This is a genomic window from Microbacterium sp. EF45047, from assembly GCF_028472845.1.
GTDB lineage: Bacteria > Actinomycetota > Actinomycetes > Actinomycetales > Microbacteriaceae > Microbacterium > Microbacterium neungamense.
Genome location: NZ_CP069429.1, coordinates 1303684 through 1417927 on the forward strand (window position 1 = coordinate 1303684; position 114244 = coordinate 1417927).

Below are 114244 nucleotides of genomic sequence, written 5' to 3' on the forward strand. Positions count from 1 at the left end.
CGTCAACGACGGCCAGCAGATCGAGGGCGGGTACACCCGCGACTTCACCCGGCCCGGCGGTCCGCAGTCGTACATCTACGACGCGGCGATGAACTACCAGGCACAGGGCACCCCGCTGGTGATCTTCGGCGGCAAGGAGTACGGCTCCGGCTCGTCGCGCGACTGGGCGGCCAAGGGCACGAACCTGCTCGGCGTGAAGGCCGTCATCACGGAGAGCTTCGAGCGCATCCACCGGTCGAACCTCATCGGCATGGGCGTGGTGCCGCTGCAGTTCCCCGCCGGCGAGTCGTGGGAGTCGCTGGGCCTGGACGGCACCGAGATCGTCTCGATCGAGGGCCTCGAGCAGCTCAACGAGGGCGTCACCCCGAAGACCGTGAAGGTCACCGCCGAGCCGAGCGAGTTCTCGCCCGAGGGCAAGCAGACGATCACCTTCGACGCGGTCGTCCGCATCGACACCCCCGGTGAGGCGGACTACTACCGCAACGGCGGCATCCTGCAGTACGTGCTGCGTTCGCTGGTCTGACCCGATAGGCCAGGGGCCCGGACGCCGCGCGGCGTCCGGGCCCCTGTCGCTGTCGTCACACCGGATTCCCACCGACCCGCAGATAGACTTGGGGGGTCTTGCACGGCCTCGGCCGCGCGCCCGTCGAGTCGAGGAGGAGCTTCGATGCCGATCCTGCCGAGCATCACCGGACCCCGCGATCTCGACCGGCTCTCCGCCGCCGAGCTGACCGCGCTGGCGGCCGAGATCCGCACCTTCCTGGTGGAGAACGTCGCCAAGACCGGCGGCCACCTCGGTCCGAACCTCGGTGTGGTCGAACTGACGATCGCGCTGCACCGGGTGTTCTCCTCCCCGGACGACCCGATCATCTTCGACACCGGTCACCAGTCGTACGTGCACAAGCTGCTCACCGGGCGGCAGGACTTCTCCGCTCTGCGCTCGCGCGGCGGCCTCGCCGGCTACCCGCAGCGCAGCGAGAGCCCGCACGACGTCGTGGAGTCGTCGCACGCCTCGAGCTCGCTGAGCTGGGCCGACGGGGTGTCCCGCGCCCTGACTGCGACCGGACGCGCCGACCGGCACGTCGTGGCCGTGGTCGGCGACGGCGCTCTCACCGGCGGCATGACCTGGGAGGCGCTGAACAACATCACCGACGACAACGACCGCAACCTGGTGATCGTCGTCAACGACAACGGCCGCTCCTACGCGCCGACCATCGGCGGCATGTCGCGGTACCTGAACCGGGTGCGCACCGCCGGCGCGTACCGAGAGATGCACCGGAAGTCCGACCGGCTGTTCCGCGCCCTCGGACCGTTCGGCCGGGCCCTGTTCCGCGGCGTCCGCGGGGGCACCCACGGCTTCCTGTCCCGGTTCACGAACAACGCCGCGCTGTATTCCAACCTCGACATCAAGTACCTCGGCCCCGTGGACGGGCACGACATCCCGGCGCTCATCGAGACGCTGCAGCTCGCCAAGGACTACGGCGCCCCGGTGATCGTGCACGCGATCACGGAGAAGGGCCGCGGCTACCAGCCCGCGCTCGACGACGAGGCCGACCAGTTCCATGCCGTCGGACGCATCGACCCGAAGACCGGCGGCCCGCTCACGGCGTCCTCCGGTCGCGCCTGGACCGACGCCTTCGCGGAGGCCCTGGTCGAGATCGGCGCCCGCGATCCGAAGGTGATCGCGATGACCGCGGCGATGCTGCGCCCCACCGGTCTGGCGCCGTTCGCCGAGCGCTTCCCCGACCGGGTCTACGACGTCGGCATCGCCGAGCAGCACGCCGTCGCCTCGGCAGCGGGTCTCGCCTTCGGCGGCCTGCATCCCGTCGTCGCGATCTACGCCACCTTCATGAACCGCGCCTTCGACCAGGTGCTGATGGACGTCGCCCTGCACCGCGCCGGCGTGACCTTCGTGCTCGACCGGGCCGGTGTGACCGGGCCAGACGGGCCGAGCCACCACGGCGTGTGGGACCTGGCGATGCTGCAGCTCGTGCCGGGCATCCGCATCGCCGCCCCGCGCGACGCCGAGCGGCTGCGGGAGACGCTGGACGAGGCCGTGGCGGTCGACGACGCGCCCACGGTGATCCGCTACCCGAAGGCCTCGGTGGGCCCCGAGATCCCGGCGGTGGAGCGTCTCGAGGACGGTGTCGACGTGCTCGCCCGGGGGGAGGGCGAGGACGTGCTGCTCGTCGGCATCGGCCCGTTCGCCGCGCTCGCCCTGGATGTCGCCGCCCGGCTGCGCGCCCAGGGGATCGGTGCGACGGTGGTCGACCCGCGCTGGGTGATCCCGGTGCAGCCGTCGATCGTCGAGCTCGCCGCGCGCCATCGTCTCGTGATCACCCTCGAGGACGGCATCCGCGTCGGCGGCATCGGCACGCGCGTGCGCCAGGTGCTGCGCGAGGCCGGGATCGACACCGCCGTGGACGAGCTCGGTCTGCCCGACGAGTTCATCGACCACGCCAGCCGCGAGGAGATCCTCGCGGACGCCGGGCTGACCGCCGCGAAGATCGCCCACGACGTCGTCGCGCAGGTCCTCGGCCGGCGCGTCCCGGTCGCCCGTCAGGCCGGCGAGACCGGCGCGATCGAGCTGCCCCTGCACGAGCGCGGCTGACGAACTCCCGGTCAGTTCAGGGCGTGCAGCGCCCCGACCACGGGGTGCGGATGCTCCGCGTCGCGGAGCGCGCGAGCCAGCAGGTAGCCGTCGGTGAGCGCGTCGCCGGTGATCATCACCCGCAACAGCTCCACGCCGCAGGTCTCCCGCACCTGGGCCGCGCACGCGGCGAGCACGCGGGTGCTGATCTCGTCGTTGTGCGGCAGCTCCGTGCCGTCCAGCATCCGGATCGCGTCCCGCAGCGCTGCGCCGACGATGTTCGAGGCGCGCTCCTTGACATTCACCACGTCGAGTTCGAACACCCGCAGATCGCGTCCGGTGGCGATCGGACGCCACTCGAACGAGGCGTGCACGCGGTGCTGATGACCGCCGGCCCCGGTCATCTCCCTGGCCGGCAGGTCGGTGGCGCGGCACCGCACGTCGACGAGGCGGTACCAGTAGAACAGCGGGAAGGCGCCGTGCGAGCCCGGCTGCAGCACGACCACCTCGCCGACGGCGCCCCCGGCGGACTTCCGGCGGGCCGGCCGGTTGCGGATGATCGGCTTCCCGTTCCGCGTGCGGATGGCCGCCCAGCCCTCGTCCACGGTGACGACGAACAGCTTCAGCAGCGCAGGCACCACGAGCAGGATGGTGAGGATCGCCGTCCCCGTCCGCAGCAGCCCCGACATCCCCTTGCCGCTCATCATGGTCACGAGCATGTCCATGTCACCACTGTGCCGCCTCGCGCCGGCGCCGGAGCACGGATCCGGCCCCGGCGCGGATGTGTTCACACGCTGTTCCCCGTGCGTTCGGCGACGGGTCGGGGCACGGAAACGGATGCTCCTGGGGCACGTCGCGTCCGGGACGCGCAGACGGGCGGGAGGAACGCGCCTCCCGCCCGTCGTGGGCCCTGCTCAAGCCTGCGCGATGCCGCGGATCGGCGGGTGGTGGAAGGTGTCGCCGAACACCCGCTGCGAGGCGCCCTCACGGTCCAGGTAAGGGGAGGCGCCGCCGTCGATGAACGGCCAGCCCGCGCCCAGGATCAGGCACAGGTCGATGTCCTCGACCTCCGGCACCACGCCCTCGTCGAGCATGATCCGGATCTCCTGCGCGAGTCCGTCCTGCACGCGGCGAAGGATCGTGTCCGCGGATGCCGGGGTCGAGCCGACCGCGCCCTTGAGCGTCTTCTCCGCCGCCTTCGTCCATCCGGTGACCCGGCCGCCCTTGTCCTTCTCGACGACCTGGTCGAGCTCGGCCAGCGCGTGGAAGTTGTCGTTCGCGTAGAACCGGTCCGGGAAGGCGCGCACCATGGTGTCCTGCACGTGCGCGGCCACCTTCCAGCCGACCAGGTCGATGAGCTGGAACGGCCCCATGGGAAGCCCGAGCGGCGCGAACGCCTTCTCGACATCCGCCACCGGGGTGCCCTCGTACACGGCGCGCGCCGCCTCGCCCATCACCTTGGCCAGCAGACGGTTCACCACGAAGCCGGGGGCGTCCGCGGTGAGCACGGCGTTCTTGCCGAGGTTCTTCGCGACCACGAACGCCGTCGACAGCGCGGCATCCGAGGTCTGCGGCGTCTTCACGATCTCGATCAGCGGCATCACCGCCACCGGGTTGAAGAAGTGGAACCCGACGAGACGCTCCGGGTGGGCGAGCTTCGCGCCGATCTCCTCGACCGACAGCGACGAGGTGTTGGTGGCGAGGACGGCGTCCTCGGCCACGATCTTCTCGATCTCGCCGAACACCTGCTGCTTGACGCCGACCTCCTCGAACACCGCCTCGATCACGAAGTCGCAGTCCGCGTAGAGGCTCTTGTCGGTGGTGCCGGTGATCAGGGCGCGGAGCCGGGCGGCGGTGTCGCCGTCCAGACGGCCCTTCGCCTCCAGCTTGCCGATCTCCTCGTGGATCGAGGCGACGCCCTTGTCCACGCGCGCCTGGTCGATGTCGGTGATCAGCACCGGCACCTGCAGCCTGCGCACGAACAGCAGCGCGAACTGGGTGGCCATGAGCCCCGCGCCGATGATGCCCACCTTGGTCACCTTCTTCGCCAGTTCCTTCTCCGGCGCGCCCACCGGCCGCTTGGCGCGCTTCTGCACGAGGTCGAAGGCGTACATGGATGCCGCGAACTGGTCGCCCGTGACGAGCTCCGCCAGCGCCTCGTCCTCGCGGGCGAAGCCCTCGGCGCGATCCTTCGGCGAGGTGCCGCTGCTGGCCTTGTCGAGCAGGTCGAGCGCGACGTAGGGGGAGCGGGGCACGGTGCCGATCTTCGACTCCAGCATCCCGCGGGCCATCTTGATCGCGATCGGCCATTTGGTGAGCCGCTCGATCCTCCCGGGCTGGTTCTTCCGCTCGACCTTCTTCCCGCCGAGGACCTCGTCCGCCCAGCGAAGCGAGTCCTCGAGGAAGTTCGCGGCGGGGAAGATCGCGTCCATGATGCCCAGCTCGAACGCCTGCTGCGGCTTCAGCATCCGGTTCTGCTTGAGCGGGTTCGAGATGACGACCTCGAGGGCGTTCTCGATGCCGATCAGGTTCGGCAGCAGGTACGCGCCGCCCCACCCGGGGATGATGCCGAGGAACACCTCGGGCAGGGCGATCGCGGCGGCCGAGGCGTCGACGGTGCGGTAGCTCGAGTTCAGCGCGATCTCCAGGCCGCCGCCGAGGGCCAGGCCGTTCACGAACGCGAACGACGGCACCCCGAGCTCCGACAGAGAGCCGAGGACCTTGTGCCCGAGCTGGGCGATCCGTCGCGCGTTCTCCTTCGAGCCGACCTTGCTGATGTCGGACAGATCGGCGCCCGCGGCGAGGATGTACTGCTTGCCGGTGATGCCGACGGCCTGGATCTCCCCGGATGCCGCCCGCGCCTTGAGGCCCTCCAGCGTCTCGCCGAGTTCGAACAGGGTCGCCGGCCCCAGCGTGTTCGGTCGGGTGTGGTCGCGCCCGTTGTCGAGCGTGATCAGCGCCAGCGTCCGGCCCGAGGGAAGGCGGATGTCGCGCACCCGCGAGTGGGTGATCACCTCGCCCTCGGCGAGGGCCGACAGCTGCGAGAAGTCGATGTCGTCGTAGCTCACTTCTTCTTCTTTCCGTCGTAGAACGGGTTCTCCCAGATGACCGAGCCGCCCTGGCCGAGGCCCACGCACATGGCGGTGAGGCCGTAGCGGACGTCGGGGCGCTCGGCGAACTGCGCGGCCAGCTGGATCATCAGGCGCACGCCGGAGGCGGCGAGCGGATGCCCGAGGGCGATCGCGCCGCCCCACGGGTTGACCCGCGGGTCGTCGTCGGCGATGCCGAAGTGGTCGAGCAGGGACAGCACCTGGATCGCGAACGCCTCGTTCAGCTCGAACAGCCCGATGTCGGAGATGTCCAGCCCGGCCTTCTTCAGCGCCTTCTCGGTGGATGGGATCGGCCCGATGCCCATGATCTCCGGCTGCACGCCGGCGTACGCGAAGGACACCATCCGCATCTTCGGCTGCAGGCCGAGCTCCTTCACGGCCTGCCGCCCGGCGAGCAGCGACATCGTGGCGCCGTCGGTGAGCGGCGAGGAGGTGCCGGCGGTGACGCGCCCGTGCGGGCGGAACGGCGTCTTCAGCCCGGCCAGGTCCTCCATGGTGGTCTGCGGACGGCGGCCCTCGTCCTCGCTGGCCAGGCCCCAGGCGCCCTCGGCGTCCTTGATCGCGACCGGGACCAGGTCGGGCTGGATCTTGCCGGCCTCGTACGCGGCCTGCACCTTGTGCTGGCTGAGCATGCCGAACCGGTCGGCGCGCTCCTTGGTCAGGTGCGGGAACCGGTCGTGGATGCGCTCGGCGGTCACGCCCATGTTCAGCGCGCCGGGATCGACCATCTTCTCGGCCACGAAGCGCGGGTTCGGGTCGGCGTTCGTGCCGATCGGGTGGCGCCCCATGTGCTCCACGCCCCCGGCGAGGGCGAGGTCGTACATGCCCACGCCGATCGAGGCGCCCATGGTCGTCACCGCGGTCATCGCGCCCGCGCACATCCGGTCGATCGCCAGACCGGGCACGGTCTGCGGCAGCCCGGCGAGGATCGCCACCGAGCGGCCGAGCGTGAGCCCCTGGTCGCCGGTCTGGCTGGTCGCGGCGATCGCCACGTCGTCGACGCGATCGCGGGGGACGCCGGGATTGCGCTCCATCAGGCCGATGGTCGCCTTGACGGCGAGGTCATCCGCGCGGGTGTTCCAGTACATGCCCTTCTCGCCGGCGCGCCCGAAAGGCGTGCGCACTCCGTCGACGAAGAAGACGTCCGAGATCTCGGCCACTCTGCCTCCATAGGTTGGGATACCGCCAGCCTAGGAGGGCGAAAATCGGCGCCGGAATCGGTTGGGTCGAACCTACGAACCGTCCTCGGCGGGCTCCTCGAACGATTGCGCAGCCTCTACAAAGGCATCCGAGATCTTCTGTGCGGTGTGCGCAATCTGCCAGGGGCGCGCCCCGAGCTCTTCGAGCGCCTTCCCGATGGCATCCGGAGTGGGCGCCGGCGGCTCCCAGGCGATCCGGCGCAGGTGCTCGGGCGTGAGCAGGTTCTCCGTGGGCATGTTCAGCTCCTGGGCGAGCTGCTCCACGACCGGGCGGGCGGCCTTCAGTCGGGCATCCGCCTCGGGATTGCGGTCGGCCCATGCGCGCGGCGGCGGCAGCGTGTCGCTGGGCACGCGCTCGCGCGGGAGTTCGGTGCTCTCGCGGCCCCGCACGATCGCCTGCCACCAGCGGTCCAGCTGGCTCCGGCTGGCGCGGCCGGTGAAGTCGGGGACGGATGCCAGGGCCTGCTTGCTCGCCGGAGCGGCGAGCACGGCCGCCACCAGCGAGCGGTCGGGGACGAGCCGCCCGGGGGAGACGTCCTGCTGCTGCGCGTACTCCTCCCGCGCCAGCCACAGCTCCCGCGCCACCGCCAGGTTCCGGGCGCCGCGGACCCGGTGCAGGCCGCTGAGCCGGCGCCATGGGTCCTCCCGGGGCGCCTTGGGGGCGCGGGCGAGGGTGGCTGCGAACTCCTGCGCGGCGATCTCGGTCTTCCCGGTCTCTGCCAGCTCGGCGGCGAGCACGTCGCGGACGTCGACCAGGTGCTCCACATCGAGGGCGGCATACTCCAGCCAGGCGGCCGGCAGCGGGCGCGTCGACCAGTCGGCGGCGGAGTGCTCCTTCGCCAGCGCGATCCCCAGCGTGCGCTCCACCACCGCCGCAAGGCCCACGCGTTCGTGACCGAGCAGCCGGGCGGCGAGCTCGGTGTCGAAGATCGACGGCGGCTCCAAGCCGAGCTCGCGCAACGACGGCAGATCCTGGCTCGCGGCGTGCAGCACCCATTCCGCGTCGCCGATCGCGTCCTGCAGCGGTGCGAAGTCGCCGAGCGCGGGGGGATCGAACAGCCGCACGCCGCCCGCCCCGCGGCGGAACACCTGCACCAGGTAGGCGCGCTGCGAGTACCGGAACCCGGAGGCCCGCTCCACGTCGACCGCGACCGGGCCGGTGCCCGCGGCGAGGGCGCGGCAGGCGGCCTCGAACTCCGCGCGGTCGTCGATCACGGAGTAGTCAGCCACGTCCGCCCTTCCTCGCGCCGAACACGGCGACGTTCTCGGAGCCCGGCGGCAGTCCCGCGAGCATCCCCACCAGCTCCGCCCATGCTTCCACATGCGGCCGGATCGGCCCCTCCGGCGTCCACGACGCGCGCAGCTCGATCTGCGCGCCGTCGCCCTCGCCGGCGAGCCCGCCGAAGCCCTTCGAGAGCATCTTCGTCGAGGTGCCGGATGCCGAGTGATACACCGCGTTCCGGGACTCCAGCGCGTCCACAAGCCACGACCAGGCGACGTCAGCCAGGAGCGGATCGGTGCCGATCTCCGGCTCCAACGGCGCCTGAGCGAAGGCGACGACGCGCCAGGCGCCGTCCCAGGCGCCCGGCTCGTCCGGGTCGTGCAGCAGCACGAAGCGCCCGGTGCCGTACACCGAGTCGCCGTGGTCGTCCGGGCGGACATCGGCGGCCAGGGCGAGCGCGAAGGGCGCCAGGCCGGAGGGGGAGGGGATCTCGCGGACGACGATGTCCGTGCGGAACGGCGTCGCGCGCAGCTCGGCGGCGGCCTCCTCGAAGGCGGCGGCGGCATCCGGGTGGGCGGTCACGGTGACAGGCTAGAGTCAGGAGGCGATGAAGAGTCTCAGGCACGCCGTAGCGCTGGCCGCACCCGCCCTCGTCGCCGCCGGCCTCGCGGGTGCCGCAGCCGTGTTCGCGACCGCCCGACGGGTGGTCACGCCCGCCATCCGCCGCAACGACACCGTCATCCTCGCGGTCGACACCGGCGCGCAGACGATCGAGCTCGGCCGCACACCCGACACCGAGCTGCCGGGGCGCTACGGGCTGTTCACCACCGGCACCCACGGCTACGTGAAGCTGGGCGCGGTGCTCAGCGCCGACGCCGGCCGGGTGCGTCGCAAGCTGCTCACCCAGATCGAGCCCGGGGCGCGCGTGGATCGGGACGCGGCCTTCAGCGGCTGGTACTACACCGCGCCGAGCGAACTGCACCTGCCGTGGGAGGCCGTCCTCATCGGCAGCCCGGCGGGGCCGTGCCCGGCGTGGCTCTTCCCGGGGGAGGACTGGTCCACCTGGGTGATCCAGGTGCACGGGCGCGGCACCACGCGCTCGGAGTGTCTGCGCGCGGTGCCGGTGTTCCACGCGCTCGGGCATCCGACCCTCGTCGTCTCCTACCGCAACGACGGGGAGGCGCCGCGCAGCCGCGGCGGCAGCTACGCCCTGGGCGCCTCCGAGTGGCGGGACGTGGACGCCGCGATCGCCTACGCCCTGCGGCGCGGGGCGCAGCGGGTCGTGCTGATGGGCTGGTCGATGGGCGGGGCCATCGCGCTGCAGGCGGCGGTGTCGTCGGGGCGGCGCGGCGCGATCGCCGGCGTGGTGCTGGAGTCCCCGGTCGTGGACTGGCGCACCGTGCTGCGCTTCCAGGCCCGGGAGTCCGGCCTGCGCGAGCCGCTGCCGCAGCTGGCGATGAGCGTGCTGTCCTCCGCGGTGACCGCGCGGCTCAGCGGCGCCGAGGAGGCGATCCCGTTCGACCGGCTGGACATGGTCGCGCGGGCGTCCGAGCTGGAGGCGCCCATCCTCATCCTGCACAGCGAGGACGACGGCTTCGTGCCCGCGGACGCGTCGCACGCCCTGGCCGCGGCCCGGCCGGACATCGTCACGATGCCGCGGTTCTCGGGGGCCCGGCACACCAAGCTGTGGAACTACGACCAGACGGCGTGGACCGACGCGATCACCGCGTGGATGCGGGATCAGGGTCTGAGCGTCCCGCTCTCCGGTCGCTGAGCGCCCTCAGCGCTTCTGCGCGACCTGCCGCTTCGCGCGGATCAGCATCCCGGTCATCCCTGCGATCCGCAGCGGCGACACCGCGCGGGTGAGCCCGATGCTCTGCGGGAAGTCGTCCGGGATCGCGAGCACCTCGTCAGCGGTGAGCCCGGTGATCCCCTGCACGAGGATGCTGGCGAAGCCGCGGGTGGTGGGCGCCTCCGGCGGTGCCGTGGCGTGCATGGTCACCACGCCGTCGTCGACCTCGACGTAGATGTACACCGGCGACTGGCATTCCGCGACGCGTTCGCACATCTCCGGATGCTGCGCGATCGCGTCCGGGACCGCGGGGAGCTCCTGCGAGAACTCGAGCAGCAGCTGCAGGCGCTCGTTCTCGGGCAGTTCGAGGAAGTCGTCGCGGATCTGCGCGAGGGTGTCGGGGGTGGCGGTCATCACCGCCATTTTCCCACGGTCAGAGCGAGCCGGGCTCGGTGCCGGTCACGATCGGCACGCGCACGGCGCTGCCCCACTCGGTCCAGGAGCCGTCGTAGTTGCGCACATCCGGGAAGCCGAGCAGGTGCTTGAGCACGAACCAGGTGTGGCTGGAGCGCTCACCGATGCGGCAGTAGGCGATCACCGCGTCGCCGTCCTTGAGCCCGGCGCCGTCGCGGTAGATCTCCTCCAGCTCCGCGCGCGTCTTGAACCCGCCGTCCTCGGCGACCGCCTTCCCCCACGGAACGCTCTGCGCGGTCGGGATGTGCCCTGCCCGCAGCGCGCCCTCCTCCGGGTAGGCGGGGGCGGAGGTGCGCTCCCCGCTGTACTCCTCAGGGGAGCGGACGTCGATCAGCGGCCCGCGGCCGAGGAAGGCCAGCACGTCGTCCTTGTATGCCCGCAGCACCGAGTCGTCGCGCTCCACGACGGGGTAATCGGTGCGCTCCCGCTGCGGCACCTCGGTGGTGAGCTCGCGACCCTCGGCGATCCAGCGGTCGCGGCCGCCGTCGAGCAGGCGGACGTCCTCGTGTCCGAACAGCGAGAACACCCACAGGGCGTACGCCGCCCACCAGTTGTTCTTGTCCCCGTAGATCACGACCGTGTCGTCGCGGGAGATGCCCTTGCGGCTGAGCAGCTCGGCGAACCCCTCGCCGTCGACGTAGTCGCGCACGACCGGGTCGTTGAGCTCGGTGTGCCAGTCGACCTTCACGGCGCCGGGGATGTGCCCGGTGTCGTAGAGGAGCACGTCCTCGTCGGATTCGACGACGACCAGGCCGGGGCGACCGAGGTTCGCAGCGAGCCATTCGGTGCTCACCAGGCGACCCGGCTCCGCGTACTCGGCGAACTTGGGGGACGAGGTGTCGAATTCGACGGTCACGGAGGCTCCTCAGGGTGATCGGGCGCAGGGGAGACGGCGTAGTGTGGAGCCGTCCCCTCCGACGATAGATCCCCTCCGGACCCCTCGCACGCGGATCGTAAGACTTCGACACAGGATGCCCATGACCCCGACGACCAGCACCGGCATCGTCCACCTCACCGAGCGCACGCCGACCGTGACGGGTCCCGAGATGCTGGCGAGCCTGGTCCCGCCGCCGCAGTTCGACGACGCGACCTTCGAGAGCTACCGCGCCGATCCGGCCTACCCGTCGCAGGACGAGGCGAAGCAGAAGCTGCAGCGTTTCTCGGGGCGGAGCGAGCCGGTCAAGCGGGGCGGATTCTTCCGGCGCGCCCCGAAGGAGACCCCGGTGAAGCCGGGCGTGTACCTGGACGGCGGGTTCGGGGTGGGCAAGACCCACCTGCTGGCGTCCGTCTACCACGCCCTCCCCGCCCGCCGGAAGTACTTCGGCTCGTTCATCGAGTACACCGCACTGGTCGGCGCCATCGGCTACAAGAACACCGTGGATCTGCTCCGCGGTGCCGACCTGCTGTGCATCGACGAGTTCGAGCTCGACGACCCGGGCGACACCATGGTGATGACCCGGCTTCTGGGCGAGCTGGTCACCTCCGGCACCAAGCTCGCCGCCACCTCGAACACCCCGCCGAACGCCCTCGGCGAGGGGCGTTTCGCCGCCCAGGACTTCCTGCGCGAGATCCACCAGATGGCGGACAGCTTCGAGACACTGCGCATCGACGGCGTCGACTACCGCCAGCGCGCGATCGACGGTCACGCCGTCGTGCTGGAGCAGACCGCCTTCGACCACGCGGTCGCGAACGGCGCCGCCGACGGGACGACGTCCGACGACGACTTCACCGCCGTGATCCGGCACCTGGCGCAGGTGCATCCGTCGCGCTACATCCGTCTCATCGACGGGGTCGACCTGATCGCCTTGCGCGACGTGCACGTGCTCACCGACCAGTCCGAGGCGCTGCGGTTCGTCGCGTTCGTGGACCGCGTGTACGACGCGCAGATCCCGATCGTGGCCACCGGCACGCCGCTGGACGAGGTGTTCGGCGCGGAGATGCTCGGCGGCGGCTACCGCAAGAAGTACCTGCGCGCGATCTCCCGGCTGAACGCGCTCACGCACGCCGCCGCCGGGTAACACGATCGTCACATCCGCGGGCGCGCCGTAACGTGCGCGCAACACATCCCGCCATCCGCGGAAACGTCGCAGGCACACACTGAAGCTCACTTCTTCCCGAAAGTGAGGTTCGACATGGATGCACCGGGCAACATCTCCTGGGCCGTGACCGCGACGGCGCTCGTGCTGCTGATGACGCCGGGCGTGGCGTTCTTCTACGGAGGCTTGGTCAAGGCCAAGAGCGTGATCAGCATGATGATGATGAGCTTCGGCTCGATCGGCCTGATCGCGGTCCTCTGGATCCTCTACGGCTTCTCGATGAGCGCCGTGGACGACCCCGGCCAGTTCGCCGGGAACCCGTTCGCCGACTTCGGCCTGGTGTCCGCGGCGAGCGGAGCGGGCGCCAACGTCGCCCTGCTCGGCATCGCCTACGGCGCGACGTTCGCGATCATCACCGTGGCCCTGATCTCCGGCGCGATCGCCGACCGGGCGCGGTTCGGCCCGTGGCTGATCTACGTCGGCCTGTTCGGCACGCTCGGCTACTTCCCGATCGCGGCCTGGGTGTGGGGCGGCGGCTGGATCATGAACCTGGGCGCCATGCTCTTCGGCGAGGAGAGCGGCCTGGCCGTCATCGACTACGCCGGGGGCCTGGCCGTGCACACCACCGCGGGCGCCGCGGCGCTCGCCCTGGCGATCGTGCTGGGCAAGCGGATCGGCTTCCAGAAGGGCATCCAGAAGCCGCACAACGTGCCGCTCACCCTGCTGGGCGCCTCCCTGCTGTGGTTCGGCTGGTTCGGCTTCAACGCCGGCGCCGAGTGGCTGTCCGAGGACATGGGCAAGGTCGGCCTGATCGCGATCAACACCCTCGGCGCGACCGCCGCCGCCATCCTCGGCTGGATCCTGGTGGAGAAGCTCAAGGAGGGCAAGGCGACTTCGATCGGCGCCGCGTCCGGGGCCGTGGCCGGGCTTGTGGCGATCACCCCGGCGTGCGCGAACCTGACCCCCGGCTGGGCCCTGCTGCTGGGCGCGCTGTCCGGCGTCGCCTGCGCCCTCGCCGTCGAGCTGAAGTTCCGCCTCGGCTTCGACGACTCCCTCGACGTCGTCGGCATCCACCTCGTCGGCGGTCTGCTCGGCACGCTGTACCTCGGCTTCTTCGCCACCGGCCAGGGCTTCTTCACCGGCGGCGACCTGCGCCTGCTGGCCCTGCAGGCGATCGCGGGCGTGGGAGTGCTGCTGTACGCCTTCGTCACCTCGCTCGTGATCGGCCTCGCCATCGAGAAGACGATCGGCTTCCGCGTCACCAGCGAGGACGAGATCGCCGGCGTCGACTTCGTCGTCCACGGCGAGGAGGGATACGTCCTCACCGAGTCCTGACCGCCCGGCTAGGGTGGCGGGGTGACGTCCTCCAAGAGCATCCTGTCCACCCTGGCCGGCATCCTCCTCAAGGCCCTGTCCCGCGAATCCAGAGCCACCCCCGTCGAGCCGCGCCGTCCGAACGCCACCCTGCGTCCGGACGGCGTCGGCGCGCGTGAGGGACGACGCGGCGGGGAGGCGGATGCCGGGCGGATGCCGGGATCGGAGACGATCCGCGTCGAGCCCGAGCGGGTGGACGATGTCTCCGTGGGGTACTCGCCGACGCGGAACAGCCTGCCTGACTCGGGCGAGGTGATCTGGACCTGGGTGCCCTACGAGGAGGGCGACGGCCGCGGCAAGGACCGGCCGGTGCTCGTGATCGGCCGGCAGTCGGACGACCGGGTGTACGCGGTGCGGATGACGAGCCGGCCGCACGACGGCGACCGGGACTACATCGGGATCGGGTCGGGGGAGTGGGACAGCCGGGGCCGGGAGTCCTGGGTGGACATCGAGCAGCTGTACAGCGTGCACCGCGACGGGATGCGCCGGGAGGCGGCGGTGCTCGACGAGGCGCGCTACGGACGCGTCGCGGAGGCGCTCATCCGCCGGTACGGCTGGGCGCGGGCGTAGCCGCCGGATCCCGTGCGACAGCGGCGGCCGCCCCGGAACCGTTAGCACCCGGCACAGGCGCGCACAACCCTCCTGCGCGCGGGGACGAGCGCGATCATCCTTGCTGACGTGGGCAGGATGTCGGCCGGATGGTACGAGGTCGCGCCGGGAGTGCACCGGCTCGGCCTCGCCGAGGTGAACTGCTACCTGGTGGTCACCCCCGACGGCATGACGCTCGTCGACGCCGGCCTGCCACGGACGGGGCGTGTGCTGGACGTCGTACTGGATCACCTCGGGGCGCGGCGCAGCGACATCGACGCGGTGCTGTTCACGCACGGCCATTTCGACCACGTCGGCATGGCGCGGCGGCTCGTGGACGAGTCCGGCACGCCGCTGCTGGTGCATCCGCGGGACGCCGAGATGCTCCGGCATCCGTACCGCTACGGGCACGAGCGGCCGCGGAGCGCGTACCCGATCCGGTACCCGCGCGCGGTCCCCGTGCTCGCCGCGATGGCGGCCGCCGGCGCCCTGATGGTGCGGGGCGTGGAGGCGGCGCCGCGCGGCTGGTCGCGCGCGCGGCCACCGCCGACAGCGCGCAGGCACTGGACGCCCTCGACGTGTTCCGGGAGGCGGATGCCGCGGTGCTGCTACCCGGCCACGGGGTGCCCTGGCGCGACGGCGTGGCGTCAGCGATCACGGCGGCGCGCCGCGCGGGCATCCGCTGAGCGAGCCGGAGACGAGGAAACCCCGGGAGATCCCGGGGTTCCGATGCGGTGGGCGATACCAGACTCGAACTGATGACCTCTTCCGTGTGAAGGAAGCGCGCTACCAACTGCGCCAATCGCCCGTGTGGAGTTGTCGCGTGCCGCGGGGGCACAGGTAAAGAGCATACCCGATCGGCGGCCCGTGCATGACACGGGCCGCCGTCCCGGGCGTGGCGGGGAGGCGCGACGCAGACACGCCCGAGGGCCGGTCACGGTTTGGCGATGCGCGGATCCTCGGCTAATGTATTGGAAGTGCCCGGGACACCGGGAACGAAATGCGGATGTAGCGCAGTTGGTAGCGCATCACCTTGCCAAGGTGAGGGTCGCGAGTTCGAGTCTCGTCATCCGCTCGAGTGCAGGAGCCCCCTTCGGGGGGTTTCGGCATGTGGGTTCGAATCCACCTCGCGGTGGCGTGGCCGAGAGGCTAGGCACCGGCCTGCAAAGCCGTTTACACGGGTTCGAATCCCGTCGCCACCTCGGCACAACTGAATAGCCCACGGGCGCGATTGGCGCAGCGGTAGCGCGCTTCCCTGACACGGAAGAGGTCACTGGTTCGATCCCAGTATCGCGCACCACCGGAAACCCCCGGTTCGCCGGGGGTTTCGTCGTCTCCGGGGCCCTCAGCGGATGTCGATGAGCATGCCGTCCTGCGGCTGTGCCGGGATGCGGCGCAGGCTGATCCGCAGATCCTGGTCGGGAACGGTGTACCAGCCGCGATCCGACAGCTCCTCCAGCGCCGCGGCGACGAGGTCGGTCGTCGCCCGCTCGCCGGGGCAGTGGTGCGAGGTCAGCATGTCGCCGACGCCCTGCGCGACCACGGCGTGGTCCGGCGCCTTCTCGAAACGCGCCGGGTCGAACCGCTCCGGCTCGCCCCAGATGCGCGGGTCGTGATCCGTGCCGTACAGATCGAGCAGCATCCACCGGCCGGCCGGGAAGCGCTCGCCGCAGAGGTGGAACGGCCGGGTCGAGACACCGCCGATCATCGGGAAGAACGGGTAGAAGCGGCGGATCTCCTCGGCCATCCAGCCGGTGAGGATCTCGTCGTTGCGGATGCGGCGCGCCCATTCCGGCCGGCGCTGCAGCGCGTGACCGGCGAAGGCGATGAACCGGGCCACCGCGACCACCGGGCGGACCAGGTTCAGCAGCTCGACCGCGGCGATCGGCGCCGGCAGCATCCGCCCGTCCTCTCGGAAGTGCGACACGCGCCCCACCGCGGTCTCCTCGTCGCCCCAGGCCCGCGCATCCTCCACCATCCGCCGCGCCCACGCCTCGGCCCGGCGGCGCCGCACGCGGGCGGCCCAGTTCACCGGACCCACGCTCGCGGCCCGGTCCACCATCACCCGCAGGTCGCCGGCGAGGGTCGCGTCGCCCGCCGCCGACGGCAGGCCGACCCAGCGCAGCGCGGCCCGGGCCAGGGCATCCGTGCCGAGGTCGAGCAGCGACACCCGTGAGCCGCGCCGGCGCTCTGCCGCGGCCTCCCACTCCTCGTGGAACAGGTCCACCAGCGGCGCCCGCCCGTGCAGGGCGATCTCGACCATCAGCTCCTTGCGCGCGTCGTGCCGAGGGCCCTCCAGCGACTGCACGCTGCCTTCGTCCTGCAGCAGATGCGAGGCCGAGCGCGGGACGGCGCCGGTGCGCTGGAAGCCGCTGCCGAACACGTGCACGGCCTCGGCGCCGCGGGCGACGACGACGTTGCGCCCGAGCAGGCGCGTGCGGAACGCGTCGGCCCCGGCATCCCGATAGCCGCGGATGCCGAACAGATAGCCGTCGCGGACGAAGCGGAGGGCCGCCTCGCGCACGAGCGGCGGCACTCCCGTCGGGGTCTCAGCCATGATCCTGTCGCTCTCTCGGATGGCGTCCCGGCCCAGGACGGACAGTTCGTCCCAGAAGTGGGCGATGGTGCGCGCGCCGGCCAGCAGCGTGTCGATGTCGACGCTTTCGTCGGCGCCGTGCCAGCCGCCCTCGGGCGGTCCTGTGCCGAGGAAGTACACCGGCACGTGCAGACGCGTGGACAGCAGCTCGGCCGGTCCGCCGCCGGCATTGCCCATCCGCCCCCGCGGTGCCGTGCCGAAGCCGGCGGCGAGAGCGCGCTCGAGGGCGTCCAGGACCGGCCCTGAGGGAGAGACGAGCGGCTCCTGCGCGATCGCCTCGTCGACGCTCAGCTCGTAAGCCGCGTCGTCCGGCACGGCGTCGGCGACGAACCTGCGCAGCTGGTCGGCCACCCGCTGGATCCGCTGCCGGGGAACGGTGCGGATGCTGAGGGTCGCCCGCGCCGGGATCACCGAGCGATCGAAGTCGCCAGGGTCTCCCGACAGCAGGGACAGCACCTCGACGGTGAGTCGCGCCCAGAGCCGCTCCAACGGCGTGAAGCCGCGCTCCCCAGTGATCTGCCGGGTGCCGGTGCGCTCCGTCCAGGCATCCGCGTCGTACGGGAGTGCCGCGAGTTCGCGCCGGCGCTCCGCGCTGAGCGGCTCGACGTCGTCGTAGAACCCGGGAAGGGCGATGCGTCCTTCATCGTCGTGGATCCGGCTGAGCAGGCGCGCGAGTGCGAACGCGGGGTTGAGGGTGACGCCGGAGGCCACCCTGCTGTGGACGTCGCGCTCCGGCCCGACGACCGTCACGGTGGCGGTCAGGATGCCGCGGATGGACGTCACCGGCGCGGGGGCGTCGTCGCGCCATTGCAACGTGTCGGAGAACACGACGAGGTCGCAGGCGAGATCATCGGCGTGCTCCGCGATGAGCTGGGCCAGGTGAGGCGAGCCCATCTCCTCCTCGCCTTCGACGAGGAACACGACGTTGACGGGGTGCGGGGATGCGGCGCGGTGCGCACGCAGCGCCCAGAGGTGGGCGAGCACCTGCCCCTTGGCGTCGGAGGCGCCGCGCCCGTAGAGCCGCCCGTCCCGTCGCGCGGCCGTGAATGGATCGGTCTGGTGCCACTGCTCGGGCTTGGCGTGACGCACATCGTGATGGCTGTAGACGAGCACGGTGGGCGCCGCCGGATCGCGGGCGCCCTCGCCGAGGACGGCCCACGCGTCCCCGGTCGGCAGGATCCGCGCCTCCAGGCCCGCGGCGCGCATCGCAGAGGCCAGCCAGTGCGCGGATCGCGCCATGTCGGCCCGGCGTGCGGGATCCGCCGCCACCGACGGGATGCGCACCCATCATCCTGGCCATCACCGGCGGTCTCGTGCAGTCCCTGCAGTTCCTGCTCTGGGTCGGGCTCGTCCTCCTGGCCATCGCGGTGATCGCCTGGCTGATCCGCGCGATCTCGGGACGCAACACGAGCGTATGACCTCGGACCCGGCATCCCGGGCCGAGGGGATGCCGCTGGTGCGAGACCTCGATGATCTCGAAAGCCTTGTGCGAGCTCATCGGGGTCTCGCCGTCCGTTATTCGAAGGGGTGGGGCGACGACCGCATCGCGTGGGTGCTCACCGGGCGGATCGTGGGCCGGGGCCCCGACTGCGAGCCGCTGCTCGACGACGTGCGGCCGGTCGCCCAGCTCGCGCCGGAAACTGCTGGAGGAGGCGGAGCGCGTCTACCACGAGCGGTTCCACGTGGGGCGGGACTCCACCGGCTGAGCAGGCCCTCCGGCCGCTCATCCGGGTCGCGGCGTGGCGGTAGCCTAGAAGCGACCTGGATGGAGACCTTCTGTGCCTGAGAACGCCCAGCCGACCGCCGAGAAGCGCGACGGCTTCGCCCTGTTCCCCGATCGCTCGGTCGTCGCGATGCGCGTCGGCGGCGTCCTGAAGGACTTGGCGGCCACGGTGACCGAGACGGACGACGTCGAACCGGTCACCATCGACAGCGAGGAGGGGCTGAGCATCCTCCGCCACTCCACGGCGCACGTGCTCGCGCAGGCCGTGCAGCGCATCAAGCCCCAGGCGAATCTGGGCATCGGCCCGCCCATCACCGACGGCTTCTACTACGACTTCGGCGTGGACACCCCGTTCACCCCGGAGGATCTGAAGGCCATCTCGAAGGAGATGCAGCGCATCATCCGCGAGGGTCAGCGCTTCGTGCGCCGCGTCGTCACCGACGAAGAGGCGCGCGCCGAGCTCGCCGACGAGCCGTTCAAGCTCGAGCTGATCGGCCTGAAGGGCCCGGGCGCGGGGAACGCCGCCGACGGGGCATCCGTGGAGGTCGGCGAGGGCGAGCTGACGATCTACGACAACGTCACCCGCGACGGCGAGGTGGTCTGGAAGGACCTCTGCCGCGGCCCGCACCTGCCGAACACGCGCATGATCGGCAACGGCTGGGACCTCACCCGCGTCGCGGCCGCGTACTGGCGCGGCAGCGAGAAGAATCCGCAGCTGCAGCGCATCTACGGCACCGCGTGGCCGAGCAAGGACGAGCTGCGGGCCCACCAGCAGCGGCTCGAGGAGGCCGCCAAGCGCGACCACCGGCGCCTGGGCGCCGAGATGGACCTGTTCTCCTTCCCGGACGAGGTCGGCCCGGGGCTGGCCGTCTTCCACCCCCGCGGCGGGATCGTCCGGTACGAGATCGAGCGGTACATGCGCGAGCAGCTGCTCGCCCACGGCTACGAGATGGTGAACAGCCCGCACATCACCAAGGGCGACCTGTTCGTCACCAGCGGGCACATGCAAACCTATGCGGACGGCATGTACCCGCCCATGCACCTCGACGCGATCGTCGACGAGGAGGGCAACGTCACCCGGCAGGGCCAGGACTATTACCTGAAGCCGATGAACTGCCCGTTCCACAACCTCATCTACCGCTCGCGCGGCCGCAGCTACCGCGAACTGCCGCTGCGGCTGGCGGAGTTCGGCACGGTGTACCGCTACGAGAAGAGCGGCACCCTGTCCGGGCTGACGCGCGTGCGCGGCCTCACCCAGGACGACGCGCACATCTACGTCGCCCAGGACCAGGTGGAGGCCGAGCTCACCCGCAACCTCGAGTTCGTGCTGAAGGTGCTCCGCGACTACGGCCTGGACGACTTCTACCTCGAGCTGTCCACGAAGGACGACAGCAAGGACAAGTTCCTCGGCTCCGACGAGCAGTGGGAGGTCGCCACCGAGACGCTGCGGCGGGTGGCCCTGGCATCCGGGCTCGAGCTCGTGCCGGATCCGGGCGGGGCGGCGTTCTACGGGCCGAAGATCTCGGTGCAGGCGCGCGACGCGATCGGCCGCACCTGGCAGATGTCCACGATCCAGCTGGACTTCAACCAGCCGGAGCGCTTCGAGCTCGAGTACACCGGCCCGGACGGGCTGAACCACCGGCCGGTGATGATCCACCGTGCGCTGTTCGGCTCGATCGAGCGGTTCTTCGCGATCCTGCTCGAGCACTACGCCGGCGACTTCCCGCTCTGGCTGGCGCCCGCCCAGGTGGTCGGCGTGCCGGTGGCTGAGGAGTACGCGCCGTACCTGGACGACGTCGTGGGGCGGCTGCGCGCCGCCGGCATCCGCGCCGAGGTGGACCATTCCGACGACCGGATGCAGAAGAAGATCCGCAACCACACCACCGCGAAGGTGCCGCTGATCCTCATCGCGGGGGAGCAGGACCGTGCCGCGGGCACGGTGTCGTTCCGGTTCCGCGACGGCTCTCAGGAGAACGGCGTGCCGCTGGACGAGGCGATCGCGCGCATCCGCCGGGCGGTGGAGAGCCACACGCTCGTGCGCACAGCGGAGGATCTGGCGTGACGGAGGACGGCGCGCAACTCGCCGGCGTGCCGGACGAGTTCCAGCGGCTGTGGACCCCGCACCGGATGGCGTACATCCAGGCGGGGCGGGAGCCGCTGCGTGAGGAGTGCCCGTTCTGCGAGGCGCCGAAGCATCCGGACCCCGAGCGGCTCATCGTCGCGCGCGGCGAGACCGCGTTCGTGCTGCTGAACCTGTTCCCGTACAACTCCGGTCATCTGCTGGTGTGCCCGTACCGGCACATCGCCACGTACGACCAGGCCAGCCCGGAGGAGGTCGCCGAGATCGGCGCGCTCACCCAGACCGGGATGCGGGTGCTGCGGGAGGTGTCGCGCTGCGACGGCTTCAACCTGGGCATGAACCAGGGCGCCGTGGCCGGTGCCGGCGTGGACGCGCACCTGCACCAGCACATCGTGCCGCGGTGGTCGTCGGATGCGAACTTCTTCCCGATCATCGCCAAGACGAAGGCGCTGCCGCAGCTGCTCGGCGAGGTCCGTGAGGCCGTCGCCCACGCCTGGCCCCGCTGAACGCCTCGCCGCCTGGCTCTGTTTGTGCCGTTCTGCGGACCGCGGGGTCAGCGGACCCGGCGGGCGGTGAACTGGAGGCGCGGGTTCGCGTAGAACTCCTGCGACTCGATCAGCTGCAGCTCGCGCTCACCGGAGTCCAGCGTCGTCTGCAGCAGGTCGAACACGCTCGACACGGTGCGCTCGAGCGCCGTCCTGGCATCGCCCGTGCCGACGTAGTGCGCGGTGAACAGCGCCGCGGTGACATCGCCGGAGCCGTTCGCCTTCATCGGCAGGTGCGGCGTGGACACCAGCCACGCGCCCTTGTCGTCCACGGCGAGCATCTCGATGGTGCCCTCCTCGCGATCCGGGCGCTCCACGCTGGTCACCAGCACGGTCGAGGGCCCCATCGCCCGCGCGGCGTCCACCGAGGCGAGCGTCGATTCCAGATCGGCGGGCTCGGTGCCGGTGAGGTAGCCGAGCTCGAACTGGTTCGGCGTGATGATGTCGGCCACCGGCACCACGCGGTCGCGCAGCAGGTCGGGGATCGCCGGGGGCGACGAAGCATCCGGACTTGGCGTTGCCCATCACCGGGTCGCACGCGTACACGGCATCCGGGTTCGCGGCCTTCACCCGCGACACGGCGTCGATGATCACATCCGCGATGCCCTCGCCGCCCTGATAGCCGCTGAGCACGGCGTCGATCTGCGGCAGGACCCCGCGCTCCTCGACGCCGGTGATGACCTCGCGCACATCCGCCGGGTCGATCAGCGGACCGCGCCACGCGCCGTACCCGGTGTGGTTGGAGAAGTTGACCGTGTAGACCGGCAGCACCTCCACGCCGATGCGCTGCAGCGGGAACACGGCCGCGGAGTTGCCCACATGGCCGTAGGCGACGGCGGACTGGATCGAGAGGATCTTCATCCCGCCATCCTCTCATTCCGCCCGGCGCACCCCCGGCAGCCGACCCGGGCGATGTGCCCGGCGGCGCATCCGTCAGCGCGCCGCGCTCATCGGGCTGCGGCGGCGAGGTCGTCGAGCAGCCGCTCGGCCGCCTCGTCGTCGAGATCGTGCACGGTCAGCCGCAGGTGGCGGGATGCCGGCCCGGCGTCGTCCAGCCGGAACTCGTCGCCGGTGCGCGCGAGCCAGCCGCGCCGCATCAGCGCCTCCGCGGCCCGGCGGGCCGGCACATCGAGCTCGACCCACAGGCTGAGGCCGTCGGCGGAGGAGGTGCGGATGCCGCGCGCTGCCAGTCCCGCCGCGAACGCGGCGTTGCGGTCGGCGTAGTGCCGGCCGGCGGCGTCGATCCGCTGCCGCACCTGCGGGTCGGTGAGCTGCGCGTGCGCGAGCCGCTGCAGCAGATGGCTGACCCACGTCGTTCCGGGGCTGAGCCGCATCGCCAGCCGCTCGGCGGTGGTCGGATCGGTGGCCGCGATGGCCAGGCACATGTCCGGCCCGAGGAACTTCGACACCGAGCGCACCAGCGCGTAGCGCCGGTGCCCGGGCCCGATCAGCGTCGCGTAGGGATGCTGCGACAGCAGCGAGAAGTGGTCGTCCTCGATCACCAGCACGTACGGATGCGCGGCGAGCACTTCCCGCAGCGCCGCCGCGCGGGCGGGGGAGAGGCTGACGCCGGTCGGGTTCTGCGCCCGGGGCGTGCAGATCACGGCCCGCACGCCGGCGTCGAGAGCGGCGCGCAGCCCGTCCACGGTCATGCCCTCGTCGTCCACGGGCACCGGGACGGCGCGATAGCCGCCGAGGCGCACGGTGTGGATGCTGGCGAGGAAGCAGGGGTCCTCCAGGGCGACGGCGTCGTCGCGCAGAAGCGCCTGCGCGAGCAGCCGCTCCACGGCGTCCACGGCGCCGCTGGTGACGCTGATCCGCAGATCGTCGCGGCCGAGGTCGGCGCGCGCCCACTCCTCGGCCCAGGCCTCGAGACCGGCGTCGATCACCGGCTCGCCGTAGAGCACGGGCCGCCCCACGATGCGGCCGAGCGCCGGTGTCGGGTCCGGGATGAGCCGGGGGTCGGGGTTGCCGGAGCCGACGTCCTGCAGCACGGTGTCGTGCGCGACGCCCTCCTGGGCGAACGTCTCGGCGCCGGCGACCACGGTGCCGGCGCGGCCGCGGGAGACGACGAGACCGGCCTGAGCCAGCTGCCGGTAGGCGGAGACCGCCGTGTTCCGGTTCACGCCCAGCCGCGCCGCCAGCTCGCGCACGGGCGGCAGGGCGTCGCCAGGGCGCAGCATCCCGCGTTCCCGCAGCGACCGCACGCTGTCGGCGATCTCGGCGGCGGTCGTCCCGGTGATCACGTCGTCCATCGTCACGAGTCTACGGGGCATCCGGGCCGGTGCTATGGTTTGACATAGGCCAAACCCGACTTTGTCACAAGGAGTGACCATGACCACCCTGGAAGAGCTCAGCACCCCGACCACCGGCTCGCAGCGCGTCAAGCGCGGCCTGGCCGAGATGCTCAAGGGCGGCGTCATCATGGACGTCGTCACCCCCGATCAGGCGAAGATCGCCGAGGATGCCGGCGCCGTCGCCGTCATGGCGCTCGAGCGGGTCCCCGCGGACATCCGCGCACAGGGCGGCGTCTCGCGGATGAGCGACCCGGACATGATCGACGGCATCATCGACGCCGTCTCGATCCCGGTGATGGCGAAGGCGCGCATCGGGCACTTCGTCGAGGCGCAGGTGCTGCAGGAGCTGCGCGTGGACTACATCGACGAGTCCGAGGTGCTCTCCCCGGCGGACTACGTCAACCACATCGACAAGTGGCAGTTCACCGTCCCCTTCGTGTGCGGGGCGACCAACCTCGGCGAGGCCCTGCGCCGCATCACCGAGGGTGCGGCGATGATCCGCTCCAAGGGCGAGGCCGGCACCGGCGACGTCTCGGAGGCGATGAAGCACATCCGCAAGATCCGCGGTGAGATCGCCGCCCTGCAGTCGCTGGCCAAGGATGAGCTGTACGTCGCCGCCAAGGAGCTGCAGGCGCCGTACGACCTGGTCGCCGAGGTCGCCGAGACCGGCAAGCTGCCCGTCGTGCTGTTCGTCGCCGGCGGCGTGGCTACGCCCGCGGATGCCGCGATGATGATGCAGCTGGGCGCGGACGGCGTGTTCGTGGGCTCGGGCATCTTCAAGTCCGGCGACCCCGTCGCGCGGGCCGCCGCCATCGTGAAGGCGACCACGTTCTACGACGACCCGAAGGTGATCGCCGACGTGTCGCGAGGGCTGGGCGAGGCGATGGTCGGCATCAACGTCTCCGACCTGCCGGCGCCGCACCGGCTCGCCGAGCGTGGCTGGTAACCCCCGGGTCGGCGTCCTCGCGCTGCAGGGCGACGTGCGCGAGCACGCCGCCCTGCTCGCCGGGCTCGGCGCCGACGTCGTGGCGGTGCGCCGGCCGCAGGAGCTCGCCGGCGTGTCCGGGCTGGTCATCCCCGGCGGCGAGTCGACCGTGATCGACAAGCTCTCCCGCATCTTCGGCCTGCAGCAGCCCATCCGCGACGCGATCCGCGACGGGATGCCGGTGCTCGGCACGTGCGCGGGCTTGATCATGCTCGCCGACACGGTGCGGGACGCCATCGAGGGGCAGCAGACCTTCGGCGGGCTCGACGTCGTCGTGCGCCGCAACGCCTTCGGACGGCAGACCGAATCGTTCGAGGCCGAGCTGGACGTGCCGGCGCTCGGCCCGGCGCCGGTGCACGCGGCGTTCATCCGCGGCCCGGTCGTGGAATCCGTCGGACCCGCCGCCACCCCGCTCGGCGCGCTCGAGGACGGGCGGGTCGTCGCGGTCGAGCAGGGCGGCCTGATCGGGCTGAGCTTCCATCCGGAGATCTCCGGGGAGACCCGGTTCCACCGCCGCTTCCTGGATCACGTCCACGCGCGCCGGACCGGCCCCGTCCCCGCGGCGCTCACGCGCGCAGGGCGCTGAGCTCCGCGGTCGCCGGCGGCGTCGACCGCCCGAGCGGGCCCCGCGGCCGCCGGACGAGGCGCCGTCGCGGACGCATAGAATGGACGACGCCCTCTTTCCGAACGGGGGCGGAACACACGAGCGGAGAGATATGTCCGGGCACTCCAAGTGGGCGACGACCAAGCACAAGAAGGCCGTCATCGACGCGCGCCGCGCGAAGTCGTTCGCCACGCTCATCAAGAACATCGAGGTCGCCGCGAAGCTCGGCGGGCCCGACCTGGCCGGCAACCCGACGCTCTACGACGCCGTCCAGAAGGCGAAGAAGACCTCGGTCCCCAACGACAACATCGACCGCGCGATCAAGCGCGGCGCCGGCATCGGCGGCGAGGCCGTCGAGTACCAGAACATCACGTACGAGGGGTACGGCCCCTCCGGCGTCGCCCTGATGATCGAGGTGCTCACCGACAACAAGAACCGCGCCGCCGCCGAGGTGCGCACCGCGCTCAGCCGCAACGGCGGCACGCTCGCCGACCCGGGCTCGGTGGCCTACAACTTCAGCCGCAAGGGCGTCATCGTCGTCTCCGGCGAGGGCACCACCGAGGACGACGTGATGATGGCCGCGCTCGAGGCGGGCGCGGAGGAGATCGAGCCGCACGCCCAGGGGTTCGAGGTCATCACCGACCCGTCGAACATGGTCGAGGTGCGCAAGGCGCTGCAGGAGGCGGGCCTCGACTACGAGTCCGCCGACGTCGAGTTCGTGCCGAACCTGAAGGTGGAGATCGACGCCGACACCGCCCGCAAGGTGTTCCGGCTCATCGACGCCCTCGAGGACAGCGACGACGTGCAGAACGTCTACAGCAACTTCGACTTGTCTCCCGAGGTGCAGGCGGAACTCGAGACCGACGACGAGTGACGCGTCTGGTCGCTTCGATCGCTCGCTCGACGACCGGTGGCATCGCGAATCGCGCGCTGCTGTGACGCTGCCCGCGCGTCCTCGACGTGACGCCGGCGGGCGCGCATAGCCTGGGGGAGTGACCTCCCTGCGCGTTCTCGGCATCGACCCGGGCCTCACCCGCTGCGGCGTCGGCATCGTCGACGTCGACCGGTCGCGCCGCGTGACGCTGGTGCACGTCGGGGTGGTGCGCACGCCGGCGGATGCCGACATCTCGGTGCGTCTGGCCCGCGTCGCGGCCGGCATCCGAGCCGTGATCGAGGAGCACCGCCCGCAGGCCGTCGCAGTCGAGCGGGTGTTCGCCCAGCACAACGTGCAGACCGTGATGGGCACCGCCCAGGCATCCGGCGTCGCCCTGCTCGTCGCCGCCGAGGCCGGGCTGCCCGCGCAGACCCACACCCCGAGCGAGGTGAAGGCCGCCGTCACCGGCTACGGCTCGGCCGACAAGCGCCAGGTGCAGTCGATGATCGCGCGGATCCTGCGCCTGGACGCCGCGCCGCAGCCCGCGGACGCCGCCGACGCCCTCGCGATCGCGCTGTGCCACGCGTGGCGGCAGGGCTCCGCGTCCGCTCCCGGCTCCGGCGCGCTCACCCCCGCGCAGCGGGCCTGGGCCGAAGCGGAGCGTGTCGCTCGAACGTATGTACGACCTGCTCGTTAGGCTATACCCATGATCTCCTCCCTGCGCGGCACGGTGCTGCACACCGCCTCCGACCACGTCATCGTCGAGACCGGCGGTGTCGGGTTCGCCGTGTTCGTCCCCGGCGACGTCGCACACACCGCGATCGTGGGGGAGCAGCTGCAGCTGCACACCAGCCTGATCGTGCGCGAGGACGCCCTGACGCTGTACGGGTTCGCCGACCGCGACGAGCTGGAGATCTTCGGGCAGCTGCTCAGCGTCACCGGCGTCGGCCCCAAGTCGGCGCTGGGGGTGCTCTCGCACCTCACCGTCGACCAGATCGCCGAGGCGGTGGGCGGCGAGGACGACGCGCCGTTCCGGCGGGTCTCCGGCATCGGCCCGAAGACCGCCAAGCTGATCGTCGTCCAGCTCGCGGGCAAGGTGCGGCCCCGCGTCGCCTCCGCTCCGGCACCGGCCGCCGTCTCCTCGGTCACCGAGCAGGTCGCCGCCGCCCTCGTCGGGCTGGGCTGGTCGGAGAAGGTCGCCGCCGAGGCCGCCGCGCAGACCGCGCAGGACGCGACGGATGCCGAACGCGAGTCCGTGTCCGCACTGCTGCGCCGCACCCTGGCGGCGCTGGGGCCGGGGGCGCAGCGTGTCTGAGGCGCGCGACGCGGCCGAGCCGCTGGACGAGACCGAGCTGGCGATCGAGGGCGCGCTGCGGCCCTCGAGCCTGGGCGAGTTCGTCGGGCAGCCGAAGGTGCGCGGCCAGCTGCAGCTGCTGCTCGAGGCCGCCCGCATCCAGGAGCGCCCGGCCGACCACATTTTGCTCGCCGGCCCTCCGGGCCTGGGCAAGACCACGCTGGCGATGATCGTCGCGCACGAGAGCCGGCGCCCGCTGCGCCTGTCCAGCGGTCCGGCCATCCAGCACGCCGGCGACCTGGCGGCCCTGCTGTCCAGCCTCACCCCCGGCGAGGTGCTGTTCATCGACGAGATCCACCGCATGGCCCGCTCCGCGGAGGAGATGCTGTACCTGGCGATGGAGGACTTCCGCATCGACATCATGGTCGGGAAGGGCGCCGGCGCCACCAGCATCCCGCTCGACCTCGCACCGTTCACGCTCGTCGGCGCCACCACGCGCTCGGGCCTGCTGCCCAATCCGCTGCGCGACCGTTTCGGCTTCACCGGTCATCTGGAGTACTACGGCGAGGACGAGCTGGAGCGCGTGATCGCCCGCTCCGCCACCGTGCTGGGCGTGTCGCTGCCCACCGACGCCCTCGCCGAGATCGCGCGGCGCTCCCGCGGCACTCCGCGCATCGCCAACCGGCTGCTGCGGCGGGTGCGCGACTACGCGCTCGTGCACGGTCAGGGCGCCTCGGCGACCCTCGCCGACGTCCGCGCGGCCCTCGAGCTCTATGACGTCGACGCGATCGGCCTCGACCGCCTCGACCGCGCCGTGCTCGACGCCCTGGTCCACCGCTTCCGCGGCGGGCCGGTCGGGCTGAGCACCCTGGCGGTCGCCGTGGGCGAGGAGGCCGAGACGGTGGAGAGCGTCGTGGAGCCGTACCTGGTGCGGATCGGATTCCTCGGTCGCACCCCCCGCGGACGCATCGCCATGCCCGAGGCGTACGCGCATCTCGGCGTGCCACGCGCCGAGGGGGCGGCATTGTTCGATGACCTATAATCGCTGAAGGCTTCCCGCCCCCTCCGCACCGCCGCGCACGGCGGTCGCCCTTCGAAAGGCTCCATCCTCATGGAAATCATCCTCTTCGGCCTGCTCGCCGTGATGCTCGTGTTCATGTTCGTCAACACCCGCAAGCGGCAGAAGCAGATGAAGGCCGAGCAGGAGGAGAAGGCGGCCAAGTCCGTCCCCGGCGCGCGCGTCCTCCTGCAGGGCGGCCTGTACGGCACCATCGTCGAGTACGACGCGGTCGACCTGGACAAGCCGGCCCGCATCGAGATCGCCCCCGGCGTCGTGATCGACGTGCACAGCCAGGCGATCCTGCGCATCGTCGAGCCGACGGATGCCGTCGCGGGCACGACCGCCGCGGACGCGACCCTCGCGGACGACGCGGACGCGACTGTCACCGCCGAGGCCGGTGCCGCCGCCCCGGTGATCGAGGACGAGGCGCGACCGGCCGACGCCGCGCCGTCGCGACCGGAGACGCCGGAGGAGACCCGCGCCCGGCTGGAGCGCGACGGCGACATCTGACGCGGATCTGATCCTCGGAAAGCGGGACTTCGTGGCAACATCCTCTCCGGTCCGCCATGCCTGGCGGGTCCTCCTCGGCCTGCTCCTGGTCACAGCGGCGCTGTTCGGCGTGAACGCGCTGGGCGTGCACGTGTTCGGCAAGAGCTCGTGGACGCCCGAGCTGGCCCTCGACCTGCAGGGCGGCACCCAGATCATCCTGGGCGCCCAGACCGAGGACGGGGCCGACCCCAGCCAGGAGCAGCTGGACCAGGCCGCCGCGATCATCCGCCAGCGCGTCGACGCCTCCGGCGTCGGCGAGTCCGACATCACCACCGAGGGCGGACGCAACATCGTCGTCCAGGTGCCCGGCGCGGTGGACGACGAGACCCGGGCGCGGATCCAGGCATCCGCGCAGCTGGAGTTCCGCGCCGTGCTCGCGGCCACCGACGCCGCCACCGAGTTCGTCGGCGAGGACGGCAACGCCACGCCGTACCCCACGCCGGCCGACACCATGAACGCGGTCCCCACGCCCGAGCCCACCGACGCCAGCGACCCGGCGTGGGCGACCGAGCGCGTGCAGGCCGAGTTCCTCTCCCACGACTGCTCCGCCGAGCGCGACCCCGCCGAGGCCCCGAAGGACCAGCCGCTGGTGGCCTGCGACCCCACCGGCCAGGTCAAGTACCTCCTCGGCCCGGCCGAGCTGGACGGCTCCGTCATCGACGACGCCGTCGCCGGCCGCGACCCCACCTCGGGCGCGTGGACCGTGCAGCTCACGCTCGACGAGAAGGGCACCGAGGTCTTCGGCGACATCAGCGTCCGCCTGAACCAGAACCGGATCGCCGGCCTCACCCCGCGCGACCAGTTCGCCTTCGTGCTGGACGGCACCGTCATCTCCGCCCCGCGCATGGAGGCGGCGATCATGAACGGCCGCCCGAGCATCTCCGGGTCGTTCACCCAGGAGTCGGCCACGGTCCTCGCCGACCAGCTGCGCTACGGCGCACTGCCGCTGAGCTTCACCGTGGAGAGCTCCGACACCATCTCGGCGACGCTCGGGTCGCAGCAGCTGCAGATCGGCCTGATCGCCGGCCTCATCGGCCTCGCCCTCGTCGCCGTCTACTCGCTGCTCAGCTACCGCGCCCTCGGCTGGGTGATCATCGCGTCCATCGCGGTGATGGGGGTGCTGACCTACATCATCGTCTGCATCCTCGCCTGGCGGATGGGCTTCCGCTTGTCGCTCGCCGGCGTCGCGGGTCTGATCGTGTCGATCGGCTTCACCGCCGACTCGTTCATCGTCTACTTCGAGCGCATCCGCGACGAGCTGCGCGACGGCAAGTCGGTCACCGCCGCCGTCGAGGACGGCTGGGGGCGCGCGAAGCGCACCATCTACATCTCGAAGTCGATCAACGTGCTGGCCGCGGTCGTGCTGTACATCCTCGCCGACGCCACCGTGAAGGGCTTCGCGTTCACGCTGGGCCTGACCACGCTCATCGACGTGTTCATCTTCGTGATCTTCACGCATCCGGTGATGCAGCTGCTGGTGCGCACCCGTTTCTTCGGCGGCGGGCACCGCCTCTCCGGTCTCGACCCGGAGTCGCTCGGCGCCGTGTACCGGGGCCGCTCGCAGTACCGCGCCGTCGCCACCGGCCCGGCCGGGCGCGCGGCCCGCAACAAGGCCTCCCGCGCGGAGGCCGACCGGCGCCAGACCATCGCCGAGCGCAAGCGCGCCGAGGCTCTCGCCGCACAGGGCGCGGATGCCGGAAAGGACCGGGACGCCTGATGTTCTCCATGAACGAGTTCGGCAACAAGCTCTACTCCGGGAAGGTGTCCTTCCCGTTCGTCGCGAAGCGGCGGCTGTGGTTCCTCATCGCGATCCTGCTCGTGGTCGGCTCCGCCCTGGTGCCGCTGATCCGCCCCATCCAGTTCTCGATCGAGTTCACCGGCGGCTCGCAGTTCACCGTGCAGGCGCCGGAGAGCACGGACCAGGGCCGCGCGACGGATGCCGTGCGCTCGATCGTCCCCGAGGCGACCACCAAGGTGGTCATCGTCGGCGGCCGCGACGTGCGGGTGCAGACCGATCAGATGAGCCCGGAGGAGACGCAGCAGGTCGCCGCGGCCCTCGCCGAGGCGTACGACGTCCCCGCCGACGAGGTGGCGAACTCGTTCATCGGCCCGGCGTGGGGTGAGAACGTCACGCGCCAGTCGCTGTGGGGCCTGGCGATCTTCCTCGCCCTCACCTTCCTGATCCTGGCGATCTACTTCCGCACCTGGAAGATGTCGGCGGCAGCCATCATCGGCCTGCTGGACGTGCTCGTGATCACGATCGGCGTCTACGCGCTGGCCGGCTTCGAGATCTCGCCCGCCGCGGTGATCGGCTTCCTGACGATCCTCGCCTATTCGCTGTACGACACCACCGTCGTGTTCGACAAGATCCGCGAGAACACCACCGAGGACGGCGAGCAGAGCAGCCGCACCTTCGGCGAGTCGGTGAACCTCGCGGTGAACCAGACCCTGATCCGCTCGATCAACACCTCGGTCGTGGCCGCGCTGCCGGTCGGCGCGATCCTGTTCATCGGCGCGTTCTGGCTGGGCGCGGAGACGCTCACCGACATCTCGCTGTCGATCTTCGTCGGCATCATCGTGGCCACCTACTCCACGCTGTTCGTCGCTGCGCCGCTGTACTCGCTGCTGCGGGAGAGGGAGCCCGCCATCGCGGAGCGGGACGCGAAGGTCCTCGAGGCGCGGCGTCCGGCCGCCCGCGTCTGATGGGAGCGGGGATCCGCGCCCGGGCCCCGCGTAGGATGTTCTGATCCGGGGAGGTGAACGGCATGGCGGATTCGCAGACGACGTCGCAGGGTTCGAGCCTGCGCCGGCTGGTGCCGCGCATCTTCTCGCGCGCCCCGCGCGTCAACGACCTCGACAACCTGATCCGCACCGTCCGGGCCAACCACCCCCGCGGCGACCTGCCGATCATCGAGCGCGCCTACGCGGTGGCGAAGGAGAAGCACTCCGGCCAGTTCCGCCAGAGCGGTGAGCCGTACATCACGCATCCGCTCGCCGTGGCGCAGATCCTCGCCGAGCTCGGGCTGGGGCCGCGCGCGATCGCCGCGGCCCTGCTGCACGACACCGTGGAGGACACCGGCTACGCCCTCGCCGAGCTGACCGCCGAGTTCGGCGACGAGGTGGCGATGCTGGTCGACGGCGTCACCAAGCTCGACAAGGTGAAGTACGGCGAGAGCGCCCAGGCCGAGACGGTCCGCAAGATGATCGTGGCGATGTCGAAGGACATCCGCGTGCTCCTGATCAAGCTCGCCGACCGGCTGCACAACGCCCGCACCTGGGGCTTCGTGCCGCCGGAGAAGGCGGCGAAGAAGGCCAAGGAGACGCTGGAGATCTACGCCCCGCTGGCGCATCGCCTCGGCATCCAGACGATCAAGTCGGAGCTGGAGGACCTGTCCTTCGCGGTGCTGCATCCGAAGATCTACGCCGAGATCAACAGCCTCATCGCGCAGCGCACCCCGCAGCGCGAGAAGTACCTGCAGCAGGTGATCGAGGCGATCGACGACGACCTGCGTGAGCTCCGCATCCGCGGCAAGGTGGTCGGCCGCCCCAAACAGCTGTACTCGGTGTACCAGAAGATGGTCGTCCGCGGCCGCGAGTTCGACGACATCTACGACCTCATCGGCATCCGCGTGCTGGTGAACTCCGTGCGCGACTGCTACGCCGTGCTGGGGGCGATCCACGCGCGGTGGACGCCGCTGCCGGGCCGGTTCAAGGATTACATCGCCACCCCGAAGTTCAACCTGTACCAGTCGCTGCACACCACGGTGATCGGCCCCGGCGGTCGCACCGTGGAGATCCAAATCCGCACGCACGAGATGCACCAGCAGGCGGAGTTCGGCGTCGCCGCGCACTGGATGTACAAGGAGCGGGTGAACGGCGGCAAGGTGGAGGCGCGGGCCACCGACACGGACATGGCCTGGCTGGCGCACATCTCGGACTGGCAGGCGGAGACCGCCGACCCGAGCGAGTTCCTGGACTCGCTACGCTTCGAGATCGGCGCCAAGGAGGTCTACGTCTTCACGCCGAAGGGCCGGGTGATCGGGCTGCCCGCCGGCGCCACACCGGTGGACTTCGCGTACGCGGTGCACACCGAGATCGGCCACCGCACCATGGGGGCCAAGGTCAACGGCCGTCTGGTGCCGTTGGAGTCGGAGCTGCGCAGCGGCGACGTCGTGGAGGTGTTCACCTCCAAGAACCCGGATGCCGGACCCAGCCAGGACTGGCTGAGCTTCGTGAAGAGCACCAGGGCGCGGAACAAGATCCGCGGCTGGTTCACGAAGGAGCGGCGCGAAGAGGCCATCGAACAGGGCAAGGAGGCCATCGCCCGGGCGATGCGCCGGCAGAACCTGCCTCTGCAGCGCCTGATGAGCCAGGAGTCCTTCGCCGAGGTCGCGCATCAGCTGAAGTACGAGGACGTCTCCGCGCTGTACGCCGCGGTCGGCGAGGGGCACGTGTCGACGCAGTCCGTGCTCGAGAAGGTGACCGCCCTCGTCTCCGCGTCGGAGGACACCAGCACCGGCGCCATCCAGCTGCCAGGGCGGATGCCCGCGCGCGAGCCGCGCGGCGGCGACTCCGGGGTGCTCGTGCGCGGCGCCTCGGACATCCTCGTCAAGCTCGCCCGCTGCTGCACCCCGGTGCCCGGCGATCCCATCGTCGGCTTCGTCACCCGCGGCAGCGGCGTGTCCGTGCACCGCGCGGACTGCGTGAACGTGAAGGCCCTCGGCGAGCAGACCGACCGCTTCGTCGAGGTGGAGTGGGCGCCGACCACGAAGAGCGTGTTCCGGGTTCAGATCCAGGTGGAGGCACTCGACCGCGCCGGCCTGCTCTCCGATGTGACGCGCGTGCTCAGCGAGCACCACGTGAACATCCTCTCGGCCACCGTCTCGACCACCGAGGAGCGCCTCGCCCTCAGCCGATTCGTGTTCGAGATGGGCGACGCGGTGCACCTGGACCGGGTGCTGAACGCGGTGCGGCGCATCGACGCCGTATACGACGTCTACCGGGTCACCACGTCCTGATCCCGGCGCCGGCGGTGACCTCGTCCAGCAGGGTCAGGGCGGCGCGGCGGCCCGGATGCTTGCGGTGCGCCGCGATGCGGGCGCGCACCGTCTCCGCGACGCCGGGGGAGAGGGCGAGCACGGCGCGCAGCCACGGCACGTGCTCCGGATGCCGCGGCGCGGCCAGGGCGAGTTCCAGAGCGCAGGCGTCGAGGGTGGCGACGGCGATGCCGCCGATCGTCGTGACGTCCTCCGGCGGCAGCAGCACGTCGTGGTGCACGACGCGCCCCGACGGCGGCGTGCGCAGCCGCACGGCGCTGGTGCGGCGCACGTGGTGCACGGCCGGCGGCCGGTCGCCGGCGCCGTGCACCCACGCGGCGCTGGGCCCGCAGGCCGCGGTCCGCGGCGGCACCAGCTCCGCGATGCCGGTGGCTCGGGCATCCGGCCCCTCCACGGTGTCGGCCGGCATGTAGCCCTCGCCGACCTCGACCACGTGCCCGTCCAGCCGGGCTGCGGTGAGCTCGGGCAGGGTCAGCCGGATGCCGGGGCGGTAGAACAGCGCAGGGTGCATGCACACAGTGTGGGCCGTGCGCTCCCGCCAGGGGAGGGCACGGCCCACACTGTGGATAACGCCGGCCGGCACGGCGCTCAGCCGCCGAGGGCGCTGAGCCAGGCGCGACGGGCGGCCAGCGCCTCGGTCGCCTCCTTGATCGCCTTGGCGTCGCCGGCCTTCTCGGCCGCGGCGAGCTCCGCCTCGAGCTTCTCGATGGCCTCGATCAGCTGGGCGCTCATGTCGTTCGCGCGCGCCTTGGTCTCGGGGTTGTTGCGCTTCCAGTCGACGTCCTCACGCGCTTTCAGCTCCTGCTCGATGACGCGGAGGCGGTCGTCGAGGGCGCGCTCCTTCTCGCGCGGGAAGATCCGCCCGACCTCGTCCCACTGGCGCTGGATGCGGGTGAGCAGCGCGCGGGCGCGCTTCAGGTTCTTCTCCTCGCCGACGGCCTTGGCCTCCTCGAGCAGCGCCTCGCGGGCCGCGATCTTCGGGGCGGAGTCCGCCTCCTCGGCGGCGGCCTGCTCGGCGCGCGCGGCGTAGAGGGCGTCGCCGGCGGCCTTGAACCGGGCCCACAGCGCGTCGTCGACCTTGCGCCCCGCGCGACCGGCGGCCTTCCACTCGTCCAGGAGCGCACGGTAGGCCGGGATGGCGTCCACACCGCGCGGCGCCAGGGCCTCGGCCTTCTCGACGAGCCGGGTCTTCGCGTCGCGGGCGGCCTTGTGCGTCTCGTCCAGCTCGGAGAAGAACGCACGCCGCGCCTTGTCGACGGTGGCGCGCGCGTCGCGGAAGCGCTTCCACAGCTGCTGCGCGACGCCCTTGGGCAGCCGCGGACCGTTCTGCTGGTGGGCCTGCCACTGCTCGAACAGCGCCGCCATCTCGGCGGTGACCTGCTTCCACTGCACCTTGGCCAGATCGCGGGCGGCGATCTCCTCCGCCTTCTCGGCGATCGCGGTCCGCTCGGCGATCGCGGCGTCGAGCGCCTCCTTCGCAGCCTGGGCCTCCTGTGCGGTGGCCTCGGCCAGCGAGGAGATCAGCGCCTCGGTGCGGGTGCGCAACCCGGCCAGGTCGCCCACGGCGGCTGCGCCGTTGATCTCGCCGAGCAGGTGGGTGGCTTGCTTGGACAGGTCGGATGCCGAGGCGCCGCCGCCCTGCGCGCGGGTCTCAAGGGTGCCGAGCTTGAGCGCGAGGTCGTCGTACTTGCGCCCGAAGTAGGCGAGCGCCTCCTCGGGGGTGCCGTCCGGGTACTGGCCGACCGGCCGCCAGTCGTCGCCGTCGCGCACCTCGACCGTGCCGTCCTCGGCGACGCGGCCCCACTTCTCGACGTCGGCGTTCGTCGGGGCGACCGCGGCCGCGGGAGGGACGACCGGGGCTGCCGCCTTGCGCGGCATCGGGACGCGGGGAGGAGCGGGAACACGCGGAGGAGCGGGCACCGGCGGTCCCGGAACCGGAGGCGCCGGCTTCGCCTTCGCGTCGTCCGCGTCGTCCTTCGCCGGGTCCGCGTCGTCCTTCGCCGGGTCCGCGTCGTCCTTCGCCGGGTCGGCGAGCGCCGGCTCCGACGATGCGGCGTCGGCGCTCGGCTCCTGAGCGGCGGCAGCGTCGGTGCTCGGAGCGTCGGTGCTCGGGACCTCGGTGCTCGGAACCTCGGCGTTCGTCGGCGCGGGGGTGGCGGACTCGGGGGTGGCGGACTCGGGGGTGGACGGCTCAGTGGCAGACACGGTGTGCTCCTTGCGCGGGGATGCCGCGGAGGGGGTAAGGACGGAGTTCAGCCTAGTACGACGCATCCGCGCCGGTCGCGTGTCCGGAGGGCGCACGCTCACACCGTCGTTATCGGTTTGCGAGGAGAACGTTCGCTCGGCGTAACGCGACGCGGCCGGTTCGGGACACATCGCGCTCCTACCGTCGGGAGCAGTCGCATCCCCGACGTGAGGAGCCGCAGTGACCGTGCAACAGCCTGCCGAGATCGTCGTCGCCGGAGCCGGGATGGTCGCCCACCGGTTCGTGGAGAGCCTGCTCAGCCGCGACGCCGCCGTCCGCGTCACGGTGGTCGGCGAAGAGCCCCTGGGCCCGTACGACCGGGTCGGTCTGACCGGGTTCCTCGACGGCGCCACCGTCGACGACCTGGCCCTCGACCCGGCGGTGTTCGACGACGACCGGGTGACGCTGCTCACCGGGGAGCGCGTGCAGCGCATCGACCGCCGCGATGCGCACGCCGTGACGCGCTCCGGCCGCCGCCTCCGCTACGACACCCTGGTGCTCGCCACCGGCTCGTCCGCCGCGCGCGTCGCCGTTGATGGCGCCGACCTGCCGGGCTGCTTCGTCTACCGCACCCTGGACGACGTCCGCGGCCTGCGGGACTTCGTGCGCCGCCGCGGCGCCGAGCTCGGCCGGCCGCTGCGCGGCGCCGAGATCGGCGGCGGCCTGCTCGGACTGGAGGCGGCGGGCGCGCTGCAGGGCCTCGGCGTCGACTGCACCGTCGTGCAGTACTCGGACCGGCTGATGTCGGCGCAGCTCGACCCCGCCGCCGGGCGGATGCTGCGCCGGCTGATCGAGGCGCGCGGCATCGCCGTGCGGACGGAGGCGCGCACCACCCGGCTCGACCCGGACGCCTCCGGCCAGGTCACCGGGCTCGAGTTCCAGGACGGCAGCCTGCACGAGGCCGACGTCGTCGTCTTCACCGTCGGTGTGCGGCCCCGCGATGAGCTCGCCCGGGAGGCCGGACTCGCCGTGCACCCGCGCGGCGGCGTCCTCATCGACGAACACTGCACCACCAGCGACCGGCGCATCCTCGCCATCGGCGAAGTGGCCTGCTTCGAGGGCAGGACGGTCGGGCTGGTCGCGCCCGGGTACGCGATGGCGGAGGTCGCCGCGAGCCGGCTTCTCGGCGGCGACGCCCGGTGTTCGTCGACACGGTGACCGCGAAGGCGGCGGCGATGGTGAGCAGCGCCGCGCCCATGAACGAGCGGATCAGCGTGTCGCGGGCGGACATCTGGATCTTGTAGGCGCCGGCGTCGACCATGCGGGTGACGAGATCGGCGGGCTTGACGTAGGACACGGAACCTCCACGGGTCGGGTGGACTGGCGTGAGTCCAGCGTCGCCCGGCCGCGTTTCGGGAAAGCGCCGCCGGCGTTACGCCCGTGAAGCGATCCGCTCACATCCGCCGCGGTGCGGTGTGAGGGGAAGGGGCCCGTCGTCCGGTGTCAGTCGTCCAGCGTCTGCGTCGGCAGCGGCGTCGGCCCGTCGCTGGGCGCGTTCGGCAGGGTCGGCACCGTCGTGGGCTCCGTCGTCGGCGCGACGCTCGGCGCGGGCGTGCCGCTCGGCGACGGGTCCGGCGCGGGGGCGGTGACCTGCGCGTGGATCACCTGGCTGACCAGGGCGCCGATCACGATCGCGCCCCCGGCGGCGACGGCGATCACGGTGTCGCGGTGGCGACGGCGCAGTCGGCTGTCGTGCCAGTCCTTGCGTGCCGCGTACAGCCGGGCGCGCTCGGCCTCTTCCCGTGCCCGCTGCGCACTCCGGGAACCGCGTACCGCCATCGTCGACCCTCCTGCATCCGGTGCATCCGACGTCTGCGAGCCTACCGCCGCCTCCGCGCGGATCCCGTGTCCGCGGCCCGCACTAGCCTGGGATGCATGTCCTCCGCGCCCCTGATGTCCGGTCAGACGCCGCTGGCCGTGCGGATGCGGCCGGTCTCCCTGGACGAGGTCGCCGGCCAGCGCCACCTGCTCCGCTCGGGCTCGCCGATCGTCGCCCTCGCCGACCCGGCCGCCACGGCTCCCGGCGCGGTCTCGATCATCCTGTGGGGCCCGCCGGGCACCGGCAAGACGACGCTCGCCCAGGCGATCGCGCGCTCCTCGGGGCGCCGGTTCGTCGAGCTCTCCGCCATCACCGCCAGCGTCAAGGACGTGCGCGAGGTGATGCAGGAGGCGATCACCCAGCGCGATCTGTACGGCCAGTCCACCATCCTCTTCCTGGACGAGATCCACCGGTTCACCAAGGCTCAGCAGGATGCGCTGCTGCCCGGCGTGGAGAACGGCTGGGTCATCCTCATCGCGGCCACCACGGAGAACCCGTCGTTCTCGGTGATCTCGCCGCTGCTGTCCCGGTCGCTGCTGCTGACCCTGCAGCCGCTCACGGACGACGACATCGGCGTGCTCATCGATCGCGCGGTCACCGACCCGCGCGGGCTCGGCGGAGCCGTGACGGTGTCCGCCGAGGCGCGCGCGGCGCTCATCCGGCTCGCCTCCGGCGACGCCCGCCGTGCCCTCACCGGGCTGGAGGCGGCGGCAGCGGTCGCGCAGTCCGCCGAGGGGCACGACGGCGGCGCGCAGGAGACCGACGAGGACGATGAGGACGATGAGGACGACGGCGTCCCCGTGGTCACCGCCGACCACGTCGCGCAGGCGGTCGACCGGGCGCTGCTGCGGTACGACCGGCAGGGCGACGAGCACTACGACGTGATCAGCGCGTTCATCAAGTCGATCCGCGGCTCGGACCCGGATGCCGCCCTGCACTACCTGGCCCGCATGGTCGAGGCGGGGGAGGACCCGCGGTTCATCGCGCGCCGCCTGGTGATCTCCGCCGCCGAGGACATCGGTCTGGCCGATCCGCACGCGCTCGTGATCGCGAACGCCGCGGCCGACGCCGTCGCGTTCATCGGGATGCCCGAGGGCCGCATCCCGCTGGCGGAGGCGACGGTCTACCTCGCCACCACGGCGAAGTCGAACGCGGCGTATCTGGGCATCGACGCGGCGATCGCCGACGTCCGGGCGGGCGGGTTCGGCCGGGTCCCTGTGCACCTTCGGGACGCGCACTATCCCGGGGCGAAGCGCCTCGGGCACGGCCGCGGCTACCGCTACCCGCACGACAGCGATGTGGGCGTGCTGCCGCAGCAGTACCTCCCCGACGAACTGGACGGCCGGCGCTACTACAACCCGAAGCCGCTGGGCGCCGAGCGCGACGTCGCCGCCCGGCTGGAGCGCATCCGCCGCATCCTCGGCGATCGCTGAGATCCGGTCTGTTAGACTTGATCGGCTCGAAACCGTGTTTTCGGGCATCCCCTCGCTCACCCCACACCGTTCCGGCGCCCCGGCGTGCGCCGGAAGGCAGAGCGGGGGAGATACGCCCGTGAGACGCGAGAGACGCGTCCACGTCATGGAAGGAATGCTTCGTGGTCACGAAGTCCCAGGACCGCCGCAAGGTCCGTCTTAGCCGCGCCCTCGGCGTGGCCCTCACCCCGAAGGCCGCCCGCTACCTGGAGAAGCGTCCCTACGCTCCGGGCGAGCACGGCCGCACCAAGCGCAAGGCCGACAGCGACTACGCCGTCCGTCTGCGTGAGAAGCAGCGTCTGCGTGAGCAGTACGGCATCCGCGAGAAGCAGCTGCGCATCGCGTTCAACGAGGCCCGCCGCAAGGACGGCCTGACCGGTGAGAACCTGGTCGAGCTGCTCGAGATGCGTCTGGACGCCCTCGTGCTCCGTGCCGGCTTCGCCCGCACCACCGCGCAGGCCCGTCAGCTGGTCGTGCACCGTCACATCCTCGTCGACGGCCAGATCGTGGACCGCCCCTCGTTCCGCGTGAAGCCGGGTCAGCTGATCCACGTCAAGGCCAAGAGCGAGAGCCTCGAGCCGTTCCAGGTCGCCGCCGCCGGCGGTCACGCCGAGGTGCTGCCGCCGGTCCCGGGCTACCTCGAGGTCGAGCTGGACAAGCTGCAGGCCCGCCTGGTCCGCCGCCCGAAGCGCGTCGAGGTCCCCGTGGTCTGCGACGTGCAGCTGGTCGTCGAGTACTACGCGGCTCGCTGACGCGTCGAGCTTCCAACGCTCAGGAGAGGCGCCGGTACCCCCGGCGCCTCTCTCCGTTTCCGCATACGATGGAGGAACCGCGCCATCGCGCGGAGACGAGGATGACGACATGAAGAACGTGCTGTGGTTCCTGATCGGCGTGATCGGCGGCTTCGTCGCCGCCCACTTCATGAACAAGGACCCCCGCGGCCAGGAGCTCTTCGCCGAGATCGACGCGCGCATCGCGGAGTTCACCGGCATCCTCGGCGAGGCGTACCGCGCGCAGGAGGCCCGCCTCACCGATGCGCCGGCCCCGGCATCCGCACCCGCCGTGACGCCCGCGGCGACGGCATCCGACGACTGATCACCCCGAGACACCCCGCGTCCGTGCCCGCGGACGCGACTTCACCACGCAAGGACACCCACGAGCCCCATGAGAACCGCGGAGATCGCGCAGCGCTACCTCGCCTACTTCGAGAAGAACGACCACGTCATCGTGCCTTCCGCCTCCCTGGTGAGCGATGACCCGTCGCTGCTGTTCACGGTCGCAGGCATGGTGCCCTTCATCCCGTACCTCACCGGCGTCGTCCCCGCCCCGCACCCGCGGATCGCGGACCTGCAGAAGTGCATCCGCACGAACGACATCGAAGAGGTCGGCAAGACCGCCCGGCACGGCACCTTCTTCCAGATGCTGGGCAACTGGTCCTTCGGCGACTACTTCAAAGAGGGTGCGATCCGCTACGCCTGGGAGCTGCTGACCACCTCCGAGACGGACGGCGGGCTCGGCTTCGACGAGAAGGACCTCTGGGTCACCGTGTACGAGACCGACGACGAGGCGGAGGCCATCTGGCGCGACGTCATCGGCGTGCGTCCGGACCGCATCCAGCGGCTGGGTCGCGCCGACAACTACTGGAACACCGGTCAGCCCGGTCCCGGCGGCCCCGACTCCGAGATCTTCTTCGACCGCGGCCCCGCGTACGGCCGCGACGGCGGCCCGGCGGTGGACGACTCCCGGTTCCTGGAGATCTGGAACCTCGTGTTCATGCAGGACTTCATCGAGAACGTCCGCGGCAAGACCGAGTTCGACATCGTGGGGGAGCTGCCCCAGAAGAACATCGACACGGGCATGGGCCTGGAGCGCGTCGCGTTCCTGAAGCAGGGCGTCGAGAACATGTACGAGACCGACCAGGTCCGCCCCGTGCTCGACCGGGCCGTGGAGCTGTCCGGCCGTCGCTACGGCGCCGTGCACGAGGACGACGTCCGCTTCCGCGTGATCGCCGACCACGTCCGCTCCTCGCTGATGCTGCTCTCCGACGGCGTGCGTCCGTCGAACGAGGGCCGCGGCTACATCCTGCGCCGCCTGATGCGCCGCACCGTGCGCGCCATGCGCCTGCTCGGCGTGGACGAGCCGACCTTCCCCGAGCTGTTCGCGGCGTCGAAGGACGCCATGAAGTCCGCCTACCCGGTGCTGGAGAAGGACTGGTCCACGCTCTCCGCCGCCGCGTTCGCCGAGGAGGAGACGTTCCGGCGCACGCTGGCGCAGGGCTCGACCATCCTCGACCTCGCCCTGGACGAGACGAAGAAGAGCGGGGCGAAGACCCTCAGCGGCTCCGAGGCGTTCCTGCTGCACGACACCTACGGCTTCCCGATCGATCTCACCCTGGAGGTCGCCGAGGAGGCCGGTCTGAGCGTCGACCGCGCCGCCTTCGACAGCCTGATGCAGGAGCAGCGCGCCCGCGCCAAGGCGGATGCCCGCAGCCGCAAGCGCCAGCTCGCCGACGTGTCCGTGTACCGCGAGCTGCGCGCCCTGGGCGAGACCACCTTCGCCGGTTACACCGACCTGGAGACCGAGTCGAGCGTGCTCGGCATCATCGTGGACGGCCGCCCCGCGCCGAGCGCGTCGGAGGGCGATGTCGCCGAGGTCATCCTCGCCGAGACGACGCTGTACGCCGAGTCGGGCGGACAGGTGGCCGACAAGGGCGCCATCGTCGGCGCCGGGTTCGAGCTCGATGTGCTGGACGTGCAGCGCCCCGTGCCCGGGCTGATCAGCCACACCGTGCACGTCAGCTCCGGCACGGTTGCGGTGGACGACCGCGCCACCACCGTGGTGGACGCCGCGAACCGCCGCGCCGCGCGCCAGGCGCACTCGGCCACGCACCTCGTGCACGCCGCGCTGCGCGACACCCTGGGCCCGACCGCGACCCAGGCCGGTTCGCTCAACCGCGCCGGGTACATGCGCTTCGACTTCACCTGGTCGCAGCCGCTGTCGGCGGAGACCCGCTCCGAGATCGAGGACATCACGAACAGGGCCGTTCAGGACGCCCTCGAGGTGACCACCCGCATCGTCACCCTGGACGAGGCGAAGGCCGCGGGCGCCATGGCGCTGTTCGGCGAGAAGTACGGCGACGTGGTGCGCATGGTCGACATCGGCGGCCCGTGGTCGCGCGAGCTGTGCGCGGGAACGCACGTGTCGACGAGCGCCGAGATCGGCGTGGTGAGCCTGGTCGGGGAGTCGTCGGTGGGCGCGTCGAACCGGCGCATCGAGGCGCTGGTCGGCCAGGACGCGTTCCGCGAGCTCGCCGCTGAGCGCAGCATCGTGTCGCAGCTGACCGCCGCGCTGAAGACGCCGCGCGACCAGCTGCCCGCCCGCATCGAGGAGCTCGCCGCGAACCTGAAGGCGGCGGAGAAGCGGATCGCCCAGTTCGAGGCCAAGGAGCGCGAGGGCCGCGTGCCCGCGCTGGCCGAGGCCGCCGAGACCGTCGGCGGCTTCCGCGTCGCGCGGGCCGCGCTCGGTGAGGTCGGCTCGGCCGACGATGTGCGCACGCTCGCGCTGAGCGTGCGGGAGCGCCTCGGCGCGGATGCCGCGGTCGTGGCGTTCGGCGGCACGGCGAACGGCCGGCCGATCGTCGTGGTCGCGACGAACGAAGCCGCGCGCGGCAAGGGTGCGAAGGCCGGCGCGCTGGTGCGCGTCGCCGCCGGTGTGCTCGGCGGCGGCGGCGGCGGCCGCGACGACGTCGCGCAGGGCGGCGGCACGGATGCCGGTGCGCTGGACGCGGCACTCGAGGCCATCGCCGCGGAGCTGCGCGCCGCGTGAGCGGGTTCCGGCGCGGCATCCGTCTCGGCGTCGACGTCGGGAAGGCCCGTGTGGGCGTGTCCCGCTGCGACCCGGACGGCATGCTCGCCGTTCCGGTCGAGACCGTGCCGCGCTCGGAACGGTCGATCGCGCGCCTCGCGGAGCTCGCCGCGGAGTGGGAGCCGATCGAGATCGTGGTCGGCCTGCCGGTGAACCTGCGCGGCGAGGAGACGCCGTCGACGGCGGATGCCCGCGGCTTCGCCGGGGAGCTCGCGGCGGCCGTGTCCGCGCCGGTGCGCCTGGTGGACGAGCGGCTCAGCACGGTGAGCGCGCATTCGGCGCTCAGATCCTCCGGGAGAACTCAGCGGAACTCTCGTAGCATTGTCGATCAGGTCGCCGCGGTGGTGCTGCTGCAGCACGCGGTCGACACCGAGAAGAGCACCGGCCGCCCGCCCGGTGAGACGATCCGCTTCGACGAGGAGCCGCGCACCGATGCCTGAACCCGACAGGTCCGCAGACAAGGCCGCCGGCGGCGACCTCTTCGATCGGCTGCCCACCGCCTCGCCGTCGCTGCCGAAGCCGGAGCGCCCGTCCGCGCCTGCGCCCGGCTCGCGGCGCGCCGCCCGCGAGGCGCGACGAGCCGCCGCTGCCACGCAGCGCGCGGCCGCCGACGCGCATCGCACGACGCCGGCACCCGCCGAGACGCATCGCAGCGCGCCCGCTTCCGGGCAGGCGGATGCCTCCAGCGCCCGGCCGCGCCGGTCGACGCACATCCCGATGGGCGCCCGACAGGCGGGGGAGACACCCCTGGACGACGAGCACCGCGGCGACGAGCACCGCGACGACGAGCACCGCGACCCTGTCCCCGAGCACCGCGGCGATGAGCACGGCGATCACGCCGACCGCGACGACGCCGCGCACGCCGGACTCGAGGCGCTGTTCGCCCCGGAGCAGCACCGCGAGGTGCCGCGCAAGAGCCGCCGGCGCGGCTGGATCGTGGCGCTCATCGTGGTCCTCGTCCTCGGCGGCGGCATCGCCGCGGGCGGCGCCTGGGTGTGGAGCAGCTTCGGCGATCGGATCAGCGACGCGCTCGGCTGGGGCGAGCCGAAGGACTACGAGCCCGGCCAGGCTCACGGCGAGGCGCTGATCACGATCGAGGAGGGCGACACCGGGCGCTCGGTGTCCTCGGCGCTGCACGAGGCCGGCGTCACCAAGACCGACGCGGTCTTCTACGACTGGCTGATCGCCGAGAACGTGTCGATCACCTTCCACCCCGGGGTCTACAAGCTGCAGAAGCAGATGACCGCCGCGGCCGCCGCGGAGGCCCTGCAGGATCCGGCCACCCGCATGGAGAACAGCGTGCGGATCCCCGAGGGCGGCACCGTCCAGTCCTCGCTGCCCCTGATCGCCGAGGGCGTCGGCATCCCGCTCGCCGATCTCGAGGCCGCCGTGGCGGACCCGAGCGTGTACGGCGTCACCGCACAGAGCCTCGAGGGCTGGCTGTTCCCGGCCGTGTACACCTTCGATCCGAGCGTCACCGCGCAGGACGTGATCGCCCGGATGGTCGAGCGCACCCGCGAGTCGCTGGCCGCCGCGGGCGTGCCCGACGCCGAGGCGCACCGCGTGCTCACGATCGCCTCGATCATCGAGCGCGAGGCGCGCACGGCCGACTTCGCGAAGGTGTCCCGCGTGATCCGGAACCGCCTGGATCAGGGCATGAAGCTGCAGATGGACTCCACGGCCCAGTACGGCTACGGGGAGCTGCACGCCGGATCGGCGAGCACGTCCGAGGAGGCGCAGTTCGACGCGAACCCGTGGAACACGTACGTCATCGACGGCCTCCCGGCCGGCCCGATCGCGAACCCGGGCGATGCGGCGATCGATGCGGCGATGCATCCGGCCGACGGCCCGTGGCTGTACTTCGTCACCGTCAACATGGACACCGGCGAGACGCGGTTCTCCGAGAGCTACGAACAGCACCAGCAGGGCATCCGCGAGATGCAGGAATGGTGCAGCGCGCATCCCGACTCCGGCTGCTGACATGACGGGTGCCGACATGACGGATGCGGCGGCGACCGCACGCACGCGGCTCGAGGTCTGGGGCGACCCGATCGCGCACAGCCGTTCCCCGCAGCTGCACACCGCCGCGTACCGCGTTCTCGGGCTGGACTGGTCGTACGGCCGCCGCCGCGTGTCCGAGGCCGCGTTCGCGGCGGAGCTCGCGAGGCTGGACGACACCTGGCGGGGCCTGTCGCTGACCATGCCGCTCAAGGAGGTCGCCCATCGGGCCGCGCAGGAGCGGGATCGTCACGCCGAGCTCACCGGAGCGGTGAACACCCTGCTCCTGGGCGACATGCTGCGCGGCTTCAACACCGACGTCGGCGGGATCGTCGACGCGTTCACGCAGGCCGGCGTCGACGGCATCCGCAGCGTCCGCATCCTCGGCGCCGGGGCCACCGCGGCATCCGCGCTCGTCGCCGCCTCCCTCCTCGGCGCCGAGCGCGCCGAGATCCGCGCACGCCGGCCCGAGGCGGCCGCCGGCCTGGCCGCCATCGGCGACCGCACCGGCACGGCGGTCGCGGTGCGGCCGTTCGACGCGCCCGCGGCCCCTGTCGACGCCACGATCGCCACGCTGCCCAGCGGCACCGTGCTCGACCCCGTCGTCGCCGAGCCGCTCATCGAGAGCGGGGGCGTGCTGTTCGAGGCGGCTTACGCGCCGTGGCCGTCCGCGCTGGCGGCCGGCTGGCCGCACCCGACGGTGATCTCCGGCTTCGAGATGCTGCTGCACCAGGCGGTGCGGCAGATCCGGATCTTCCGGCACGGCGCACAGGACGAGCCGCTGCCGCAGGAGGACGTCATCGTGGCGGTGATGCGCTCCGCGGCCATGGGAGACTAGAGCAATGCTCCGCGTGCTCACGGCCGGCGAATCGCACGGTCCCGAACTCATCGCCGTCATGGAGGGTCTTCCCTCCGGTGTCCCCGTCACCGCCGAGGCCATCCAGGCCGACCTGCAGCGGCGCAAGCTCGGCTACGGGCGCGGCTCGCGGATGAAGTTCGAGCAGGACGAGCTGACCATCTCCGGGGGCGTGCGGCACGGCAGGACCCTGGGCAGCCCGATCGCGCTGCGCATCGGCAACACCGAGTGGCCGAAGTGGGTCGAGGTGATGAACCCGGCGCCGGTCGAGCTGACCGACAAGTCCCGCGGCCGCGGCGCCCCGCTCACCCGTCCCCGCCCCGGGCACGCCGACCTCGTCGGCATGCAGAAGTACGACTTCGACGAGGCCCGCCCGATCCTGGAGCGCGCCAGCGCACGGGAGACCGCCGCCCGCGTCGCGCTCGGCGCCGTGGCCCGCGCCTTCCTCGGCGAGCTCGGCATCCGCCTGGTCAGCCACACGCTGTCCATCGGCCCCGTGCACGTGCCGGACGGCGCGCCGCTGCCCACGCCCGACGATGTCGCAGCGCTCGATGCCGACCCGCTGCGCTGCTTCCACGCCGAGACGTCCGAGCGGATGGTCGCCGAGGTCGACGCAGCCCGCAAGGACGGCGACACCCTGGGCGGCATCGTCGAGGTGCTCGCCTACGGGCTGCCGCCGGGGCTCGGCTCGCACGTGCACTGGGACCGGCGGCTGGACGGCCGGCTGGCGCAGGCGCTGATGAGCATCCAGGCCATCAAGGGCGTCGAGGTCGGCGACGGCTTCGAGACGACCCGCCGCCGCGGTTCGGCCGCGCACGACGAGCTGTTCGCGGCCGAGGACGGCATCACGCGCGCCTCCGACCGGGCCGGCGGCACCGAGGGCGGCATGTCCACCGGGACGGTGCTCCGCGTCCGCGCGGGCATGAAGCCGATCGCGACCGTCCCGCATGCCCTGCGCACCATCGACGTGTCCTCCGGCGAACCCGCCACGGCCCACCACCAGCGCTCCGACGTGTGCGCGGTGCCGGCGGCGGGCGTCGTCGCCGAGGCCATGGTCGCGATCGAGCTGGCCCGCGCGGTGCTGGAGAAGTTCGGCGGCGACAGCGTCGGCGAGACCCGCCGCAACCTCGAGGGCTACCTCGCGGCGATCCCGGAGGCGCTGCGCACCGCGCCGGCATCCGAGGCGGCGCTGCTCGCGCATGATGAGCTCGGCTGAGCGCCCGCTCACCCTCGTCCTCGTCGGGCCGATGGCCGCGGGGAAGACGAGCATCGGACGCCGAGTCGCCCGCCTGCTGGAGGTGCCGTTCATCGACACCGACAAGTGGATCGCGGCGGCGCACGGCCCGATCCCGGCGTTGTTCCAGGAACACGGCGAGGCGCATTTCCGCGAGCTTGAGCGCGCGGCCGTGGCCGGGGCGCTCGACGAGGGCGGCGTGGTCTCGCTCGGGGGAGGAGCGGTGACGGATGCCGGCACGCGGGCGCTGCTGGCGCGGCATCCGGTCGTCTTCCTCACCGTCACCGCGGAGGCGGTGGCCGACCGGATCCGGGGCGGAGGCCGGCCACTGCTGCAGGCGGAGGACCCGGTGCAGCGCTGGCAGGAGATCTTCACCGCCCGGCGTGGCTGGTATCAGGAGGTCGCCGACCTGACGGTGGACACGTCGCGGCGGCCGATACGGCGCATCGCCGAGGAGATCGCCGAGTGGAGGAGAGGACAGGCATGAGCATGACGACCATCAGCGTGACCGGACAGGACGCCTACGACATCACCGTGGGGCGGGGCATCCTCGACCGGGTGTCGCAGGCGCTGGCGCCGTCGGTGCGGAAGGTGCTCGTGGTGCATCCGCCGACGCTCGCCGACCGCGCCGCGCAGCTGCGCGAGCGGCTGCTCGCCGACACCGCGGAAGGACCCCGCGAGGTGCTGCTCGCGGAGATCCCGGATGCCGAGCAGGGCAAGCGGGTGGAGGTGGCCGCGTTCTGCTGGCAGGTGATGGGGCAGGCGGACTTCACCCGCACGGACGCCGTCGTCGGCTACGGCGGGGGAGCGGTCACCGACCTGGCCGGTTTCGTCGCCGCGACCTGGCTGCGCGGGGTGCAGGTGGTGCAGGTGCCCACCACGGTGCTCGGCCTCGTGGACGCCGCTGTCGGGGGCAAGACCGGCATCAACACCGCCGAGGGGAAGAACCTCGTCGGCGCGTTCTGGGCGCCGCGCGCCGTCATCGGCGATCTCGACGAGCTCGCCAGCCTCAGCCCGAACGAGGCCACCGCCGGATTCGCCGAGGTCGTCAAGGCCGGGTTCATCTGGGCGCCGGAGATCCTCGACATCGTCGAGGCGGATCCGGCCCGCGCCGTGGACACCACCACCGACGAGTTCCGCCGCGCCGTGGAGCTCGCGATCGACATGAAGGCGAAGGTCGTCTCCAGCGACTTCCGCGAGGCCGGGCAGCGCGAGATCCTGAACTACGGGCACACGCTCGGGCACGCGATCGAGCACGCCGAGCGCTACCGGTGGCGCCACGGCGCCGCGATCTCGGTCGGGATGCTGTACGCGGCGGAGCTGTCCCGCCTCGCCGGGCGACTGTCGGACGCGGCGGCCGAGCGCCACCGCACCGTGCTGGAGTCGCTGGGCCTGCCCACCTCCTACCGGGCGGGTGCCTGGCCGCAGCTGCTCGCGACGATGCAGCGCGACAAGAAGGCCCGTGGCGGGATGCTGCGCTTCATCGTGCTGGACGACATCGCCAGGCCGACGGTGCTGCAGGCCCCGGACGAGTCGCTGCTGTTCGCGGCGTACCAGGAGGTCGCGGCATGAGACGACGCCTGCTGCTCGTGAACGGCCCGAACCTGAACCTGCTCGGCACCCGGGAGCCGGAGGTGTACGGCACCGCCACCCTCGCCGACGTGGAGCGCCTCACCGCGGATGCGGCGGCCGAGCTCGGCTACGAGGTGCGCGCCGTCCAGAGCAACCACGAGGGCGCGCTCATCGACGCGATCCACGCCGCGCGCGAGGACTGTGCCGGCATCGTGATCAACCCGGGCGGGCTGACGCACACCTCGGTCTCGCTGCGCGACGCCCTCACCGGTGTCGGCCTGCCGTTCGCCGAGGTGCACATCTCGGACGTGTACGCGCGCGAGGAGTTCCGGCACTTCTCCTACCTGGACGACGTCGCCGCGGTGCGCGTCGTCGGTCACGGCGTGGACGGTTATGCCGAAGCGGTGCGGGAGCTCGTCGCACGCCTGTAGCGATCAGAACGGCGGCGGTGCGTCTGCCGGAGCGGCCGGAGCGGCCGAGCGGCCGGATCCGTCCACGGGATCGGGCCGGTTCGCGCTTCCCTCGGCGCGGAGCTCTCCTTGCCCGTGGGCATGATCACCTGAACCGTCCGGTCGGGTCGGGATCGGAATCTGGCCTTGGTGCGGTGCCGGTGGGTGTGATCCCGGGGGCAGAGGGGGCGCAGATCGGCGACGTTCGTCCGGCCGCCGGTTGCCCAGGGTCGCTCGTGGTCGATGTCAGCCTCCGCGGCGAGCCGCTCGCATCCGTCGCGGGCGCACGTGCCGTGCTGCAGGATCAGGAAGTCGCGCTGCGCCTTGGTCGGCCGGTACGTGCGGCGGTCCGTGACCGGATCGATGGTGTCGCCTCCGACGAACCGCGCGCTCTCCATCGGAACCGGTTCGCCTGCCAGCAGCTGCATCGGGATCGTGACGTACACGCAGGTCTTCACGGCGGTGAGGGTGCCCTCGCCCTTCTGCCAGGAGGCGAAAAGGTCGGCACGGATCTGGTCGCGGGTGCGACCGTCCCGCTCGGACTTCTGCATGTGCTTGGCGGTCGCGGTGAGCCGGCGGTGCGCGGCCCGGGCGTCCGCGGCGGCACGGTCCACGGCCTCGAAGGCCGCGGCCTCGGCATCCGTCTCCTCCGGCGACGCATCGACGGCGGCCCGCCAGGATCGCGGAACGCTCCGCGACAGCGGCGGCATCCGTCTCCCCGTGGGGGACGTACACCTCGGGATGCTCGCGAGCCATCTCGATCGCCTCGACGATCCGCTGCGCGCGACGGGAAGCCTGACGGTTCGCCTCGTTGCCGGTGCAGGCGAGATCGTCGAGCAGGAACGCGACGACCTCGCCCGGTGTGCGCGGGGTCGCGTCGTACTCGGTCCGCCGCGATCCCGTAGAATCGACTGTCGGCCCTCCGCGCTGGCCGCGTCGACCGGCCCCATCTCTTCTCACACACGAACGGACTCTTCCGCATGGCATCGACCGCAGACATCAAGAACGGCGTCGTCCTCAACATCGACGGACAGCTCTGGAGCGTCGTGGAGTTCCAGCACGTCAAGCCGGGCAAGGGCGGCGCGTTCGTGCGCACCAAGCTGAAGAACGTCGTCACCGGCAAGGTCGTCGACAAGACGTACAACGCCGGCGCCAAGGTCGACATCGAGAACGTCGACCGCCGCGACTTCACCTACCTGTACACCGACGGCGACGGCTTCGTCTTCATGGACACCACCGACTACGACCAGATCACGGTCGGCGCCGCCACCGTCGGCGACGCGAAGAACTTCCTGCTCGAGAACCAGCAGGTCACCATCGCGCTGAACAACGGCAACCCGCTGTACATCGACCTCCCGGCGTCCGTCGTGCTCGAGGTCACCTACACCGAGCCGGGCCTGCAGGGCGACCGCTCCTCGGCCGGCACGAAGCCCGCGACCCTCGAGACCGGGTACGAGATCCAGGTCCCGCTGTTCGTGGAGACCGGCACCAAGGTCAAGGTCGACACCCGGACCGGCGAGTACCTCGGCCGCGAGAAGTAAGGCGTGAGCGCCCGCACCAAGGCGCGCAAGCGCGCCCTCGACATCCTCTTCTCCGCCGATGTGCGCGGGGACGAGATCGCCGTGAGCCTGGCCGCCGCGGCGAAGCGGGCCGCCAACGAACCGGCGCGCGAGGCCTCATGGCTGTATGCCCGCGACATCGTCGACGGCATCCTCGACCACCGCGAGGAGATCGACGAGCAGATCACGACGCACAGCCGGGACTGGAAGCTGGAGCGGATGCCCGCCGTCGACCGCGCTCTGCTGCGCATCGGCACCTGGGAGATCCTCTTCAACGACGAGGTGCCGACGGCCGTCGCGATCGACGAGGCGGTCGAACTCGCCAAGGAGCTCTCCACCGAGGACTCCGGTGCGTTCGTGCACGGCGTTCTGGCGCGGATCGCCCGCGCCAGCTGACTCGCCCGGCCGGGCGGTGTCGGAGACCCCGGGCAGGATGAACGCATGAGTCCTCCGGCCACCAAGCCGCCGCCCGGCGCGATGCCGGGGATGCACAGGGCCCCGCGGGTAGAATCGACCGGTCGACTCAGGAGGAGAAGCATGCGGATCACGGGACTCGGCCACGCCGGGATGTTCATCGAGACGGCCGGCGGGAACATCATCTGCGACCCCGTGATCGGCCCCTCGTTCTACGGCTCGTGGTTCCCGTTCCCCGACAACCGCGGCCTGGACTGGGAGCGGCTCGGACGCGAGGCCGACTTCCTGTACATCTCCCACCGGCACCGCGACCACTTCGACCCGCGGCTGCTGCAGCGCTACATCCGCACCGACATCGAGGTGCTGCTGCCGGAGTACCCGACCGATGACCTGGAGCAGGACATCCGGGCGCTCGGCTACCACAACATCACCTACGCGCCCGCCGGCGAGATCATCCAGCGCGGCGAGCTGAAGCTGATGATCACCCCGCTCCGCGCCCCCAGCGACGGGCCGATCGGCGATTCCTCCCTCAGCGTGGACGACGGCACGGCGTCGATCCTGAACCAGAACGACTCGCACCCGCTGGACCTGGAGAAGCTGCTCACGTTCGGCAAGCCTGAGGCGTACTTCACCCAGGTCTCCGGCGCGATCTGGTGGCCGATGGTCTACGACCTGCCGCAGGACGCCAAGCAGAACTTCGCCCGTCTCAAGCGGGAGGCGCAGAACAAGCGCGCGATGTACTACATCGAGAAGGTCGACGCGCCGCACGTGTTCCCGATGGCGGGCCCGCCGATGTTCCTGCGCGACGACCTGTTCCGGTACAACGGCTGGGGCGCGGACGACGACTCGATCTTCACCGACCAGAAGCAGTTCCTCGCCCATCTGAAGGAGCAGGCGCCGCAGTACGACGGGCACCTGTTCCTGCCCGGCACGGTCGTGGAGATGAACCACGGCGAGATGTCGGTGACCCAGTCGCTGTTCACCGATGCGGAGATCGCCCGCATCTTCGACGACAAGTGGGGCTACCTCGAGGAGCAGCGCGCCACCCGCCAGCAGGAGCTGCGCGACGAGGAGGCCTCGCGCGCCCCGGTCCTGCCGCCGGAGGAGATGCTCGCCGAGCTGAAGGCGTGGTGGGAGCCGCTGCTGAAGAAGTCGCGCACGATCCGGCTCGGCGTCGGCGGCCCGGTGCGGATGACGATCGGCGAGCTCGACCTCGTCGTCGACTTCCCCAAGGCCAAGGTGCGCGAGTACGCCGGCGAGGACGTCGAGTTCTGGTACACGATCCCCGCCGACCTCGTCTCGACGAACATCCGCGACCACGAGATCGACTGGTCGAACTCGATCTTCCTGTCGATGCAGTTCAGCGCCGGCCGCAAGGGCAAGTTCAACGAGTTCATCTACACGTTCTTCAAGTGCCTCTCCGTCGACCGGATCGAGTACGTCGAGAACTGGTACCAGGAGCAGACCGACCAGACCGAGGACGCCGAGATCGGCGACTGGATCGTGCAGCGCCGCTGTCCGCACCTGCGCGCCGATCTTACCCGCACGGGGAGAATCGACGAGGACGGCGTGCTCACCTGCAGCATGCACGACTGGAAGTGGGACCTGAAGACCGGCCGCTGCCTGAGCACCCAGGGCCACCCGATCCGCGCGAAGAAGGTCGACGAGGTCACGGAGGAAGCGCTCCGCCCCGCGGTCTGAGACCGACGGGGTGTGACGGTCGCCGCGGCCTGACCCGGTAGACTGGGCGGGCAAGCAACCTTTAACACCGTCCGGAGAGGCGGAGAAGGGAGCGTCGAATGAGTGCACGCACCGTGCTGCACGAAGCCGACATCTCGCGGGCGCTGACCCGCATCGCCCACGAGATCCTGGAATCGAACCGGGGGGCCGACGGTCTCGTCCTCCTCGGCATCCCGACCCGCGGGACCACTCTCGCCGAGCGCCTCGGCCCGCTGATCAGCGGCATCGCCCAGGTGGACATCCCGGTGGGCTCGCTCGACGTCACGCTGTTCCGCGACGACCTCGCCAAGCATCCGACCCGCTCGCCCAAGCGCACCGAGATCCCCGCCGGCGGCATCGACGGGAAGACCGTGGTGCTCGTCGACGACGTGCTGTTCTCCGGGCGCAGCATCCGCGCCGCGCTGGACGCCCTGCAGTCCATCGGCCGGCCCGCGGTGGTGCGGCTCGCGATCCTCGTCGACCGCGGGCACCGGGAGCTGCCCATCCGCCCGGACTTCGTCGGCAAGAACATCCCCTCGGCCCGCTCGGAGCGCGTCAACGTTCACCTGCGCGAGATCGACGGCGCGGACGAGGTGACGATCGAAGCATGAGGCACCTGCTCGACACCCGCACCCTCGACCGCGACACCGCCCTGCGCATCCTCGACATCGCCGAGGACATGGCCGACACCCAGTCGCGCCAGGTGAAGAAGCTGCCCACGCTGCTGGGCAAGACCGTGGTCAACCTCTTCTTCGAGGACTCCACGCGCACCCGCATCTCCTTCGAGGCCGCCGCCAAGCGCCTCTCCGCCGACGTCATCAACTTCGCCGCCAAGGGCTCCAGCGTCTCCAAGGGCGAGAGCCTGAAGGACACCGCGCAGACCCTCGAGGCGATCGGTGCGGATGCCGTCGTCATCCGCCACTCCGCCTCCGGCGCCCCGCAGACCCTGGCGACCAGCGGCTGGATCTCCGCCGGGGTCGTGAACGCCGGCGACGGCACCCACGAGCACCCCACCCAGGCGCTGCTGGACGCGTTCACCATCCGCAAGCGCTTCTACGGCGACGACAGCCGCGGCCGCGACCTGGACGGGCTGCGCGTGGTCATCGTCGGCGACGTGCTGCACTCGAGGGTCGCCCGCTCCAACGTGTGGCTGCTGACCACGCTCGGCGCCCACGTCACCCTAGTCTCGCCGCCCACGCTGCTGCCGCAGAACGTGTCGCTGTGGCCGGTCGACGTCGAGTTCGACCTGGACCGGGCCCTGGGCGCGGGTCCGGATGCGGTGATGATGCTGCGCATCCAGGCGGAGCGCATGAACGCCGCCTATTTCCCCACTGAGCGGGAGTATTCCCGGCTCTGGGGGCTCGACGCCGTGCGCGTGGCGGGCCTGCCGGAGACTAGCATTGTGATGCACCCCGGACCCATGAACCGCGGTCTGGAGATCTCCAGCGAGGCCGCCGATTCCGCCCGCGCCACCGTGCTCGAGCAGGTGGCGAACGGGGTGTCCGTGAGAATGGCCGTGCTCTACCTGCTGCTGGCGGGGGAGCGGAACGAGGAACGAGGGGGAGAGCAGTGACCGAGTCCCTCGTGATCACCGGCGCTCAGCTGACCGGAGGCGACACCGCCGACCTGATCGTGGAGAACGGCCGGATCGCCGAGATCGGCACCGGCCTCAGCCGCGCCGGCGCGCGCGTGGTGGATGCCGCGGGACTGATCGCCCTGCCCGGGCTGGTCGACCTGCACACGCACCTGCGCGAGCCCGGGTACGTGGCGTCCGAGACGGTGCTCACCGGCACCCGGGCGGCCGCCGCCGGCGGGTTCACCGCCGTGTTCGCCATGCCGAACACCTCGCCCGTCGCGGACACCGCCGGCGTCGTCGAGCAGGAGCTCGCCCTCGGCGAGGCATCCGGCTACGCCACGGTGCAGCCCATCGGCGCGGTCACCGTCGGGCAGAAGGGGGAGCGGCTGGCCGAGCTCGGCGCCATGGCCTCCTCCCGCGCCCGCGTGCGCGTGTTCAGCGACGACGGCTTCTGCGTGTGGGACCCGCTGATCATGCGCCGCGCGCTGGAGTACGTGAAATCGTTCGGCGGCGTGATCGCACAGCACGCGCAGGACCCGCGTCTCACCGAGGGCGCGCAGATGAACGAGGGCGCCGTCTCCGCCGAGCTCGGTCTCGCCGGCTGGCCGGCCGTCGCGGAGGAGTCGATCATCGCCCGCGACGTGCTGCTCGCCGAGCACGTCGGGTCGCGCCTGCACGTGTGCCACCTCTCCACCGCCGGGTCGGTCGACATCATCCGCTGGGCCAAGAAGCGGGGCATCCAGGTCACCGCAGAGGTCACCCCGCACCACCTTCTGCTGACCGACGAGCTCGTCCGCGGCTACGACGCCCGCTACAAGGTGAACCCGCCGCTGCGGCGCGAGGAGGACGTGCGCGCGGTCCGCGAGGGCCTGGCCGACGGCACGATCGACATCGTCGCCACCGACCACGCCCCGCATCCGTCCGAGAACAAGGCGTGCGAATGGCAGGCCGCGGCGAACGGCATGGTCGGGCTGGAGAGCGCACTGCGCGTGGTGCACCAGTCCATGGTCGCCACCGGGATGCTGGACTGGGCGGACGTCGCCCGGGTGATGAGCGCAGCCCCCGCCCGGATCGGCAGCCTGGACGGCCACGGCCGTCCGCTCGCCGTCGGCGAGCCCGCGCACATCACGCTGTACGACCCCGCTGCCGGCGGCGTGTTCACGGAGGACGACCTGCGCGGCCGCAGTCGCAACTCGCCCTACCTGGGTCGCGAGCTCCCGGGGCGGGTGCAGTGGACCATCCACGGCGGCGTCGTGACCCTGGCCGACGGCCAGCTGGTCGAGGAGCTGCCCGGGACCCTGGGCGAGCGGAGCGGAGCGCAGTGAGCCGCGAGCTCGCCGTGCTGATCGTGGCGGCCCTCGCGCTGCTCGCGCTCGGCGCCATGTACCTCGCCTGGCGGAGGCGGCTGCGCCGCGACTCCGGCCTCGAGGCGCCGCTCGGCGTGCCGGAGCACGCCGAGGTGACCGGGCGCTCCGAGATCCTCTACGTCGCCACCACCCGCCACGACGAGCCGCTGGAGCGGCTCACCATCCGCCCGCTCGCGTACCGCGCTCGTGGTGAGCTCGTGCTCACCGACCGCGGCGCGGCGCTCAGCCTCGACGGGGCGCCGACGGTGTTCCTCGCCTCCGACCGCCTGGTCGAGGCGGACACCGCGACCGTGACCATCGACCGCGTCGTGGAGCCGGGCGGTCTGATCCGCCTGGTCTGGCGCGTCACCGACGGCATCCTCGTCGATTCCTACCTCCGCGTCGCCGACGGCGGCCCGGAACGTATTCTTCCCGACCTGCGGCGCCTGTGCACCGCTCCGGAGACAGGAGCAGCAGAATGACCCTCTCGACACGCTCAGGGTCCCTGATCGAGCCCGCCGTGCTCGTCCTCGAGGACGGCACCCGCTACCGCGGCCGCGCCTATGGCGCCCGCGGCACCACCCTCGGCGAGGTGGTCTTCGCGACCGGCATGTCCGGCTACCAGGAGACCCTGACCGACCCGTCCTACGCCGGCCAGATCGTGCTGCAGACCGCACCGCACATCGGCAACACCGGCATGAACGACGAGGACCCGGAGTCCCGACGCATCTGGGTCGCCGGGTACATCGTCCGCGACCCCTCCCGCGTCGTGTCGAACTGGCGGGCGAGCACCTCGCTGGACGATCTCCTGGTCCGCGACGGCATCGTCGGCATCGCCGGCATCGACACCCGGGCGATCACCCGGCACATCCGCTCGGCCGGTTCCATGCGCGGCGGCATCTTCTCCGGCCCGGAGGCCGCCCTCGACCCGGAGGAGCAGCTGCGCCGGGTCACCGCGGCGCCGGAGATGACCGGCCGGAACCTGTCCGCCGAGGTCTCCGTCAGCGCGGTGCAGGTGGTGCCGGCGGTCGGCGAGCGCATCGGCAACCTCGCCGTGCTCGACCTGGGCGTCAAGCAGGCCACCCTGGACAACCTCGCCGCGCGGGGCTTCGAGGTGCACGTGCTGCCGCAGAGCGCCACGATCGACGACATCCGCGCCCTCGACCCGGTCGCCGTGTTCTACTCCAACGGCCCCGGCGACCCCGCCGCCTCCGACGCGCACGTCACGCTGCTGCGCGAGGTGCTCGACGAGCGGCTGCCGTTCTTCGGCATCTGCTTCGGCAACCAGCTGCTCGGGCGCGCCCTGGGCCTGGGCACCTACAAGCTGCCGTTCGGACACCGCGGCATCAACCAGCCGGTGCTCGACAAGTCCACCGGCAAGGTGGAGATCACCGCGCACAACCACGGCTTCGCCGTCGACGCGCCCCTGGACGGCCCCTTCGACAGCCCGGCCGGCTACGGCCGCGTCGAGGTCAGCCACGTCGGCCTCAACGACCGCGTGGTCGAGGGCCTGCGCGCCCTGGACATCCCCGCATTCTCGGTCCAGTACCACCCCGAGGCGGCCGCCGGCCCGCACGACGCCAACTACCTCTTCGACCGGTTCCGCGATCTCGTCGTCGCGACCCTCAGCCAGAAGACCGAGAAGGACGGCAAGTAATGCCCAAGCGCGACGACATCAACTCCGTTCTCGTCATCGGCTCCGGCCCCATCGTCATCGGTCAGGCCTGCGAGTTCGACTACTCCGGCACCCAGGCGTGCCGCGTCCTCCGCGAGGAGGGCGTCCGGGTCATCCTGGTCAACTCCAACCCGGCCACGATCATGACCGATCCTGACTTCGCCGACGCCACCTACGTCGAGCCGATCACCCCCGAGGTGATCGAGACGATCATCGCCAAGGAGCGCCCGGACGCCATCCTGCCCACCCTGGGCGGCCAGACCGCCCTGAACGCCGCGATGGCGCTGCACGAGCGCGGCATCCTGGAGAAGTACGACGTCGAGCTCATCGGCGCCAAGGTGGACGCGATCCGCAAGGGCGAGGACCGGCAGATCTTCAAGCAGCTCGTGATCGAGGCGGGCGCCGATGTTGCGGCATCCCGCATCTGCCACACCATGGACGAGGTCCTCGCCGGCGCCGCCGAGCTCGGCTACCCGCTGGTGGTGCGCCCCAGCTTCACGATGGGCGGCCTCGGCTCCGGCTTCGCGTTCGACGAGGACGACCTGCGCCGCATCGCCGGTGCCGGCCTGCACGACTCGCCGACCAGCGAGGTGCTCCTGGAGGAGTCCATCCTCGGCTGGAAGGAGTACGAGCTCGAGCTGATGCGCGACACCGCCGACAACACCGTCGTCGTCTGCTCGATCGAGAACGTCGACCCGGTCGGCGTGCACACCGGCGACTCGATCACGGTCGCCCCGGCGCTCACGCTCACCGACCGCGAGTACCAGAGGCTGCGCGACATCGGCATCGACATCATCCGCGCCGTCGGCGTGGACACCGGCGGCTGCAACATCCAGTTCGCGGTGAACCCCGAGAACGGGCGCATCATCGTCATCGAGATGAACCCGCGGGTGTCCCGCTCCAGCGCGCTGGCGTCCAAGGCCACCGGCTTCCCGATCGCGAAGCTGGCCGCCAAGCTCGCCCTCGGCTACCGGCTGGACGAGATCCCGAACGACATCACCGGGGTCACCCCGGCGAGCTTCGAGCCGACCCTCGACTACGTCGTGGTGAAGGTGCCGCGGTTCGCCTTCGAGAAGTTCCCGGCCGCCGACCCGACTCTCACCACCACCATGAAGTCGGTGGGCGAGGCGATGGCGATCGGCCGCAACTACACCACCGCCCTGCAGAAGGCGCTCCGCTCGCTGGAGAAGCGCGGCTCGAGCTTCCACTGGGGCGAGGAGGAGCGCTCCGTGGAGGAGCTGCTCGAGATCGCGAAGACCCCCACCGACGGGCGCATCGTCGTGGTGCAGCAGGCGCTGCGCAAGGGCGCCACCATCGAGCAGGCGTTCGCGGCGACCGCGATCGACCCGTGGTTCCTCGACCAGATCGTGCTCATCAACGAGGTCGCGGATGCCGTCGCCCAGGCGCCGGAGCTGACCGCCGAGGTCATCCGGTACGCGAAGGAGCACGGCTTCTCCGACGCGCAGCTGGCGCAGCTGCGCGGCCTGACCGAGGAGGAGGTCCGCGGGGTGCGTCACGGCCTCGGCGTCCGCCCGGTGTACAAGACGGTGGACACCTGCGCGGGCGAGTTCCCCGCGCTCACCCCGTACCACTACTCCAGCTACGACCACGAGACCGAGGTCGAGCCGTCCGAGCGCACCAAGGTCGTCATCATCGGCTCCGGCCCGAACCGCATCGGCCAGGGGGTGGAGTTCGACTACTCGTGCGTGCACGCGTCGTTCGCCCTCGCGGATGCCGGGTACGAGACCGTCATGGTCAACTGCAACCCGGAGACCGTGTCCACCGACTACGACACCTCCGACCGGCTGTACTTCGAGCCGCTCACCCTGGAGGACGTGCTGGAGGTGCTGCACGCCGAGGCGCAGAGCGGCACCATCCTCGGCGTCGTCTGCCAGCTCGGCGGGCAGACCCCGCTGGGCCTGGCCAAGGGCATCGAGGCGGCCGGGTACACCGTGCTCGGCACCAGCCCCGCCGCGATCGACCTCGCCGAGGAGCGGGAGCAGTTCTCCCGCCTGCTCGATACCGCAGGTCTGGTCGCGCCGCGCAACGGCACGGCGATCGACGTGGAGGGCGCGGTGCGCGTGGCCGAGGAGATCGGCTACCCGGTGCTGGTGCGCCCGAGCTTCGTGCTCGGCGGCCGCGGCATGGAGATCGTCTACAGCACCGAGGCGCTGCGGGACTACTTCGTGCGCATCGCCGACCAGGCCATCATCGGCCCCGGGCAGCCGCTGCTCGTGGACCGCTTCCTGGACGACGCGATCGAGATCGACGTGGACGCGCTGTACGACGGCCGGGAGCTGTTCATCGGCGGCGTGATGGAGCACCTCGAGGAGGCCGGCATCCACTCCGGCGACTCCAGCTGCACCCTCCCGCCGGTGTCGCTGGGCCGCTCCGACATCGACCGCGTCCGGGAGGCCACCCTCGCGATCGCGGAGGGCGTGGGCGTGCGCGGGCTGCTGAACGTGCAGTTCGCCATCAGCGCCGGCGTGCTGTACGTGATCGAGGCGAACCCGCGCGCCAGCCGCACGGTCCCGTTCGTGTCCAAGGCGCTCGGCATCCCGATGGCGAAGGCCGCCAGCCGCATCATGGCCGGCGCCACCATCGCGGACCTGCGCGCGGAGGGGATGCTGCCGGAGCAGGACGGCTCGCGTGTGCCGCTGGACGCGCCGGTCGCGGTGAAGGAGGCGGTGCTGCCGTTCAAGCGGTTCCGCACCAGGGACGGCAAGATCGTCGACTCCGTGCTCGGCCCGGAGATGCGCTCCACCGGCGAGGTGATGGGCATCGACCGCGACTTCCCGACCGCGTTCGCGAAGAGCCAGGCCGCCGCGTACGGCGGGATGCCGACCTCGGGCACCGTGTTCATCTCGGTGGCCGATGCCGACAAGCGCGCCGTGATCCTGCCGGCGCACCGCCTGCAGCAGCTCGGCTTCACCCTGGTCGCCACCGAGGGGACCGCGGAGATCCTGCGCCGCAACGGCATCGCGGTGACCGTGGTCGCCAAGTACAGCGAGACGCAGGAGTCCGGCGAGCAGAACATCGTCGACCTCATCAACGCCGGCGAGATCGACATCGTCGTGAACACCCCGGGCGGGGGAGCGGCGCGCGCGGACGGGTACGAGATCCGCGCCGCCGCCGTCGCCGCCGACAAGGCGCTGTTCACCACGATCGCGGTGCTCGGCGCGGCGGTGACGGGCATGGACGCCGCCGACCAGGGCTTCGACGTGAAGAGCCTGCAGGAGTACGACCTGGACCGGAAGGCGGCGGTGTGACCTTCGGAGAGCGTCTCGGCGCGGCGATGGCCGCGCACGGTCCGCTGTGCGTCGGCATCGACCCGCACGGCGCCCTGCTGGACGCGTGGGGACTGCCGCAGGACGCCGACGGCGTGCGCGCGTTCGGCCTGCGGGTCGTCGACGCGGCCGCCGGCCGGGTCGGCGCCGTGAAGCCGCAGGTGGCGTTCTACGAGCGGTTCGGCTCGCGCGGCTTCGCCGCCCTCGAGGACGTGCTCGCCGCGGCCAGGGAGGCCGGGCTGCTCGTGATCGCGGATGCCAAGCGCGGCGACATCGGCTCGACCATGGCCGGGTACGCGGACGCGTGGCTGAGCCCCGGGTCCCCGCTGGAGTCAGATGCCGTGACCGTCAGCCCCTACCTCGGCCCGGAGTCGCTGCGGGAGACCATCGCGACGGCCGTCCGCGCCGGGAAGGGCCTGTTCGTCCTCGCCGCGACGAGCAACCCGGAGGCGGCGGCCCTGCAGACCGCCCGCACGGTCGACGTCGCCGCCGCCGAGGAGCAGACCGTCGCCCAGCGCGTGGCCCGCGACGTCACCTGGCCGAACGGCTCGCCCGCCTTCGACGGCGGCCTCGGCCCGATCGGGCTGGTGATCGGCGCCACCGTGGACCGCGACGAGCTCGGACTGCCCGATGCGCTGCTCGCTGGGACCCCCATCCTCGCTCCCGGGTTCGGGGCGCAGGGCGCCACCCCCGAGGACCTCACCGTCCGCTTCGGCCCGCTGGCCGGCAACGTGCTCGCGAACGAGAGCCGCAGCGTCCTCGGCGCGGGGCCGGACCGGCTGGCCGCGACGATCCAGGAGCGGGCCGCCCGCTACCGGGAGGTGCTCCGTGGCTGAACGCCGCATCGTCCCCGAGGTCGACCGGGCCGCGGCCGCCCAGCGCGCGCTGGAGCGCCGCCGCGCCCGCGCGTCGCTCAAGCGCGACCTGTCCACCCGCGTGGTGTCCCCGCAGGAGGTGCTCCGCCGTGCCGTGGCGGACGCCGACTCGGACGCCGGCACGATGCGGATCACCGACTTCCTGATCGCCCTTCCCGCGATCGGCGCGGGCAAGCGCGACCGCATCCTCGAAGAGCTGCGCATCTCTCCGGTGAAGCGGCTGGGCGGACTGGGCGTGCGGCAGATCGCCGACCTGTCGCACTGGCTGGACGAGCGCTTCCCGATCCCGGAGCCCCGCGCCGGCCGCAGCCGCCTGCTCGTGCTCGCCGGACCGACCGCGGTCGGCAAGGGCACCGTCGCCGCGCACATCCGCAAGACGCATCCCGAGATCCACCTGTCGGTCTCCGCCACCACCCGCGCCCCGCGGCCGGGGGAGATCGACGGCGTGCACTACTACTTCGTCGACGACGCCGAGTTCGACCGGCTGATCGCGGACGGCGAGCTGCTCGAGTACGCCGTGGTGCACAACAAGCACCGCTACGGCACGCCGCGCGGCCCCGTCGACGCCGCCCTCGCCGAGGGGAAGACGGTGCTGCTGGAGATCGACCTGCAGGGCGCCCGTCAGGTGCGCGCCGCCGAGCCGTCCGCGACGCTGATCTTCCTGCTGCCGCCGTCCTGGGACGAGCTGGTGCACCGGCTCGTCGGACGCGGCACCGAGGATGCCGAGGAGAGGGCGCGCCGGCTGCGCACCGCGAAGGCCGAACTGGCCGCGCAGTACGAGTTCGACTACCGCATCGTGAACGAGGACGTCGCCCGCGCCGCGCAGGAGGTCGTAGACTTGTCAGCGGCGTCACCGCGCTGACCCGGCCCCTGAGCCCGTCGAAGGGCCCTGAGCCCGTCGAAGGGCCCTGAGCCCGTCGAAGGGTCGCGCGCCCGCATCACCGACTTCGCGACGATCCCGTCGCCCGATCAGGAGGTCCACCATGGCCGGACACCACACCAACGGCATCATCGACCCGCCCATCGACAACCTGCTCGAGCGCGTCGACAACAAGTACGAGCTGGTGATCTACGCCGCCAAGCGCGCCCGCCAGATCAACGACTACTACTCGGACCTGCACGAGGGCAACCTCTTCGACAACGTGGGCCCGCTGGTCGACTCGACCGTCGAGGACAAGCCGCTCACCATCGCGCTCCACGAGATCAACGAGGACAAGCTCCGCATCCGTCACGCCGAGTGACGGGCGGCAGTGCTTCGATGAGCGCTCTGCGCCTGTTCACCTCCGAGTCCGTCACGGAGGGTCACCCCGACAAGATCTGCGATCAGATCTCGGACAGCATCCTGGACGGCCTGCTCACCGTCGACCGCGGCTCCCGCGTCGCCGTCGAGACGCTCGTCACCACCGGCCTCGTGCACGTGGCGGGCGAGATCCGCACCGAGGGCTACGTCGACATCCCGACGATCGTGCGCGACGTCGTGAACGGCATCGGCTACACCTCGAGCGACACCGGGTTCGACGGGTCCTCCTGCGGCGTCAGCGTGTCGGTGGGCGAGCAGTCCAGCGACATCGCGCACGGCGTGGACCAGGCCCAGGAGCACCGCGACGGCGGCTCCACCGACCCGCGCGACGCGCTCGGCGCCGGCGACCAGGGCATCATGTTCGGCTTCGCGACCGACGAGACCCCGCAGCTGATGCCGATGGCGGCGTGGACGGCGCACCGGATCGCCGAGCGCCTCACCGAGGTGCGCCGCTCCGGCGAGCTGCCGTTCCTGCGCCCCGACGGCAAGACGCAGGTCACCCTCGGCTACGACGGGTTCACCCCGAAGACCGTCGACGCGGTCGTGCTGTCCACCCAGCACCACCCGGACGTGTCGCAGGAGGAGCTGAAGGAGCTGGTCCGCGAGCGCGTGATCGACCCCGTGCTCGAGCAGACCGGACTGGACCTCGCCGACGGCCTCGCCTACTTCATCAACCCGGCCGGCCCGTTCGTCACCGGCGGTCCGAAGGGCGACGCCGGGCTCACCGGCCGCAAGATCATCATCGACACCTACGGCGGCGCCGCCCGCCACGGCGGCGGGGCGTTCAGCGGCAAGGACCCGTCCAAGGTCGACCGCTCAGGCGCCTACGCCATGCGCTGGGTGGCGAAGAACGTCGTCGCCGCCGGCCTCGCCTCCCGCGCCGAGGTGCAGGTGGCCTACGCCATCGGCGTGGCCCGGCCGGTCGGCCTGTACGTGGAGACCTTCGGCACCGGCACGGTCCCGGACGAGGTGATCACGAAGGCGATCACCGAGGTGTTCGACCTGCGCCCGCAGGCGATCATCGAGGAGCTCGACCTGCTCCGCCCGATCTACGCCCAGACCGCCACCTACGGCCACTTCGGCCGCGAGCTGCCCGACTTCACCTGGGAGCGCACGGACCGCGCTGACGCCCTGCGCCGCGCCGCCGGACGCTGACCGCCGTGACCCGGCGTATCGCGCGGGTGGTCATCGACTCGCCGCTGCCGCAGCTGGACCGGCTGTTCGACTACGCCCTGCCGGCGGAGCTCGGCCCGGTGACCCCGGGCGTGCGGGTGCGCGTGCCGCTGCGCACCGCGGGACGGGTCGTGGACGGCTACGTCGCCGGGATCGCGGAGGAGACGGATGCCGCACGCCCGTTGTCCGCGGTGGAGAGCGTCGTCTCCCCGGTGGCCGTGATGCCCGACCGGCTGTACCGTCTGGCCCGCCGCGCCGCCGACCGCGCCGCCGGCTCCGCCTCCGACATCCTGCGGCTGGCGATCCCGAAACGGCAGGTGCGCGTGGAGAAGGCGTGGCGCCCGGAGGAGGAGGCCCCGGTGCCGCTCACCGATGCGGCCGAGCGCGCCCGAGCGGTGCTCGCCGGGTACGACGGCCTGGAAGCCGTGCTCGCCGAGGGCGGCCGCGCCGCCGTCGAGGCCGTGCCCGGGCTGGACGACGGCATGCCGCAGTGGGCGCGGATGCTCGCCGCCGCGGCGACCGCGGTCCTCGCCGGCGGGCGCTCCGCCGTGCTTGTGGTGCCCGACCACCGCGACCAGGACCGGCTGCTCGCGGCGCTGGCCGAGCTGCTCCCCGAGGAGGCCGTGGTCCGGCACGACGCCCGGCAGGCGAACCCGGACCGGTACCGCGCCTTCCTGCGCACCCTGGAGTCCCGCCCGTGCGTGGTCGTCGGCAACCGCTCCGCGGTGTACGCGCCGGTCGAGGCGGGCCTGGTCGCCCTGTGGGACGACGGCGATCCGCTGCTCGCCGAGCCGCTGGCGCCGTACGTGCACGCCAGGGACGCGGCGCTGCTGCGGCAGGAGCAGGAGGGCGGGGCGCTGCTGCTGGCCGGGCACACCCGCACCTCCGAGGCGCAGCGGCTCGTCGAGCACGGCTGGCTGCGGGAGATCACCGCGACCCGCCGGGTGCTGCCGCGGGTGGTGCTGAGCACGCCGCAGGAGCTGGAGCAGGCCGCGCAGCGGCTGCCGTCCAGCGCGTACGCCGCCGCGCGCGCCGCGGCGGCGGAGGGTCCCGTGCTGGTGCAGGTGGCCCGACCCGGTTTCTCGCCCTCCCTGGTGTGCGCCACCTGCCGGGCGCCGGCGCGCTGCGCCCACTGCGGCGGCCCGCTCGGCGCCCGGCGCCGCGGCGCGGTGCCGGTGTGCGGATGGTGCGGCCGCGCGGCGCACGCCTGGCGATGCCCGCACTGCTCCTCCGAGCAGGTGCGGCTGGCCTCCTCGGGCACCGAGCGCACCGCCGACGAGCTGGGACGCGCCTTCCCTGGCGTGCGGGTGATCGTCTCGGACGGCACCCACCCGGTCGAGCGGGTGGATGCGAAGCCGGCGCTCGTGATCGCCACCCGCGGCGCCGAGCCGCTCGCCGACGGCGGCTACCGCGCGGTGCTGCTGCTGGACGGGGCGCGGATGCTGCAGGCCCCGGAGCTGCGGATCGGCGAGTCCTGCCTGCGGTGGTGGTCGAACGCCGCCGCCCTCGCCGCCCCGGGCGCCCCGGTGCATCTGGTCGGGGTGGACAGCCCGGTCGCGCGGGCGCTGGCGACCTGGACGCAGCCGGCCTATGCGCGCGGAGAGCTGCAGGCGCGCGCACCGCTGCGGATGCCGCCGACCGTGCGGGTGGCGCAGGTCGACGGGCTTTCGGCATCCGTGCGCGGCGCCCTCGACGCGCTCCGCGGGATCGGCGTCGACGGCGAGGCCGTGCTCGGGCCTGTTCCGGTGGACGAGGACGGCCGCGTCCGCGCCCTGGTGCGGTTCGGATACGGGGCAGGGCCCGCGGTGGCCGCGGCACTGCGCGCGGCCGTGATCGCCGACGCCACGCTGGCGCGGCGCGGACGCGACCGCACCGGCGGCAGGGGCAGGGCGACCCTGTCCGTGCACCTCGATATCCTCGAACCGGAGATCTGACCCGATCCCGCGATCCGAACCGGAGCACCTTCATGCGCCTCGTCTTCGCCGGCACGCCGGCCGTCGCCGTCCCCACCCTGCGCACCCTCGCCGCGGCCCATGAGGTGGCCGCCGTCGTCACCCGGCCGGACGCGCCGCTGGGCCGCAAGCGGGTGCTCGCCCCGTCCCCGGTCGCCGAGGCCGCTGCCGGGCTCGGCATCCCGGTGATCCGCGCCGCCCGGCTGGACGCGGACGCCACCGCGAAGGTGACCGCGCTGCGGCCCGACCTCGGCGTGATCGTCGCGTACGGCGGCCTGGTGCGCGCCCCGCTGCTGACCGCCCCGACGCACGGCTGGATCAACCTGCACTTCTCCCTGCTGCCGCGCTGGCGCGGCGCCGCCCCGGTGCAGCACGCGCTCATCGCCGGTGACGAGGAGCTCGGCGTGAGCGTCTTCCAGCTCGTGCCGGAGCTCGACGCCGGCGACGTGTTCGCCTCCCGGCCCGTCCCGGTGCCGCCGGATGCCACCGCCGCCACCGCTCTGGGCGTGCTGGCCGAGGCGGGCGCCGGGATCACCGCCGAGGTGGTCGACGCCATCGCCGCGGGCACCGCGGTCGCGGTGCCGCAGTCGGGGCCGCACACGCTCGCACCCAAGCTCACCCTCGCCGACGGGCTCCTGGACTGGACCCGCCCGCTCGCCGAGGTGTACGCCCGGTTCCGCGGCACCACCCCGGAACCCGGCGCGCACACCACCGTCGACGGCGCCCGGCTGAAGATCCTCGACGCCGCCCCCGCCGGGGACGCCGTGCCGCTGGCGCCCGGCGAGATCGCCGCGGGACGGCAGCACGTGCTCGTCGGCACCGGCACCGCGCCGCTCGAGGTGCGCCGCGTCCAGCCCGCCGGCAAGGCTGCCATGGCGGCGGGCGACTGGTGGCGCGGCCTGCGCACCCCGGTGAGGGCGGGATCGTGAACCGGGGCGGGAACGGGACCCGGGGCGGGAACGGAAACCGGGGCCGGGGCGGGAACCGGGGCGGGAACGTCGATCGCACCGTGCACGATCGCACCGTGCAGCCGGCCCGCCGTGTGGCGTACGACGTGCTCCGCGCGGTGAGCGACTCCGACGCCTACGCCAACCTCCTGCTGCCCGCCCTGATCGACGAGGCGGGCCTGGACGCGCAGGACGCGGGGCTCGCCACCGAGCTCACCTACGGGACGCTGCGCCGACGCGGCACCTACGACGCGATCATCGCCGCGGCCGCCGGCCGCCCAGCATCAGACATCGACCCGGCCGTCCTCGACGCGCTCCGCCTGGGCGCCCACCAGCTGCTGGCCACCCGGGTCGCCGGCCACGCCGCTGTGAACGAGTCGGTCAACCTCGCCGCCGCGCAGGGGCGCGGCGCCGCCGGCTTCGCGAACGCCGTGCTGCGGCGGATCTCCCGCGATGCCCCCGAGCACTGGCAGCAGGTCGTGGAGAGCAGCGCCCGCTCCGACGACGAACGGCTCGCGCTGCGCACCGCCCACCCGGTGTGGGTGATCCGCGCCCTGCGCCGCGCGCTGGCCGCCGAGGACCGCGCGGACGAGCTGGACGCCCTGCTCGAGGCCGACAACGCCTCGCCCGAGGTCACGCTCGCCGCCCTGCCCGGACTCGCCGAGCCCGGGGAGCCGCGCCGCCCCTATGCGCCCACCGCGTTCGGCTCGCCCGGCGGCGACCCCCGCGCGGTCGTCCTCACGTCGCAGGGCGCCGTCCGCGTGCAGGACGAGGGCTCGCAGCTGGTCGCCCTCGCTCTCGCCGCCGCGGCGCCGGTCCGGGCGGGGGAGCGGTGGCTCGACCTGTGCGCCGGGCCGGGCGGGAAGACGGCGCTGCTGGCCGCGGAGGCGCTGCGGCACGGCGCCCGCCTGGAGGCGAACGAGGTGGTGCCGGCACGGGCGGGCCTGGTCCGCCAGGCGCTGCGCCCGCTGCCGGTGGACGTGCCGGTGCACGAGGAGGACGGACGGATGCTCGCCGCGCGGCATCCGGGCGCCTTCGACCGCATTCTCGTGGACGCGCCGTGCACGGGCCTGGGCGCCCTGCGCCGCCGCCCGGAGGCGCGCTGGCGGAAGACCCCGGCCGACGTGCCCGAGCTGGTCGCGCTGCAGACCGGACTGCTGGACGCCGCGCTCGACGCCCTCGCACCCGGCGGGATCGTCGCCTACGCCACCTGCTCGCCGCACCTCGCGGAGACCACCGGCGTCGTCGCCGACGTGCTCCGCGGCCGCACCGACGTGACCGAGCTGGACGCCCGCGCCGTCGTCGCCGGGCTCGCCCGCAGCCCGATCGACCTCGCCTCCGACGGCACCGGCCGGGTGCAGCTGTGGCCGCACCGGCATGGCACCGACGCCATGTTCCTCGCTCTGCTGCGGCGGGACGGGCGGCCGCGCGACGGCGCGGGACGCGACTGAGGCAGGATAGACGGGTGAGCCTTCCCGACCCGCCGCGCATCAACCCCAGCATCCTGGCCGCCGACTTCGTGAACATGCAGGCCGAGCTCGCCCGCATCGCGACCGCCGACTTCGTGCACGTCGACGTCATGGACAACCACTTCGTGCCGAACCTCACCTTCGGCCCGCAGATGGTCGAGCGCATCCAGCAGACCAGCCCGATCCCGCTCGACGTGCACCTGATGATCACCGACCCCGACCGCTGGGCCCCCGGCTACGCGGAGCTGGGCGCGGCGAGCGTCACCTTCCACCTCGAGGCCGCCGCCGACCCGGTCGCCCTCGCGCGACGGCTGCGCGACATCGGCGCCCGCGCCGGCGTCGCCATCAAGCCCGGCACCGCGGGGGAGGCGCTGTACGACATCCTCGACGAGTTCGACCAGATCCTGGTGATGACCGTCGAGCCCGGATTCGGCGGCCAGGGCTTCCTGGCCGAGACGATGCCGAAGCTGCGCGCCCTGCGCGACGAGGCGCGCCGCCGCGGGTCGGACGTGTGGCTGCAGGTCGACGGCGGCATCTCCGCCGACACCATCGCGCAGGCCGCCGCCGCCGGGGCGGACACCTTCGTCGCCGGCTCCGCGGTGTACGGCGCGGACGACATCGAGGCGGCGATCGGCGGTCTCCGGGCCCGTGCGCGAGCCGCTAGCCTGGAATCGTGAAGACCTTCGACGAGCTGTTCGGCCAGCTGAGCGAGACCGCCCGGACCCGGCCGGAGGGCTCGGGCACCGTGGCGCAGCTCGACCGCGGCGTGCACGCGATCGGCAAGAAGATCGTCGAGGAGGCCGCCGAGGTGTGGATGGCCGCCGAGTACCAGAGCGACGAGGAGACCGCCGAGGAGATCTCCCAGCTGCTCTACCACCTGCAGGTGCTCATGCTTGCGAAGGGCCTCGAGCTCGAGGACGTGTACCGACATCTCTGATCCGGCCGTCCCCGCTCGATCGACCCGAAAGACCCCCATGCTCCGCATCGCCGTTCCCAACAAGGGCTCGCTGTCCGAGACCGCCGCCGAGATGCTCGCCGAAGCCGGCTACGCCGGCCGGCGCGACACCAAGACCCTGCACCTCATCGACGCCGACAACGACGTCGAGTTCTTCTTCCTGCGCCCGCGCGACATCGCCACCTACGTCGCCTCCGGCGCCCTCGACGTCGGCATCACCGGCCGCGACCTGCTCCGCGACGTGCGCGAGCAGGACGCCCGCGAGATCGAGGCGCTGGGCTTCGCCCGCTCCACCTTCCGCTTCGCCGGCCCTCCCGGCCGCTTCAGCTCGATCGAGCAGCTGCAGGGCGTCCGCGTCGCCTCCGCCTACCCGGGCCTGGTCGACGACTTCCTGCGCGCGCACGGCGTGGAGGCCCACCTCGTGCCGCTGGACGGCGCCGTCGAGTCCGCCGTGCGCCTGGGCGTCGCCGACGTGATCGCCGACGTCGTGGAGACCGGCACCACGCTGCGCCAGGCGGGTCTGGAGATCTTCGGCCCGGTCATCATCGAGTCCGAGGCCGTGCTGATCAGCCGGCCCGGAGAGGCCGAGGGCACCGACACGCTGCTGCGCAGGCTGCGCGGCGTCATGGTCGCCCGGCAGTACGTGCTGCTCGACTACGACCTGCCCGCCGACCTCGTCGACCAGGCTGTGGCGATCGCCCCGGGCCGCGAGTCGCCCACGATCTCCCCGCTGCGCGACGAGAAGTGGGTGGCCGTGCGCGTGATGATCCCGCGCCGTCGGGTGAACAAGGTCATGGACGCGCTCTACGAGCTCGGCGCCCGCGCGATCCTGGTCACCGAGATCCACGCGGCGAGACTGTGATGGCCCTCGCCGCACGCGTCATCCCGTGCCTGGACGTGGCCGGCGGCCGCGTCGTCAAGGGCGTCAACTTCCAGAACCTGCGCGACATGGGCGACCCTGTCGAGCTGGCCGCCCACTACGCCGCGCAGGGCGCGGACGAGATCACCTTCCTCGACGTCACCGCCACCGTGGACGCCCGCGCCACCACCTACGACGTGGTCCAGCGCACCGCGGAGCAGGTGTTCGTGCCGCTCACCGTCGGGGGAGGGGTGCGCACCGTCGACGACGTCGCCCGGCTGCTGTCGGTGGGCGCCGACAAGGTCGGCGTGAACTCCGCCGCGATCGCCCTCCCGGAGCTGATCGGCGAGATCGCCGACCGCTTCGGCGCGCAGGTGCTGGTGCTGTCCCTGGACGTGAAGCGCTCCGAGCACACCCCGTCCGGCTTCGTGGTCACCACGCACGGCGGCCGCACCGAGACCTCGCTGGACGCCCTCGCCTGGGCGCGCGAGGCCATCGAGCGCGGCGCCGGCGAGCTGCTGGTGAACTCGATCGACGCGGACGGCACCCGCGACGGGTTCGACCTCGAGCTGGTGCGCCGGATGCGCGAGGTCTCGGCCGTCCCGGTGATCGCCTCGGGCGGCGCCGGCGAGGTCGCGCACTTCCCGCCGGCGATCGAGGCGGGGGCGGATGCCGTGCTCGCCGCCAGCGTGTTCCACACCGGGCAGCTGACCATCGGCGAGGTCAAGGACGCGCTGCGCGCCGCGGGGGTGACCGTCCGGTGAATCTGGAGCGCGTGCGCTGGAACGCGGATGGCCTGGTCCCGGTCGTCGTGCAGCAGTGGGACACCCGCGAGGTGCTCATGCTCGCCTGGATGAACGAGGAGGCGCTGCGACGCACCCTCACCGGCGGACGCGCGGTGTACTGGTCGCGCTCCCGCCAGGAGTACTGGCGCAAGGGCGACACCTCCGGCCACGTGCAGCACGTCCGCGGCGTGCAGCTGGACTGCGACGGCGACACCGTGCTGCTCACGGTGGACCAGATCGGCCCCGCCTGCCACACCGGCACCCGCACCTGCTTCGACGGCCGCGACCTGCCGCTCGGCGGCGAGCCGGCATGAGCCGGCCGGCCCGGGGTCTGCGCGCCCGCGGCCTCCGCGCCGGGGGCAGGGGCGCGGCGGTCGCCGGGTTCCTGCTCGCCGGCGCCGTGGGCGTCGTGTCCTCGACGCAGACCTGGCTCACCGCCGCGCGGACGGATGCCGGGGAGCCGCTGGCCGTCGCCGGAGCCGACGCGGTCCCCCTGCTCGCCCCGCTGTCCCTCGCCGTGCTGGCCCTGGGCGCGGCCCTGTCGATCGCGGGGTCGGCGCTGCGGTACGCGTTCGCCGCGCTCGGCGCCGCGGCCGCCGTGGTGCTCGCCGTCGCGACCGCCCCCCTGGTCGCCGACCCGCCGCTGTCCGTGGTCGCCCCCGCGGTGACCGAGGCGACCGGCCTCGCCGGCGAGCAGGCGCTGCGCGATCTGGTGGCCGCGGTCGACCCGACCGCGTGGCCCGCGATCGCCCTGGCCGGCTGGGTGCTGCTGCTGGCGGCATCCGTCTTCACCGCCGCCACCGCGCGCGGCTGGCGCGGCGGCGGCCGCCGGTACCGCACGGATGCCGGGGCGCCCCGCCGCTCCGGCCCCCTCGACCCGGTCGACTCGTGGGACGACATGTCGCACGGGACCGACCCCACAGCCCGATAGACTGTCGGGACGCCCGCTTTCCCACGGAGGAGAACATGACGAACTCGATCGCCGACCCCGGACACGGACACTCGCCTGCTGCCTGGACGGCTGTCGTGATCATGCTCATCGGCTTCACCGCCGGCACCATCGCGTTCTGCTTAGGGCAGGTCACGCTGGTCTGGATCTCTGCGGCGGTGATCGTGCTGGGCGCCCTGATCGGGTGGATCCTCGCGAAGGCCGGGTACGGAGTGAAGGGCCCGAAGTACACGCCGAAGGGTCACTGATGGTGCTCGCCGACCTCACGGCCGGCGCTGTCGAGGATGCCGAGCGTCGCGCCCAGGCGCGGCCGCTCTCCGCGGTGGAGCGCGACGCCCTCGCGCGCCCGCCGGCCCGGGACGCCCTGGCCGGCCTCGCGCCCGCCGACCGGGTGAAGATCATCGCCGAGGTCAAGCGCGCCAGCCCCTCGCGCGGCGCCCTGGCCGAGATCCCCGACCCGGCTCACCAGGCCGCCCTGTACCAGCAGGGCGGCGCCTCCGCCATCAGCGTCCTCACCGAGGAACGCCGCTTCGGCGGCAGCCTCGCCGACCTCGAGGCGGTCACCGCGCGCGTGAGCGTGCCCGTGCTGCGCAAGGACTTCATCGCCACCGCGTACCAGGTGTTCGAGGCCCGCGCCGCCGGCGCCGACCTCGTGCTGCTGATCGTCGCGGGGCTGGAGCGGCGCGTGCTGGGCGAGTTGTACGACCTGATCCGGCAGCTCGGGATGACCCCCCTCGCCGAGACCCACTCGGCGGAGGAGCTGGAGGTGGCGATCGACCTCGGCGCCGAGCTGATCGGGGTCAACGCCCGCGACCTGAAGACCCTGGAGCTGGACCGCGACCTGTTCGGCCGGCTCGCGGAGCGCATCCCGGACACGGCCGTGAGGATCGCCGAATCGGCCGTGCTGAGCCCGGCGGACGTGGCGCACTACCGCCGTGCCGGTGCCGACGTCGTCCTCATCGGCGAGGCCCTGGTCACCGGCGACCCGGTGGCCACCCTGCAGGCGTTCCTCGCGGCCGGGGATGAGAAGGTGCGGACAGAGCGGAGCGAGGCGACATGAGCGGTCTGCGCGACCAGCCGGGGCCGTTCTTCGGCGACTTCGGCGGACGGTACATGCCCGAGTCGCTGATCGTGGCGATCGACGAGCTGGCGGAGGCCTACCAGGCGGCGATCACCGACCCCGCCTTCCGCGACGAGCTCGCCCGGCTGCTGCACTCCTACGCCGGGCGCCCGTCCGCGCTGACCGAGGTGCCGCGCTTCGCCGAGCACGCAGGCGGCGCCCGGGTGTTCCTCAAGCGGGAGGACCTCAACCACACCGGCTCGCACAAGATCAACAACGTGCTGGGCCAGGCGCTGCTGACCAGGCGGCTCGGCAAGACCCGCGTGATCGCGGAGACCGGCGCCGGCCAGCACGGCGTGGCCACGGCGACCGCGGCCGCCCTGTTCGGCCTGGACTGCACCATCTACATGGGCGAGGTCGACACCGAGCGGCAGGCGCTGAACGTGGCCCGGATGCGGCTGCTCGGCGCCGAGGTGGTGCCGGTGCGGACCGGGTCGCGCACCCTGAAGGACGCCATCAACGACGCGTACCGCGACTGGGTGGCCTCCGTGGAGACCACGAACTACATCTTCGGCACCGCCGCCGGTCCGCATCCGTTCCCGGCGATGGTGCGCGACTTCCAGAAGATCATCGGCGAGGAGGCCCGCGCGCAGCTGCTGGAGGAGGCCGGCCGGCTGCCGGACGCCGTCGTCGCCTGCGTCGGCGGCGGGTCGAACGCGATCGGCATGTTCGACGCGTTCCTGGACGACGAGGACGTGAAGCTGTACGGCGTGGAGGCGGCCGGCGACGGCGTGGACACGCCGCGGCACGCGGCCTCGATCGAGCGAGGACGACCGGGCGTGCTGCACGGCGCGAAGACCTACGTGCTGCAGGACGAGGACGGCCAGACCATCGAGTCGCACTCGATCTCCGCCGGCCTGGACTACCCGGGCGTCGGCCCCGAGCACGCGTGGCTGGCGGACATCGGCCGCGCGTCCTACATCCCGGCCACCGACGACCAGGCCATGCAGGCGCTGCGCCTGCTCAGCCGCACCGAGGGGATCATCCCGGCGATCGAGTCCGCGCACGCCCTCGCCGGCGCGCTGCGGATCGGGCGCGAGCTTGGCCCGGACGGCCTGATCGCGGTCTGCCTCTCCGGCCGCGGCGACAAGGACATGGACACCGCCGCTCGGTACTTCCACCTGTACGACGTGGAGAGCACCCCGTGACCCGCGTCGAGGACGCCATCCGGCGCGCGCACGACGCCGACCGCGGCGCGTTCGTCGGCTACCTGCCCGTCGGCTACCCCGACCTGGACACCAGCATCCAGGCGGCGCTCACCCTCGCCCGCAACGGCGTGGACGTGATCGAGCTCGGGCCGCCCTACAGCGACCCGGTGATGGACGGTGCGATCATCCAGGAGGCGACGCAGCACGCCTTGGCGAACGGCTTCCGGATGCGGGACCTGTTCACCGCCGTGCGCGCGATCACCGCCGAGACCGACGTCCCGGTCGTGGTGATGACGTACTGGAACCCGGTGCTGCAGTACGGCGTCGACCGGTACGCGGACGACCTCCTCGCCGCCGGCGGGGCAGGGCTGATCACCCCCGACATCACGCCCGAGGCGGCGGGGGAGTGGATCGCGGCGAGCAGGCGCACCGGCCTGGACCGGATCTTCCTCGCCGCGCCGACCTCGACCGACGAGCGTCTCGATCTGGTCATCTCCTCCTCCACCGGCTTCGTGTACACCGTGTCGACCATGGGCATCACCGGGGAGCGCGCCGCGCTCGACCGCGCCGCCCGCACGCTCGTGGAGCGGCTGCGCGACCGCGGGGCGTCCCGCGCGTGCGTCGGCATCGGCATCTCGAACGCGGAGCAGGTGGCCGGCGTCGTCGAGTACGCCGACGGCGCCATCGTGGGCACCGCCCTCGTCCGCGCCCTCCGCGACGGCGGCCTGGACGGCCTCGCCGACACCACCAGGGCGCTGGCGGCCGGTACGCCGTCGGCGCGCTTCGGAACAGGAAACTAGAATCGCTCTCATGTCCCTCGCGCTTCACAGCACCGTCCCGGGCGTGCTCGCCAGCATCCCGAGCCCGCCGATCAGCTTCATCGAGGTCGGCCCGCTCCGGATCCACTTCTACGCCCTCTGCATCATCGCGGGGATCATCGCGGCGGTGCTGATCACGAACCATCGCCTCACCCGCCGCGGCGCGGAGAAGTGGGTGGTCATCGACATCGCGATCCTGGCCGTGCCGCTGGCGATCATCGGCGCCCGGATCTTCCACGTGCTCACCCACCCGAACTTCTACTTCGGCCCCGGGAAGAACACCTGGAACCCGTTCGAGCCGGGCTCGGTGTGGGCGATCTGGGAGGGCGGCATCGCCATCTTCGGCGCGCTGCTCGGCGGCGCCGTCGGCGCCTGGCTGGGGTGCCGGTGGACCGGCATCCGGTTCTGGACCTTCGCGGACGCCCTCGCGCCGGGCCTCCTGCTCGCGCAGGCCGTGGGGCGGTTCGGCAACTGGTTCAACCAGGAGCTGTTCGGCCTTCCCACCGACCTGCCGTGGGGCCTGGAGATCGACCCGGACAACCCGGCGTTCCCACCGGGCCTGGCCGAGGACACCCTGTTCCACCCCACCTTCCTGTACGAGGTCGTCTGGAACGGCCTCGGCGTGATCGTGCTGCTCTGGCTGGGCCACCGGCTGAAGCTGCAGTGGGGCAAGCTGTTCGCCTGCTACCTGATCTGGTACAGCGCGGGCCGCATCGTCTGGGAGTCCATCCGCATCGACCCGAGCGAGGTCATCCTCGGCCTGCGCAGCAACGTGTGGGCCGCGATCCTCGGGGTCGTCGTCGGCGTCGTCATCCTGATCGTGCAGACGCGCCGTCACCCGGGCCGCGAGCCCTCGCCGTACATGCCAGGGCGAGCACCCGAGTCCGTGCATGTACAATCACAGAACACCAGCGAGTACGTCGACGTGAGTGAGCCTCCGGCCGGCGACATCGAAGCAGGGGACACCGCCACAAGCGCCGCTCCCACCAGCTGACACCCGCCCCTGAGGCGCGGTTCCGTCTGTGGGATCCCCCGCCCGCACTGCGCAGGCCGACGACGTCCTTTGTGCACCAAGACCCGACCGAGGACGGCAGCATGGCTTCCAGCCGCCACACGAACGACCCCGCACAGCCGGTGGGCCAGCGGTTCCCCGCAGCCCAGGGGCTGTACAACCCCGCGCACGAGAAGGACGCCTGCGGCCTGGCGATGGTCGCGACCCTGCGCGGCACGCCGGGACACGACATCATCGCGCTCGCCCTGCAGGCGCTGCGCAACCTCGAGCACCGCGGGGCGATCGGCTCCGACGCCGGCACCGGCGACGGCGCGGGCATCCTCACCCAGATGCCCGACGCGTTCCTGCGCGACGTGGTGTCCTTCCCGCTGCCCCCGGCGGGACAGTACGCCGCGGGACTGGCGTTCCTGCCGCGCGATTCCAGCGCGCGCCGCGAGCAGAAGGCCGGCATCGAGCGGATCGCCCGCGAGGAGGGCCTGACCGTCCTCGGCTGGCGCGTCGTGCCCACCGCGAACGAGCACCTCGGCAAGCTCGCCGACGAGGCGCGCCCGGCCTTCGAGCAGCTGTTCGTCTCCCGTCCCGCCGCCGGTGACCGGGAGGCGGCGTCCGGGATCGCGCTGGACCGGATCGCGTACCGGCTCCGCAAGCGCGCCGGACACGAGCTCGGCGCCTACTTCGTGACCCTGTCCGCCCGCACGCTCGGGTACAAGGGCATGGTCACCACCCTGCAGCTGGAGCCGTTCTACCCCGACCTGCAGGACGAGCGCTTCGCCTCGGAGCTCGCGGTCGTGCACTCGCGGTACTCCACGAACACGTTCCCGTCGTGGCCGCTCGCGCAGCCGCTGCGGATGCTGGCGCACAACGGCGAGATCAACACCGTCGGCGGCAACCGCAACTGGATGCGCGCCCGGCAGTCGCAGCTGGAGTCCGAGCTGCTCGGCGACATGAAGCCGCTCCTGCCGATCTGCACGCCCGGCGCGAGCGACTCCGCATCGTTCGACGAGGTGCTCGAGCTGCTCACCCTCACCGGCCGCAGCCTCCCGCACGCGATCATGATGATGGTGCCGGAGGCGTGGGAGAAGCAGCCGGGCCTCGACCCCGACCTGCGCGCCTTCTACGAGTTCCACTCCAACCAGATGGAGCCGTGGGACGGTCCCGCCGCGCTGATCTTCACCGACGGCACCCTGGTCGGTGCGACCCTGGACCGCAACGGGCTGCGCCCCGGCCGGTGGACCGAGACCACCGACGGGCTGGTGGTGATCGGCAGCGAGACCGGCGTGCTGGAGTTCGAGCCGGAGCGGATCAAGCGCCGCGGCCGGCTGCGCCCGGGCCGGATGTTCCTCGTCGACACCGCGCAGGGCCGCATCATCGAGGATGAGGAGATCAAGCGCGAGCTCGCCACCATGCATCCGTGGCAGGAGTGGCTGGATGCCGGCGCGGTGCGCCTGGCCGACCTGCCGGAGCGCGAGCACATCGTGCATCCGGCCGCCTCGATCACCCGCCGCCAGCGCACCTTCGGCTACACCGAGGAGGAGGTGCGGATCCTGCTCACCCCGATGGGGCAGACCGGGGTCGAGCCGCTGGGCGCGATGGGCAGCGACACGCCCATCGCCGTGCTCAGCGAGCGGCCGCGCCTGCTCTTCGACTACTTCGTGCAGCAGTTCGCGCAGGTGACCAACCCGCCGCTGGACGCCATCCGCGAGGAGGTCGTCACCAGCCTGCGCCTCGGCCTCGGACCGGAGCGCAACCTGCTGGACTGGGGGCCCGAGCACGCCCGCACGGTCACGCTGGACTTCCCGGTGATCGACAACGACGAGCTCGCGAAGATCCGGCACATCGACCGCGCCCTGCCCGACCGCTCCAGCGTGACGATCAAGGGGCTGTACCACTTCGACGCCGGCCCGCACACCATGCGCGAGCGGCTCACGGAGATGTGCGCCGAGGTGGATGCCGCGATCGAACGCGGAGCGGAGTTCATCATCCTGTCCGACCGCGACTCGAACAAGGACCTGGTGCCGATCCCGTCGCTGCTGATGCTGTCGGCAGTGCACCACCACCTGATCCGCAACGAGAACCGGATGAAGGTGGGTCTCATCGTCGAGGCCGGCGACGTGCGCGAGGTGCACCACGTCGCCACCCTGATCGGCTACGGAGCATCCGCCGTCAACCCGTATCTGGCGATGGAGACCGTCGAACACCTCGTGCGCACCGGCTTCATCACCGGCGTCACGCCCGAGCAGGCGGTGCGGAACCTCATCTACGCGCTCGGCAAGGGCGTGCTGAAGATCATGTCGAAGATGGGTATCTCCACGGTGTCCTCGTACGCCGGCGCACAGGTGTTCGAGGCGGTGGGCCTCAGCCAGGAATTCGTGGACGAGTTCTTCACCGGAACCGAGACCAAGCTCGGCGGCATCGGCATCGAGGACGTGTTCGCCGAGAACCAGGCGCGGCACGACTTCGCCTACCCGGAGGACGCCGCGGCCCGCGCCCACGAGCGGCTGTGGACCGGCGGGGAGTACCAGTGGCGCCGCGACGGCTCGCCGCACCTGTTCAACCCGGAGACCGTGTTCCGGCTGCAGCACTCCACGCGCACCCGGCGGTACGACATCTTCCGCGAGTACACCAGGCTCGTGGACGACCAGTCGCGCGAGCTGAAGACGCTGCGCGGCCTGTTCGAGCTACGCACGGGGGAGCGGCCCCCGGTGCCGCTGGACGAGGTGGAGCCGGTGTCGGAGATCGTGAAGCGGTTCTCCACCGGCGCGATGAGCTACGGCTCGATCTCGCAGGAGGCGCACGAGACGCTCGCGATCGCGATGAACCGGCTGGGCGCGAAGTCCAACACCGGTGAGGGCGGCGAGGACCCGGAGCGCCTGGTCGACCCGGAGCGCCGCAGCGCCATCAAGCAGGTCGCCTCCGGCCGGTTCGGCGTCACCAGCCAGTACCTGACCGAGGCGGACGACCTGCAGATCAAGCTCGCGCAGGGCGCCAAGCCCGGCGAGGGCGGGCAGCTGCCGCCGCAGAAGGTGTACCCGTGGGTCGCGCGCACCCGGCACGCCACCCCCGGCGTGGGGCTCATCTCCCCGCCGCCGCACCACGACATCTACTCGATCGAGGATCTGAAGCAGCTGATCTTCGACCTCAAGCGCGCGAACCCGAAGGCCCGCATCCACACCAAGCTGGTCAGCCAGTCCGGCATCGGCGCGGTCGCCGCGGGCGTGGCGAAGGCGCTCAGCGACGTCGTGCTGGTGTCCGGCCACGACGGCGGCACGGGTGCCAGCCCGCTGAACTCCCTCAAGCACGCCGGCACCCCGTGGGAGCTGGGCCTGGCCGAGACCCAGCAGACGCTGATGCTGAACGGCATGCGCGACCGCGTGGTGGTGCAGGTGGACGGCCAGCTCAAGACCGGCCGCGACGTGATCATCGGCGCGCTGCTCGGGGCGGAGGAGTTCGGCTTCGCCACCGCGCCGCTCGTGGTCAGCGGATGCGTGATGATGCGGGTGTGCCACCTGGACACCTGCCCGGTCGGCGTCGCCACGCAGAACCCGGTGCTGCGGCAGCGCTTCACGGGCAAGCCGGAGTTCGTGGTGAACTTCATGGAGTTCATCGCGGAGGAGGTGCGCGAGCTCCTCGCCGAGCTGGGCTTCCGCTCCCTGGACGAGATCATCGGCCGCACCGACCTGCTGCGCACGGACGCCGCGATCCGGCACTGGAAGGCGGAGGGCCTGGACCTCACGCCGATCCTGGAAGGGCCGGTGTTCCCCGCCGACGAGCCGCGCCGCAGCGGCCGGCCGCAGGACCACGAGCTGGACGCCCACTTCGACTCCCAGCTCATCGAGATGGCGCGCGAGGCCCTCGAGGACAGGGCGCCGGTGGTCATCGAGCTGCCGATCCGCAACACCGAGCGGGCCGTGGGCACCATGCTCGGCCACGAGGTCACCGCGCGGTTCGGGGCGGACGGCCTCGCCCGCGAGACCATCGACATCACCCTGCACGGCACGGCCGGGCAGTCGCTCGGCGCCTTCCTCCCGCCCGGGATCATCCTGCGGCTCGAGGGCGACGCCAACGACTACGTCGGCAAGGGCCTGTCCGGCGGAGACATCACCATCCGCCCGCCGCGCGCGGCGACCTTCGCCCCGCACCGCAACGTCGTCGCCGGCAACGTGATCGGCTACGGCGCCACCTCGGGGACGATGTTCATCTCGGGCGTCGTGGGGGAGCGGTTCCTGGTCCGCAACTCCGGCGCCACGGCGGTCGTGGAGGGCGTCGGCGACCACGCCCTGGAGTACATGACCGGCGGTCTGGCCGTCATCCTGGGCGAGACCGGGCGCAACCTCGGCGCCGGCATGTCCGGCGGCGTCGCCTTCGTGCGGGGCCTGCGCCGCGAGAACATCAACGCCCAGTCGCTGGACAGCGGCGAGCTGCAGCTCGAGCCGCTCGACCGCGCCGACCTCGAACTGCTGCGCGACCTGCTCGCGGAGCACCTCGAGCGGACGGCATCCCCGCTCGCCGCCGAGCTCCTCGCCGACTTCGATGCGGCGCAGGCGGACTTCGTCAAGGTTGTGCCGCGCGATTTCGCCGCGGTGCAGAACGCACGCCGGGAGGCGGAGGCCGAGGGGCTCGACCCCGACGGCGACGTCGTCTGGAACCGGATCCTGGAGGTGACCGGTGGCTGATCCCAAAGGCTTCCTGAAGATCACGGAGCGCGAGCTGCCGGCCCGGCGCCCCGTGCCCGTCCGCATCATGGACTGGAAGGAGGTGTACGAGCCCGGCGACCGGGCCGTGCTCCGCCGCCAGGCCAGCCGCTGCATGGACTGCGGCATCCCGTTCTGCCACTCCGGATGCCCGCTGGGCAACCTCATCCCGGAGTGGAACGACCTCACCTGGCGCGGCGAGGACCGCACCGCGATCGAGCGGCTGCACGCCACGAACAACTTCCCGGAGTTCACCGGGCGGCTGTGCCCCGCGCCGTGCGAGAGCGCGTGCGTGCTCGGGATCAACCAGCCCGCCGTGACCATCAAGCAGGTCGAGGTCTCGATCATCGACGAGGCCTTCGCCCGCGGCTGGGTGGAGCCGCAGCCCCCCGCCCGGCTCACCGGCAAGACCGTCGCCGTCGTCGGCTCCGGACCCGCCGGCCTGGCCGCCGCGCAGCAGCTCACCCGCGCCGGGCACACCGTCGCCGTGTACGAGCGGGACGACCGCATCGGCGGGCTGCTCCGCTACGGCATCCCGGACTTCAAGATGGAGAAGCGGCACCTCGAGTCGCGCCTGCGCCAGATGCAGGAGGAGGGCACCCGCTTCCGCGCCGGCGTCGAGATCGGCAAGGACCTCAGCTGGGACGGCCTGCGCGCCCGGTACGACGCCGTGGTCATCGCGACCGGCGCGACCGTGCCGCGCGACCTGCCCATCCCCGGGCGCGACCTGGACGGCGTGCACTTCGCGATGGAGTACCTCGTCGAATCGAACCGCAGGGTCGCCGGCGACGACGTGCCGAACCAGATCACCGCCGAGGGCAAGCACGTGGTGGTGATCGGCGGCGGCGACACCGGCGCCGACTGCATCGGCACCGCGCACCGGCAGGGGGCGCTCAGCGTGACCAACCTCGCCATCGGCCGGCAGCCGTCCACCGAGCGCCCGGAGCACCAGCCGTGGCCGACGATGCCGAACCTGTTCGAGGTGCAGTCCGCGCACGAGGAGGGCGGCGAGCGGGTCTACCTCGCCTCGACCGTCGAGTTCCTGCCGAACGCGGCCGGCGAAGTGCGCGCCCTGCGCGTGGCCGAGACCGAGTTCGTGGATGGACGCCGCGTGCCCAAGAGCGGCACCGAACGGGAGATCCCGGCCGATCTCGTGCTGATCGCGATGGGCTTCACCGGCCCGGAGCGGGACGGGTACCACGGCGAGACGACTCCGCAGTTCACCGACCGCGGGGCGATCCGCCGCGACGGCGACTACCAGACCACCGTGCCCGGCGTGTTCGTCGCCGGGGACGCCGGCCGCGGCCAGTCGCTCATCGTGTGGGCGATCGCCGAAGGCCGCGCGGTCGCCGCGGCCGTCGACCGGCACCTGATGGGCACCACCGTGCTGCCCGCGCCGGTGCGTCCCACGGATGTCGCGCTGAGCGTCCAGCCCGCGTAGGCTGAGCGCGGCAGCGCCGCCTGTACCTGATCCCCCTCATACCCTGGAGACATCTGTTGAGACGCGCGAAAATCGTCGCCACCCTCGGCCCGGCCACCTCGACCTATGAATCGGTCCGCGCCCTGATCGACGCCGGAGTGGACGTCGCCCGCCTGAACCTGAGCCACGGCGACTACTCCGTGCACGAGGCGAACTACGCCAACGTGCGCCGCGCCGCCGAGGACTCCGGCCGGGCGGTCGCGGTGCTCGTCGACCTGCAGGGGCCGAAGATCCGGCTCGGCAAGTTCGAGGGCGGCCCGTACGAGCTCGCCGAGGGCGACATCTTCAAGATCACCACCGAGGACATCCTCGGCACCAAGGAGATCTCGGGGACGACGTTCAAGGGGCTGCCGAACGACGTCAAGCCCGGCGACTTCCTGCTCATCGACGACGGCAAGGTCCGCGTCGAGGTGCTGGAGACCGACGGCACGGTCGTGACGACCCGGGTCGTGGTCGCCGGCGCGGTGTCCAACAACAAGGGCATCAACCTGCCCGGCGTCGCGGTCAGCGTCCCCGCGCTCAGCGAGAAGGACGAGGCCGACCTCCGCTGGGGCCTGCGCACCGGCGTGGACATCATCGCGCTGTCGTTCGTGCGCAACGCCGCCGACGTCACCCGCGTGCACGAGATCATGGCCGAGGAGGGCGTGCGCATCCCGGTCATCGCCAAGATCGAGAAGCCGCAGGCGGTGGACAACCTCGAGGAGATCGTCGACGCCTTCGACGGCATCATGGTCGCCCGCGGCGACCTGGGCGTCGAGCTGCCGCTGGAGGCGGTGCCGATCGTGCAGAAGCGCGCGGTCGAGCTGGCCCGCCGCAACGCCAAGCCGGTCATCGTCGCCACCCAGATGCTGGAGTCGATGATCAACAGCCCGGTGCCCACCCGCGCCGAGACCTCCGACGTCGCCAACGCCGTGCTCGACGGTGCGGACGCCGTGATGCTCTCCGGCGAGACCAGCGTGGGCGAGTACCCGGTGATCGCGGTGCAGACCATGGCCCGGATCATCGAGTCCACCGAGGAGCACGGCCTCGAGCGGATCCTCCCGCTGACCACCAAGCCGCGCACCCAGGGCGGGGCGATCACGCTCGCCGCCCTCGAGGTCGCCGAGTTCGTGGAGGCGAAGTTCCTCTGCGTGTTCACCCAGTCCGGCGACTCCGCACGCCGGCTGTCCCGGCTGCGCTCGCGCATCCCGATGCTCGCCTTCACGCCCGAGCCCGGCATCCGCCGCCGCATGGCGCTCACCTGGGGCATCACCTCCACCCTGGTCGACAGCGTCGAGCACACCGACCTGATGTACCACCAGGTGGACGACTACCTGCTCGGCACGGGCTTGGCGAAGGAGGGGGACAAGGTCGTCGTGATCTCCGGATCCCCTCCCGGCATCATCGGCTCCACCAACGACATCCGCGTGCACAAGGTCGGCGACGCGCACGGCGGCGCCGCCCCGGTGTACAAGCGCGGGCTCTGATCGAGCGCGCGCTTCGAGGACGCGCACGAGGGGGCAGGCGATCGGCCTGCCCCCCTCGTGCGTTAGAGTCGACCAGGGCCGGCGTGGCGGAATGGCAGACGCGGAGCACTCAAAATGCTTTGTCCGAAAGGGCGTGTGGGTTCGAGTCCCACCGCCGGCACCAATAGGATGTCTGTGTGACCGATCACGAGCAGCAGCCTGAGCAGTCCACGGCATCCGCCCCGCGACGCGTCGTCGTCGCCGAGGACGAATCGCTGATCCGCCTCGACATCGTCGAGATCCTCCGCGACAACGGCTTCGACGTCGTCGGCGAGGCCGGCGACGGCGAGACCGCCGTCCAGCTCGCCACCGAGCTGCGGCCGGACCTCGTGATCATGGACGTGAAGATGCCGCAGCTGGACGGCATCAGCGCCGCCGAGCGGCTGCACAAGAACCACATCGCGCCGGTCGTCCTGCTCACGGCGTTCAGCCAGAAGGAGCTCGTCGAGCGGGCCAGCGAGGCGGGCGCCCTGGCCTACGTGGTCAAGCCGTTCACGCCGAACGACCTGCTCCCGGCGATCGAGATCGCCCTGGCCCGGCATGAGCAGATCATCACGCTCGAGGCCGAGGTCGCCGACATGGTCGAGCGCTTCGAGACCCGCAAGCTCGTCGACCGCGCCAAGGGCCTGCTGAACGAGAAGATGGGCCTCACCGAGCCCGAGGCGTTCCGCTGGATCCAGAAGGCGTCGATGGACCGCCGACTGACCATGCAGGACGTCGCCAAGGCGATCATCGAGCAGCTGGCGCCGAAGAAGCAGTGATCCCGCTCGGCGGCGGGGTCCAGCCCCGTCCGCTGTGCGAAGGGGACTGAGCGCGCGTCGCTCAGTCGGCGACGTCGCGGATGAGGTTCGTGATCCGGATCGTGGAGCAGCGCCGGCCCTGCTCGTCGGTGACGACGATCTCGTGCACCGTCATGGTGCGGCCGAGGTGGATCGGGGTGCACACGCCGGTGACGGTGCCCGAGGTCGCCGACCGGGTGTGCGTGGCGTTGATGTCCACGCCCACCGCGAGCCGCCCGGGACCGGCGTGCATGTTCGCCGCCATCGACCCCAGCGACTCGCCCAGCACGACATACGCGCCGCCGTGCAGCAGCCCCACCGGCTGCGTGTTCCCCTCCACCGGCATGGTCGCGACGGCGCGCTCCACGCTGAACTCGGTGAACCGGATCCCCATCTTCTCCGCCAGCGCGCCCATGCCGCGGCGGGTGGCCCACTCCAGGCCGGGGGAGAGGGTCTGGTCGCTCACGCGTCCTCCTCAGCGAGTGTCGTCAGCCCTCGTTAGGCTGACAGGGTGACGGACTCCGCAAAGCCTACCCTCATGGTCGTCGACGGCCATTCGCTCGCCTACCGCGCCTTCTTCGCGCTGCCGGTCGAGAACTTCACCACCAGGGACAACCAGCACACGAACGCCATCTACGGCTTCCTGTCGATGCTGATCAACCTGATCAAGGCCGAGCGTCCCACCCACATGGCGATCGCCTTCGACACGTCGCGCCACTCGTTCCGCACCGAGGTGTACGCCGAGTACAAGGCCACCCGCTCGGAGACCCCGCCGGAGTTCCGGGGGCAGATCCCGCTGCTGCAGGAGTGCCTGAACGCGATGTCCATCCCGGTGCTCACCAAGGAGGGCGTCGAGGCGGACGACATCCTGGCGACCCTGGCCACCCAGGGCGCCGCGCAGGGCTACGACGTGCTCGTCGTCTCCGGCGACCGCGACACCATCCAGCTCGTCAACGACGAGATCACCCTGCTCTACCCGTCCGTGCAGGGGGTGTCGCAGCTGAAGCGCTACGACCCGGCGACGGTGGTCGAGCGCTACGGGGTCCGGCCCGAGCAGTACCCCGACATCGCCGCGCTGGTGGGGGAGACCAGCGACAACCTGCCCGGCGTCCCGAAAGTGGGCGAGAAGACGGCGGTGAAGTGGCTGAACCAGTTCGGCTCGCTCGATGAGCTGCTCGAACGCGCCGGGGAGATCAAGGGCGTGGTCGGCGGCAACCTGCGCGAGCACATCGAGGACGTCCGACGGAACCGCCAGCTGAACCGGCTGCTGCGGGACGTGGACCTGCCGGTCGGGCCCGCCGAGCTGGTGGTGACGCCGATCGACGCGCTGGCCGTGCGCGACATCTTCGCCCGGCTGGAGTTCCGCACCCTGCTGCCGCGCGTGTTCGAGGCCGTCGGCGCCGAGGACGACGGCGGCGCGCAGGCGGATGCCGTGGAGATGCCCTCGCCCGTGGAGACTGGCGCCGCCGACATCGCCACGTGGGCGGCCGCGCAGCAGGGACCGCTCGGCGTCGCGCTCGTGCTCGCCGGTGAACGCGTGCACCGGATCGGGGTCGCCTCGGCCACCGAGTTGCGCGAGACGGACTGGTCGGATGACGCCGCCGACGCGCTGCGCGCCTGGCTGGAATCGGACGCCCCGAAGGTGCTGCATGACGCGAAGCCGCAGGTGAAGGCGCTGCGCCGCGCCGGCATCCGTCTCCGCGGGCTCGCCGGGGACACGCTGCTCGCCGGCTGGCTGATGCGGCCCAGCTTCCCCGACAAGACGCTCGCCAACCTGGTGGAGCGCTACCTCGGCGAGAAGCTCCCCGAGGCGGACCCGACCCAGCTGGTGCCGGAGAACGAGGGCGCCACGCCGGCGCAGGAGGCGTGGTTCACGCTGCGCACCGACGAGGCGCTGCGCGCGGCGATGCCGGACAGCGTCGCGACCGTGCTCACCGCCATCGAGCTGCCCACCCTGCTCACCCTCGCCGACATGGAGCTGGCAGGCGTCGCCGTCTCGCACGACGTGCTCTCCGCGTTCTCGGCCGAGCTGGGCGCCCGCGCCGACGCGATCGCCCAGCAGGCGTACGCGACGATCGGGCACGAGGTGAACCTCGGCTCACCCAAGCAGCTGCAGGAGGTGCTGTTCGAGGAGCTGCAGCTGCCGAAGACGCGCAAGACGAAGACCGGGTACTCCACGGATGCCGCGGCGCTGGCCGACCTGCAGGAGAGCACCCCGCATCCGTTCCTGGAGCAGCTGTCGCAGCACCGCGAGGCGACGAAGCTGCGCCAGATCATCGAGTCCCTCGATGTCGCCATCCGCGAGGACGGGCGCATCCACACCACCTACCTGCAGACCGGCAGCCAGACCGGACGCCTCTCCAGCACCGACCCGAATCTGCAGAACATCCCGATCCGCACCGAGGAGTCCCGCCGCATCCGCAGCGCCTTCCGGGTCGGCGAAGGGTTCGAGACGCTGCTGACCGCGGACTACTCGCAGATCGAGATGCGGATCATGGCGCACCTGTCCGGGGACCCGGGACTCATCGAGGCGTTCAACTCCGGGGAGGACCTGCACCGGTTCGTCGGCGCGCGGGTGTTCGGCGTGGCGCCGGAGGACGTCACCCCCGCCATGCGCACCAAGGTCAAGGCGATGTCGTACGGGCTCGTGTACGGGCTCAGCGCGTTCGGCCTGTCGAAGCAGCTGCGCATCGAGCAGGCCGAGGCGAAGCAGCTGATGATGGAGTACTTCGCCCGGTTCGGCGCGGTGCGCGACTACCTGCGAGCCTCCGTGATGAAGGCGAAGGAGGACGGCTACACCGAGACGATCTTCGGCCGCCGGCGGCCCTTCCCGGACCTGTCCAGCCCGAACCGGGTGCTGCGCGAGAACGCGGAGCGGGCGGCGCTGAACGCGCCGATCCAGGGCAGCGCGGCGGACATCATGAAGATCGCGCTGTTCCGCATCCACGACGATCTCACCGCGGCCGGTCTCCGCTCGCGCGTGCTGCTGCAGATCCACGACGAGCTCGTCGTGGAGGTCGCGCCGGGGGAGTGGGACGAGGCGGAGCGGATCGTCCGCGAGCGCATGGCGGGAGCTGCCGACCTGTCGGTGCCCCTGGACGTGCAGGTCGGGCGCGGCAGCGACTGGAACGAGGCCGGGCACTGACGTTCCGCGAGGCCTCGGGGACGTCCCACTAGGCTGAGCGGCATGACGTCAGAAACGCGCACGCCGACCGCGATCGACGCGGTCGCGGAGGAGTGGGTCGACACGATCGCCCGCCTGGTCCCCACCATCGGCACCTACATCGGCCGCACCGAGCACAATCACCGGTTCGGCGACCTGAGCCCCGCTGGCCACGAGGAGTACGCCGAGGCCGCGCGCGCCGCGCTGCGGTCGCTGGAGGCGCTGGAGCCGGCCGACGCGGTCGACGAGGTCACCAAGGCGGATCTGAGCGCCGAGCTGCGCCTGGAGATCGAGCTGCACGACGCCCAGTGGCATCTGCGGGATCTCAACGTGATCGCCTCGGCGCCTCAGGACGTCCGCCAGGCGTTCGACCTGATGCCGACGGCCAGCACCGAGGACTGGTCCACGATCGCCACCCGGCTCGCCGCGGTCCCGGAGGCGCTGCGCGGCTACACCGAGACGCTCCGCGAGGGCATCGCCCGCGGCGTGGTGCCGGCCCGGAGGCAGGTGCGGGAGGTCGCCGACCAGATCGTGCGCTACACCGCCGACGACGGATTCTTCGCCGAGCTCGTGGCGAACGCCGCTCCCGCCGACGGCCAGCTGCCGGCATCCCTCGCCCGCGACCTCGCCGACAACGCCGCGGCCGCGCGCGTCGCCTACGACGAGCTGCGCGCCTTCCTCACCGGCACCCTGGCGGATGCGGCGAGCGAGACGGATGCCGTCGGCCGCGAGCTCTACGCCCTGAACTCCCGGCGCTTCCTCGGCGCCACGATCGACCTCGACGAGACCTACGAGTGGGGGCGCGAGGAGCTGGAGCGGATGATCGCGGAGCAGACCGCGATCGCGCACGAGATCCTCCCCGGCGCGAGCGTGGCGGAGGCGGTGGCGCATCTCGACGCCGACCCGTCCCGCAAGCTCCACGGCACCGAGGCGCTGCAGCGGTGGATGCAGGAGACCAGCGACCGCGCCATCGCGGAGCTCGGCGCCACGCACTTCGACATCCCGGAGCAGATCCGCACACTGGAGTGCATGATCGCCCCGACGCAGGAGGGCGGCATCTACTACACCGGCCCCACCGACGACTTCTCCCGCCCCGGGCGGATGTGGTGGTCGGTGCCGGAGGGCGTGACCGAGTTCGACACCTGGCGCGAGCTGACCACCGTCTACCACGAGGGGGTGCCGGGCCACCACCTGCAGATCGCGCAGGCGGTGTACAACCGCGGGCAGCTCAACTCCTGGCGGCGCCTGCTGGCCGGCACCTCCGGCCACGCGGAGGGCTGGGCGCTGTACGCGGAGCGGCTGATGGAGCAGCTCGGCTACCTGGACGACCCGGCCGACCGGCTCGGCATGCTGGATGGCCAGCGGATGCGCGCCGCTCGCGTCGTCCTGGACATCGGCGTGCACCTCGGCAAGGAGCGGCCCGGGGGCGGCGGAGCGTGGGATGCGGCCTACGCGCTGGAGTTCCTGCGCGCGAACGTCAACATGCCCGACGAGTTCGTCCGGTTCGAGGTCAACCGGTACCTGGGCTGGCCGGGTCAGGCGCCGTCGTACAAGGTCGGACAGCGGATCTGGGAGCAGGTGCGGGCCGCGGCCGAGCAGGAGCCGGACTTCTCGTTCAAGGAGTTCCACAAGCGGGCGCTGGACCTGGGCGGCGTCGGCCTGGACACCCTGCGCAGCGTCTTCCTGCGCTGAGCGGGCTTCCGGAGCCGGCGGAATAGCGTCGGACGGCGCGGGGTTCATTCGTCTGAATGGAGAGGACGATCATGGACATCGAGTTCGGACTGGACACCTTCGGCGACATCACGGTGGGCCCGGACGGGAAGCCGCTCAGCGCGGCGCAGACGATCCGCAACGTCGTGGCGCAGGCGGAGCTCGCCGACGCCGTCGGCGTCGACTTCTTCGGGGTGGGGGAGCACCACCGCGCCGAGTTCGCGGTGTCCGCACCCGAGATGGTGCTCGCCGCGATCGCGGGGCGCACGAAGCGGATCCGGCTCGGGACGGCGGTGACGGTCCTCTCCTCGGACGACCCGGTGCGGGTGTTCGAGCGCTTCGCCACCCTGGACGCACTGTCAGACGGCCGCGCGGAGGTGGTGCTCGGGCGCGGCTCGTTCATCGAGTCCTTCCCGCTGTTCGGCTACGACCTGAAGGACTACGAGGCGCTCTTCGAGGAGAAGCTCGACCTGTTCGTGCAGCTTCTTCGCGAAGAGCCGGTGACCTGGTCGGGCACGATGCGCGCGCCGCTGACCGACGCCGACGTGTTCCCGAAGACCGAGCACGGGCTGCGCACCTGGGTCGGCGTGGGCGGCAGCCCGGAGTCCGTGGTGCGGGTGGCGCGGCACGGCCTCGGCTTGATGCTCGCCATCATCGGCGGCCCGGCCGCGCGCTTCGCACCGTTCGTCGAGCTGTATCACCGTTCCGTGCGCAGCTTCGGCACGACCGCGCATCCGGTCGCGGTGCACTCGCCGGGGCATATCGCCGGCACCGACGAGGAGGCGTGGGAGACCGCCTACCCCGGCTTCGAGGCGATGAACAACACCATCGGCCGGGAGCGCGGCTGGCCGCCGTACAGCCGTGCGCGGTTCCAGAACGACGTGGGCCCCGCGGGGGCGCTGTACGTCGGCTCACCCGACCGGGTGGCGGCGAAGATCGCCGACACCGTCCGCACGCTCGGCATCGGCCGGTTCGACCTGAAATACTCCACGGGCACCCTGCCGCATGAGGCGATGATGCGCAGCATCGAGCTGTACGGCTCCGAGGTGGTGCCGCGGGTGCGGCGGCTGCTCGCCGCGGACGCCTGAGCGCCGCTTTCGGCGCCGAGCGGTGAGGCGGGCCCGGCGGCCCTACGATGAAGGCATGCCCGAGACCGCACTGCCGAGCCGCCACACGCTCGGCGAGAGACTGGACGTCCTGCCGTTCACCCGGCGCCACCTGCGGGTGCTGACCGGGTCGGGCATCGGCTGGGCGCTGGACGCGATGGACGTCGGGCTGATCTCGTTCATCATCGCCGTGCTCATCCGAGAATGGTCGCTGACCCCGGCGGAGTCGGGATGGATCGCCTCGATCGGGTTCGTCGGAATGGCCGTCGGCGCAAGCCTCGGCGGGCTCCTCGCCGACCGGCTCGGACGTCGGCAGGTGTTCGCGATCACCCTGCTGGTGTACGGGATCGCCACCGGCGCCAGCGCGCTGGTGGGCGGGGTGGCCTTGCTGCTCGTGCTCCGCTTCTTCGTCGGGCTCGGGCTGGGCGCCGAACTGCCGGTGGCGTCCACCTATGTCAGCGAGTTCGCGCCGACCGCGATCCGCGGCCGGATGATCGTGATCCTGGAGGCGTTCTGGGCCCTGGGATGGACGGCGGCGGCGCTGATCGGCTACCTGGTGATCCCGGCATCCGCCGACGGCTGGCGCTGGGCGTTCCTCATCGGCGCCGTGCCCGCCGTGTATGCGCTCGTCGTGCGCTGGGGACTGCCGGAGTCCCCACGCTGGCTGGCGTCGCGCGGCCGCCTGGCGGAGGCGGAGCGCATCGTCGAGGGGCTGGAGTCCTCCGCCGGGGTCGTGGAGCAGCCCCGCATCCGCACCGTGCCGTCCCGCCGCTCCCTCGCCGACACCGCCGGGGGCCGGCTCGGCGTGCTCTGGTCGGCGGAGTTCCGTCTGCGCACCGCGTGCATCTGGCTGGTGTGGCTGTGCGTGAACTTCGCCTACTACGGCGCGTTCATCTGGATCCCGAGCATCCTGGTCGCCGCCGGGTACGACCTCGTGCGCTCCTTCGGATTCACGCTCGTCATCACCCTCGCTCAGCTGCCCGGCTACGCGGTCGCGGCCTGGCTGATCGAGGTGTGGGGACGCCGTGCCACGCTGTCGGTGTTCCTCGCCGGCTCCGCCGCGTCGGCGGTGCTGTTCGGCACGGCCACCGGCGAGGGCGCCATCATCGCCACCGGCATGGCGCTGTCGTTCTTCAACCTCGGCGCCTGGGGCGCCCTGTACGCGATCACCCCGGAGATCTATCCGACCTCGGTGCGGGCGACGGGGGCGGGCTGGGCGGCCGGCGTCGGTCGGATCGCCTCCATCGTCGCACCGCTCACCGTGCCGGTGCTGCTGCAGGCCGGGGGAGCGCCGCTCACCTTCGCGGTCTTCGCCGGGTTCTTCGTGGTCGCCGCGGCGGCGGCGTGGGGCCTGGCCGACCGGCGGGGCGCCGCGCTCGACGACCGCTGACGGCCGACGCAATAGGCTGGCGGCATGGCTGCAGTGCGGTACGTCGCGATCGGCGACTCCTTCACCGAGGGCGTCGGCGACGAGCTGCCCGACGGGCGCGTGCGCGGCTGGGCGGATCTCGTCGCGCAGGGCTGGGCGGATGCTCTCGGCGAACCGGTCCAGTACGCCAACCTGGCGATCCGCGGACGACTGGCCTGGCCGATCGTGCAGGAGCAGCTGGAGCCGGCGCTGGCGCTGCACCCGACCCATCTGTCCTTCAACGGCGGCGGCAACGACATGCTGCGGCCGAAGGCCGACATGGAGCACATCGCGGACGCGTTCTCCCACGTGCTGCGCCGCTGCGACGAGGAGGGCGTGACCCTCATCCTGCTCTCCGGCGCGAACCCGAGCGCGCAGCTGCCGATGGGCCGGCTGATCCAGCGCCGCGGCGACGAGCTGTCCGCCGCAGTGCTGCGGCGGATCGCCGACCGGCCGGATGTGATCCGAGCCCTGAACTGGCCCGACACCGTGCTGTCCGGACCGGAGTACTGGTCGGAGGACCGGCTGCACATGAACGCGAACGGGCACCACCGGGTCGCCGCCCGTGTGCTGCACGCCCTCGGCTTGGAGCCGCCGGCGGAGTGGTGGGCGCCCGCCGCGCATCCGGAGGCCCGCCCCGGCGGCCTCGAGTACTATCGCCGGCACGTCGCGCCGTGGGTGCGGCGGCGGCTGACCGGCACGTCCTCCGGCGACGGTCGCGCCGCGAAGCACCCCACGTGGGTGGAGCGGACGCCGCGATGAGCCGGACGCCGGGACGGCGCCTGACGCGCCGGATCACGCAGCTGATCGTCGGGGTGTTCCTGTACGGCATCGGGATCGCGTTCATCGTCCGCGGGGCGATCGGCGCGGCGCCGTGGGACGTGCTCACACAGGGACTGGCGAACCACCTGCCGCTGAGCTTCGGCGTGATCACCGTGCTGGTGAGCGTGGTGGTGCTGGTGCTGTGGATCCCGATCGGTCAGCGGCTCGGGATCGGCACGCTCGTCAATGATCGGCGCGCACTTCGGTCCCGGTCCGCGCGACGGCCTGATGACCGGCCTGCACAGTCGCACCGGCCTCCCGATCTGGGTCGTGCGCACGGCGATCGAGGTGACCGTGGTGGCGGTCGGCTGGGTGCTGGGCGGGAACCTCGGCATCGGCACCGTGGTGTTCGCGCTGCTCGTGGGGCCCCTGTGCCAGTTCTTCCTGCACGTGTTCACCGTGCCGCTGCCCGTGGATGCCGCCGAGGCGCCGAACGGTCCGCGCACCGGCGGGACTCCGGGGGTCGCCGGACTCACGACCGCCGGCGCGGCTTCTCCGTGTCCAGACCCATGCGGATCCGGGTGCGCTTGCGCTCGATGACGATGAAGGTCGCCCCGAGCAGCCACAGCGGCACCTGGGTGAGGAACGCCAGGCGGAACGCCTCCAGGGAGTAGGTGTCCGGGGTCCCGGCGCCCTGCAGGTCGAGGGTGAGTCCGATCAGGAAGATCGCGATGAGGGCCGCCAGGAACCCGCCGGCGTTCGTGACGCCGGTGGCGGTGCTGAGCCGATGCGCCGGGTTGTGCGTGCGGGCGTGATCGAACGCGATCATGGATGCCGGCCCGCCCGCCGCGAGCGCGACGATGAGGACGACGAGGAGCCAGAGCGGCGCCGGTCCGGGCCAGGCGATCACGGCGACCCACGCCAGCAGCTGCACGGCGACGGTCGGCAGCACCAGCGCCAGCGACCGGCGGGTGGGGATGCGTCTGGACAGTTCGCCCAGCAGCGGGCCGAACAGCATGCCGGCGACCACGAACAGCGACAGCAGCCCCGCCGCTGCGGGGGTGGTCAGACCCTCGCCGGCGGTGAGGAACGGCATGCCCCACAGCAGCACGAAGGCCGTGCCCGCGAACGGGGTGGTGAAATGCGACCAGAACGCCAGGCGGGTGCCGGGGTGCGCCCAGGCGGCGCGGATGCCGACGCCGGTGTCGATCGCGGAGGTGACCACGCGGACCACCCCGGTCTCGGTGTTCACCGACACGTCGGCGGCGCGCTGACGCGGGTGGTTGCGGATGACCAGCCAGACCAGGATGGCGAACAGGACGCCGAGACCGGCGACGCTGCCGAAGGTGATCGTCCAGGTGGTGGCGTGCAGCAGCGCCGCCACCGGGATGAGGGCGACGAGCTGGCCGGTCTGACCGATGATGCCGGTGAACTGCACCATCACCGGCCCGCGCTGCGCGGGGAACCAGGTCGCGACCAGACGCAGCGCCGCCGGGAAGACGGCCGCGTCCCCGGCGCCGAGCAGCACGCGGGCCACGAGGGCGATGCCGATGCTGGGGGACAGCGCCATCACGAGCTGGCCGAGGGCCATCAGCACCATCCCGATCGCCATGATCGGCCGGGAGCCGTGCCGGTCGAGCAGGATGCCGATGGGGATCTGCGCACCGCCGTACACCGCCAGCTGCACCACCGCGAAGAGCGACAGCGTCGCCGCATCCGCGTGGAACCGCTCGGCGGCGTCGACGCCGACCGCACTCAGCGAGGCGCGATTCGTGATCGCGAGCACGTACGCCGCGACCGCGACGATCCAGATGACCCACGCGCGCCACCCCGGCTCGGAGCGGAGGAGAGGCGTTGCGGTCACCCCTCCACGGTAGTACGCGGGAGCTCGGCGACGACGCCGTGTCGGCGGCCCGTGGTCGGCTTCCGTGACAAGGCCGGGGAAGGAGGGCAGACTCGTGACATGACCGCGGATCCCTGGGTGCTCCACGTCGACATGGATCAGTTCATCGCGGCGGTCGAGGTGCTGCGGCGCCCCGAGCTCGCCGGGCGCCCGGTCATCGTCGGCGGGCACGGCGACCCCGCCGAGCGGGCGGTGGTCTCGACGGCCTCGTACGAGGCGAGGGCATACGGCATCGGCTCGGGGATGCCGTTGAAGATCGCGGCACGCAAAGCGCCGGAGGATGCCGTCTTCCTGCCCGTCGACCATGCGGCCTACGAGGCGGCGTCGGCTGAGGTGATGGCCACCCTGCGCGCGCTGCCCGGCGTCGTCCTGGAGGTCATCGGCTGGGACGAGTGCTTCCTCGGCGTGACGACCGAGGACCCGGAGGCCGTCGCGCGCGAGGCGCAGCGGGCGGTGCTCGAGGCGACGGCGCTGCACTGCTCCGTCGGGATCGGCGACAACAAGGTGCGCGCCAAGATCGCCACCGGGTTCGGCAAGCCCCGCGGGATCTTCCGCCTCACCGACGCGAACTGGTTCGAGGTGATGGGGGAGCGGTCGACGCGTGAGCTGTGGGGGATCGGCTCCCGCGTGCAGAAGCGGCTGGCAGACCACGGCATCCGCACCGTGCGCGAGCTGGCGGACGCCGACCGCGACGAGCTCGTCGCCGAATTCGGGCCGAGGATGGGGCTCTGGTACCACGACCTGGGCTTCGGCAGGGGTCCCGTCACCGTCGACGACACACCGTGGGTCGCGCGCAGCCACAGCCGGGAGACGACCTACCAGCGGAACCTGACGACCGTCGCCGAGGTCGCGGACGCCGTCCGGGTGCTGGCGGGTCAGGCGTTCGACGACTGCCGTGCCGAGGGCCGGCCGATCATCCGGGTGCACCTCAAGGTGCGGTACGCGCCGTTCGAGACGAAAACCGTCGGGCGCAAGCTCGCCGAGCCGACCACCCACCGCGTGACGTTCGTCGCCGCGGCACTGGACCTCGCCGCCGGGCTCGACCCGACGCGGGAGGTGCGGCTGCTCGGCGTGCGCGCGGAGATGAGCATGCCCGACGGCGGAGACCCGGTCGAACGGACCCCGGTGCGCGGCCGCATCTGATCCGTGCTACGGCGCCTCGTCGGCCGTGACCGCGGCGTCGTCCCGCGCGGCCTCGGCGCCGGTCGCCATACCCTGCACGAACCGCACGATCTCGCCGGCGACCTCCCACGGCGCGGTGTGCTGCACGAGGTGCGGATGCCCGGGGATCTCCGACGTCCGGGCGAGCGGCGCGCGCCGTTGCAGGCGTGCGCACCACGCCGGTCCCGCGATCGGATCCCGCCCGCCGCGGAGGATCAGCAGCGGGCGGGGGAGCAGCAGGACGCGCTCCTCGATGGGGTAGCTGAGCATGTGGCGCAGCTGGCTGCTGTACCAGCGGGGTCCGCAACGCAGGTATTCCGTGAGGACGCGCGCGTACGCGGACGGCGGCTCCCGCAGGCAGTCGAGTGCCAACGCCCGCGCCTGAGCGCCGGCCGTACGGTGCCGGTCGTCGACGACCGGCCCGATCGCGACGACGTGCGAGACGAGATCGGGCCGCTGCACACCGAGCTCGACGACCCACTGCGTGCCCATGGAGTCGCCGACGGCGACCAGCCGGCCGGCACCGAGCCCGCCGGCACCGAGCCGGTCGGCACCGAGCCGGTCGGCACCGAGCCGGTCCAGCGCCTGTCCGAGCAGCCGGGACATCTCCGGCACGTCCGGCGACCACGGCGGGCGGGGGAGCCCGCCGAATCCGGGCAGGTCGACGGTATGCACCGTGTGCTCCGCCGCAAGGACGCCGTGCAGCCGCGAGAACAGCCGGTGGGAGATGCCGATCCCGTGCACGAGCAGGAAGGCGACCGAGGATTCCGGGTGGAGGGAGGAGAACACCCGGAACCTCTGGCCCTGCAGGTCCACGTCGCGCACGGTCGGCATGGACCGATCATGGCGGCGCGGCGGACGCCGGTCGACGGGGTGGACGTGCGGCCCGTGAGGCGATAGCACCCCGACGTGCTCAGGTTGCCGCCCCGGCGGGGCGCGGGCACTCTACGCTCAGAAGATGGGCATGCTCGCTCGACCGCTGGTGGCGCTGCGCCGCATCCGCATCCTGCCGCGCTGGGTGCGCCGCATGGATGCGCGCGCCGCCGCGGCGATCAACGGCCACCGGCACCTGCCCTCGCTCGACCGCGCTCTGGCACGCCTTTCCCACCTCGCCGACCGCAGCGGGCTGTGGATCGCCCTGTCGGTCGTGCTGTATCTCAGCGGCGGCAGGCGCCGGAGGGCGGCGGTACGGGGCGTCGGCTCGCTCGTGGTCGGCAGCGCGATCGCGAACCTCATCGGCAAGCGGATCTTCGGGGGAGACCGGCCGCTGCTCAAGGACGTCCCGGTGCCGCGGAGGCTGAAGCGGATGCCGACGTCGGCGTCCTTCCCGTCGGGGCATTCCGCCTCGGCCGCGGCCTTCGTCACCGGCGTCGCCCTGGAGTCGCCGCCCAGCGGCGCCGTCCTGGCGCCGCTGGGCGCGGCGGTGGCCTACTCGCGGCTGCACACCGGGGCGCACTGGCTCTCGGACGTGATCGGGGGAGTGGCGCTCGGCTCGGCCGTCGCGGTCGGCGGACGGATGCTCGTGCCGGCGCCGCCTCGTGTCGACACCGAGCCCTCGGCGCCGGAGATCGCGCTGCCCGCCCTCGCCCGCTGCGGCCGGACCCGGTCGACTTCCTGTCGGCGGAGGCGCCCGCCGCCCGCGTCCACGTGCTGGAGGAGGGGGACGACATCGCCGCGCTCGTCCGCGACGCCGTCGCGTCCTCCTCACCGCCCCGCGTCCTCGGCGTGTGGGGCGGTGACGGTTCGGTGGCGGCGGTGGCGGATGCCGCGCGTCGCGTGGGCCTGCCGCTGCTCGTGCTTCCGGGCGGCACGTTCAACCATTTCGCGCGCACGGCCGGGGTGCCCACGATCGAGGACGGGATCGAGGCGCTGCGGACGGGATCGAGGCGCTGCGGGCGGGATCCGGTCGGCGGGTGGATGTCGCCGAGCTCACCATCGACGGGCAGCAGCCGCTCACGGTGCTGAATGCGGCACCGTCGGCGTGTATCCCGACTTCGTCGCCGAGCGGGAGGCGATGGAGAACCATCTCGGCAAGCCCGTCGCGGCGCTGATCGCCGCGATCAAGGTGCTGGCGGGGGCCGACACGATCGATGTGCGCGTCGACGGCCGGACGGCGAAGGTATGGTCGGTGGCGGTCGCGGCGGGGGAGAACTCCTCGGTGTCGATGGTGCCGCTGCAGCGCCGGCGCCTCGACGACGCGGTGCTCGACGTGCGCGTCCTGCACGCTCGCGGTCGGATGCCGCGCCTGCGAGGACTCGTCGCCCTGGCCTTCGGCGTCCGGGCATCCGCCGTGCTCGATCGCGTGCCCTGGCGCGCCCGCCTGGCCACGATCGAGGCGTACAGCACTGTGCAGCCGTCCCGTATCCCGGCCATGACGATTCAGGATGGTGCAGAGGCCGCGCCGACGTCGACGGACGTCTACGCGGTCGTGTACGTCCCCACGTCGGTCGGGGAGTACACGATCGAGCTGCGCCGCGACGACCCCTCCGCTGCGTGGGGTGTGACGCGCTTCCAGCCCTCGAACTGATCCAGGAGAGGACAACGGTGTCTGTCTACGACCACGACGTCATCACCCGCGCTCGGATCGTTCGGGAGCGCCTGGCGCAGCTGCGGGTGCATCAGACGAAGGAGCGGCAGCGCCTCCACGCGCTCGCCCTGCAAGAACTCCTCGACGCGGGGTATTCGACGCGAGAGGCCGGCGAACTGCTCGGCCTATCCCGCACGTACTTGCACCGCGTCGCTACGGGGCCGGTGGAGCCGCCCGAGGAGCGCCCCGAGTTCGAGGAGATCGACGCCGCGGTGGACCAATATGTGCTCGGCTGATCCACGATCAGCGGATTGGAGGATTCACACAGCGCCACGACCAGCTGCTCGGCTGTGACCTTCCGACAAGATGCCGGCGGAGCTCACGCAGCGAAACCCACAAAGTGCCCTCCTCGCGATCGCGGGGAGGGCACTGGGGTTTGTAGGGTGCGGACAGGGCGGGGTCAGCGGTCCAGACCGCGCCCGCGATCGCGCCTCTTGGCGACGTCGTGCGCGATGGTCGTTGCCTCGGCGTCCTTGGCGCTGCGGGCGGCGAGATCGCCGCGCGTGCGCTTGGGACCGTGGTCGACGTCGACGCCCCACCAGCGCGCATGATCCTTGCTCGTCGACCTACCGGACGATGCAGCGGGGATCTGGGCGGCCGCCACGCTTTCCCGAGCTGCGGTGCGCTGGGCCGGCTCGTGCGTGTGCCGGATGATCTCGCCGGATGCGGCCGCCAGGCGCCGCATCGTCTCGTGGAGATCTTCGGCCACGTGGGGGAGGCGTGAGACTCGGGCGGCCGCCAGAACGAACTCACGCACCCACGCGCGGCCGTCGCGACTGGTCATCGCGGAGGCGCTGCGGCCGGCCTCGATCGCGCGGCGCGCATCGGCGGCCGCGGTCTGGGCGACGTCGGTCGTCACGGTGCGGTCGTAGAGGACGCGCTGCGTGCGCGTGGTGACCGTGATCCGGTCGACGAGCCCACGGGCCACCAGCTGCTCCACGGTGACGGGCATGGCCTCGTAGGCGGCCTCGTGCGCCGCTGAGGGCGTCCACCGGTTCTGATCGTTGCCGGCGGCCTCCCCGAGGTAGCGGCTCACGGTGCCGAGGGCGGAGACGGCGCCAGGGACGGCGAGCACGTGCGCCTCGACTCGATAGCCCTGCGCACGGAACGCGGCCGCGGTGGACTCGACCACCGGCAGCTGTCGCATCGTCGTCTCCAGGATGACGCTGCGGCGTTCGGCGCGGAGGTAGTCGGCGGCCATGCCGACCCACGCGCCGGAGGCCTGCGCGGTGACGTGCGGCATCGCGAGCGGGTCGGTGCGCATCAGATCCCGATAGTCGGGATGGAATCTCCGGAAGTCGTCACCGATGACGGGAACCGCACCGGGCCGCTCGCTGTGCACGTCCGCGATCGCGCGGGACTTGCCCGCTCCTGGCTGGGCGCCGACGAACACCACGGAGGGGTGCAGCTCGGCGGCGCCGGCTGCGGTCAGCGTGGGCGCAATGTCGCGATCGAAGATCTCGCGCAGCTCGTCCGCGCTGAGATCGTCCCTCCAGCTCACGCAGTCGCGCGCAGCTCGCGCAGGCGCGACCGGTACTCGTCGGTCTTCGCCTTGATCGTCGCCAGGTCGGAACCGCGCACGCTGTTCACGTCCTGCCACAGGGCGACGTCAGCGGCCTTCGCCGCCTCGCGCTCCGTCGCGGTCGCCGCGTGACGAGAGAGCCAGACGTACTCGCCGCCAAGCTCGGTCGCGGTCTCGCGCATGATGTCGTAGACCATCGGGTCGAAATCCACGATCTCGGGGGCGACTGCCGTCTTAGTCATGAGATCCCCTTCCGTCTACTTCTCCAGCATACGTGGTGTCCCTTCTCAGCGATCCTGACATCTCGTGAGACGCGAGACCCGCAGGATCATGCGGGTGCTCGGTATGTATCGAGCGCGAGTATGTCTCATCGAAGATGACAGTGTCCAACGTGGGCTGATGTGTTCGGTGGAGCCGATCGACAGCCGGCAGCGCGATGACCGAGGCGTTGACCTCGTGCTCCTGGACAGGGCACCCGGCTGTGAGAGCATGATGACATGGCCCGAGTCGCTTCACCTGTCGCCGCCCTGGTCGGCTCGCGGATCGTCGCGAGGCGCAACGAGCTGGGCATGACCGCTGCGGAGCTGAGCCGCCGCTCGGGCGTGAGCGCGGCGAATATCAGCTTCTACGAGAACGGCCGCTCGCTCATGAACATCGGCTCGCTGCTGCGCATCGCGGCCGCGCTCGAGATCGACCCGAGCGTGTTGCTCGACGGCGTTCAGCTCGCCGTGGCCGAGCAGCAGCAGGAGGCCTGACCGAGGCGGGTCACTCGCGCTCGGCCTGTTCCTCTGTGGGGGCGAGACGGAGCGCCAGCCCCAGAGCGTCTGCGACCTTGGAGAGAGTCGCTGTGCTCACGTCCTCGCCGGCCTCGATCCGAGCGATGGACGGTCGCGAGACGTGAGCTGCTTCCGCAAGGTCGTTCTGAGACCACCGACGAGCGTTGCGAGCTTCGCGGATGCGGTGAGCGATCTCCGGCATGGACCTGTCAGGGCTTGGCATCGGCAGCCTTCTGATCTGTTGTCGCGACCGCGTCGATCTGAGCGAGGAAAGCGTCAGGATCGGTACCGACAGGGGCTGTGTAGAGTTTTCCCCCGGTGCCGATCGTGCGGTTCGGTCGCGCGAGAAGGCGGACGTCGAAAGCGTCGCTGCGCACAGCGACGAGACCGCGCGCATGCCACTTGCGCATGATCTGCAACAGGGCGACGACGATGCGTGCCAGGTTCATGACGAGGTAGGACGCAGCCAGGTATCGGTCGTCCAGGTCATGATCGCCGACACGCTCGGTCACATCGGTGTCGCCGTGGCCGAAGTCGCAGTAGAGCCACGCATCGGCAAGCTTCGTATCGGGAATCATCGCGCCCAGATCGCCGTCGACCGAACCACGTTGCATCGAGAACCCGAGCGTCGCGCCCGACTTCGGATCGAGCTGCTTCCACTGCGACCTGGCGTTCGAGAACACTTCCGCGTACTCGGGATCGGGGTGCTCGGTCGACGACTGCAGTTCGACTTCGAGTGCAGCAAGCACCTTCTCGAGGTACAGGTCGTCACGTTCCATCATGAACGGACGGCAGCGCGCGGCGAGAGACTCGAACGCCTCTTCGGGCGGGAGATCGGCGTGTAGAGAGAAGGATCCGTCAGCAGCAGGGCGGAGAGACAGTCCGCCCGCCATCCAGCGAGGTACAGGCAGATCGCGGTTCGTGAGCAACGAGTGGGTCTCGACACGGCGCGCGCGGAAGACAAACCACTCCAGGGTGCGCGCACGAAGCGTGTCGTCGCACATCTTGCGCTGCCACTCCTTGGTGGAGAACTTCTTCTTGGCCATGTCAGATGACGCCTCTCAGCCAGCTCGGACCTTCGGTACGGACGCGGAATCCCGACCCGTCAGGACATCGGCTTCACGTGCGACTCGATGAAGTCGATCTCGGCCTGGTCGAGGCCGTACTTCGCGTACAGCTGCTGGTCGATCTCGGGGATCGACTTGCTCCAGTCGATATCCGATGCCTCCGTGAAGTCCTGGAGTGGGACGTGCTTCCAGACCTTCGCCGGGTTGTGCTGTGTGATCTTCAGGATGCCGAGCATGGCGCGAGCAAACTTCGTCTTCACGTATTTGAGACACGCCTTAGCGTCAGCCTCGTCATCAAACGCCCCGATCGTGATGAAACTCTGGGTGACTGCAACTTCGGGCCCGATCACATCGGGCGAAGACAGGGATTCCCCCAGAGCGCCAGAGCCGTTGGCGGCCGGGAGCGCCACCTTGAACTTGTCGAAGCTCTTAGGGCCACGGAGATAGTCCCGACGGATCCAGCGGGAGAACCGCTTGTTCTTCACGAGCCCCAGGACCTGGCCGTATTCGTGACCGTCGTCGGGCATTGTTTCGAAGTACAGGAACGGCAGCTGTTCGAAGGTGTTGGTACTCACACGGTACTGAGCGTCCGACGACATGAGGCCTGAAGCCTGGGGGTTCTCGTTGTGCATGAGTTCCGTATAGGCATATGCGCGCCCGCTCGACACTGACGGCGCAATCGATGCATCGTGAGCAGCGTTGACCTTGTGCATGATCTCGTTGAGCTCGGGGTAGCTGGTGAACGTGTCGATCGGCTCGTCGTCACGCTCTTCGTCCCAGTAGGTAACTGCGATCCCACCCTTGATGTCGGTCCCCGGAAACAGATCGTTGCTGTTGGGCACGTAGTACGGAACGCTCAGGTGGCGGTCCGCGAGCATCTTCTCGTTCCACGCCTTCGGGGTGAACCCGGCGTTGAAGAGGAAGCGGGCCGGTGTGATGAGCACGGCCTTGCTGGCGACCTCGTACGCCGCGTCCATGAACTGGTGGTAGACCGGCGTGTCACGAGTACCTTCGCCCTGCGCCTCCTCCTGGTAGGGAGGGTTGCCGATCACGACATCGAACTTCTTACCCATGATCAGTTGCCTTCCGTCAGCATGTCGTCGATCGTCTGGGCGCGCTGTTCGCTGGTCATCTTCGCGAGGTTGCCGACCCTGAAGTGGCCGGACTCCTTGAGCCAGCGCTTGCGCTCGGGCACCCCGCCGGAGACCGCCTCGAGACTGATCTCGTGGAGGATCTTGTTGTGGCTCATCTCGAACAGCTGCGAGGTGAGGATGTGCTTGAGCCGCTCGCCCTGATCCGGGATCCGATCGGCCAGGCCGGTGTCGAGACGCCGCACGAGCTCCATGAGGAACAGACCGGCGGTAGAGAACAGGTCGGCGAAGGTCTTCTCGGGATCCGTGAAGATGCCGGGGTTCTCGGTCTCGAGGATGTCGACCATCTGCTTGACGACCGGCTGCGGCGTGAAGACGAGCGAGGTCTTCTGCTGCGGGATGTAGGCGAAGATGTTCTCCGTCTGCGCGTCGTCGAAGTAGTCGGCGAGGGCTTCCTTCTTGTCGAGGAACTCCTGGATCGACTGGTCGAACACGGCCTCGTCGAAGAGGCCGGGGATCTTCGTGACCGTACCGTCCGCCTCGGTGACCTCCTGGCCGTCGCGCAGCACGCGGAACTCCGCCACGCTGATGCCGGTGATCTCCTCGAACACGTCGTCGGGTGGGTAGTTGTCGAAGTTCGCCAGACGGATGTTCCGGTCGCTGTAGGCCATGAGGAACATCGGGATTGTGCGGGCGAAGCCGCGCAGGTGCGAGCGCGCGTCGTCCATGGTCTGGTCGGCGCGCTTCTGCTCCTTCTTCTTCTCCTCGCGCTCGACGATGGCCTGGGTCATCGACTCGGTCGTCTCCATGAGAATCTTGGCGACGTTCTCGTGGAAGGCCCTCTCCTGCTCGGCCTTCTTCACGGCGATCACAGCAGCGTCGGCCTCGGTGGCGGCTTCGGCCAGCTCGTCGGCGAGGTGCTTCGAGGCGATCTCGTGCTCGACGCGCGCACGTTCGTACCTGCGCACGACCTCAGCCTCGGTGGCCTTCTCGTCGCGCTCGACCTGCTTCTTCGTCAGCCCGTACTCGGCCTGGAGCTTGTCACGGGTCTCGCGCGTCTTCTCTGTAGCAAGCTTCGCGAGCTTCCTCGCCACCTCGGCCGCAGGAGCCTGGGGGTCCGTCGTCGGGATCTCCTCGACGCTCCACACCGGTACGCCGAGCTCGGCGACCTTGGGGTTGATGACCGTCTCGAGGTCGACCTCGGCGTTGCCGTCCCGATCGACGTTCGGCAGCGGCTCGGGCAGGTCGAGCTCCTTCTTCTTGAGCTTGCCCTGCTCAGCGGTCGGGAGTTTGTCGAGGATCTTCTTCACGTGCTCGGAGTAGCGGAAGATCCCGGCGACGTTCGCGAACAGCAGGTTCGACAGGAACCCGCGGCGCACGACCTCGCGGGCCTTGAACACCTTCGGGAAGGTGAGCACCTGGGAGGCGTCGAGCTCGACCATCCGCCCCTCGGCGTCCTCACCGATGACGGGGAAGAAGTTCAGCAGGGTGCGGATGTTCTGCTGGCGCACGGCGGTGTCACCCGAGGGGTTCGGGTGAAGGTTGTTCGCGAACTCGTCGAAGATCGTGAGGGTGCGCTCGGGAGCGAAGTCGAAGATGTAGGCGTTCTTCTTCTGGAGCACCTTGCCGTCGCGCTCGAAGGTGCACGGGTTCTGCGCCCGGAACGCCGCCTGCATGTAAAGGGCCGGCGAGGTCACGTTGGAGAGCATGACGACCGCTGTCCACTCGGGGACGGTCACGCCCGTGGTGAGCTGGCCGACCGAGAGGGTGATCGTCTTTCCTCCGGTCTTCTCGGCCTCGGCGATGGCCTCGCGGACCTTCGTCAGGGACGCCTTCGAGACCTCGAGGTTGCTGTCGTCCTCGGTGCTGCGCCCGTCACCGGCGGCCAGGACGACGGTGTACTCCTTGAACACCGGGTGCTTCTTCAGCATCCGCTGCAGGGCCTTCGCCGAGGCCACGCGGTCGAGCAGCCAGAACGAGTGCCGGATCTCGTCGCGCAGCTCCGGGGTCGAGAACGGGTACTTCTCGTTCACGGACAGCCGGTTGAGGAAGGCCTGCACGTCGGCCTCGTGCTCGAAGTACCCGTTGTCCTTCGTGCGGAAGAACTCACCGAGATCGAAGGCGTAGTCGATGTTCGCGTCGTCCTCGGCGATCGCCACGCCCTCGGCCAGACGGTCGCTGATCATCCGGGAGACCTGATAGGTGAACAGGTTCAGCGTGGGGAGAGCCTCGTAGGGGTTATCCTGGCTCGGGTCGTCCCACTCCGCACGCGCGGTCTGCTCGTCCGCGTAGGTCCAGTTGAAGATCTGGTCCTGGTCGAAACGGCCCGACGCGAGCGCCTTGAACGGCGTGCCGGACAGGTGCAGCGTCCACTTGCGGGTGATCTGGTCGAAGGCGACGTCGGTCTTCGTCGTGTCGACACCCTCGTGCGCCTCGTCGATGACGAGCAGGTCCCAGTCGAACTGCGCGATGTGCTTGAGCTTGTCGAAGCTCCCGCCGAAGTACGTCGAGCCCTTGAGGTCCTGCAGCGAGAGGAACTCGACGATGCGCGGATCCTGGTCGATCTGTTCCCGCGAGTAGGAGAGCCACTGCTGCCTCGTCATCGTCGGGCGGCCGTTGAGCGACGGTGACTCGGAGACGAACCGGTAGGTCGTCTGGTGCCCGATGAAGCGCAGGAAGTCGTCGAGCCACGAGTGCGCGATCGCCGGTCGGTTCGTCACGATCAGCACGCGGCGCGCGTCGAGCTTGCGCATGAGGTCGTAGGTCGTGAGGGTCTTGCCGAAGCGCGGCTTCGCGTTCCACAGCACCTCGGCCTTGCCGCCCTGGAACGCCCCGAGCGCCTGAGAGACGGCCGCCTTCTGCTCGGGGCGCAGCTCGTAGTCCTGCTCGATGCCCGAGAGGTCGATCTCGAAGCTGCCCGAGGCGAAGTCGAAGAAGTACTGCTTCGAGGTCTTCGGAGCGCCTTCGAAGCGGTGCCACTCGGTCCGCGTGGTGCGGCCCCCGGGCCCGGAGACGTGTTCGCGCTCGATGCCCTGCTGCTTGAGGAAGGCGTGGAAGTCGTGGTCGGTGAACCGCCCGCCGTCGGGCGTCATGTATGTGGCCTTGAACACCCACTCGATCTTCTTGTCGATCGACAGCTGCGAGGCCTGCTGGGCGATGCGTGCTTGTGCGCCGCCGGCCTGCTCGGTGTAGCCGATCTTCTCCCAGCCGGCGTACTTGGGCAGGTCGGGCGTGCTCCACGAGTAGATCTGCGGGGTGATCTCCCGGAACGTGCTGATTGTGGGGTTAGGCATCTGCGTTCGCTTTCTTGTGAACGTGGTGGACCGGGCACGGCTCGTAGGAGGCGTACACGGTGAAGTCGAAGGCCCCGTCCTCGCGCAGCGAGTTGAAGGTGAACGGCTCTCTCCTGACCAGCGAAGGGTCGTCCGACTGGCGGGTCCACCAGGAGAACTCGATCTCGTCGCCGTCGGGCGTCTTGCCCGTCAGGGTGTTGCCTCGCAGGATGTTGGTCTTGACGAGGAACAGCGCCGCGCGGTAGAGGTCGGTTCGCGGCGAGCACGGCGTGCCGTGCGAGGCGTGGAACTTCACGAACTCGCTCACCAGCGCAGCCTGCGCGTCCTGGTGGTTGTCTTCGAGCAGCTCGATCGCGTAGATCGACGCGAGCGCGAACAGCGACTCTCGGGGCCAGGTCGAAGGATCTAGCCGCTCCTCGATCGCAGCGAGCTTGCGTTGCAGGATCGCGACGAGGAAGTTGCCGTCACCTGCAGCGGGCTCGAGAAAGGTCTTGTCGACGAACCCGTCTCCGCTCTCGAGGTCCTCGCTGACCAGGTCGAGCATCTGATCGACCATCGAGCGCGGCGTGAACACCTCGCCGTAGGTCTTGACGCGGTGCCGCGACTTCACGAAGAGGCGGTCAGCGTCAGGGTTGCTCATAGCGATCTTCCGTCGGTAGGAGGTGAACGAGACGGGTGCGCCACCCGGCAAGGGGAGAGCACCCCTCGCAGGTGCCTCGGGCGTGACGAAGGTGCCGTCGATGCTGCGCGGCTCGAACGCGGGCGCAGTGACCGGCGGAGCCGTCGCGAGTGCGGTCGGGGTCATGGAACCTCTTCGTCAGGGGTGGCGAGTCGTGTGCTTGTATCAGAAACCTTACATCGTGCGCGCCTGCCTGTCAGGCATATGTACCTCCCAGAACGTGTTTATCGGGTACCTCGGACATTCCTGCGTCGCCGCCCGGCGGGTCTTCCCCCGTCACGATCTTCACCAGCGGTACCAGGTCGGATAGGCAGCAGGAGAACGGCGGGCGACCGCCGACCATCGCTCCATGCTGTCGGGTGTGCGACGTGGCCCAGCAGGTTCCGCTTCGCCACGACAGACGGCAAGCTCGGTGCGGCTGAGCTTCTCGAGGATCTGCATGCGTTGCAGGCCGGGGACGTCGCCGTACCAGCGGTCCCAGAGGTTGCCGTCGAGCTCTTCGGAGAGCCGCGCGTCGATGTCGTTGTCATCGCTCTCCGGCTCGAGACCGAGCTCGGCGTGCAGCTTCTCGCGTAGCCGTGTATGAGCGGGCGCTGCGAGCTCGCGGCGCAAGAAGGCGCGGACGTGAGCGGTGCCTGCGGCGAGTCCTACGGGGCCGCACTCGACCAGTCGCAAGAAGTCCTCGGAGGCCAGCAGCAGCATGCCGCTCACGAGGACGGGCAGGTCGGCCATCTGCCGCGCGAGCGAGACTTCAGTGCGCGCGGTGCGGTCGCCACGGTCCTGCCAGCCATAGAGCATGCCGCGCAGGAAGCGCGCCTCGGGGGACGAGATCGTGAGCTCGGAGAGGCGCATCGTGCCGCCGAGCATCCGCCCGGCGTGCAGCAGATCCGGGAACGCAGCGACGTCGATGTCATGACCGTCAGCGCACCAGCGCCGGTGCCGGACGCAGACGGGGCTGCGCGCGTCGAGCACCTCGACCACCTCGCCGTGGCTGCACCGCCGGCACAGGAACGTCGCACCGGCGTGGCCATGGCCGCGTCCGCACAGCGCGAGCCGCTCGACGCAGTGCGCGCTGCATGTCCACCGTCTCGATGCTCCTATGGATGTCAAGTGGTGAGGGCGGTGTAGATCTCGCGGGCGATGAGGCGTTTGAGGCAGCGGATGATGTCCTTCTTCGAGAGGCCCTCGGTGGTGCGTCGGGCGGCGTAAGCGCGGGTTCTGGGATCCCAGCGGAGCCGGCAGAGCACGATGCGGTAGAGCGCGGCGTTCGCGTGGCGGTCGCCGCCGCGGTTGAGGCGGTGTCGGTGGGTTTTGCCTGATGAGGCGGGGATGGGCGCGACGCCGCAGAGCATCGCGAATGCGGCTTCGGAACGGAGCCGGCCGGGGTTCTCGCCAGCGGTGACGAGCAGTTGCCCGGCGACATCGGCGCCGACCCCGTTGAGGGCGAGCAGCCGCGGGTTGATGTCCGCGACGAGAGGGTCGATGAGTGCGTCGAGTTCGGCGATCTCGGCGGTCAGCGACTGGTGGCGGCGTGCGAGAGCGCGCAGCGCGATCTTCGATGCCTGCTCGGGTTCGTCGGCGCGTGTGGTGTCGGGACGTGCAGCGGCACATACCTCGATCAGCTCCCGGTCTGACAGCCCCCGCAACCGTTCGCGGAGCGCGTCGGGTGCGGTGACGATGATCGCCTTCATCCGGCGTTGACAGTCGGCGCGCTGGGTCACGGCGCTGCGCCTGGCGATCCGCAGATTGCGGAGCGCTTCCACCTTCCCTGCTCGGTCCTTCGGGATCCCCGATCGTGTGCCTGCCAACGCTGCCCGGGCGGCAGCTTCCGCGTCCAGCGGGTCGGACTTACCGGCAAAGCGCCGCGACTTCCGGTCCGGTCGGTCCACTTCCCGCAGCTCGACACCCGCAGCGCGCAGGTGACGGGCAAGACCGGCACCGTATGCGCCGGTGCCCTCGATCCCCGCGATCACGAGCACACCGAACGCACACGCCCAACTCAGCAACGCGGCATAACCGGAACGATTCGCGGGGAACTGCGCGCTCCCGAGCAGCCGGCCGGTGGTGTCGATGACCGCCGCGGTGTGGGAATCGCCATGCGTGTCGATACCCGCCACGATCATGACCTGGTCCTGCTGCTCTTCTCGTGCGATGGTGGTCATCGCCGTCCCTTCCTCTCAACTCTCCGATCGGACGGCACGCACCATCCGAGAGCGAGCGGACAAGACAGTGATGGGTGCCTGCTGGCACAGGCTCCTATGAGGTCACAACCCTCGCACGGTGAGTGCATGGCAGCCCCGCAGCGATCGAACGACAGATCGCGTTCAAGACCCGTAGTCAGTCAGTCGCTGAGTCAGGACAACCGCTGCGGGGCTCCCACCACCATCATCACTGTCAGTTGCGGATGATCGCGGGGCTCGAGACCGCCGAGGCGGCACAGCACGTCTGGGACTCGGGAGAAGATGCCGTTCGAGACCCTGCGGGAACGCGGGTCGGCGCGCTCGACGAGATGCCACAGTTCTGCCCAGGACAGCCCGTTGCGACGGCACAGCCGGATGGCGTAGCTGTCCGGCGTCTCGCGAGGGAAGGGAGGGACCGGCACCGGCAGCGCACGGAGCACGGTCACCTGCTCCCGACGAGCTGTGCCCCTGCACCGAGCGCCTTTGCCGCCTGCGTGAGCGATCGCTGATCGAGCTTCTCGGTCTCCGACTCGATCGCCCGGATGGCAGCCAGCTGCAGGGTGTCCTTGAGCAGCCCGATCTCGCCGCCGGAAAGGGCGTGGAGCTCACGCGCGACGTCGAGGATCTTGCCCTGCGGCTGCTCGAGCAGGCACATGGAGTCCTCGAGAGCGAGCAGCAGGTCGCCCCAGTCGGCGCGCTCGTCCTTGCGGCCGATCCGGTACGGCTCGGCGTGGTGGAGAGCGAAGCGCTTGCGGATCTGGCCCTCTCGGGAACCCGAGAGCAGCCCGGTGTCCTCGACAGCGATCCCGGCGTAGACGAAGGTGCCGCCGCAACGCTCGGAGAGCTGCTTGAGCATGTCGGATGCCTCGACGTTCTGCCGGTAGCGCAGGTCGAGGTGGTGGACGTCGTCCACGAGGACGAGCTCCGTGCCGCACTCCCGCAGGGCGTGGGCGACCATCTCGACCAGCCGCCCGTAGGTCGCACCCTTGGGGCTCGGCAGCGCGAGGAACCGCGTGAACTCGTGCAGGAGCTCCTTGGCCGTGCACTGGGCAGGGACGGCGACGTAGACGACGGGGATCTTCCCCGGCGCACCCGCCGGGTGCCCTGTCGTACGGCGGCGCAGCTCGTGCTCCTTGCCGATCTGCATGAGGGTGGTGGTCTTGCCCTGACCCGGCTCGCCCGAGAGGATCACGCCGAGCTTGCCGACGGTGCGGTGGGCGTTGATGAGCATGCGCTCGTGCACGGCGCGCTTGACCTCGCGCAGCTGCGGTGTGTTGATGAACGCCCCGGCCTGGGAGTACCGGATCCGCGCGTCGTTGTAGGCCGCGCGCTCTTCGGCCATCAGGGCCGAGAACTGCGCGAGCGAGAGGCGTTCGGGACGTTCCACCCGTGCGTCGACGAGCGCGCGCCAGCCTTCCTTGCTACCGATCTCCATGTTGCACGCTCCAGTCCTCGCTGTGGATGTCCACGTCGTCGGTGTCGTCGTCGGCCACGAACGTGAAACCGCCCCGGTGCGGCCATGCTTCGCCGGTGTCGCTGCCCGTATCGGTGCCGGCATCGCTGTTGTCCGTGGTCGTCGTCGCTGGGCGCGGCAGCTCGGGTGCCGGCAGGACCTCCGGCCAGGTGGTCTCGAGCAAGCTGGTCGGGTTCATCGGGTCGGCGGCGACGGCCTTGACGCGCGCTGCCTGACGAGGGCTCACGACAGCGTTGCCGGCGGCGGCGAAGCGCTTCATCGTCGTCGTCAGCTCGGCGGCCTCGGCACGTACCTGCCCGTCGTCGGCGCGGTAGGCGTCGCGGGCATGACGCCACACGTCGCCGAGCATCGGGGCGTCGAGCCCACGGTTGGTCCATGCCAGCGGGACGTACTCGTCGCCGAGGTCGAGCCAGACGGTGTAGAGATTGTAGGGGTCGACGCGCACCGGCCAGCGGCCGTCCTGAAGCTTGGACGGCGAGTGCCGACGGCGGAACTCGGCCAGCCGCGCGGAGTCGTAGACCCGGTGGTTGATCGTCACGCCGTAGCGGTTGATGCGCCGGTGCATCAACCGGCAGCAGCCCGATGAAGTCGTCACGTGTGAGCGGTACGTGCAGCTCGGGTGCGACCTGACGGAACGCCCGGCACATCTCGTTGGGCGAGAGTGTGATCGTCGGGTGAAGCGGGTCGCGGAGGCTGTCGTGGCTGCGGTTCTGCCACTCGACGGCGATCCAGTCCTCGAGCAGCTCCTGCATCTGCGCGATGGTGAGCAGCGTCGCCGACTGTGCCTCGACGTCCTTGCCGCGGTACTCGACGCTACGGCCGACGTAGCCGCGCACATGCTGCAGGAACAGGGAGGCGATCGACTCGAAGGTGCGCTCGACGTGCGGCTTGTCGGTCGGGGTGTGCGGAGCCGAGGTGATGAGCGAGATGCCGAGCGTCTGGCAGGCCGAACGGAAGTGGGCGGACAGGTAGTTCTTGCCCCGGTCGGTCGTGATCGTCTCAGGGAAGATGAACGGCTGAGCGTCCCGCAGACGCTCGTAGCGCTCCTGTTCGACCAGTGCCTCTTCGGCCCACGCGGTCGAGATCAGCCGTCGGGTCTCCCGTGCACCCTCGGGGCGACGGGCGTAGGGCACGAGCGCACGCGCGAGCACGACGACGAGGTCCATGCTCTTGGTCGACTCCGGGCGCAGCACCGCCGCGAGCACCGATCGGGTGGCGACGTCGACCATGATCGTCAGGTCGGGCCGGCCGATGGTCTGGTCGTCGATCCGGACCATGACGTCCAGCGGCGTCGAGTCGATCTGCACCTGCTCGCCAGGCCGCAGGGCGATCCGGCCGACGAAATCGCGCCCCGGCTGAAGCGAGAGCGTCTCGCGGGTCTTGGCGGAGCCGAAGGAGTGGCGGCCACGGTCCTCGGCGTCGATCAGCCGGTAGAGCGTGGAGCGGCTCGGCACCGCCACCTCGTCGCCGTAGCGGTCGCGCACCCGCCGGGAGATGTCCGCGATGAGGACCGCGCGGCTGACGGTGGAGCTCTTCGCGCGAGACGCGAGCACCTCGCCGAGGACCTCGACGACACGCGGATCGACGGAGCTCGTCGTCGCGCGTGACCGGCGCTTGTCGAGCAGACCTGCGATGCCCTCCTCGCGGTAGAGCGCGAGCTTGCGGAAGATCGTGCTCCGGCCCACGGTGCGGCCGAGCGCCCGTTGGAGCGTGGCCTGCTCTCGGGAGACTCGCACCTCGACGGGGTCAGCGTCGTCTGTACCGACGATTCGCTCAAGCGAGGCCTGCCACACAGAGACCTCACGGGGGAGCGCGTCATCGGTCGACGCGTCTATCGGCACCATTGCTCTCGAAGGCGTCGCCGGGCTCCCCGTGCGATTGAGCTCCTCGAGCGAGACGCGCAGCTCTGCGCCATCGGCGTCGCGCAGGAGCACCTCGAGCGCCGAGACCGCGATGACGGTGTATGTCGTGCTCGCCCAGGAGATCTGGGTGCCTGCCGTGGCGATCATGCGGACTCCGGGAGCGTCAGGCGCGTACGCAGAGACAGCGGCGTGTCGAGATCAGCGAGCAGATCGCCGTGCCAGATCAGCGCATAGCAGGTGGCGAGGGGGTTCTCGAGGTGATTGAGCGCCCGGGCCACCTCGTCGAGAAGGTGTTCACCGGGCGGCAGTGCCAGGACGGCGCGCGGGTCGTGCCACACCGGGTCGCGATAGCGCATGAGGAACCGCAGGTTCGCGTCGCGCACCGAAGAGACAGGGGAGTACACGCTGTAGCGCAGACCGAGCGCCGTGCACATCCGAGCGGTGCGGTCGAACTGCTCACGTGCGCGACCGTCGATGCGCTCGTGCGGGCGCACGTCGATCACCAGACCCGCACCGTCCGACAGACGTACGAAGAAGTCCGGAGCGTGCCGAGCGCCCAGGCGCGGCCACGAGAGCCACATCGGCTGGCTCGCGATGCCTGCCAGAACGGGCGAGCGGTCGAGCTCGATGAGACAGGTGCGCTCGGCGAGCGACTCGAACGGGACGTGGAGGCCGAGCCGCTGCATCCACTGGTGACCGGAGTAGTGCCGCTTGTGCGGCCAGCTCGGGAAGGACCGCACCGGCGTGCAGCGCTCGAAGGGGACGGCGAAGACGTCCGACGCATCGCGCTCGAGCCGCACACCGTCGAACTCGAACTCCACACGGCAGGCCTCTTCGACGTCGGTCGCTGCAGCGTCCCAGGGGGAGAAGAGGTCCATGACGCGTCCTTCGTGTGAGGCGGCACACGAAGCGTATCACTAGTACTACGTCTGGCGTGTCGGAACTTGCTGAGCGTTCGCCGGGTTCGCTGCTCTCATCTTTCTGAGATCACTGTCATCTTCGATGGGACAGGTCTCAAGTGCGTGAGATTGTCCAAGGTTCGATGACACTGGACACTCGTATCAGGGGAGGACTCTGAGCGCGGAACAATCCTTGAGTACTGACATAATGTGCATTATCGGCTGTTCGTGCCAAGTCGGCCGGAGTTACGCAGCTCTAACGGTTTCATCGACTCGATGTCCACGAACTCGCGCACAAGCTCGTCCCTGCTGACTGCTGAGGAATCCGAATCCGATAACTCGATAGCTTGAGGGCATCCCTGTGATGCCACAAGCTATGGCCCGCGAAGCCGGAAGGAGATGCAATGTCGTCCCTGCTGACCGACCTCTCGCGCGAGCGGCTGGAGTTCCTCCTTCGTTCCCGCTGGCCCGCCCGACGGAAGACACTCGGCGGGACGCCGACGAGCTCGGTGAACCGCGTGCTGAAGGTGCCGAGCGAGGAGAACCCCACCGCGAAGCACACCTCGGTCACGGACAGGTCCCCGCGGCGCAGCAGCGCCATGGCGCGCTCGATGCGCCGCGTCATCAGGTACGAGTAGGGCGACTCGCCG

Annotated in this window: 102 protein-coding genes, 5 tRNA genes and 4 pseudogenes (2 of these 111 running past the window's edge); 79 read left to right on the forward strand and 32 right to left on the reverse strand. The window is 71.3% G+C overall.

All coding sequences use genetic code 11. The features are described from left to right. Both JRG78_RS06260 and dxs read left to right on the forward strand, forming a co-directional pair. Nucleotides 1–523, forward strand: the end of a protein-coding gene (locus JRG78_RS06260; RefSeq protein ID WP_259605887.1) for an aconitate hydratase. The gene continues 2390 nt to the left of window position 1, outside the view; the window shows 523 of its 2913 coding nt (coding positions 2391–2913); the start codon falls outside the window, past its left edge; the stop codon is at nucleotides 521–523. A 144-nt stretch (nucleotides 524–667) separates the two neighbouring features. Further along, nucleotides 668–2611 carry a 1-deoxy-D-xylulose-5-phosphate synthase gene (dxs, locus tag JRG78_RS06265; protein ID WP_259605888.1) on the forward strand — a complete coding sequence of 648 codons (1944 nt, stop codon included), beginning with the start codon at nucleotides 668–670 and terminating at the stop codon, nucleotides 2609–2611. A gap of 11 nt (nucleotides 2612–2622) precedes the next feature. On the opposite strand, the gene JRG78_RS06270 is transcribed toward dxs, so the two are convergent. From JRG78_RS06270 to JRG78_RS06290, 5 genes are all read right to left on the reverse strand, one after another. Next, complete coding sequence (locus JRG78_RS06270; protein ID WP_259605889.1) at nucleotides 2623–3315, reverse strand: SPFH domain-containing protein; 693 nt, start codon at nucleotides 3313–3315, stop codon at nucleotides 2623–2625. A gap of 189 nt (nucleotides 3316–3504) precedes the next feature. Beyond that, complete coding sequence (locus JRG78_RS06275; RefSeq protein ID WP_259605890.1) at nucleotides 3505–5658, reverse strand: 3-hydroxyacyl-CoA dehydrogenase NAD-binding domain-containing protein; 2154 nt, start codon at nucleotides 5656–5658, stop codon at nucleotides 3505–3507. Then, nucleotides 5655–6860: a thiolase family protein gene (locus JRG78_RS06280; RefSeq protein ID WP_259605891.1), complete on the reverse strand. Its 1206-nt coding sequence runs from the start codon at nucleotides 6858–6860 to the stop codon at nucleotides 5655–5657. The genes JRG78_RS06275 and JRG78_RS06280 overlap by 4 nt, the downstream gene beginning before the upstream one ends. A gap of 72 nt (nucleotides 6861–6932) precedes the next feature. Beyond that, on the reverse strand, nucleotides 6933–8129 hold the full coding sequence (locus tag JRG78_RS06285) for a ribonuclease D (protein ID WP_259605892.1): 1197 nt from the start codon (nucleotides 8127–8129) through the stop codon (nucleotides 6933–6935). Beyond that, on the reverse strand, nucleotides 8122–8703 hold the full coding sequence (locus JRG78_RS06290) for a DUF3000 domain-containing protein (RefSeq protein WP_259605893.1): 582 nt from the start codon (nucleotides 8701–8703) through the stop codon (nucleotides 8122–8124). The genes JRG78_RS06285 and JRG78_RS06290 overlap by 8 nt, the downstream gene beginning before the upstream one ends. A 25-nt stretch (nucleotides 8704–8728) precedes the next feature. On the opposite strand from JRG78_RS06290, the gene JRG78_RS06295 reads away from it, so the two are divergent. Continuing rightward, nucleotides 8729–9895: an alpha/beta hydrolase family protein gene (locus tag JRG78_RS06295; protein ID WP_272653206.1), complete on the forward strand. Its 1167-nt coding sequence runs from the start codon at nucleotides 8729–8731 to the stop codon at nucleotides 9893–9895. Nucleotides 9896–9901: 6 nt separating this feature from the next. Here JRG78_RS06295 and JRG78_RS06300 read toward each other — a convergent pair whose 3' ends face one another. Together JRG78_RS06300 and JRG78_RS06305 are read right to left on the reverse strand one after the other, a co-directional pair. Then, a complete protein-coding gene (locus tag JRG78_RS06300) occupies nucleotides 9902–10327 on the reverse strand; it encodes a SufE family protein (protein ID WP_259605895.1) in 426 nt (141 codons plus the stop codon). Nucleotides 10328–10346: 19 nt separating this feature from the next. Next, on the reverse strand, nucleotides 10347–11243 hold the full coding sequence (locus JRG78_RS06305) for a sulfurtransferase (protein ID WP_259605896.1): 897 nt from the start codon (nucleotides 11241–11243) through the stop codon (nucleotides 10347–10349). A 121-nt stretch (nucleotides 11244–11364) separates the two neighbouring features. On the opposite strand from JRG78_RS06305, the gene zapE reads away from it, so the two are divergent. From zapE to JRG78_RS06325, 4 genes are all read left to right on the forward strand, one after another. After that, nucleotides 11365–12405, forward strand: coding sequence for a cell division protein ZapE (zapE, locus tag JRG78_RS06310; protein WP_259605897.1), 1041 nt, complete (start codon nucleotides 11365–11367; stop codon nucleotides 12403–12405). Nucleotides 12406–12519: 114 nt separating this feature from the next. Further along, the gene (locus tag JRG78_RS06315) at nucleotides 12520–13758 is read left to right on the forward strand and encodes an ammonium transporter (RefSeq protein WP_259605898.1); all 1239 of its coding nucleotides are present in this window, start codon (nucleotides 12520–12522) and stop codon (nucleotides 13756–13758) included. A 21-nt stretch (nucleotides 13759–13779) separates the two neighbouring features. Continuing rightward, nucleotides 13780–14367, forward strand: coding sequence for a type II toxin-antitoxin system PemK/MazF family toxin (locus JRG78_RS06320; protein ID WP_259605899.1), 588 nt, complete (start codon nucleotides 13780–13782; stop codon nucleotides 14365–14367). A gap of 117 nt (nucleotides 14368–14484) precedes the next feature. Further along, nucleotides 14485–15144, forward strand: a complete 660-nt coding sequence (locus JRG78_RS06325; RefSeq protein ID WP_336297670.1) for an MBL fold metallo-hydrolase — start codon at nucleotides 14485–14487, stop codon at nucleotides 15142–15144. Here JRG78_RS06325 and JRG78_RS06330 read toward each other — a convergent pair. Continuing rightward, a tRNA-Val gene (locus JRG78_RS06330) sits at nucleotides 15121–15193 on the reverse strand. The two genes, JRG78_RS06325 and JRG78_RS06330, sit on opposite strands and share 24 nt — an antisense overlap. A gap of 194 nt (nucleotides 15194–15387) precedes the next feature. Here JRG78_RS06330 and JRG78_RS06335 point away from each other — a divergent pair. From JRG78_RS06335 to JRG78_RS06345, 3 genes are all read left to right on the forward strand, one after another. Further along, a tRNA-Gly gene (locus tag JRG78_RS06335) sits at nucleotides 15388–15460 on the forward strand. A 56-nt stretch (nucleotides 15461–15516) separates the two neighbouring features. Next, nucleotides 15517–15587: transfer RNA gene (locus tag JRG78_RS06340), tRNA-Cys, on the forward strand. A 23-nt stretch (nucleotides 15588–15610) separates the two neighbouring features. Then, nucleotides 15611–15685 (forward strand) — tRNA-Val (locus tag JRG78_RS06345). A 45-nt stretch (nucleotides 15686–15730) separates the two neighbouring features. On the opposite strand, the gene JRG78_RS06350 is transcribed toward JRG78_RS06345, so the two are convergent. Beyond that, nucleotides 15731–18265, reverse strand: a complete 2535-nt coding sequence (locus JRG78_RS06350) for a M20/M25/M40 family metallo-hydrolase (RefSeq protein WP_259605900.1) — start codon at nucleotides 18263–18265, stop codon at nucleotides 15731–15733. Nucleotides 18266–18428: 163 nt separating this feature from the next. On the opposite strand from JRG78_RS06350, the gene JRG78_RS06355 reads away from it, so the two are divergent. The 3 genes from JRG78_RS06355 to JRG78_RS06365 all read left to right on the forward strand — a co-directional run bounded on the left by JRG78_RS06355 (nucleotide 18429) and on the right by JRG78_RS06365 (nucleotide 21290). Next, nucleotides 18429–18767, forward strand: a complete 339-nt coding sequence (locus JRG78_RS06355) for a DUF6098 family protein (RefSeq protein WP_259608144.1) — start codon at nucleotides 18429–18431, stop codon at nucleotides 18765–18767. 67 nt (nucleotides 18768–18834) lie between these two features. Further along, nucleotides 18835–20766 carry a threonine--tRNA ligase gene (gene thrS / locus JRG78_RS06360; protein ID WP_259608145.1) on the forward strand — a complete coding sequence of 644 codons (1932 nt, stop codon included), beginning with the start codon at nucleotides 18835–18837 and terminating at the stop codon, nucleotides 20764–20766. Then, on the forward strand, nucleotides 20763–21290 hold the full coding sequence (locus JRG78_RS06365) for an HIT family protein (protein ID WP_259605901.1): 528 nt from the start codon (nucleotides 20763–20765) through the stop codon (nucleotides 21288–21290). The genes thrS and JRG78_RS06365 overlap by 4 nt, the downstream gene beginning before the upstream one ends. Nucleotides 21291–21337: 47 nt before the next feature. On the opposite strand, the pseudogene pdxY reads toward JRG78_RS06365, so the two are convergent. Both pdxY and JRG78_RS06375 read right to left on the reverse strand, forming a co-directional pair. Further along, nucleotides 21338–22190, reverse strand: a pseudogene (gene pdxY / locus JRG78_RS06370) (pyridoxal kinase PdxY). 86 nt (nucleotides 22191–22276) lie between these two features. Beyond that, entirely contained in the window at nucleotides 22277–23584 is a 1308-nt protein-coding gene (locus JRG78_RS06375; protein ID WP_259605902.1) for an aminotransferase class I/II-fold pyridoxal phosphate-dependent enzyme, read from the reverse strand. Between the two features lie 79 nt (nucleotides 23585–23663). Between JRG78_RS06375 and pdxS the strand changes: the two genes are divergently transcribed. The 10 genes from pdxS (at nucleotide 23664) to JRG78_RS06425 (ending at nucleotide 34010) form a co-directional block, all read left to right on the forward strand. Beyond that, nucleotides 23664–24572, forward strand: coding sequence for a pyridoxal 5'-phosphate synthase lyase subunit PdxS (pdxS, locus tag JRG78_RS06380; protein ID WP_272653207.1), 909 nt, complete (start codon nucleotides 23664–23666; stop codon nucleotides 24570–24572). Continuing rightward, nucleotides 24562–25197 carry a pyridoxal 5'-phosphate synthase glutaminase subunit PdxT gene (gene pdxT, locus JRG78_RS06385; protein ID WP_259605904.1) on the forward strand — a complete coding sequence of 212 codons (636 nt, stop codon included), beginning with the start codon at nucleotides 24562–24564 and terminating at the stop codon, nucleotides 25195–25197. The genes pdxS and pdxT overlap by 11 nt, the downstream gene beginning before the upstream one ends. A gap of 130 nt (nucleotides 25198–25327) precedes the next feature. Beyond that, the gene (locus JRG78_RS06390) at nucleotides 25328–26089 is read left to right on the forward strand and encodes a YebC/PmpR family DNA-binding transcriptional regulator (protein ID WP_272653208.1); all 762 of its coding nucleotides are present in this window, start codon (nucleotides 25328–25330) and stop codon (nucleotides 26087–26089) included. A 118-nt stretch (nucleotides 26090–26207) separates the two neighbouring features. Next, a complete protein-coding gene (gene ruvC, locus JRG78_RS06395) occupies nucleotides 26208–26786 on the forward strand; it encodes a crossover junction endodeoxyribonuclease RuvC (protein WP_259605906.1) in 579 nt (192 codons plus the stop codon). A gap of 9 nt (nucleotides 26787–26795) precedes the next feature. After that, on the forward strand, nucleotides 26796–27404 hold the full coding sequence (gene ruvA / locus JRG78_RS06400) for a Holliday junction branch migration protein RuvA (protein WP_259605907.1): 609 nt from the start codon (nucleotides 26796–26798) through the stop codon (nucleotides 27402–27404). Next, on the forward strand, nucleotides 27397–28425 hold the full coding sequence (gene ruvB, locus JRG78_RS06405; RefSeq protein ID WP_259605908.1) for a Holliday junction branch migration DNA helicase RuvB: 1029 nt from the start codon (nucleotides 27397–27399) through the stop codon (nucleotides 28423–28425). The genes ruvA and ruvB overlap by 8 nt, the downstream gene beginning before the upstream one ends. Before the next feature lie 69 nt (nucleotides 28426–28494). Next, entirely contained in the window at nucleotides 28495–28953 is a 459-nt protein-coding gene (locus tag JRG78_RS06410) for a preprotein translocase subunit YajC (RefSeq protein ID WP_259605909.1), read from the forward strand. 31 nt (nucleotides 28954–28984) lie between these two features. Continuing rightward, nucleotides 28985–30709: a protein translocase subunit SecD gene (secD, locus tag JRG78_RS06415; RefSeq protein WP_259605910.1), complete on the forward strand. Its 1725-nt coding sequence runs from the start codon at nucleotides 28985–28987 to the stop codon at nucleotides 30707–30709. Next, nucleotides 30709–31695: a protein translocase subunit SecF gene (secF, locus tag JRG78_RS06420; RefSeq protein ID WP_259605911.1), complete on the forward strand. Its 987-nt coding sequence runs from the start codon at nucleotides 30709–30711 to the stop codon at nucleotides 31693–31695. The genes secD and secF overlap by 1 nt, the downstream gene beginning before the upstream one ends. 62 nt (nucleotides 31696–31757) lie before the next feature. Beyond that, a complete protein-coding gene (locus JRG78_RS06425) occupies nucleotides 31758–34010 on the forward strand; it encodes a RelA/SpoT family protein (RefSeq protein ID WP_259605912.1) in 2253 nt (750 codons plus the stop codon). Here JRG78_RS06425 and JRG78_RS06430 read toward each other — a convergent pair. Next, entirely contained in the window at nucleotides 33997–34560 is a 564-nt protein-coding gene (locus tag JRG78_RS06430) for a hypothetical protein (RefSeq protein ID WP_259605913.1), read from the reverse strand. The genes JRG78_RS06425 and JRG78_RS06430 overlap by 14 nt on opposite strands. A 77-nt stretch (nucleotides 34561–34637) precedes the next feature. Beyond that, nucleotides 34638–36254, reverse strand: a complete 1617-nt coding sequence (locus JRG78_RS06435) for a DUF349 domain-containing protein (protein ID WP_336297671.1) — start codon at nucleotides 36252–36254, stop codon at nucleotides 34638–34640. Between the two features lie 220 nt (nucleotides 36255–36474). On the opposite strand from JRG78_RS06435, the gene JRG78_RS06440 reads away from it, so the two are divergent. Beyond that, complete coding sequence (locus tag JRG78_RS06440) at nucleotides 36475–37452, forward strand: NAD(P)/FAD-dependent oxidoreductase (RefSeq protein ID WP_432806390.1); 978 nt, start codon at nucleotides 36475–36477, stop codon at nucleotides 37450–37452. Nucleotides 37453–37737: 285 nt separating this feature from the next. On the opposite strand, the gene JRG78_RS06450 is transcribed toward JRG78_RS06440, so the two are convergent. Next, nucleotides 37738–38073: a hypothetical protein gene (locus JRG78_RS06450; protein ID WP_272653209.1), complete on the reverse strand. Its 336-nt coding sequence runs from the start codon at nucleotides 38071–38073 to the stop codon at nucleotides 37738–37740. A gap of 96 nt (nucleotides 38074–38169) precedes the next feature. Between JRG78_RS06450 and JRG78_RS06455 the strand changes: the two genes are divergently transcribed. From JRG78_RS06455 to aroQ, 11 genes are all read left to right on the forward strand, one after another. Next, complete coding sequence (locus JRG78_RS06455) at nucleotides 38170–39546, forward strand: replication-associated recombination protein A (protein WP_272653210.1); 1377 nt, start codon at nucleotides 38170–38172, stop codon at nucleotides 39544–39546. Nucleotides 39547–39707: 161 nt separating this feature from the next. After that, nucleotides 39708–40337 (forward strand): 30S ribosomal protein S4, encoded by a 630-nt coding sequence (gene rpsD, locus JRG78_RS06460; RefSeq protein WP_259605916.1) that lies wholly within the window; start codon nucleotides 39708–39710, stop codon nucleotides 40335–40337. A gap of 109 nt (nucleotides 40338–40446) precedes the next feature. Continuing rightward, entirely contained in the window at nucleotides 40447–40680 is a 234-nt protein-coding gene (locus JRG78_RS06465; RefSeq protein ID WP_272653211.1) for a hypothetical protein, read from the forward strand. A 69-nt stretch (nucleotides 40681–40749) separates the two neighbouring features. Next, complete coding sequence (gene alaS, locus JRG78_RS06470; RefSeq protein ID WP_272653212.1) at nucleotides 40750–43410, forward strand: alanine--tRNA ligase; 2661 nt, start codon at nucleotides 40750–40752, stop codon at nucleotides 43408–43410. Beyond that, complete coding sequence (gene ruvX / locus JRG78_RS06475; protein WP_259605919.1) at nucleotides 43407–43889, forward strand: Holliday junction resolvase RuvX; 483 nt, start codon at nucleotides 43407–43409, stop codon at nucleotides 43887–43889. Before alaS ends, ruvX begins: the two co-directional genes overlap by 4 nt. Further along, nucleotides 43882–45429: an endolytic transglycosylase MltG gene (gene mltG / locus JRG78_RS06480; protein WP_272653213.1), complete on the forward strand. Its 1548-nt coding sequence runs from the start codon at nucleotides 43882–43884 to the stop codon at nucleotides 45427–45429. The genes ruvX and mltG overlap by 8 nt, the downstream gene beginning before the upstream one ends. Before the next feature lies 1 nt (nucleotide 45430). Continuing rightward, a complete protein-coding gene (locus tag JRG78_RS06485; RefSeq protein ID WP_259605921.1) occupies nucleotides 45431–46285 on the forward strand; it encodes a shikimate dehydrogenase family protein in 855 nt (284 codons plus the stop codon). A 4-nt stretch (nucleotides 46286–46289) separates the two neighbouring features. After that, a complete protein-coding gene (aroC, locus tag JRG78_RS06490) occupies nucleotides 46290–47519 on the forward strand; it encodes a chorismate synthase (RefSeq protein WP_259605922.1) in 1230 nt (409 codons plus the stop codon). Next, complete coding sequence (locus JRG78_RS06495; protein ID WP_259605923.1) at nucleotides 47503–48024, forward strand: shikimate kinase; 522 nt, start codon at nucleotides 47503–47505, stop codon at nucleotides 48022–48024. The genes aroC and JRG78_RS06495 overlap by 17 nt, the downstream gene beginning before the upstream one ends. Next, the gene (aroB, locus tag JRG78_RS06500; RefSeq protein ID WP_259605924.1) at nucleotides 48021–49109 is read left to right on the forward strand and encodes a 3-dehydroquinate synthase; all 1089 of its coding nucleotides are present in this window, start codon (nucleotides 48021–48023) and stop codon (nucleotides 49107–49109) included. The genes JRG78_RS06495 and aroB overlap by 4 nt, the downstream gene beginning before the upstream one ends. Continuing rightward, complete coding sequence (aroQ, locus tag JRG78_RS06505; RefSeq protein WP_259605925.1) at nucleotides 49106–49540, forward strand: type II 3-dehydroquinate dehydratase; 435 nt, start codon at nucleotides 49106–49108, stop codon at nucleotides 49538–49540. Before aroB ends, aroQ begins: the two co-directional genes overlap by 4 nt. On the opposite strand, the gene JRG78_RS06510 is transcribed toward aroQ, so the two are convergent. Next, nucleotides 49501–50268: an HNH endonuclease signature motif containing protein gene (locus JRG78_RS06510; protein ID WP_272653214.1), complete on the reverse strand. Its 768-nt coding sequence runs from the start codon at nucleotides 50266–50268 to the stop codon at nucleotides 49501–49503. The genes aroQ and JRG78_RS06510 overlap by 40 nt on opposite strands. 270 nt (nucleotides 50269–50538) lie before the next feature. On the opposite strand from JRG78_RS06510, the gene efp reads away from it, so the two are divergent. The 32 genes and pseudogenes from efp to JRG78_RS06670 all read left to right on the forward strand — a co-directional run bounded on the left by efp (nucleotide 50539) and on the right by JRG78_RS06670 (nucleotide 84933). Next, nucleotides 50539–51099, forward strand: a complete 561-nt coding sequence (gene efp / locus JRG78_RS06515; RefSeq protein WP_259605927.1) for an elongation factor P — start codon at nucleotides 50539–50541, stop codon at nucleotides 51097–51099. A 3-nt stretch (nucleotides 51100–51102) separates the two neighbouring features. Beyond that, on the forward strand, nucleotides 51103–51513 hold the full coding sequence (gene nusB / locus JRG78_RS06520) for a transcription antitermination factor NusB (protein ID WP_259605928.1): 411 nt from the start codon (nucleotides 51103–51105) through the stop codon (nucleotides 51511–51513). A gap of 141 nt (nucleotides 51514–51654) precedes the next feature. Then, on the forward strand, nucleotides 51655–53232 hold the full coding sequence (locus JRG78_RS06525; RefSeq protein ID WP_272653215.1) for a Rieske 2Fe-2S domain-containing protein: 1578 nt from the start codon (nucleotides 51655–51657) through the stop codon (nucleotides 53230–53232). Between the two features lie 95 nt (nucleotides 53233–53327). Beyond that, a pseudogene (pyrR, locus tag JRG78_RS06530) lies at nucleotides 53328–53861 on the forward strand (bifunctional pyr operon transcriptional regulator/uracil phosphoribosyltransferase PyrR); the annotation flags it as partial. Beyond that, complete coding sequence (locus tag JRG78_RS06535) at nucleotides 53858–54823, forward strand: aspartate carbamoyltransferase catalytic subunit (protein ID WP_259605930.1); 966 nt, start codon at nucleotides 53858–53860, stop codon at nucleotides 54821–54823. The pseudogene pyrR and the gene JRG78_RS06535, both read left to right, overlap by 4 nt. After that, the gene (locus JRG78_RS06540) at nucleotides 54820–56151 is read left to right on the forward strand and encodes a dihydroorotase (protein ID WP_272653216.1); all 1332 of its coding nucleotides are present in this window, start codon (nucleotides 54820–54822) and stop codon (nucleotides 56149–56151) included. Before JRG78_RS06535 ends, JRG78_RS06540 begins: the two co-directional genes overlap by 4 nt. Further along, nucleotides 56148–56654 carry a PH-like domain-containing protein gene (locus JRG78_RS06545; RefSeq protein ID WP_272653217.1) on the forward strand — a complete coding sequence of 169 codons (507 nt, stop codon included), beginning with the start codon at nucleotides 56148–56150 and terminating at the stop codon, nucleotides 56652–56654. The genes JRG78_RS06540 and JRG78_RS06545 overlap by 4 nt, the downstream gene beginning before the upstream one ends. Further along, nucleotides 56651–57829, forward strand: coding sequence for a glutamine-hydrolyzing carbamoyl-phosphate synthase small subunit (gene carA / locus JRG78_RS06550; RefSeq protein ID WP_272653218.1), 1179 nt, complete (start codon nucleotides 56651–56653; stop codon nucleotides 57827–57829). Before JRG78_RS06545 ends, carA begins: the two co-directional genes overlap by 4 nt. Then, nucleotides 57829–61116, forward strand: a complete 3288-nt coding sequence (carB, locus tag JRG78_RS06555) for a carbamoyl-phosphate synthase large subunit (RefSeq protein ID WP_272653219.1) — start codon at nucleotides 57829–57831, stop codon at nucleotides 61114–61116. The genes carA and carB overlap by 1 nt, the downstream gene beginning before the upstream one ends. After that, a complete protein-coding gene (gene pyrF, locus JRG78_RS06560) occupies nucleotides 61113–61970 on the forward strand; it encodes an orotidine-5'-phosphate decarboxylase (protein ID WP_272653220.1) in 858 nt (285 codons plus the stop codon). The genes carB and pyrF overlap by 4 nt, the downstream gene beginning before the upstream one ends. Beyond that, a complete protein-coding gene (gene gmk / locus JRG78_RS06565) occupies nucleotides 61963–62871 on the forward strand; it encodes a guanylate kinase (protein WP_272653221.1) in 909 nt (302 codons plus the stop codon). The genes pyrF and gmk overlap by 8 nt, the downstream gene beginning before the upstream one ends. 121 nt (nucleotides 62872–62992) lie before the next feature. Continuing rightward, nucleotides 62993–63250, forward strand: a complete 258-nt coding sequence (gene rpoZ / locus JRG78_RS06570; protein ID WP_259605936.1) for a DNA-directed RNA polymerase subunit omega — start codon at nucleotides 62993–62995, stop codon at nucleotides 63248–63250. Nucleotides 63251–63267: 17 nt separating this feature from the next. Continuing rightward, nucleotides 63268–64464, forward strand: coding sequence for a methionine adenosyltransferase (gene metK / locus JRG78_RS06575; RefSeq protein WP_272653222.1), 1197 nt, complete (start codon nucleotides 63268–63270; stop codon nucleotides 64462–64464). A gap of 5 nt (nucleotides 64465–64469) precedes the next feature. After that, nucleotides 64470–66416 carry a primosomal protein N' gene (locus JRG78_RS06580; RefSeq protein ID WP_442927191.1) on the forward strand — a complete coding sequence of 649 codons (1947 nt, stop codon included), beginning with the start codon at nucleotides 64470–64472 and terminating at the stop codon, nucleotides 66414–66416. A 32-nt stretch (nucleotides 66417–66448) separates the two neighbouring features. Beyond that, on the forward strand, nucleotides 66449–67363 hold the full coding sequence (gene fmt, locus JRG78_RS06585; protein WP_259605938.1) for a methionyl-tRNA formyltransferase: 915 nt from the start codon (nucleotides 66449–66451) through the stop codon (nucleotides 67361–67363). Nucleotides 67364–67443: 80 nt separating this feature from the next. After that, nucleotides 67444–68832 carry an RsmB/NOP family class I SAM-dependent RNA methyltransferase gene (locus JRG78_RS06590; RefSeq protein WP_272653223.1) on the forward strand — a complete coding sequence of 463 codons (1389 nt, stop codon included), beginning with the start codon at nucleotides 67444–67446 and terminating at the stop codon, nucleotides 68830–68832. Between the two features lie 14 nt (nucleotides 68833–68846). Next, nucleotides 68847–69527, forward strand: a complete 681-nt coding sequence (rpe, locus tag JRG78_RS06595; protein WP_259605940.1) for a ribulose-phosphate 3-epimerase — start codon at nucleotides 68847–68849, stop codon at nucleotides 69525–69527. Beyond that, nucleotides 69524–69787: a phosphoribosyl-ATP diphosphatase gene (locus JRG78_RS06600; RefSeq protein WP_259605941.1), complete on the forward strand. Its 264-nt coding sequence runs from the start codon at nucleotides 69524–69526 to the stop codon at nucleotides 69785–69787. The genes rpe and JRG78_RS06600 overlap by 4 nt, the downstream gene beginning before the upstream one ends. A gap of 37 nt (nucleotides 69788–69824) precedes the next feature. Next, nucleotides 69825–70667 (forward strand): ATP phosphoribosyltransferase, encoded by an 843-nt coding sequence (hisG, locus tag JRG78_RS06605; protein WP_259605942.1) that lies wholly within the window; start codon nucleotides 69825–69827, stop codon nucleotides 70665–70667. Continuing rightward, entirely contained in the window at nucleotides 70667–71428 is a 762-nt protein-coding gene (gene hisF / locus JRG78_RS06610; RefSeq protein WP_259605943.1) for an imidazole glycerol phosphate synthase subunit HisF, read from the forward strand. The genes hisG and hisF overlap by 1 nt, the downstream gene beginning before the upstream one ends. After that, nucleotides 71425–71763: a phosphoribosyl-AMP cyclohydrolase gene (gene hisI / locus JRG78_RS06615; protein ID WP_259605944.1), complete on the forward strand. Its 339-nt coding sequence runs from the start codon at nucleotides 71425–71427 to the stop codon at nucleotides 71761–71763. The genes hisF and hisI overlap by 4 nt, the downstream gene beginning before the upstream one ends. After that, nucleotides 71760–72380, forward strand: coding sequence for a Trp biosynthesis-associated membrane protein (locus JRG78_RS06620; protein WP_259605945.1), 621 nt, complete (start codon nucleotides 71760–71762; stop codon nucleotides 72378–72380). Before hisI ends, JRG78_RS06620 begins: the two co-directional genes overlap by 4 nt. Nucleotides 72381–72415: 35 nt before the next feature. Beyond that, nucleotides 72416–72646 carry an HGxxPAAW family protein gene (locus JRG78_RS06625; protein WP_259605946.1) on the forward strand — a complete coding sequence of 77 codons (231 nt, stop codon included), beginning with the start codon at nucleotides 72416–72418 and terminating at the stop codon, nucleotides 72644–72646. A 2-nt stretch (nucleotides 72647–72648) separates the two neighbouring features. Next, nucleotides 72649–73458, forward strand: coding sequence for an indole-3-glycerol phosphate synthase TrpC (gene trpC / locus JRG78_RS06630; RefSeq protein ID WP_259608149.1), 810 nt, complete (start codon nucleotides 72649–72651; stop codon nucleotides 73456–73458). Then, on the forward strand, nucleotides 73455–74666 hold the full coding sequence (gene trpB / locus JRG78_RS06635) for a tryptophan synthase subunit beta (RefSeq protein ID WP_259605947.1): 1212 nt from the start codon (nucleotides 73455–73457) through the stop codon (nucleotides 74664–74666). Before trpC ends, trpB begins: the two co-directional genes overlap by 4 nt. Next, nucleotides 74663–75466: a tryptophan synthase subunit alpha gene (gene trpA, locus JRG78_RS06640; RefSeq protein WP_259605948.1), complete on the forward strand. Its 804-nt coding sequence runs from the start codon at nucleotides 74663–74665 to the stop codon at nucleotides 75464–75466. Before trpB ends, trpA begins: the two co-directional genes overlap by 4 nt. A 10-nt stretch (nucleotides 75467–75476) precedes the next feature. After that, a complete protein-coding gene (gene lgt, locus JRG78_RS06645; RefSeq protein WP_259605949.1) occupies nucleotides 75477–76478 on the forward strand; it encodes a prolipoprotein diacylglyceryl transferase in 1002 nt (333 codons plus the stop codon). A gap of 101 nt (nucleotides 76479–76579) precedes the next feature. Beyond that, on the forward strand, nucleotides 76580–81169 hold the full coding sequence (gltB, locus tag JRG78_RS06650) for a glutamate synthase large subunit (RefSeq protein WP_259605950.1): 4590 nt from the start codon (nucleotides 76580–76582) through the stop codon (nucleotides 81167–81169). Continuing rightward, a complete protein-coding gene (locus JRG78_RS06655) occupies nucleotides 81162–82628 on the forward strand; it encodes a glutamate synthase subunit beta (protein ID WP_259605951.1) in 1467 nt (488 codons plus the stop codon). The genes gltB and JRG78_RS06655 overlap by 8 nt, the downstream gene beginning before the upstream one ends. Nucleotides 82629–82684: 56 nt before the next feature. Then, nucleotides 82685–84133 carry a pyruvate kinase gene (gene pyk / locus JRG78_RS06660; RefSeq protein WP_259605952.1) on the forward strand — a complete coding sequence of 483 codons (1449 nt, stop codon included), beginning with the start codon at nucleotides 82685–82687 and terminating at the stop codon, nucleotides 84131–84133. A 77-nt stretch (nucleotides 84134–84210) separates the two neighbouring features. Further along, nucleotides 84211–84296, forward strand: a tRNA-Leu gene (locus JRG78_RS06665). A gap of 13 nt (nucleotides 84297–84309) precedes the next feature. Next, nucleotides 84310–84933, forward strand: coding sequence for an ANTAR domain-containing response regulator (locus JRG78_RS06670; protein WP_259605953.1), 624 nt, complete (start codon nucleotides 84310–84312; stop codon nucleotides 84931–84933). A 61-nt stretch (nucleotides 84934–84994) separates the two neighbouring features. On the opposite strand, the gene JRG78_RS06675 is transcribed toward JRG78_RS06670, so the two are convergent. Beyond that, on the reverse strand, nucleotides 84995–85366 hold the full coding sequence (locus JRG78_RS06675) for a hotdog fold thioesterase (protein WP_259608150.1): 372 nt from the start codon (nucleotides 85364–85366) through the stop codon (nucleotides 84995–84997). A 96-nt stretch (nucleotides 85367–85462) separates the two neighbouring features. On the opposite strand from JRG78_RS06675, the gene polA reads away from it, so the two are divergent. The 6 genes from polA (at nucleotide 85463) to JRG78_RS06705 (ending at nucleotide 93700) form a co-directional block, all read left to right on the forward strand. Further along, nucleotides 85463–88096: a DNA polymerase I gene (polA, locus tag JRG78_RS06680; RefSeq protein WP_259605954.1), complete on the forward strand. Its 2634-nt coding sequence runs from the start codon at nucleotides 85463–85465 to the stop codon at nucleotides 88094–88096. A gap of 42 nt (nucleotides 88097–88138) precedes the next feature. Further along, complete coding sequence (locus tag JRG78_RS06685; protein WP_259605955.1) at nucleotides 88139–89806, forward strand: DUF885 domain-containing protein; 1668 nt, start codon at nucleotides 88139–88141, stop codon at nucleotides 89804–89806. A gap of 71 nt (nucleotides 89807–89877) precedes the next feature. After that, the gene (locus JRG78_RS06690; protein WP_259605956.1) at nucleotides 89878–90912 is read left to right on the forward strand and encodes an LLM class flavin-dependent oxidoreductase; all 1035 of its coding nucleotides are present in this window, start codon (nucleotides 89878–89880) and stop codon (nucleotides 90910–90912) included. Nucleotides 90913–90967: 55 nt separating this feature from the next. Beyond that, nucleotides 90968–92320 carry an MFS transporter gene (locus tag JRG78_RS06695; protein ID WP_259605957.1) on the forward strand — a complete coding sequence of 451 codons (1353 nt, stop codon included), beginning with the start codon at nucleotides 90968–90970 and terminating at the stop codon, nucleotides 92318–92320. 24 nt (nucleotides 92321–92344) lie between these two features. Beyond that, nucleotides 92345–93100, forward strand: a complete 756-nt coding sequence (locus JRG78_RS06700; RefSeq protein WP_259605958.1) for an SGNH/GDSL hydrolase family protein — start codon at nucleotides 92345–92347, stop codon at nucleotides 93098–93100. A gap of 246 nt (nucleotides 93101–93346) precedes the next feature. Beyond that, nucleotides 93347–93700, forward strand: a complete 354-nt coding sequence (locus JRG78_RS06705) for a YczE/YyaS/YitT family protein (protein ID WP_259605959.1) — start codon at nucleotides 93347–93349, stop codon at nucleotides 93698–93700. Here JRG78_RS06705 and JRG78_RS06710 read toward each other — a convergent pair. Continuing rightward, nucleotides 93633–94964: an MFS transporter gene (locus JRG78_RS06710; RefSeq protein WP_259605960.1), complete on the reverse strand. Its 1332-nt coding sequence runs from the start codon at nucleotides 94962–94964 to the stop codon at nucleotides 93633–93635. The genes JRG78_RS06705 and JRG78_RS06710 overlap by 68 nt on opposite strands. Before the next feature lie 99 nt (nucleotides 94965–95063). Between JRG78_RS06710 and JRG78_RS06715 the strand changes: the two genes are divergently transcribed. Beyond that, nucleotides 95064–96146, forward strand: coding sequence for a DNA polymerase IV (locus JRG78_RS06715; protein ID WP_259605961.1), 1083 nt, complete (start codon nucleotides 95064–95066; stop codon nucleotides 96144–96146). Nucleotides 96147–96152: 6 nt separating this feature from the next. Here JRG78_RS06715 and JRG78_RS06720 read toward each other — a convergent pair whose 3' ends face one another. Then, a complete protein-coding gene (locus JRG78_RS06720; RefSeq protein WP_259605962.1) occupies nucleotides 96153–96998 on the reverse strand; it encodes an alpha/beta fold hydrolase in 846 nt (281 codons plus the stop codon). Between the two features lie 193 nt (nucleotides 96999–97191). Here JRG78_RS06720 and JRG78_RS12700 point away from each other — a divergent pair. The 3 genes and pseudogenes from JRG78_RS12700 to JRG78_RS06730 form a co-directional block, all read left to right on the forward strand. After that, a pseudogene (locus tag JRG78_RS12700) lies at nucleotides 97192–97659 on the forward strand (phosphatase PAP2 family protein); the annotation flags it as partial. 152 nt (nucleotides 97660–97811) lie between these two features. After that, nucleotides 97812–98129, forward strand: a complete 318-nt coding sequence (locus tag JRG78_RS12705) for a diacylglycerol kinase family protein (RefSeq protein WP_432806450.1) — start codon at nucleotides 97812–97814, stop codon at nucleotides 98127–98129. 579 nt (nucleotides 98130–98708) lie between these two features. Next, nucleotides 98709–98987, forward strand: coding sequence for a hypothetical protein (locus tag JRG78_RS06730; protein WP_259605964.1), 279 nt, complete (start codon nucleotides 98709–98711; stop codon nucleotides 98985–98987). Between the two features lie 164 nt (nucleotides 98988–99151). Here JRG78_RS06730 and JRG78_RS06735 read toward each other — a convergent pair whose 3' ends face one another. Together JRG78_RS06735 and JRG78_RS06740 are read right to left on the reverse strand one after the other, a co-directional pair. Then, entirely contained in the window at nucleotides 99152–100252 is a 1101-nt protein-coding gene (locus tag JRG78_RS06735; RefSeq protein WP_259605965.1) for a zeta toxin family protein, read from the reverse strand. Next, on the reverse strand, nucleotides 100249–100515 hold the full coding sequence (locus JRG78_RS06740) for a hypothetical protein (RefSeq protein WP_259605966.1): 267 nt from the start codon (nucleotides 100513–100515) through the stop codon (nucleotides 100249–100251). The genes JRG78_RS06735 and JRG78_RS06740 overlap by 4 nt, the downstream gene beginning before the upstream one ends. A 255-nt stretch (nucleotides 100516–100770) precedes the next feature. Here JRG78_RS06740 and JRG78_RS06745 point away from each other — a divergent pair, with 255 nt between their 5' ends. After that, nucleotides 100771–101028, forward strand: coding sequence for a helix-turn-helix domain-containing protein (locus JRG78_RS06745; RefSeq protein ID WP_259605967.1), 258 nt, complete (start codon nucleotides 100771–100773; stop codon nucleotides 101026–101028). Between the two features lie 10 nt (nucleotides 101029–101038). On the opposite strand, the gene JRG78_RS06750 is transcribed toward JRG78_RS06745, so the two are convergent. From JRG78_RS06750 to JRG78_RS06795, 10 genes are all read right to left on the reverse strand, one after another. Beyond that, nucleotides 101039–101272 carry a helix-turn-helix transcriptional regulator gene (locus JRG78_RS06750; RefSeq protein ID WP_336297673.1) on the reverse strand — a complete coding sequence of 78 codons (234 nt, stop codon included), beginning with the start codon at nucleotides 101270–101272 and terminating at the stop codon, nucleotides 101039–101041. Continuing rightward, on the reverse strand, nucleotides 101259–102095 hold the full coding sequence (locus JRG78_RS06755; protein WP_259605969.1) for a hypothetical protein: 837 nt from the start codon (nucleotides 102093–102095) through the stop codon (nucleotides 101259–101261). Before JRG78_RS06755 ends, JRG78_RS06750 begins: the two co-directional genes overlap by 14 nt. A gap of 59 nt (nucleotides 102096–102154) precedes the next feature. Further along, entirely contained in the window at nucleotides 102155–103189 is a 1035-nt protein-coding gene (locus JRG78_RS06760) for an Eco57I restriction-modification methylase domain-containing protein (RefSeq protein WP_259605970.1), read from the reverse strand. Between the two features lie 2 nt (nucleotides 103190–103191). Beyond that, nucleotides 103192–106500, reverse strand: a complete 3309-nt coding sequence (locus JRG78_RS06765; protein WP_259605971.1) for a DEAD/DEAH box helicase — start codon at nucleotides 106498–106500, stop codon at nucleotides 103192–103194. Then, a complete protein-coding gene (locus JRG78_RS06770) occupies nucleotides 106493–107140 on the reverse strand; it encodes a hypothetical protein (protein ID WP_259605972.1) in 648 nt (215 codons plus the stop codon). Before JRG78_RS06770 ends, JRG78_RS06765 begins: the two co-directional genes overlap by 8 nt. A gap of 324 nt (nucleotides 107141–107464) precedes the next feature. Beyond that, the gene (locus JRG78_RS06775; protein ID WP_259605973.1) at nucleotides 107465–108160 is read right to left on the reverse strand and encodes a hypothetical protein; all 696 of its coding nucleotides are present in this window, start codon (nucleotides 108158–108160) and stop codon (nucleotides 107465–107467) included. A 125-nt stretch (nucleotides 108161–108285) separates the two neighbouring features. Beyond that, nucleotides 108286–109341, reverse strand: a complete 1056-nt coding sequence (locus JRG78_RS06780; RefSeq protein ID WP_432806392.1) for an IS110 family transposase — start codon at nucleotides 109339–109341, stop codon at nucleotides 108286–108288. Nucleotides 109342–109532: 191 nt separating this feature from the next. Continuing rightward, nucleotides 109533–109799, reverse strand: coding sequence for a TniQ family protein (locus JRG78_RS06785; RefSeq protein ID WP_259605974.1), 267 nt, complete (start codon nucleotides 109797–109799; stop codon nucleotides 109533–109535). Nucleotides 109800–109801: 2 nt separating this feature from the next. Beyond that, nucleotides 109802–110794: an ATP-binding protein gene (locus JRG78_RS06790; protein WP_259605975.1), complete on the reverse strand. Its 993-nt coding sequence runs from the start codon at nucleotides 110792–110794 to the stop codon at nucleotides 109802–109804. Further along, nucleotides 110781–111428, reverse strand: coding sequence for a Mu transposase C-terminal domain-containing protein (locus JRG78_RS06795; RefSeq protein WP_272653224.1), 648 nt, complete (start codon nucleotides 111426–111428; stop codon nucleotides 110781–110783). Before JRG78_RS06795 ends, JRG78_RS06790 begins: the two co-directional genes overlap by 14 nt. Before the next feature lie 103 nt (nucleotides 111429–111531). On the opposite strand from JRG78_RS06795, the gene JRG78_RS06800 reads away from it, so the two are divergent. Then, nucleotides 111532–112440, forward strand: a complete 909-nt coding sequence (locus JRG78_RS06800) for a hypothetical protein (protein ID WP_259605977.1) — start codon at nucleotides 111532–111534, stop codon at nucleotides 112438–112440. A gap of 398 nt (nucleotides 112441–112838) precedes the next feature. Here the strand turns inward: JRG78_RS06800 and JRG78_RS06805 are convergent, their stop codons facing one another. Together JRG78_RS06805 and JRG78_RS06810 are read right to left on the reverse strand one after the other, a co-directional pair. Continuing rightward, nucleotides 112839–113573, reverse strand: a complete 735-nt coding sequence (locus tag JRG78_RS06805) for a TnsA-like heteromeric transposase endonuclease subunit (protein ID WP_259605978.1) — start codon at nucleotides 113571–113573, stop codon at nucleotides 112839–112841. A gap of 484 nt (nucleotides 113574–114057) precedes the next feature. Further along, a pseudogene (locus JRG78_RS06810) lies at nucleotides 114058–114244 on the reverse strand (helix-turn-helix transcriptional regulator); its annotated part runs 68 nt beyond the window's last position; the annotation flags it as partial.

Bases quoted from the DNA above. Each gene is read 5' to 3' on its own strand.
- dxs (WP_259605888.1), top strand. From the start codon at position 668: ATGCCGATCCTGCCGAGCATCACCGGACCCCGCGATCTCGACCGGCTC.
- JRG78_RS06270 (WP_259605889.1), bottom strand. From the start codon at position 3,315: ATGGACATGCTCGTGACCATGATGAGCGGCAAGGGGATGTCGGGGCTG.
- JRG78_RS06295 (WP_272653206.1), top strand. From the start codon at position 8,729: ATGAAGAGTCTCAGGCACGCCGTAGCGCTGGCCGCACCCGCCCTCGTC.
- JRG78_RS06300 (WP_259605895.1), bottom strand. From the start codon at position 10,327: ATGACCGCCACCCCCGACACCCTCGCGCAGATCCGCGACGACTTCCTC.
- zapE (WP_259605897.1), top strand. From the start codon at position 11,365: ATGACCCCGACGACCAGCACCGGCATCGTCCACCTCACCGAGCGCACG.
- JRG78_RS06315 (WP_259605898.1), top strand. From the start codon at position 12,520: ATGGATGCACCGGGCAACATCTCCTGGGCCGTGACCGCGACGGCGCTC.
- JRG78_RS06325 (WP_336297670.1), top strand. From the start codon at position 14,485: ATGTCGGCCGGATGGTACGAGGTCGCGCCGGGAGTGCACCGGCTCGGC.
- JRG78_RS06355 (WP_259608144.1), top strand. From the start codon at position 18,429: ATGCCGCTGGTGCGAGACCTCGATGATCTCGAAAGCCTTGTGCGAGCT.
- thrS (WP_259608145.1), top strand. From the start codon at position 18,835: ATGCGCGTCGGCGGCGTCCTGAAGGACTTGGCGGCCACGGTGACCGAG.
- JRG78_RS06375 (WP_259605902.1), bottom strand. From the start codon at position 23,584: ATGGACGACGTGATCACCGGGACGACCGCCGCCGAGATCGCCGACAGC.
- pdxS (WP_272653207.1), top strand. From the start codon at position 23,664: ATGACCACCCTGGAAGAGCTCAGCACCCCGACCACCGGCTCGCAGCGC.
- JRG78_RS06390 (WP_272653208.1), top strand. From the start codon at position 25,328: ATGTCCGGGCACTCCAAGTGGGCGACGACCAAGCACAAGAAGGCCGTC.
- ruvA (WP_259605907.1), top strand. From the start codon at position 26,796: ATGATCTCCTCCCTGCGCGGCACGGTGCTGCACACCGCCTCCGACCAC.
- JRG78_RS06410 (WP_259605909.1), top strand. From the start codon at position 28,495: ATGGAAATCATCCTCTTCGGCCTGCTCGCCGTGATGCTCGTGTTCATG.
- secF (WP_259605911.1), top strand. From the start codon at position 30,709: ATGTTCTCCATGAACGAGTTCGGCAACAAGCTCTACTCCGGGAAGGTG.
- JRG78_RS06425 (WP_259605912.1), top strand. From the start codon at position 31,758: ATGGCGGATTCGCAGACGACGTCGCAGGGTTCGAGCCTGCGCCGGCTG.
- JRG78_RS06430 (WP_259605913.1), bottom strand. From the start codon at position 34,560: ATGCACCCTGCGCTGTTCTACCGCCCCGGCATCCGGCTGACCCTGCCC.
- JRG78_RS06450 (WP_272653209.1), bottom strand. From the start codon at position 38,073: ATGGCGGTACGCGGTTCCCGGAGTGCGCAGCGGGCACGGGAAGAGGCC.
- JRG78_RS06455 (WP_272653210.1), top strand. From the start codon at position 38,170: ATGTCCTCCGCGCCCCTGATGTCCGGTCAGACGCCGCTGGCCGTGCGG.
- JRG78_RS06465 (WP_272653211.1), top strand. From the start codon at position 40,447: ATGAAGAACGTGCTGTGGTTCCTGATCGGCGTGATCGGCGGCTTCGTC.
- alaS (WP_272653212.1), top strand. From the start codon at position 40,750: ATGAGAACCGCGGAGATCGCGCAGCGCTACCTCGCCTACTTCGAGAAG.
- mltG (WP_272653213.1), top strand. From the start codon at position 43,882: ATGCCTGAACCCGACAGGTCCGCAGACAAGGCCGCCGGCGGCGACCTC.
- JRG78_RS06485 (WP_259605921.1), top strand. From the start codon at position 45,431: ATGACGGGTGCCGACATGACGGATGCGGCGGCGACCGCACGCACGCGG.
- aroC (WP_259605922.1), top strand. From the start codon at position 46,290: ATGCTCCGCGTGCTCACGGCCGGCGAATCGCACGGTCCCGAACTCATC.
- JRG78_RS06495 (WP_259605923.1), top strand. From the start codon at position 47,503: ATGATGAGCTCGGCTGAGCGCCCGCTCACCCTCGTCCTCGTCGGGCCG.
- aroB (WP_259605924.1), top strand. From the start codon at position 48,021: ATGAGCATGACGACCATCAGCGTGACCGGACAGGACGCCTACGACATC.
- aroQ (WP_259605925.1), top strand. From the start codon at position 49,106: ATGAGACGACGCCTGCTGCTCGTGAACGGCCCGAACCTGAACCTGCTC.
- JRG78_RS06510 (WP_272653214.1), bottom strand. From the start codon at position 50,268: ATGCCGCCGCTGTCGCGGAGCGTTCCGCGATCCTGGCGGGCCGCCGTC.
- efp (WP_259605927.1), top strand. From the start codon at position 50,539: ATGGCATCGACCGCAGACATCAAGAACGGCGTCGTCCTCAACATCGAC.
- JRG78_RS06525 (WP_272653215.1), top strand. From the start codon at position 51,655: ATGCGGATCACGGGACTCGGCCACGCCGGGATGTTCATCGAGACGGCC.
- JRG78_RS06535 (WP_259605930.1), top strand. From the start codon at position 53,858: ATGAGGCACCTGCTCGACACCCGCACCCTCGACCGCGACACCGCCCTG.
- carA (WP_272653218.1), top strand. From the start codon at position 56,651: ATGACCCTCTCGACACGCTCAGGGTCCCTGATCGAGCCCGCCGTGCTC.
- carB (WP_272653219.1), top strand. From the start codon at position 57,829: ATGCCCAAGCGCGACGACATCAACTCCGTTCTCGTCATCGGCTCCGGC.
- rpoZ (WP_259605936.1), top strand. From the start codon at position 62,993: ATGGCCGGACACCACACCAACGGCATCATCGACCCGCCCATCGACAAC.
- metK (WP_272653222.1), top strand. From the start codon at position 63,268: ATGAGCGCTCTGCGCCTGTTCACCTCCGAGTCCGTCACGGAGGGTCAC.
- fmt (WP_259605938.1), top strand. From the start codon at position 66,449: ATGCGCCTCGTCTTCGCCGGCACGCCGGCCGTCGCCGTCCCCACCCTG.
- hisG (WP_259605942.1), top strand. From the start codon at position 69,825: ATGCTCCGCATCGCCGTTCCCAACAAGGGCTCGCTGTCCGAGACCGCC.
- hisF (WP_259605943.1), top strand. From the start codon at position 70,667: ATGGCCCTCGCCGCACGCGTCATCCCGTGCCTGGACGTGGCCGGCGGC.
- JRG78_RS06620 (WP_259605945.1), top strand. From the start codon at position 71,760: ATGAGCCGGCCGGCCCGGGGTCTGCGCGCCCGCGGCCTCCGCGCCGGG.
- JRG78_RS06625 (WP_259605946.1), top strand. From the start codon at position 72,416: ATGACGAACTCGATCGCCGACCCCGGACACGGACACTCGCCTGCTGCC.
- trpB (WP_259605947.1), top strand. From the start codon at position 73,455: ATGAGCGGTCTGCGCGACCAGCCGGGGCCGTTCTTCGGCGACTTCGGC.
- lgt (WP_259605949.1), top strand. From the start codon at position 75,477: ATGTCCCTCGCGCTTCACAGCACCGTCCCGGGCGTGCTCGCCAGCATC.
- gltB (WP_259605950.1), top strand. From the start codon at position 76,580: ATGGCTTCCAGCCGCCACACGAACGACCCCGCACAGCCGGTGGGCCAG.
- JRG78_RS06675 (WP_259608150.1), bottom strand. From the start codon at position 85,366: ATGGGCGCGCTGGCGGAGAAGATGGGGATCCGGTTCACCGAGTTCAGC.
- JRG78_RS06685 (WP_259605955.1), top strand. From the start codon at position 88,139: ATGACGTCAGAAACGCGCACGCCGACCGCGATCGACGCGGTCGCGGAG.
- JRG78_RS06690 (WP_259605956.1), top strand. From the start codon at position 89,878: ATGGACATCGAGTTCGGACTGGACACCTTCGGCGACATCACGGTGGGC.
- JRG78_RS06695 (WP_259605957.1), top strand. From the start codon at position 90,968: ATGCCCGAGACCGCACTGCCGAGCCGCCACACGCTCGGCGAGAGACTG.
- JRG78_RS06700 (WP_259605958.1), top strand. From the start codon at position 92,345: ATGGCTGCAGTGCGGTACGTCGCGATCGGCGACTCCTTCACCGAGGGC.
- JRG78_RS06705 (WP_259605959.1), top strand. From the start codon at position 93,347: ATGATCGGCGCGCACTTCGGTCCCGGTCCGCGCGACGGCCTGATGACC.
- JRG78_RS06715 (WP_259605961.1), top strand. From the start codon at position 95,064: ATGACCGCGGATCCCTGGGTGCTCCACGTCGACATGGATCAGTTCATC.
- JRG78_RS06720 (WP_259605962.1), bottom strand. From the start codon at position 96,998: ATGCCGACCGTGCGCGACGTGGACCTGCAGGGCCAGAGGTTCCGGGTG.
- JRG78_RS06740 (WP_259605966.1), bottom strand. From the start codon at position 100,515: ATGACTAAGACGGCAGTCGCCCCCGAGATCGTGGATTTCGACCCGATG.
- JRG78_RS06745 (WP_259605967.1), top strand. From the start codon at position 100,771: ATGGCCCGAGTCGCTTCACCTGTCGCCGCCCTGGTCGGCTCGCGGATC.
- JRG78_RS06750 (WP_336297673.1), bottom strand. From the start codon at position 101,272: ATGCCAAGCCCTGACAGGTCCATGCCGGAGATCGCTCACCGCATCCGC.
- JRG78_RS06755 (WP_259605969.1), bottom strand. From the start codon at position 102,095: ATGGCCAAGAAGAAGTTCTCCACCAAGGAGTGGCAGCGCAAGATGTGC.
- JRG78_RS06760 (WP_259605970.1), bottom strand. From the start codon at position 103,189: ATGGGTAAGAAGTTCGATGTCGTGATCGGCAACCCTCCCTACCAGGAG.
- JRG78_RS06765 (WP_259605971.1), bottom strand. From the start codon at position 106,500: ATGCCTAACCCCACAATCAGCACGTTCCGGGAGATCACCCCGCAGATC.
- JRG78_RS06770 (WP_259605972.1), bottom strand. From the start codon at position 107,140: ATGAGCAACCCTGACGCTGACCGCCTCTTCGTGAAGTCGCGGCACCGC.
- JRG78_RS06780 (WP_432806392.1), bottom strand. From the start codon at position 109,341: ATGACCACCATCGCACGAGAAGAGCAGCAGGACCAGGTCATGATCGTG.
- JRG78_RS06790 (WP_259605975.1), bottom strand. From the start codon at position 110,794: ATGGAGATCGGTAGCAAGGAAGGCTGGCGCGCGCTCGTCGACGCACGG.
- JRG78_RS06805 (WP_259605978.1), bottom strand. From the start codon at position 113,573: ATGGACCTCTTCTCCCCCTGGGACGCTGCAGCGACCGACGTCGAAGAG.